The sequence below is a fragment of the Streptomyces sp. Ru62 genome (genome assembly GCF_002920615.1).
In the GTDB taxonomy this organism is placed as follows: Bacteria; Actinomycetota; Actinomycetes; order Streptomycetales; family Streptomycetaceae; genus Streptomyces.
In genome coordinates, this window is the sequence record NZ_PQSU01000029.1 from 1 (window position 1) to 114,326 (window position 114,326).

The window sequence follows — 114,326 nt, forward strand, 5'->3', positions numbered from 1 at the left end:
CGGCGCACGGTCACCGACCTCGCCCGGACGGCCGGCGAGGCGCCCGCCGAAGAGGCCGCCGCGCCGGAGCCCGCCGACGCGCTCATCACTCTGTCCGCCGAAGAACTCGCCGACCTCGAACTTGAGTTGAGTGAGGACCTGACGTGACCGAATACAGCACCGGGTCGAAGATCAGCGCAGTGCTTCCGCTCTCGCCGCTGCAACAGGGACTGCTCTTCCTGTCCTCGTACGACCGCGCGGCGACCGACCACTACGTCCTCCAGTTCACCGCGGACATCGAGGGCGACGGCACCGACCTGGAACGCCGGCTGCGGGCCGCCTCGGCCGCGCTGCTGCGCCGGCACCCGAACCTGCGGGCCTGCTTCCGGCACCGCAAGAACGGCGAGCCGGTGCAGATCGTGCTCCGCGAGGACGACGTGACGCCCGAGTGGGCCGTGCACGACCTCACCCGGCTGCCCGCCGGGGAGCGGTCCGCCGCGGCGGACCGGCTGGCGCGGGAGGACCGCGGGCGGCGGATCGACCCGGCCCGCCCGCCACTCATGCGGTTCAGCCTCATCCGGCTCGGCGAGCGCAGCCACCGGCTGGTGTGGTCGGTGCACCACATCCTGGTCGACGGCTGGTCACTGCCCCTGGCGGTACGCGAACTCACCCTGCTCGCCGGACGGTCCGAGGAACCGCCGGCACCCGCGCCGTTCAGCTCCTACCTCGCCTGGCTCGGCGCCCGCGACAAGAACGCGGCGCGCGGCGCCTGGGCCGACCTGCTGCGCGGGCTCGACGGCCCCGTCCGGGTCGCCCCCGACGCCACCGGCGCCGGGGAGCCGCCCGTCGAGGCCGAGGCCGTCCTGCCGCGCGAGCACACCGGGGCGCTGCTGGCGTGGAGCCGGACACAGGGACTCACCCTCAACTCCGTGGTGCAGGGCTGCTGGGCGCTGCTGCTCGGCCGGCTCACCGGACGCGACGACGTCGTCTTCGGCGCCGTCACCTCCGGGCGGCCCGCCGAGGTCCCGGACGTCGAGTCGATGATCGGGCTGTTCGCCAACACCCTGCCCGTTCGGGCCGACGTGCGGCCCGGACGTCCGGCCGCCGAACTCTTCCGGGACCTGGCCCGGCAGCAGGTCGTGATGATGCCGCACGAGCACCTGCCGCTGGCCGAGGTGCAGGCCGCGTGCGGCATCCAGGGCGAGCTCTTCGACGCCGTCCTCGCCTTCCAGAACTATCCGCTGGACGAGGAGGAGCTGCACCGCGACACCGGCGGCACGGTCTCCGCCGCGCGGGTGCACGCGGCCACGCACTACCCCCTCCACCTGACCGTGCTGCCCGGCGAGAGCCTCGGGCTGCGGCTGTCGTACCGGGCGTCGGCGCTGGGGGAGGGCGCCGAGGCCGCGCAGCGCCTCCTGGACCGGCTGGTCCGCACCCTCGCCGAGGTGGCCACCACCCCGGACGCCCCCCTCGCCCACCTCGGCGCCCTGGACCCGGCGGAACAACACCGCATCCTCACGGAGTGGAGCGCCACGCCACCCGCTACCGGTCCAACGACCACCGGGGCACCGGACTCCGGCTTGCCCTCCGCAGGTACGCCGGTCTCCGACTTGCCCGCCACCGACGCACCGGCCGGCCCCCTCGGGGCGACCCTTCCCGCCCGGTTCGCCGCCCAGGTCGCCCGTACCCCCGATGCCGTAGCCGTCACCGATCAGTCCGGTGTGCGGCTCACCTACCGTGAGCTGGACGAGCGGTCGAGTCGGCTGGCCCATCTGATCGCGGCTCGCGGCGCCGGTCCGGAGGACTTCGTGGCCGTGGCCCTGCCGCGCGGCGCCGAGCTGATCGTCGCCGTGCTCGCCGTGCTCAAGGCGGGCGCCGCCTATCTGCCGCTCGAACCCACGCACCCGGCGGAGCGCATCGCCCACACCCTGCGGGACGCCCGGCCCGCGCTGCTGCTGACCACCACCCGGATCGCGCTGCCCGGACCGGCGGACGTGCCCGGCCCGGTCCGTGTCGACCTCGACACGGACGCCGTCGGCGCCGAGGCCGCCGCCCAGCCGGTCACCGCGCCCGGGCCCGCCGCCCTCACCCCGGACCACCCCGCCTACGTCATCTACACCTCCGGCTCCACCGGCCGGCCCAAGGGCGTGGTCGTACCCCACCGGAACGTGATCCGGCTGCTGGACGCCACCGACGGATGGTTCGGCTTCGACCCGGACGACGTGTGGACCCTCTTCCACTCCATCGCCTTCGACTTCACCGTCTGGGAGCTGTGGGGCGCGCTGCTGTACGGCGGCCGCCTGGTCGTCGTACCGCACGACGTGGCCCGCTCGCCCGACGCCTTCCTCGACCTCCTCGCGGCCGAGCGGGTCACCGTCCTCAACCAGACGCCGTCGGCCTTCTACCAGCTGATGCGCGCCGACGCCGACCGGCCGCGCGAACTCGCCCTGCGCCACGTGGTGTTCGGCGGCGAGGCGCTCGATCCCGGCCGGCTCACCGACTGGTACGCGCGGCACCCGGACACCCCGCGCCTGGTCAACATGTACGGCATCACCGAGACCACCGTGCACGTGTCGTACCAGGAGCTGGACCGGGACCTCGCGGCGGCCGGCCGGGGCAGCGTCATCGGGCGCGGCATCCCGGACCTGCGGGTGTACGTCCTGGACAGTGCGCTGCGGCCGGTGCCGGCCGGTGTGCCGGGCGAGCTGTACGTGGCCGGGCCCGGGCTGGCCCGCGGCTATCTGGGCCGGCCCGCGCTGACCGCCGGGCGGTTCGTGGCCTGCCCGTACGGCGAGTCCGGCGCGCGCATGTACCGCACCGGCGACCTCGGCCGCTGGCGGTCCGACGGCACCCTCGAATACCTGGGCCGCGCCGACGAACAGGTGCAGCTGCGCGGGTTCCGCATCGAACTCGGCGAGATCGCCACCGTGCTGGGCCGGCACCCCCGGCTGGCCGAGGTGGCCGTCGTGGCCCGCGAGGACCGGCCCGGCGACCCCCGCCTGGTCGCCTACGCCGTCCCGCACGACCCGGACGGCGGCCCCTCGGACCGCGAACTGACGGCCGAGTTGCGGGCGTTCGCCGCCGAGCGGCTGCCCGACCACATGGTGCCCGCGGCCGTCGTACGGCTGCCCGCGCTGCCGCTGACCGCCAACGGCAAGCTCGACCGGCGGGCCCTGCCCGCGCCCACCTACGCCACCTCCGACCGCGCCCCGCGCACCCGCGAGGAGGCCGTCCTCTGCACGGTGTTCGCCGCGGTCCTCGGGCTCGAACGCGTCGGCGTGGACGACGACTTCTTCGCCCTCGGCGGCCACTCGCTGCTCGCCACCCGCATCGTCAACCGGGTCCGCGCCGAACTCGACGCGCGACTGGAGCTCCGGGACCTGTTCGAGGCCCCGAGCCCCGCCGCGCTCGCCGCCCGGCTGAACGGCGCCGCGCCCGCCCGGCCCGCGCTGACCCCCCGGCCCCGACCGGCGGTCGTCCCCCTGTCCCACGCCCAGCAGCGGCTGTGGTTCATCGAGCGGCTCGGCGCGCCCGGCGGGCTCTACGCCATCCCGCTCGCGGTCCGGCTCACCGGCCCGCTCGACGTTCCCGCGCTCCACGCGGCGCTGCGCGACCTCGTCGCCCGCCACGAGGCGCTGCGGACCGTGTTCCCGGCGCGCACCGCCCCCGGTGCCGCCGCCGACCCCGGTGCCGGGCTCCCCCCCGTTCCCGGCACCGGTCCGGCGGACGGCGTCGGCCCGGCCGAGCAGCGGGTGCTCGCGCCGGCCGACGCCTCCGTGCCACTGCCCACGAGCACCGCCGACGAGGCCGGGCTGCCGGCCGCGCTGGCCGCGGAGGCCGCCCGCGGCTTCGACCTGGAGACCGAGATCCCGCTACGCGCCCGGCTGTTCGCGCTCGGCCCCGACGAACACGTCCTGCTGCTCGTCCTGCACCACATCGCCGCCGACCGCTGGTCCCTCACCCCGCTGCTGCGGGACCTGACCGCCGCCTACGCGGCACGCGGCGCCGGGCGGGCGCCCGAGTTGCCGCCGCTGCCGGTGACGTACACCGACTTCACGCTGTGGCAGCGCGACCTGCTCGGCGACGCGGACCGGCCGGACAGCGAACTCGCCCGCCAGCTCTCGCACTGGACGACGGCCCTCGCCGGCCTGCCCGAGGAACTGCCGCTGCCCCACGACTTCCCGCGCGGCGCCCGCGCCGGCCACCGGGGCGGCACCGAGCGCGCCGCCCTGCCCGGGGAGCTGGCCGCCCGGCTGCGGGAGCGGGCGGCCGAGTGGAACGCCAGCCCGTTCATGGTGCTCCAGGCCGCCATCGCCGCCCTGCTCACCCGGCTCGGTGCGGGCACCGACATCCCGCTCGGCACCCCCGTGGCGGGCCGCGCCGACGAACGCCTCGACGACGTGGTCGGCATGTTCGTCAACACCCTGGTGCTGCGCACCGACACCGCCGGCGACCCCGGTCTGCGCGCGCTCGTCGACCGGGTGCGCGCGTGGGACCTGGCCGCCTTCCAGCACCAGGACGTGCCGTTCGAGAAGCTGGTGGAGGTCCTCGGTCCCGAGCGGTCGCCGGCCCGGCACCCGCTGTTCCAGGTGATGTTCGCCTTCCAGCAGCAGGCCTTCCAGCAGCAGGAGACGGTCACCGGCCCCGCCGGGTCGGCCGGGCTCGCGGTACGGCCCGAGGAAGTGCCGTCGGCCACCGCCAAGTGGGACCTGTTCTTCCAGTTCACCGAGGCCGGGCCCGGCATCGAGCTGGCGCTTGAGTACAGCGCCGACCTGTTCGGACCCGGCACCGCCCGGAGCATCGCCGACGCCTGCGTCCGGCTGCTCGGCGCCGCGCTGGCCGACCCGGACCGCCCGCTGTCCCGGCTGGACCTCCTCGGCGCCGAGGAACGCGCCGCGCTGCTGGCCCACGGCACGCGCCACACCGGCACGCCCGTGACCACCCTCACCGAACTGGTCGCCCGGCAGGCCGCCGCGACCCCGGACGCGGTCGCCCTCGTCCACCGGGACCCGGCCGGCCGGATCGTGCAGACCGGCTACGGCGAGCTGTGGGACGCCGCCGGGCGCCTGGCCCGGCTGCTGACCGCCCGGGGCATCGGCCGCGGCGACCTGGTCGCGCTGTGCCTGGAACGCGGCCCGGCCACGGTGACCGCGCTGCTCGGCATCGCCCGGTCCGGCGCCGCCTACCTGCCGCTCGACCCGGCCTACCCGGCCGACCGGATACGGGACATGCTCACCGACGCCGGTGCCCGCCTGCTGCTCACCCAGGAGTCCCTGACCGCCCACTGCGCACCCGCCGCCGACCAGGGCACGCGGGCCGGCGGTTCCGTCGCCGAGGTCGTCGTCCTGGACGCGCCCGCCACCCAGGAGGCCCTGGCCGCCCTGCCCGGCGGAGGGCCCGACGTGCCCGCGCCCCGCCCCGACGATCTGCTGTACGTCATCTACACCTCGGGCTCCACCGGCCGTCCCAAGGGCGTGGCCGTCTCCCACCGGGCCGCCGCACGCCTGGTGCACGGGCTACCCGAGCTGCGGTTCACCGACGACGACACGTTCCTGTACTTCGCGCCGGTCGCCTTCGACGCCTCCACGTTCGAGATCTGGGCCCCGCTCGTGCACGGCGCCCGGCTCGCGGTCTGCCCGCCGGGACCCGCGGACCCCGAGGCGCTCGGCACGTTCCTGCGGCAGGCCGGGGTGACCGTCGCCTTCCTCACCACCCAGTTCGTCAACGCCGTCGCCGACACCCGGCCGCGCGCCCTCGCCCCGCTGCGCGCCCTGCTCACCGGGGGCGAGGCCCACTCCCGCGACCACCTGGACCGGCTGCGGGCCGCGCTGCCGGACACGGCGGTGTACAACGTGTACGGCCCCACCGAGACCACCACGTTCGCCACTCTCCAGGACACCGCCGACGCGGTGGACGCCCCGGCCGGCGTGCCCATCGGCCTGCCCATCGCCGACACCGGCGCCTACGTCCTGGACGAGGCCCTGCGACCGGTGCCACGCGGGGTGGTCGGCGAGCTGTACCTGGCCGGACCCGGGCTGGCCCGCGGCTATCTGGGCCGGCCCGCGCTGACCGCCGGACGGTTCGTGGCCTGCCCGTACGGCGAGCCCGGCGCACGCATGTACCGCACCGGCGACCTGGTGCGCTGGGACGCCCGCGGCCGGATCGACTACGTGGGCCGCGCCGATCACCAGGTCAAGATCCGCGGCTTCCGCATCGAACCCGGCGAGATCGAACGCCGGCTGACGGCGCATCCGGCCGTCGCCCGGGCCGCCGTCCTCGCCCCCGCCGACCCCCTGGGGCGCCGGCAGCTCGTCGCCTACGTCGTCCCCGCCCCCGGCGGGCCCGCGCCCGAGCCCGACGACCTGCGCCGGCACCTGGCCCGCACGCTGCCCGACTACATGGTGCCGGGCGCCTATGTGCCGCTGCCGGAGCTGCCGATGACCGTCAACGGCAAGCTCGACGCCGCCGCCCTGCCGCCCGCCCCGGCCCGCCCCGCCGGCTCCGGCGCCGTGCGCCCGCCCCGCACCGACGCCGAGCGGCGGCTGTGCGCGGCCGTCACGGAGGTGCTGGGCGTGCCGGCCGGCCCCGACGACTCGTTCTTCGCGCTCGGCGGCGACAGCCTGAAGGCGATCCGCCTGGTCAACACCGCCACCGGAGCCGGTCTGCGGATCACCCTGGCGTCCGTCTTCGAACACCGCACGCTGGAGGCGCTGGCGGCGAGCGCCGTGGGCGGGGGCGGGACCGCCGACCCGCACCGCGCCCCGGGGACCGCGACCGCCGCCATGACCGACCACGGCACCGTCGACCTGCTCGGGCCGCTCCTGCCCATCCGCTCCGCCGGCACCCTGCCGCCGCTGTTCTGCGTGCACGGCGGGCTCGGCTTCGGCATCCCGTTCGCCGCGCTCGCCGAGCACATCCACCCCGAGCGGCCCGTGCACGCCCTCCAGGCCCGCGGTCTCGGGGACGACGGCCCGCTGCCCGCCAGCATCGGCGAGGTCGCGGCCGACTACGTGGCGCGGATCAGGGCCGTACAGCCGCACGGCCCGTACCACCTGCTCGGCTGGTCCTACGGCGGCATCGTCGCCCACGAGATCGCGGTTCTGCTGCACGCGTCCGGCGAGGAGGTCGCCCACCTCGCCAACCTGGACGCCTACCCCGACGACGGGCGCGGCGTCCACCCCACCGACGCGGAGTTCCTCGCCGACTTCCTCGCCGAGGCCGGAATCGACGGCACCGGCCCGGACCGGCTCGACCCGGCCGCCGTCGCCGCCCACCTGGCCCGCACCGGCGGCCCGCTCGCCGGGCTCGGCCAGAACACCCTGGAACGGCTGCTCGCGGTCATGCGCAACCACCTCGACCTGGTCCAGCGGCACACCCCGACCCGCTTCGACGGCTGCCCGATGACGCTGTTCCGGGCCGCCGACGGGCTCTCGGCGGAGGAGCGCGCGCTGAAGACCAAGGGCTGGGAGCCGTACCTGGGCCGGCCCATCGAGACGCACGACGTGCCCTGCGGCCACCAGCAGATGCTGCGGCCCGCCCCGGCGGCGCTCATCGGCGCCGCCGTGGAGCGCCGGCTGGGCGCCGTCGCCGCCGCCCGCTGACCGACGTCGTACCACCACCGACCGTCCACCACCGTCCGAGATCTGGAGACCCGCCATGGCCAATCCCTTCGACAACGAAGACGGCACCTTCCTCGTCCTCGTCAACGACGAGGGGCAGCACTCCCTGTGGCCGTCCTTCGCCGCCGTGCCCGACGGCTGGCGCGTGGCCCTCGACGCCACCGACCGCGCCTCCGCCGTCGCCTACGTGGAGAGCAACTGGACCGACCTGCGCCCGCTGAGCCTGCAGCGGCAGGCGGGCTGACCGTGGCCGCGTCCGACACGGCGATCCTCGCCGAGGGGCTGAGCAAGAGCTACCGCTCCCACACCGCGCTGCAGGGCATCGACCTGGCGGTGCCGGCCGGCACCGTCCTCGGGGTCCTCGGGCCCAACGGCGCCGGCAAGACCACCACCGTCCGCATCCTCGCCACCCTGGTGCGGCCGACCGGTGGCCGGGCCACCGTCGCCGGGTACGACGTGGTCCGCGAGGGCCGGGAGGTGCGCCGGCGCATCGGCCTGGCCGGGCAGTACGCCGCCGTGGACGAACTCCTCACCGGGCGCGAGAACCTGGTCCTGCTGGCCCGGCTGCTCCGGTTCGGCCGGCGCGGTGCCGCCCGCCGGGCCGCCGAGCTGCTGGACCGGTTCGAGCTGACCGAGGCCGCCGACCGGCCCGCGGGTACCTACTCCGGCGGGATGCGCCGCCGGCTCGACCTCGCCACGTGTGTCATCGGCGACCCCGAGGTGCTGTTCCTGGACGAGCCCACCACCGGTCTGGACCCGGCCAGCCGCAACGTGCTGTGGGACGTGGTGCGGGACCTGGCCGCCGGTGGTGTGACGATCCTGCTCACCACCCAGTACCTGGAGGAGGCCGACCAGCTCGCCGACCGCATCGCCGTCATCGACGCCGGCCGGGTCATCGCCGAGGGCACCCCGGACACCCTCAAACGGCAGGTCGGCAGCGACCGGCTGGAGGTGACCGTGGCCGGCCCCGAGGACCTCGCCGACGCGGTCGCCGCGCTGGCCGTGCTCGGCGGTCCGGCCCCCGTCACCGACGAGGCCGCCCGCCGGGTGTCCGTCCAGCTCGGCCCGGACGGTCTGGACGACCTGGCCCGCGCCGCGCAGGCCCTGCGCGACAAGGGCGTACCCACCGTCGACATCGACCTGCGCAGGCCCACGCTCGACGACGTCTTCTTCGACCTCACGGGCACGAGCGGACGACCTGCACCGCCCAGGGAACCGAACCCGTCACCGACCCCCCGGAAGCACCCCGCGCCGACCACCGGGGATGCCCCCGTTGTGAGAGAGGAGTCCCGGTGACGGCCACGGCCACCACTCCGACCGCCCCGTCCCGGCCGGCGGCCGGATCCGTGCGCGGGCACCTCGGTGACACGTTCGCCCTGGCCGGCCGCCATCTGACCCATCTGCGCCGCTCACCGGGCCGGCTGGTGCTGGTCACCATGAACCCGCTGGTGATGCTGATCGCCGTCGGCTACCTCTTCCGCAGCTCCATGCACATCCCGGGCGGCGTGGCCTACGAGGACTTCATCATGGCCGGCATCGCCATCCAGGTCGGCCTGACCGGCGTGGGACCCACCGCCATCGGTGTCGCCCTGGACCTGCGGCACGGACTGGTCGACCGGTTCCGCTCGCTGCCGATCTCCCCGTCCTCCGTGCTGCTCGGACGCACCCTGTCCGACCTGGTCGTCGGCGCGGTCAGCCTGACCGCGGTCAGCCTCGTCGGCCTGGGCGTGGGCTGGCGCCCGCACGAGGGCGTGCTGCGCACCGCCGCCGGCTTCGGGGTGCTGCTCGCCTTCGTCTACGTGATGACCTGGGTCGGCATCCTGCTCGGCACCACCCAGCGCAACATCGAGGCCATCGACGGCACCGGCGCGCTGGTGCTGGTCATCCTCAGCTTCCTGTCCAACGCCTACGTCCCCGTCAGCGGCCTGCCCGACTGGCTGCGCCCGGTCGCCGAGTGGAACCCCGTCACGTCGGTCGTCACGACCTGCCGGCGGCTGTGGGGCAACGACCCGGGCACGGCGGCCTCCGGTGGCTTCCCCGCCCACCACCCGGGTCTGGTGACCGCCGTGACGCTCACGGCGCTGCTGCTCGCCGCGGTGTGGGGCGGTGTGCGCGGGTTCCGCCGCGCGGGCGGCCACTGACCGCCGTCAGTGGTCCGTCAGTTGACGGTCACTGGACAGTCATCGCCGCTGACTAGGTTTTTGCCGAGCCTCATCGCTGCCCATTTCCCGCAGCCTTCCCGCTCTTTTCGACTTTCCCTCGCAGGTCTTCCGCGAATCACCCACCGGCCATCCGAAAACGGAGGAAAGACCATGACGACGGCCGCTCCCGAGCGCCTCACCCGTATCCGGGAAATCATCGCCGAGAACATCGACGTGGACCTGGAGCGCCTTTCCGACACGGCGCTCTTCATCGACGAACTGGGCGCGGACTCCCTGAAGCTGATCGATGTCCTCAGCGCGCTGGAAATGGAGTACTCCATCGTCATCGACATGAACGAGCTGCCGAAGATGGTCAACGTGGAGGCCACCTACCAGGTGGCCGCCACGGCCGCCGGCTGGTGACGCCCATGACCACCACGGCACCCACCGACCGGGCCGGGCAGCGACGGGTCGTCGTCACCGGCTTCGGGGTGATCTCCAGCATCGGCACCGGGGTCGAGGAGTACACCGCGGGCCTGAAGGCGGGCCGCTCCGGTGCCCGGCCGATCACCCGCTTCGACACCGAGGGCTTCGGGCAGAACACCGCCTGCGAGGTCCCCGACTTCGAGCCGGAGCGCTGGATCCGCAACCTGCCGTCCGGCCACGTGGGCCGCGCCGGCCAGTTCGCCGTCGCCGCGGCCCGCATGGCCGTCGAGGACGCCGGGCTGACCGAGACCGACCTCGCCGACCGGCCCGCCGTCATCACCGTCGGCACCACCGACGGCGAGTCCCACGACATCGCCGTCCTGCTGGAGCAGGAGCTGGCCGCCGGGGACCCCGAGGCGATGGACCCGGTGCTCGCCCGCCGGATCTACGCCGGCCGGCTCTCCACCGCCATCGCCCGCGAACTGCGCATGCCGAACGTGGAGGCGACCACCGTCACCACGGCCTGCGCGGCCGGCAACTACTCGATCGGCTACGGCCTGGACGCCATCCGTTCCGGCGAGGTCGACCTGGCGCTGTGCGGCGGCGCCGACGCCGTCTGCCGCAAGGCGTTCGCCCTGTTCAAGCGGTTCGGTGCGCTCAGCCCGGACGTGGTGCGCCCCTTCGACAAGGACCGGGGCGGCATCCTGACCGGCGAGGGCGCCGGCATCCTCGTCCTGGAGAGCCTGGAGTCGGCCCTGGCCCGTGGCGCGCGCATCTACGCCGAGGTCCTCGGCTACGGCCTGAGCTGCGACGCCGCCCACCCCACCGCCCCCAACCGGGACGGCATCGCGCGGGGCATCCGGCTCGCCCTGGACGACGCCGGCGTCAAGCGGCAGGAGGTCGACTTCATCTCCGCGCACGGCACCGGCACCAAGGCCAACGACAGCACCGAGACGGCCGCCATCCTCGACGTGTACGGGGACGCGCCGCCGCGCACGGTCGCCGTGAAGTCGATGCTGGGGCACTCGATGGGCGCGGCCAGCGCGCTCGGCGCCATCGCCTGCGGTCTCGCGATCGAGCACGGGTTCATCCCGCCCACCATCAACCACCGCGAGACCGACCCGGACTGCCCGCTCGACGTCGTACCCAACGAGGCCGTCACGGCGGACGTCCGGATCGTGCAGAACAACTCCAGCGCCTTCGCCGGCAACAACGCCGTGCTGATCCTGGGCACCTACGGGGAGAAGGTCCGACCATGAGCAACGCAACTGCCGTCCCGCGGGCCGCGCTGCCCCCGGACACGCCCGTCATCACCGGCTGGTCGGCGGTGTCGCCGTACGGCGTCGGACGCGAGGCGTTCACCGCCGGCGTGCGCGCCGGTGCGAAGACGGCCGTGATGGCGGACGCCGCTCACGGCACCCTGCCGTCGCCGGAGGTGTGCACCGTGCCCGGCTTCGACATCCAGGAACTGCTCGGCAAGCGGGGCACCGCGAAGATGGACCGGCTCACCGCGCTCACCCTGGTGGCCTCCGACGGGCTGCTGCGGGACGCCACCGGCGAGCCGGCCGTCACCACCGACGACCTGACCGGTGTCGTCCTCGGCATCACCATGGGCAGCCTGGAGAACGTCACCGACTTCCTGCGCCAGTCCTACACCAACGAGCGCCCCTTCTACGTCGACGCCGGCCGCATCCCGTTCGGCAGCCTCAACCACGCGGCCGGTGCCACCGCCATCCGGCACGGCCTGAAGGGCCCCAACACCACGGTCGCCGGCGGCCGGGCCGCCGGGCTGCTCGCCCTGAACTACGCCCGCCGGCTGCTGGGACAGGGCCGGGCGACCAAGTACGTGGCCGGTTCGGCGGAGGAGTTCTCCGCCGCGCACGCCTGGTACGAGGCCACCGCCGCCCGGCCGGGCGAGCCCGCGCCGCTGCTCGGCGAGGGCTGCGGACTGTTCCTGCTGGAGCCCGCCGGGACGGCCGAACGCCCGCCGCTGGCCGCCGTGCTGAGCATCGAGACCCGCGTCGACATCGACGACGACCCGTTCGCGACGGCCGACGCCTGCGCCCGCCGCGCCCTGGAGCGGGCCGGGGTCAGTGCCGACGAGGTCTGGGCGGCCGTACCCTGCGCGGCGCCGAGCGACGCGGGCCGCGCCGAGTACGAGGCGCTCGCCGCGCTTGTGCCGGCCGACGCGCTGCGCCGGGTGCCGTCGATGGAGCTGCTCGGCGACACCAGCGCCGCCGCCTCCTCCTTCCAGATCGCCGCGGTGCTCTCCGTCGCCGCGGCCGACCCCGGCTCCCGGGGCCGGGCCGCGCTGGTGACCGCCGTGGACCGGGACGGCGCCGTCGCCGCCGCCGTACTGCGACTGCTCGGGGAGGACGCGTGATCGCGCTGGTCAGCGGCGGCTCCCGGGGCATCGGCCGGGCTGTCGTGCAGCGGCTCGCACGGGACGGCTTCGACGTGTCGTTCTGCTACCGCTCGAACCAGGACGCTGCCGAGGAACTCGCCAAGGAGGCCGCCGAGCACGGCACCCGGGTGCTCGCCGTCCGCTGCGACGTCGCCGACCCGGAGGACGTGCGCGAGTGGTACGCGCGCACCGAGAGCGAACTCGGCCCCGTCGACGCGGTGGTCACCTCGGCGGGCGTCACCCGCGACCGGCCGCTGGTGCTGATGGGCCAGGACGACTGGGACGGGGTGCTGCGCACCAACCTGGACGGCGTCTACCACGTGTGCCGGGCCGCCGCGTTCACCATGAGCAAGCGCCGCACCGGCGTCATCGTCAACCTGTCCTCCGTGGCGGGCATCCACGGCAACACCGGCCAGGCCAACTACGCCGCCTCCAAGGCGGGGATCATCGGCTTCACCAAGTCCCTCGCCAAGGAGCTGGGCCCGCGCGGCGTGCGCGCCAACGTCGTCGCACCCGGGCTGATCGAGACCGACATGGTCGGCGGCATGCCGGCCGCGGCCCTGGAACGCCAGCTCAAGGGCGTGCCGCTGGGCCGGCTGGGCCGCGCCGGGGAAGTGGCCGACCTGGTGGCGTTCCTGGTGTCCGACCGGGCCGCGTACATCACCGGAGCCGTCGTGGAGATCCACGGGGGCGGCGTCTTCTGATGGGGGGCCAGATGCAGGGCACGGGGGAGCGGTACGACGCGATCGTGGTCGGCAGCGGCGTCGGCGGCCTGGTGACGGCCGGCTATCTCGCCGCCGACGGCCGCCGGGTCCTCGTCCTGGAACAGCACGACGTCGCCGGCGGCAACGCCCATGTCTTCCGGCGCCGGCGCAAGTACGAGTTCGACGTCGGCACCCACTACCTCGGCGACTGCGGCCCGGACGGGCTGCTGCCCGCCGTCCTGTCCGGACTGGGCGTCGCCGACCGGGTGCGGTTCCGGCCGATGGACAACGACGGCGGCTTCGACCGGATCATCACGCCCACCGCCCAGGTCGACGTACCGGCCGGCTGGGACCGCTACCGCGCCCGCCTCAAAGCGGCCCTGCCCGCCGAGGCCGCCGCCGTGGACCGGTTCCTCGACCTCGCCACGGCCGTCGCCGCGGCGGGCCGGGCCAGTCTGCTCGGCACCCCGATGGTGGAGCTGTTCCGCCGGTCGCCCGAGACCATGCGCTGGAACCGGCGCACCCTCGGCCAGGCCCTGGACCACTGCGGACTGTCCGCCAGGGGCCGCACCCTGCTCGCCGCGCAGGCCGGCAACTACGGGGCCCTGCCCGCCGACGTCGGCTTCGCCGAGCACGTCACGATGATGGACCACTACCTGCGCGGCGCCTACTTCCCGGAGGGCGGCGGCCAGGCCCTGGTCGCCGCGTTCGTGGAGGCCCTGGAGGCGTACGGCGGCGAGCTGCGCACCCGCTGCGAGGTGCGCCGCATCCTGGTCGAGCGGGGCCGCGCCGCCGGTGTCGAACTCGCCGACGGCACCCGGGTCTCCGCCCCGCTGGTCGTCTCCAACGCCGACTACCGCCGTACCGTCCTGGACCTGTGCGGCGGCGAGGAGACCTTCCCCGCCGACCTCGTCGCCCGGACCCGCGCGGCCAGGATGCGGGACGCGGTGGTCGCGGTGTACGTCGCCCTCGACACCGAGCTGCCCGGCCTGCCCAACGCCAACATCTGGTGGCACGACAGCGACGACATGGAGGGCGCGCAGGCGGGGATGCTGGACCGCTGGGCCCGTACCGGCACCCTGGACCGGATCCCCCAGCTCGCCTTCTCCTTCGCCTCCGTGAAGGACGCCGGGTCCCCGGCCGTGTGCCCGCCGGGCCACAGCAACTTCCAGCTGCTGACGATCCTCCCGCCCGGACCCGCGTTCTGGGGCGCGGACGGCGGCCCGCTCACGGGCGAGCCGTACCGCCGCCGGCCCGCCTACCTGGCCCGCAAGCGGGAGGTCACCGAGCTGGTCCTGGACACCGCCGAGCGGGTCCTCGGCCCGTTCCGGGACCGGATCACCCATGTGGAGGCCGCCTCCCCGCTCACCCACGAGCGCTACATCCGCGCCAGCGGCGGCACCCCGTACGGCATGGCCAGCTGGGGCCCGCGCGGTCAGCGGCCCGATGTGCGCACCGACGTCGAGGGGCTGTACGTGGTCGGGCAGAACACCCGGCACGGCAGCGGCATGGCCGGGGTCGCCGCCGGCGGCATGGCCGCGGTCTCCCACATCCTGGGGCGCCCCCTGCTGTCCGAGGTGATGTCCGGCACGGTGCTCGGCGACCCCGCCCGGCTGCCCCGGCGCGCGCCCGGCTGGGACCCGCTGCAGGTGTCGCGCGGACGCGCCCGGCGGCACGCCAAGGGCCTGGCCCGCATCGGCTGACCGGCCCGCCGGCCGGCCCTCTTCGTCCAACGAACTCCCTGGAGCAGTGTTCCCATGACCTCACAGGTGTCCCAGGTCCCGTCCTTCTCCGTGATCTCCGGTGCCCAGGTGCACCAGGTGCTCGCCGGCGCCGAGGACGAGGTCGTCTCGACCGTCGAGGCCGCCTACCGGCTGCACGGCGAGGCGCGGACGGTCAACCCCGACTCGTACTTCCTGCGCTTCCCGGACCGCCCGTCCTCCCGGATCATCGCGCTGCCCGCCTCGGTGGGCGGTGACGTGGACGTGCACGGCATCAAGTGGATCTCCAGCTTCCCGGAGAACGTGGCCGCCGGCCTGCCGCGCGCCTCGGCCGTCCTCGTCCTCAACGACGCGCGGACGGGTTACCCGTTCGCCTGCCTGGAGTCCTCCATCATCAGCGCCGCCCGCACCGCCGCCTCGGCGGCCCTCGCGGCCGACCGGATCAGCCGGGCGCGCGGCACCCGGCCCACCCGGGTCGGCTTCATCGGCACCGGCCTGATCGCCCGCTATCTGCACACCTACCTGGCGGCCTCCGGCTTCGCCTTCGACGCCCTCGGCGTGCACGACCTGTCCGCCGAGCACGCCGAGGGCTTCACGGGCTACCTGCGGCGCACGGCCCCGGAGGGCACGGAGATCACCGTGCACGACAAGCCGGAGGACCTGATCCGCGCCAGCGACCTCGTCGTGTTCGCGACCGTCGCGGGAGAGCCGCACGTGACCGACCCGCAGTGGTTCACGCACAACCCGCTGGTGCTGCACGTGTCGCTGCGCGACCTGTCGCCGGAGATCATCCTCTCCGCCTGGAACGCGGTCGACGACGTCGACCACTGCCTCAAGGCGGGCACCTCGCCCCACCTGGCCGAACAGCTCACCGGCAACCGGGACTTCGTCGCCGGCACCCTCCACGACGTGCTGACCGGCGCGATCACCCCGCCCGCGGACCGGCCGGTGGTCTTCTCGCCGTTCGGCCTCGGCGTGCTCGACCTGGCGGTCGCGAAGTACGTGTACGACCGGGTCCGGGACGCCGACCAGCTGCACACCGTGCCCGGCTTCTTCCACGAGCTGAAGCGGTACGGCTGACCCCGTGCGCGCCGCGGCCGGCCCGGTCCGGCGCGCACGCTGACGAACGGATGACGGCTCGCTGACCGAACGGCCGCGCGGCGGGCGACCGCCTTGTCCGGCCGTTCGGCAGCCGCACAGAATCGACGCCATGAGATCTTTCGCCAGTCTGGACGAGTTCTCCGCCGCCGTCGGCGAACACCTCGGCCACAGCGAGTGGGTGCGGGTGACGCAGGAGCAGGTCGACCAGTTCGCGGGGGCGACCGGCGACCTGCAGTGGATCCACACCGATCCGGAGCGGGCCGCGACCGGCCCGTTCGGCGGCACCATCCTGCACGGCTACATGACCCTGGCCCTGCTGCCCGCCATGATGCGGGCCATCTTCGACATCGAGAAGGTGGAGCTGGGCGTCAACTTCGGTCTGGACAAGGTGCGTTTCCCGCGCCCGGTGCCGGTCGGCTCCCGGGTGCGCGGCGGGGCGAAGCTCACCGGTGTGCGCGAGACGCCCGCCGGCCACCTGGCCGCGGTCCGCATGACGGTGGAGGTCGAGGGGGAGCCCCGGGCCGCGTGCGTGGCCGACACGCTCTCGCTGTTCGTCGCCCCCTGACGGCAGTTGGCCGCGAAGGGCCGCAAGAGGGGGGTTTTTACCACCGATTTCCCGGCCCCTCGGCCACCACAATGAGTGCGGGCCCCTCGGACCACGACAGACGTACGGCACCGGCGCCGCGCACGGCGGAGCAAGGCCAGGAAGGAGCGAGTCGCATGGACGACCGCACGATGCAGCTCGGCGGGATCCGCCCACCGGAGGCGATCAGGGGATTCTCGGTGTCGGCCGGGCTGACGGGTCTGCGCCGGGTGGTGACCCTGTGCTGGATGTCGATGGCGGCCTTCGGCCGTTCGCTCGCCGTGTCCGGCGCGATCAGCCTGGTCGGTCCCGGCCTCGGCATGGTGCCGCGGGCCATGGAGGGCGTGCGCAACCTGGCCGCGCAGCAGCGGGAACTCGCCCGGCGCTGGGCGGGCGTGGAGATCCCCGGCCCGCCCGGACCGCTGCCGCCCGCGCCCGCCGGGGCTTCCGGTGCCGTCGCCCGCTACCGCTGGATCATGAGCGACCCGCAGACCCGGCGCGAGTACGTCTGGGTGCTCACGGACCCGATCGCCGGCGGTTTCCTCGCCTTCTTCCCGCTGGCCCTGATCCTCAGCGGCGCCTGGGGCGTCTTCCTCGCCTTCTTCGGGGTGCCGCTGTCCACCGAGTGGGATGGGCTGTGGTACCAGTTCATCCCGATCGAGGGTCAGGCCACGGCGGTGCTCGCCGGCGTCCTCGGACTGCTGCAACTGCCGCTGGCCCTGTGGGCGGCCCCGCGCGCGGTGCGCCGGCACGCCCTCTACACCAGGGCGATGCTGGCGCCGAGCGAGAGCGAGATGATGGCCAGCCGGATCCAGCACCTGGCCGCCACCCGCTCCGACGCGGTGGACACGCAGATGGCCGAGATCCGCCGGATCGAGCGGGATCTGCACGACGGCGCCCAGGCCCGTCTGGTTGCCATGGGCATGACCCTGGACGCGGCCGAGCACCTGCTGGAGACCAACCCCGAGGCCGTCCGCGCCCTGCTCATCGAGGCCCGGCAGTCGTCCTCGGCGGCGCTGGAGGAACTGCGCAACCTGGTCCGCGGCATCCACCCGCCGGTCCTCGCCGACCGCGGACTCGCCGACGCCGTACGGGCGCTGGCGATGACCTGCCCGGTGCGCACCGAGGTCCAGGTGGACCTGCCCGGCCGCCCCGAGATGCCCGTCGAGTCCGCCGCCTACTTCGCCATCTCCGAGATCCTCACCAACGTCGCGAAGCACGCGGGTGCCGCCCGCGCCTGGATCGACCTTCGTTACGATCGCGGGATGCTGCACATCACCGTGACCGACGACGGCCACGGCGGCGCCGACGCCTCCCGCGGCACCGGCCTGCGCGGCATCGAGCGCCGGCTCGCCACCTTCGACGGCGTGGTGGCCGTGAGCAGTCCCGTGGGCGGGCCGACGATGGTGACGATGGAGATCCCGTGCGTATTGTCCTCGCCGAAGACCACTTCCTCCTGAGGGACGGGCTGATCCGCCTGCTCGGGGCCTACGGCCACGACGTGGTGGCCGCCGTGGACAACGGCACCGACCTGCTCGAAGCCCTGGACCGGGAGCAGCCGGACGTCGCGGTCGTCGACGTCCGGCTGCCGCCGAACTTCACCGACGAGGGCCTGCGCGCCGTCCTCGCCGCGCGCAGGCGCAACCCGGACCTCCCGGTGCTCCTGCTCTCCCAGTACGTCGAACCGCTCTACGCCCGCGAACTGCTCACCAGCGGCGGTCGGGGCGTCGGCTACATGCTCAAGGACCGCGTCACCAACGGCGGCCAGTTCCTGGACTCCATCCAGCGGGTGGCCGCGGGCGGCACCGCCATGGACCCCGAGGTCATCTCCCAGCTGCTGGTCCGCAAGGAGCGCGACGAATCCGTCGGCAGCCTCTCCGAACGCGAACGCGAGGTCCTCGAACTCGTCGCCCAGGGCCGCTCCAACGCGGGTATCGCCCAGGCCCTGTTCGTCACCGAGAAGGCCGTCGCCAAGCACATCAGCAACATCTTCACCAAGCTCGGCCTCCTGCCGACGGACGGTGACAACCGCCGGGTCCTGGCCGTGCTGGCCTACCTCGACCAGTGAGCCGGCCGCACCGGTGCGGCCGGCCGCCGGAAACGACACCGGGCCGCACCCCGTCCGGACGGACGGGACGCGGCCCTGGAGCGGTGCCGGGCGCCGGGCGGCTCAGTACCGCGGGCGGTTGAACCAGGCCGAGGCGGAGCCGTTGACCATGGAGGCGAGGATGATGCCGGCGAAGGCCAGGGAGATGATCCCGCCGAAGGTCGCCGAACCGCCACCGCCGTTGACGATGTTCACCAGGCTGCCGAGCAGCATCAGCGACGCGTACACGATCGTCGTGACGCGGATGCCGCCGCCGCCCTTCTTGAACTTCACGCCCAGGAAGATCGACAGGGTGCCCAGCGCCAGCATCAGCAGCGCGAACGCGATCAGCACACCGGTGGCCGTGCTGGTGTCGTCACCGGAGCCGATGCCGTTGGAGACGTCCTGCGTGGCACCGGCGGCGATGCCGAGGAAGAGTCCGGCCAGGTACTGGAAGCCCGCCAGGATGAACAGCAGCACCCGAGCCGTCTTGATCAGGCCCGGCATCTCCATCGGCACACCGTAGCCGTACGGCTGCTGCACCGGCGGCGCGGCCGGGTAGCCGTACCCGGGCTGGCCCTGCGGGGCACCGGGGTAGCCGTATCCGGGCTGCTGGCCCTGCTGCGGATAGCCGCCCTGCTGGCCCTGCGGGGGGCCGTACGGGTTGTTGGGGTCGCCAAAGCTCATGGCGGTCTTCCTCCGTTTGCTCAAGTGCGGGGACGACGCGCGGCACGGTTCGGAGGAAGTTCTACAGATGCGGTCCGTCCCCCCGGTACTGCCCGCGGCACTGTCCGCTCATCGTTCTTTAACAGGCTCTTACTTGTCCAGCCGGAGGCGGCAGGTGTTGTGCAAGTGCAACATCACTGATCAAGCCGTGACACCCGGATTGGAACCGGGGCCGGGTCATCCGCGAGGATGGGACCATGACCGCCCAGATTCTCGATGGCAAGGCCACCGCAGCCGAGATCAAGTCCGATCTGACCGCCCGCGTGGCGGCGCTGAAGGAGAAGGGCGTCACGCCCGGCCTCGGCACGATCCTGGTCGGGGACGACCCCGGCAGCCAGAAGTACGTCGCCGGCAAGCACCGCGACTGCGCCCAGGTGGGCATCGCCTCCATCCAGCGCGAGCTGCCGGCCACCGCCACCCAGGAGGAGATCGAGGCGGTCGTCCGCGAGCTGAACGAGGACCCGGCCTGCACCGGCTACATCGTCCAGCTCCCGCTGCCCAAGGGCATCGACGAGAACCGCGTCCTGGAGCTGATGGACCCGGCCAAGGACGCCGACGGCCTGCACCCGATGAACCTCGGCCGCCTCGTCCTGAACGAGCCGGCCCCGCTGCCCTGCACCCCCAACGGCATCCTCACCCTGCTCCGCCGCCACGGCGTGGAGATCAAGGGCGCCGAGGTCGTGGTCGTCGGCCGCGGTGTCACCATCGGCCGCCCGATGCCGCTGCTGCTCACCCGGCGCAGCGAGAACGCCACCGTCACCCAGTGCCACACCGGCACCCGTGACCTCTCGGCGCACCTCAAGCGGGCCGACATCATCATCGCCGCGGCCGGCTCCCCGCACCTGATCCGCGCCGAGGACGTCAAGCCGGGCGCGGCCGTCCTGGACGTCGGCGTCTCCCGCAACGCCGAGGGCAAGATCGTCGGTGACGTCCACCCGGACGTGACCGAGGTGGCCGGCTGGATCTCCCCGAACCCCGGCGGCGTCGGCCCGATGACCCGGGCCCTGCTGCTGGTCAACGTGGTCGAGGCGGCGGAGCGCAGTGCCGGCTGAGGACACCCGCGGGCCCGCGGAGCCGACCGTACGCGACGCGATCAGCGCCCCTGACGCCGAGGGGCGCCCGCGCCGCGTCACCCGCCGCTTCCCGCTGTTCACCAGGGACACCGCCCGCCCCGAGGGCGGCGGTCGGGCCGCGGCCGGCGACGCCCCGGCGCCCGCCCGGCAGTGGCCCCTGCTCGTCGTGCTGTCGACGGTGGCGCTCGGCCTGCTGCTGACCGCGCTCGACGTGTTCCGCTACGGCACCCTGCTGATCGGCGCCGCCCTGCTGGCCGGCGCGGTCATGCGCTGGATGCTGCCCGGCGTCGGCATGCTCGCCGTCCGCTCCCGCTTCACCGACATCGTCACCTACGGCGTCCTCGGCCTGGCCATCGTGCTGCTCGCGTTGATGGCCCAGCCCGACCCGTTGCTCCAGATCCCCTTCCTGAAGGACGTCCTGCACTTCACGCTCGACAAGTAGCGCGAACAGCACGACAGGTGGCCCGCGCCCCCCGGGGACGCGGGCCACCGCCGTGTCCGCCCCGCCGCAACCCACGCGGTACCGCGCGCGATTGACTCCCCGGTGGGGCCGTGCGGGTTACCCTGCGGCGATGCGACCGAGGACCCCCCGCCCACTCGTCGTGGACACGTTGATCGCGGTGGCCATGGCCGTGGTGGCCGTCCTGGTCGCGCAGGAGTCCCGGTCCCAGGGATGGCCGGAACTCGACGCCCGCGCCTACGCCCTCGTCGCCCTCGCCCACCTCCCGGTCGCCCTGCGCGGCCGCCACCCGCTCGCCGTCTTCGCGCTCGTCGAGGCCGCCGCCACCTGCTACATCAGCCTCGGGTACTGGCCGGTGGTGTGCACCTTCGGCGCCATGCTCGCCCTGTACACCGTGGCCTCCGTCCGCCCGCCGTGCACCGCGCTCGCCTGCGCCGCCTGCACCTCCGCGGTCTGGGTGTACGCCGGCGTGGTCAGCCACAGCCCCTCCATGGCGTCCGTGGTCGGCCAGGCCCTGCTCTACAGCTCGGTACTCGTCTGGTTCGGGTTCCTGGCCCGCCGCAGCGCCGAACTCACCCGGCGGCTGCACGCCGAACACGCCGAGCGGGCCCGCCGCGCGGTCGCCGAGGAACGCGGCCGCATCGCCCGCGAACTGCACGACGTCGTCGCCCACCACATGTCGGTCATCTCCGTGCAGGCCGGCCTCGCCCGGTTCGTCTTCGACTCCGACCCCGCCAAAGCGCGCGGCGCGCTCGGCACCATAGCGGACACCAGCCGCGAGGCCCTGGAGGAACTGCGCCGCATGCTCCAGGTGCTGCGCGAGGAGGACCCCGAGGCCCCGCAGCGGGCCCCCATGCCCACCCTGGCCCGGCTCGGCGAACTCGTGGACCGGGTCCGGGCCGGCGGCCTGCCCGTGGACCTCGACGTCGAGGGCACCGCCCGCCCGCTGCCGCCCGGTGTCGAGCTGTGCGCCTACCGCGTCGTCCAGGAAGCCCTCACCAACGCCCTCAAACACGCCGGCCCCGCCCACGCGCGCGTCGAACTCCGGTACGAGACCCACGAACTGACTGTCCGTGTCACCGACGACGGCGAGGGGGCAGATCCGGACAGAATGCCCACAGGGGGCGGTCACGGCTTGATTGGCATGCGGGAGCGGGCCACGCTCTACGGCGGGACGATCAGCGTCGGCCCACGCACCGAGGGCGGCTACGAGGTCCGGCTGACCCTGCCGACCTCGGCCGCCGAACGCGACCGCGGGGGCGCGCGAGAAGCGGAGCGGTAAGGGACGGCGCACGGCCGGGGGGACGACCGTACGGAATGATCAGAGTGCTCGTCGTGGACGACCAGTTCCTCATCCGCGCCGGACTCGTCGGCCTGCTCGACGCCGCGCCCGGCTTCGAGGTGGTGGGCGAGGCGGGGGACGGTGAGCAGGCCGTACGGCTCGCCGCCCAGACCCGGCCCGACGTCGTCCTCATGGACATCCGGATGCCCGGCGTCAACGGCATCGAGGCCACCGAACAGATCCTCGCCGAGGCCACCGACCGGCCGCCCCGGGTCCTGGTGCTGACCACCTTCGACCTGGACGAGTACGTGTACGGCGCGCTGCGCGCCGGCGCCTCCGGATTCCTCCTGAAGGACTCCGGACCCGAGCGGCTGCTGGCGGCGGTCACGGCGGTCGACGGCGGCGACGCCCTGTTCGCCCCCAGCGTCACCCGGCGCCTGGTCGAGGCCTTCGCCCACCAGCAGAAGCCCGTCGACACCGCGCCCCCGCCCGACCTGGGCGTGCTCACCTCGCGCGAGGTGGAGGTCCTCAGACTCACCGCCCGGGGCCTGTCCAACCTGGAGATCGCCGACCGCCTCTACATCAGCGAGGCCACCGTCAAGACCCACCTCAACCGCACCATGACCAAGCTCGACCTCGGCAGCCGGGCGCAGGCGGTGGTGCTGGCGTACGAGACGGGGCTGGTGACCCCTGGCGGCTGACCGCCGCCCTGGCATCCTTTTGGTCAGCGCGTACCGCGCGACCTGCAAGGAAGACGGGGGAAGAGGGGAAGAGGGGGTAGATGATGCCTCGGTGGAAAGCCCTGCCGGAGGATCTGGACCCGCAGATACGGGAGTTCACCGTCCAGTTGCGGCAACTGGCCGACCGCGGCGGCCTGAGCACCGCGGCACTGGCCGACCGCACGGGCTACGGCAGGACGTCCTGGGAGCGCTATCTGAGCGGCCGGCTCCTCGCCCCCAAGGGCGCGGTCATCGCCCTCGCCGAGGCCACGGGCACCGACCCCGCCCCCCTGACCACGCTGTGGGAACTGGCCGAACGGTCCTGGACCCGAGCGGAGTCGAACGCCGACCACACGCTCCAGGCCATCAACGTCACCGACTCCCAGGCGGCCCTGGGCGACCTCGCCCACCCGACGAAGAAGACGGCACGCGTACCCGAAGGAAAACCGACGGTTCCGACCGGCGGCGCCGGGGGGCGAGGCGGCGTGGCCGGGGGCCGGGCCGGGGGGTCGGTCGACGGTGCGGTCGGCAGTACGTCCGCGGGTTCGGCCGGTGCGGGCGAGGGCAGGTCCGCGGGGCCGGCCGGCGGGGCGGCCGGGGGTCGGGCTGCGGTGGCGGCTGGTGGCGTCGGTGGGAGTACGTCCGTAGGCGCGACCGGGAGTGCGTCCGGAGGGCCGGACGGCCCGACGGATGCCGGTGCGGGCGAGGGCGAGGGCGGTGGCCTCGCGGCCGCGCTGGGGATCGCCGGTCCCGCCGCTGTCTCGCCGAAGATCCCGGCCCAGCCGACCGCCTCGGAGGCCGCCGGCATCCGCGACAGCGCGCCGGGCGGTACGGGGACCGGCGCGGACGGGGACAGCGGCGACGGCTCGGTTACGGCGAGGGGGAGCGGCCAGGGTACGGCGCCGGACGCTGGCCCGGACGCCGGTGACAGTGCCGATACCGCGTCCGGCGGTGACGCCCGTGCCGTGTCCGGCGATGCGGTCCGTGCCGTGTCCGGTGGTGACGCTCGTGCCGTGTCCGGCGATGCGGTCCGTGCCGTGTCCGGTGGTGACGCTCGTGCCGTGTCCGGCGATGCGGTCCGTGCCGTGTCCGGTGGTGACGCTCGTGCCGTGTCCGGCGATGCGGTCCGTGCCGTGTCCGGTGGTGACGCTCGTGCCGTGTCCGGCGATGACATCCGTGCCGCGTCCACCGCTGACGCCCGTACCCCGTCCGGCGATGACGACCCGCCCGTCAAGAACTCCTGGGGAGTGGCCGGTTACCGGGGTCCGTCCAAGGCGAGCGTCCGCCCGGGCAACACCCGGCCCGGCCCGGCGCGGACCCCGTCCTCCTCGCCCCTGAGCCCGGACACGCCCGCCCGGACCCCGGGCCTCCCGGCCGGCGCCCCGGGCGCGTCCGTTCGGTTCCCGGACGCCGCCGGCGGAGACCCGAGCACCTCCGTCTGGCCGCCGGGCCTCACCGTCGGAACCCCGGCTGTCTCCCCTCGCACCCCGGGCCGCGCCACCGGAACCCCGGCCACCCCAGCCCGGACCCCGGGCGCCCCGGGCGGAGCCACAGACGCCACGGCTCGCATCCCGGGTGTCCCCGGCGGAGCCACAGGCGCCGCGGCCCGCACCCCCGGCGCCCCCGGCGGAGCCGCCGGCAGGCGGACCGTGGGTCCCCTCGGTCGGTGGTCCGTGCACCGGCAGCAGGTGGCGATGTTCTTCGCGGGGCTGGTCGGCACCGGGCTGCTCATCGCCGGGGTCCTCTTCCTCACCCATCGGGGTGGGGACGGGGACCCGGACGCCGGTGCCCGCACGTCACCCTCCCCGTCCGCCTCCGCACGGACCAGTCCGCCCCCCGGCGTGAAGTGCGCCGGCGCCGCCTGCACCGGCAAGGACGCGGAGGCCATGGGGTGCAGCGGTGACCTGGTGAGCACCGCGAAGACCGCCACCGTCGGCACCACCACCCTGGAGGTCCGCTACAGCAAGGCGTGCGGCACGGCCTGGGGCCGGATCACCAGCGGCGCGCCGGGCGACACCGTACGGGTGACCGTGGGCAAGGTCCGGCAGACGGGCGACATCACCGCCGTGGGGGACACCATCGGCTACACCCCGATGGTCGCCGTACAGGACCCGGCACAGGCCACGGCCTGCGCCACGCTCGCCTCGGGCCGGACCGGCTGCACGGACTAGCCGCGGCGGTCGCGCGGAGCCGCGTGGAAGAAGCGGAGGGGGAATTTCCGGGAGACGGCGCATACGGCGCCGGATCCTGGGCACGCGAACGGTGTCCCCCCACGGGAGTCCGGTACGCCGGTACCCCCACCGGCGGCCGTCTCCGTCCCTCCTCTCCCGGACGGACGGCCGCCTTTTCGTACCCCTCCGGCGCCACCCCCGGCAGGTGATACATCCCCCTGATCCCCTTGTGGGGTGAGCCACACGGCCCCGGACGTCTCACCTGCCGGATGCGCGATAGCCTGACCGCTGGATCTCTCTTGACGCCAAGAGATCGATCATCCGCCCGGGGCAGGGACGCCCCACCGCCAGCTGTCATACGGAGAACGCCATGACCCGCACTCCCGTGAACGTCACCGTCACCGGCGCGGCCGGCCAGATCGGTTACGCCCTGCTCTTCCGCATCGCCTCGGGCCAGCTGCTCGGCGCGGACGTGCCGGTCCGCTTGCGCCTCCTGGAGATCACCCCGGCCCTGAAGGCCGCCGAGGGCACGGCCATGGAGCTGGACGACTGCGCCTTCCCGCTGCTGCAGGGCATCGACATCACCGACGACCCGAACGTGGCTTTCGACGGCGCCAACGTGGCCCTGCTGGTGGGCGCCCGTCCGCGCACCAAGGGCATGGAGCGCGGTGACCTGCTGGAGGCCAACGGCGGCATCTTCAAGCCGCAGGGCAAGGCCATCAACGACCACGCGGCGGACGACATCCGGGTCCTCGTCGTCGGCAACCCGGCCAACACCAACGCGCTCATCGCGCAGGCCGCCGCCCCGGACGTCCCGGCCGAGCGCTTCACCGCGATGACCCGCCTGGACCACAACCGCGCGCTGACCCAGCTGGCGAAGAAGACGGGCAGCAGCGTCTCCGACATCAAGCGGCTCACCATCTGGGGCAACCACTCCGCCACCCAGTACCCGGACATCTTCCACGCCACGGTCGCCGGCAAGAACGCCGCCGAGGTCGTGAACGACGAGAAGTGGCTGGCCGAGGACTTCATCCCGACCGTCGCCAAGCGCGGTGCGGCGATCATCGAGGCCCGTGGCGCGTCCTCCGCCGCCTCCGCCGCCAACGCCGCGATCGACCACGTCCACACCTGGGTCAACGGCACCGCCGAGGGCGACTGGACCTCCATGGGCATCCCGTCGGACGGCTCCTACGGCGTCCCGGAGGGCCTGATCTCCTCCTTCCCGGTCACCTGCAAGGACGGCAAGTACGAGATCGTCCAGGGCCTGGACATCAACGAGTTCTCCCGCGCCCGCATCGACGCCTCCGTCAAGGAGCTTGAGGAGGAGCGCGAGGCGGTCCGCGGCCTCGGCCTCATCTGATCTGACGTGGTGTGACCCGGCGCCGGTGCGCTATAGTTGATCACGCACCGGCCGCCGGAAAACCCGGCACCAGGTGATGCGTTGGTGGTCCAAGGAAAGACGCCCCGCTTCCTGCGGGGAGATGCAGGTGCAAGGCCTGCCCGGCGCTCCACACACGAGGTCCCCTTCCGCGATGGCGGAAGGGGACCTCGTTGCGTTTGCCGAGCGGCCCCCGGGTGTGTTCAGGCCACCGGCTCCTTCTCCGCCCGCGGGCTCGTGCCCGTGCCCGTTGCCGTCCGGGAGGCGCGGCCGGCGGGGCGGTAGCCCAGGACGACCAGGGCCGCGGCCGGCAGGACCACCGCTCCGACGGTCCGCAGCGCCGGGCCCATCCCGCCGGCGAAGTCGGTGTGGCCCGCCAGGGCCGTGCCGGCGACGGCGACGCCGAGGGCCGCGCCGATCTCGCGGGCCGAGGTGCCGAGGCCGGAGCCGAGGCCCGCCTGGTGCGGGGGGAGGGACAGGACGACGCCCAGGGTGAGTGCGGGCATGGCCAGCCCCGTGCCCGCCGAGATGACCAGCAGGCAGCAGGCATAGAGCGGGTAGGGCGTGTGCGCGTCCGCCGTGGACGCGGCGAGCAGGCCCAGACCGATCAGGGCGAGCCCGGTGCCGACGACCGGGCGTGGACGCGCCGACCAGCGGGCGGCGAACTTCGGGACCAGGGCCATGCCGACGATCAGCGGCGCGATCGCGATCCCGGTCACGGCGGGCGAGAAGCCCTTGACCTCCTGCAGGTACTGCGAGTTGATGAAGAACAGCGCGAACAGGCCGAAGAATCCGGTCGCCAGGCCCAGCGTGGTCGCGCGCAGCCCGCCGGAGCGGAAGACGCGCGGGTCGAACAGCGGGGCGCGGGAGCGCAGGGCGTGGACCGTGAAGGCGGCCACCAGCAGGGCGCCCGCGCCGAACGCGGTCAGGATGCGCGGCGAGGCCCAGCCGTGGCCGGGGCCCTCGATGATGCCGAACAGCACGGCGACCAGGCCCGCGGTGAGCAGCAGGGTGCCGACCGGGTCCGGGCTGCCCTGAGCGGAGCGGGCGGTGCGCGGGGTGGTGACCGCGACCGCGGCGGCGAGGACGGCCGCCAACGGCACCATCGCGGCGAACAGCGCCCGCCAGGACAGGTACTGGCCGACCAGGCCGCCGCCCAGGTTGCCCGCCATGCCGCCCAGCCCGATGGCCAGCGTCCAGGACGCCATCGCCTGGGCGCGCCGCTCGGGCCCGGCCAGATGCACCAGGACCGACATCGTCGCCGGGGTGATCAGCGCGGCCCCGGCACCCGAGATGCCCCGGCCGGCGATCAGCAGAACCGGACCGGGGGCGAGCGCGCTGGTCGCGGCACCCGCGGCGAACAGGGCGAGGCCGGCGAGCAGGGCGCCCTTGCGGCCGTGCCGGTCGCCGAGCGCGCCGGCCGGGATCAGCAGGCCCGCGAAGACGATGACGTAGGCGTCGACCGTCCAAAGGATCTCGGTGTGCGTGGGATGCAGGTCCGACGAACCCAGTTGCGGGATCAGCAGGTTGATGGCGGCGACCATGCTCTGCGCGACCAGAACACAGGCGCACAGGGTCAGCAGGGTCGAGCGTTTCAGGGCGTGCGCGGGCACGGCTCCTCCCGGGAGCTGGTGGCTGGTGTGGGATGCGCTCTCACCGTAGGCTCGCGCCATACCTGCTTTCCAGTGCAACCTTCGCAAGGGACACCTGCACATGACGCAATCCACGGGCCTGGACCTGAACCTGCTGGTCGCGCTGGACGTGCTGCTGGAGGAGGAGAGCGTGCAGGGCGCCGCCCGTCGGCTGCACCTCTCCGAGCCGGCGATGAGCCGCACCCTGGGCCGCATCCGCAAGGCGCTCGGCGATCCGGTGCTGGTCCGCGCCGGCCGCCGGATGGTGCCGACCCCGCACGCGCTCGCCGTGCGCGCCGAGGTCAGCGCGGTCGTGGAGCGGGCCCGTGCCCTGTTCACGCCGGGCCGGGACACCGACCTGCGCGAGGTCACCCGCACCTTCACGATCCTCGGCCACGACGCCATCGCCGCCATGTACGGCGCGGCCCTCTTCGCCCGCGCCGCCCGCGAGGCCCCCGGCATCCGCCTGCGCTTCCTGAGCGAGAGCCACGTCGACGCCCCGTTCCTGCGCCAGGGCACCGTCGACCTGGAGGTCGGGGTGATCGACTCGGTCGCGCCCGAGGTGCATGTGGAGACGGTCCACCAGGACCGCATGCTGGGCGTCGTACGGGCCGGACACCCGCTGCTCAAAGGCGAGTTGACCCCCGAGCGGTTCGCCGGCGCGGCGGGACACCTCATCGTCTCCCGGCGCGGCAGACAGCGTGGCCCGATCGACGACGCCCTCGCCTCACTCGGCCTGGAACGCCGGGTGGTGGGCAGCGTCGGCACCTACCCGGCCTCGTTGTTCGTGCTGCGCGAGACCGACCTGATCGGGCTGTTCAGCCAGTGGGGCCGCCCGCTGGCCGACGCCCTCGGCCTGGTCACCTTCGAGATCCCGCTCCCGCTGCCCGCCGTCGACATCGGCTTCGCCTGGCACCCGCGGCACGACGCCGACCCGGCCCACGCCTGGTTGCGCGGCTGCGTACGGGAACTGATGCTCCAGGGGTCAGGTGTGCTCTAGTTCGCGCTGGAGCTCGGAGATGTCCACGGACTGCGCCGGGGCCGGGGTGGCCGACGGGACCGGCTCGTCGTAGCCCGTGAAGGTCAGGTCCTGGTCGGTGCCGGGGCCCTGCCGGGTGGCCCGGACCAGGCGGTGCGGGCCGGCCGAGGTGACGTAGAGGGTGATCTTCTTCCCGCTGTGCTCGGTACCGGTCAGCGGGATCACCTTCGTGCCGTCGACCTTCGTCTCCTCGCCCTTGGTCAGCGTGGTGTGGGGGGAGGACTCGGCGGCGGCCTCCTTCTGGAAGGCGGTCAGGTCGCAGGTGCCGGACATGGCCCTGAGCACGGTGTCCTTCGTGGAGCCGTGCAGATAGCGGTTCTTCAGGCGGGCGGCCACGGTGTCGCCCCGGCTGCCCGGTAGTTGGGCCTTCCAGAAGGCGGTGTCCGGCTTCATCCACACCTGGTCGCCCCGCTTGACCAGCGCGACGCTGCCGCCGTCCGCGCCCATGACCAGCTTGCCCACGCAGTTGCCGGAGCGGTCGAGCGTCAGCTCCAGCGAGGCCGGGGCGGTCCGGTCGGCGCTCGCGCGGTGATCCGTGAACTTCAGGTGCACCGAGCGCGCCCTGAGCAGATTCCTCCGCGCCTCCTCCGCGAGGGCGCGGGCGCTCGGGCCGTCGGCGGCGGGGATCTTCGGGGTGCCGTCGGAGCGGACCAGGGCCGGGAGAGCGGGCGCGGTGACGGCCGGAGCGGTGGCCGGAGCGGGTGCCGTGGGGGGCACGGCGGGGGCCGTACCGGGCAGGGCGAGCGGGATCAGCAGGGCCGCGGTGATGCTTGCCCCCGCACAGAGTCGCGATCCACGAGCCATCGCGCCACCTCCCGACACCCCTCCTCACCCTACTTTTGTCCCTTTTCGACCGCATTTTCAGTGACGCGGCGCACTTTCGGCCACCGATTGCGCATGCGACGCGAAGGCCCTGGGCAGGCGGCGACGGTCCCCAGCCGAGGCAGCCCTGTCACGCAGGGACACGAATCGAAGACGGAAGGCGACACCGATCATGGCGGACAGAACGGAACGACACGCCCGGGCGACCATCCACGCGGGCGGCGAGTGGCTGGCGGCGATCTCCGGCGCGACCCGGGAGATCCTCGACCCCGCGGACGCCCGGCCGTTCGCCGTGGTCGCCGAGGGCGACGAGAAGGACGCCGAACGCGCGGTGGCCGCCGCCCGGCACGCTTTCGACCACGGTCCCTGGCCGCGCACCCCGGTCGCCGAGCGCGCCGCCCTGCTGCGCCGCGTCGCCGACCTGCTGGTGCGCGACCGCGAGGAGCTCGGCCTGCTGGAGAGCCGGGACGCGGGCAAGACCGTCGAGGAGGGCCGCGTCGACATCACCTGCGTCGCCGACGCCTTCCGCTACTTCGCCGACCTGGTCGCCGCCGAGGCCCCGGGCCGGGTCGTCGACGCGGGCTCGCCCGACATCCACAGCGTGGTCGTCCACGAACCGGTCGGCGTCTGCGCGCTGATCACCCCCTGGAACTACCCGCTCCTCCAGGCCAGCTGGAAGATCGCCCCGGCGCTCGCCGCCGGCAACACCTTCGTGATCAAGCCCAGCGAGATCACCCCGATGACCACCATCGCCCTGATCGACCTGCTGGCCGAGGCCGGCCTGCCCGCGGGCGTGGCCAACCTCGTCACCGGCCCCGGCCACACGGTCGGCGCCCGGCTCGCCGAGCACCCCGACGTCGACCTGGTCTCCTTCACCGGCGGCCTGGCCAGCGGCACCAAGGTCGCCCAGGCCGCCGCGCCCACCGTCAAGAAGGTGGCCCTCGAACTCGGCGGCAAGAACCCCAACGTGGTCTTCGCCGACGCCTGCGCCACCGAGGAGGGCTTCGACACCGCCGTCGACCAGGCCCTCAACGCGGCCTTCATCCACAGCGGCCAGGTCTGCTCGGCCGGCGCCCGCCTCATCGTCGAGGAGTCGGTCCGCGAGCGCTTCGTCGCCGAACTCTCCCGCCGGGCCCAGCGGATCAGGCTCGGCCGGGGCACGGCCGACGGCGTCGAGTGCGGTCCGCTCGTCTCCGAGCAGCAGCGCGCCAAGGTCGAGGCGTACGTCGCCTCCGCGCTCGAAGAGGGTGCCGTACTGCGCTGCGGCGGCAAGCGGCCGGAGCCGTCAGCGCAGCGCCCCGAGACCGGCTGGTTCTACGAGCCGACCGTCCTCGACGCCTGCCACCGCGAGATGAGGGTCGTCCGCGAGGAGGTCTTCGGCCCGGTCCTCACCGTCGAGACCTTCCGCACCGAGGAGGAGGCCGTCTTCCTCGCCAACGACACCGAGTACGGCCTCGCGGGCGCCGTCTGGACCTCCGACGCCGGCCGGGCCCGCAGGGTCGCCGCCCGGCTGCGCCACGGCACCGTCTGGATCAACGACTTCCACCCCTACCTGCCGCAGGCGGAGTGGGGCGGCTTCGGCAGGAGCGGCACCGGCCGCGAGCTGGGGCCCGCCGGCCTCGCCGAGTACCGCGAGACCAAGCACGTCTACCAGAACCTCGCGCCGAAGCCGGTGCGCTGGTTCGCCGGCTGAGCCCCGCCCCGCGAGCAGTCCGTCCCCACCTGGAGCAGCACCCCCATGTCCCACACCACCCACGTCTACGACTACGTCGTCATCGGCGGCGGCACGGCGGGCTCCGTCATCGCCTCCCGCCTCACCGAGGACCCCGACGTCACCGTCGCCGTCATCGAGGGCGGCCCGAGCGATGTCGGCCGCGACGACGTCCTCACCCTGCGCCGCTGGATGGGCCTGCTCGGCGGCGAACTCGACTACGACTACCCGACGGTGGAACAGCCCCGCGGCAACTCCCACATCCGGCACAGCCGCGCCCGCGTCCTCGGCGGCTGCTCCTCGCACAACACCCTCATCTCGTTCAAGCCCCTGCCCTCCGACTGGGACGAGTGGGAGGAGGCCGGCGCCAAGGGCTGGGGCGCCGTCCCCATGGAGGCCTACTTCGCCCGCCTCAAGAACAACATCGTCTCCGTCGACGAGAAGGACCGGAACGCCATCGCCCGCGACTTCGTCGACGCGGCCCGGTCGGCGCTCGGGGTACCCCGGGTCGAGGGCTTCAACCGCAAGCCGTTCACCGAGGGCGTCGGCTTCTTCGACCTCGCCTACCACCCCGAGACCAACAAGCGCTCCTCGGCGTCGGTGGCGTACCTGCACCCGGTGATGGACGAACGCCCCAACCTCCGCATCTTCCTGGAGACCTGGGCGTACAAGCTGGAGCTGGACGGCACCCGGGCCGAGGGCGTCCACGTGCGCACCAAGGACGGCGAGGAACTGCTGGTCCGCGCCCGTCACGAGGTCGTCCTGTGCGCGGGCGCCGTCGACTCCCCGCGCCTGCTGCTCCACTCGGGCATCGGCCCCGCCGAGGACCTCGAAGCGCTCGGCATCCCCGTCGTCCACGACCTGCCGGGCGTCGGCGAGAACCTGCTCGACCACCCCGAGTCGGTCATCGTCTGGGAGACCCACGGCCCGATCCCGGAGAACTCCGCGATGGACTCCGACGCGGGCCTGTTCGTCCGCCGCGACCCCGCGCACGCGGGCCCGGACCTGATGTTCCACTTCTACCAGATCCCGTTCACGGACAACCCGGAGCGCCTGGGCTACGAACGCCCGCGGTACGGCGTCTCGATGACCCCCAACATCCCCAAGCCGAAGAGCCGCGGCCGCCTCTACCTGACCAGCGCCGACCCCGCCGTCAAGCCGGCGCTCGACTTCCGCTACTTCACCGACGAGGACGACTACGACGCGCGGACCCTCGTCGACGGCATCCGCATCGCCCGGGAGATCGCGAAGACCGAGCCGCTGGCCGGCTGGCTCAAGCGCGAGGTCTGCCCCGGCCCCGAGATCCTCGGCGACGCCGAGCTGAGCGAGTACGCACGCAAGGTCGCGCACACCGTCTACCACCCGGCCGGCACCTGCAAGATGGGCGCCGCCGACGACGAACTCGCCGTGGTCGACCCGGAGTTGAGGATCCGGGGCCTCGACGGCATTCGCATCGCCGACGCGTCCGTCTTCCCGACCATGACCGCCGTGAACCCGATGATCGGGGTGCTCATGGTCGGGGAGAAGGCCGTCGACCTGATCGGAGGTGACCGATGAGTCTCACCGTCCCCACCCGCAAGCCGCCCACCACGACCGAGCCCGTCTTCTCGGTGTCCGGACTGTGGAAGGTGTTCGGCCCCAAGCCCGAGCGCGTCCCCGCGGACCCGGAACTCGGCACGCTGACCCCCGCCGAACTCCGCTCCCGCACCGGCTGCACGGCAGCCGTCCGGGACGTCTCCTTCGACGTCCGCAAGGGCGAGGTCTTCGTCGTGATGGGCCTGTCCGGCTCCGGCAAGTCCACCCTCGTCCGCTGCCTGACCCGCCTGATCGAGCCGACGGCGGGCACGATCGCCATCGACGGCGAGGACGTCCGCGCGATGGACAAGGCCCGTCTGCGCGAGCTGCGCCGGCACCGGGCCGCGATGGTCTTCCAGCACTTCGGCCTCCTGCCGCACCGCACGGTCCTCGACAACGTCGCCTACGGTCTGGAGATCCAGGGCGTCGGCAAGTCCGAACGCCGCGAACGTGCCGCCGAGTTCATCGCCAAGGTCGGTCTCGAAGGCATGGAGAGGCGCCGCCCCGGCCAGCTCTCCGGCGGCCAGCGCCAGCGCGTGGGCCTCGCCCGGGCGCTGGCGGTGGACCCCGAAGTGCTGCTCTTCGACGAGCCGTTCAGCGCCCTGGACCCGCTCATCCGGCGCGACATGCAGGACGAGGTGGCCCGCCTGCACCGCGAGGAGGGCCGCACGATGGTCTTCATCACCCACGACCTCACCGAGGCCCTCAAGCTCGGCGACCGCATCGCCCTGATGCGCGACGGCCAGGTGGTCCAGCTGGGCACCCCCGAGGAGATCGTCGGGGACCCGGCCGACGACTACGTCCGCGAGTTCGTCCGGGACGTGCCGCGTGAACAGGTGATGACCGCACGTACGGCGATGCGCCCGGCCTCCGCCGCCGAAACGGCCGACGGCCCCGCGGTACGCCCCGAGGCCACGGTGGCCGAGGCCATCGAGGCGGTGGCCCGCGCGGGCACCCCGGCCCGCGTCATGGACGAGGGCCGCTGCCTCGGCGTGGTGGACCACGAGCAACTGCTCGGCGTGGTGGCGGGTGTGGACACGACGGCGACGTCAGCGAGGGACCACGATGCCGCCACAGCCGCGGGCGGTCGTGCCGCCGGGGCGGCGCCCGTCCCGCGGAAGGCGGCGCCCGGCCGGCACCGGCAAGCGACCGCGCCCGGCCCCCGCACCACCCCGGAGGCCGTCTGATGGCGACGCTCAGCATCCCGACCGCCGGCGCGGGCGAACCCCGCGTCCTCAGAAGCCGAGCCGCGGGCAAGCTCCTCCTGCTCGCCCTCCTCACCGCGCTCCTCCTGCCGTTCCTCGACCGCTGGGGCAACGGCTCCTGGCCGCACGCGCTGACGGTCCACCTCGACAAACCCCTCGCCACCGCCAGCGACTGGGTCATCGACAACCGGGACAGCCACCCCCTGTTCCTGTACTTCTTCGGCTACGTCAGCAACGCCGTCATCTGGGCCGTACGAGCCGTCTACCTCACCCTCCTCGCCGCCGGCTGGGCAGGCGTGACGGCCTTCGCCGCGCTGCTCGCCTGGCGCGTGGCCGGTGTCCGGCTGGCCGCCGGCACGGCCGTCGCCTTCCTCGCCTGCGGTGCCCTCGGCATGTGGGTGCCGACCATGCAGACCCTCGCGCTGATGGTCGTGGCGGTCCTCGCCTCCGTCGTCGTCGGCGCGCTCCTCGGCCTGGCCGCCGGCCTCTCCGACCGCCTGGACCGCGCCCTGCGCCCGGTCCTGGACACCATGCAGGTGCTCCCGGCCTTCGCCTACCTCCTCCCCGTCGTCCTGGTCTTCGGCATCGGCGTCCCCGCGGCCGTCCTCGCCACCGTCGTCTACGCCGCCCCGCCGATGGCCCGCCTCACCGCGCTCGGCCTGCGCGGGGCCGACCCCGAAGTCCTGGAGGCCGTGGAGTCGCTCGGCGCGACCCGTCGCCAGCGGCTGCTGACCGCCCGTGTCCCGCTGGCCCGCAAGGAACTCCTCCTCGGTCTCAACCAGACGATCATGATGGCGCTGTCCATGGCCGTGATCGCCGCCGTCATCGGCGCGGGCGGCCTCGGCGACCGCGTCTACCAGGCCCTCGCCTCCGTCGACGTCGGCGCGGCCCTCGCGGCCGGGATCCCCATCGTGCTGCTCGCGGTGGTCCTGGACCGCGTGACCGCCGCCGCCGGGGACGGCACCACCCGTCCCCGTACGATCGGCTGGCCGTACGCCCTCGCCGTCCCCGTGGCCGTCGCCCTCGTCACCCGCCTCCTGGGCGCGCCGGACTGGCCGTCCGGTTGGACCCTGGGCATCGCCGAGCCGGTCAACCGGGCCGTCGACTGGATGACCGCCCACCTGTACTCAGGCGTCCCGGTCGTCGGCGGCACCGCCGACTGGGCGGGCCACTTCACCACCTGGGTCCTGGACCCGGTCCGCGACGGCCTGCAGTGGCTGCCCTGGTGGTCGGTGCTGCTCGTCGTCGCCGCCCTGGCCTGGCTGATCGGCACCTGGCGCACCGCGCTGACCGCCGTCCTCGCCATGGCCGCGATCGGTGTCCTCGGCGTGTGGGAGCCGTCGCTCGACACCCTCTCCCAGGTGCTGGCCGCCGTCGCCGTCACCCTCGTCCTCGGCTTCGCGGCCGGTATCGCCGCCGCCCGCAGCGACCGCGTCGAACGCGCCCTGCGCCCGGTCCTGGACGTGTTCCAGACCATGCCGCAGTTCGTGTACCTGATCCCGGTCGTCGCGCTGTTCGGCGTCGGCCGCGCGCCCGCCGTCGCCGCGGCCGTCGTCTACGCCCTGCCGGCCGTCGTCCGGATCACCGCGCAGGGCCTGCGCCAGGTCGACCAGGCCGCGCTGGAGTCCGCGCGCTCGCTGGGCGCGACCGGCCGCCAGCAGCTGTGGCAGGTCCAGCTCCCGCTGGCCCGGCGCGCGCTGCTGCTCGCCGTCAACCAGGGCGTGGTGCTGGTCCTCGCCGTCGTCATCATCGGCGGCCTGGTCGGCGGCGGTGCCCTCGGCTACGACGTCGCGTTCGGCCTCGCCCAGGGCGACCTGGCGACCGGCCTGGTCGCCGGTGCCGCCATCGTCTGCCTGGGCCTGATGCTGGACCGGGTGACCCAGCCGACCGAGCGGCGCGCGAAGAAGGGAGCCTGACATGCGACGTCGTACGACCGCCCTGCTGGGCTCGCTGGTGCTGCTGACCGCGACCGGCTGCGGCGCCGCCGACATGACCAAACAGGCCTCGCCCTTCGCGAACGCCGGGGGCGCCAAGTCGGTCACCCTGTCCGTGCAGTCCTGGGTGGGCGCGCAGTCCGACGTGGCCGTCGCCCAGTACATCCTGGAGCACAAGCTCGGCTACCGCGTGGACACCGTCCAGGTCGACGAGGTGCCCGCGTGGGACGCGCTCAGCCAGGGCCGGGTCGACGCCCTCCTGGAGGACTGGGGCCACCCGGACCAGGAGAAGCGGTACGTCCAGGACAAGAAGACGATCGCGCGCGGCGGCGACCTCGGGGTGACCGGGCACATCGGCTGGTTCGTGCCGACGTACCTCGCCAAGGAGCACCCCGACATCACCGACTGGCGGAACCTCAACAAGTACGCCCCGCTCTTCCGCACCGCGGAGAGCGGCGGCAAGGGCCAGCTCATGGACGGCTCCCCGTCCTACGTCACCAACGACAAGGCGCTGGTGAAGAACCTGAAACTGGACTACCAGGTGGTCTTCGCCGGTTCCGAGGCGGCCCAGATCACCCAGATGAAGCAGTTCGCCAAGGAGAAGAAGCCCTTCCTGACCTACTGGTACTCGCCCCAGTGGCTGTTCGAGAAGGTGCCGATGACGGAGGTGAAGCTGCCGCCGTACAAGGAGGGCTGCGACGCGGACGCGGCCGAGGTGGCCTGCTCCTACCCGCACACCCCGCTCCAGAAGTACCTCAACGCCGGCTTCGCGAAGTCCGGCGGGAAGGCCGCGGCCTTCCTGAAGAAGTTCCGGTGGACCACGGAGGACCAGAACGAGGTCTCGCTGATGATCGCCGAACAGAAGCTGGACCCGCAGGAGGCGGCGAAGAGGTGGGTGGACAGCCACCCCGCCGTGTGGAAGAGGTGGCTGTCCTGACCGGCGTCAGGCCAGCAGGCCGCCGGCGGTCTCCCGCAGCGCGGCCCCGGCCCGCCGCTGGAGGGCCGGCCCGAAAGTGACCCGGGTGGCCCCGAGTCCGCCGAGCACGGCGGGCGCGGGGCCGTCCCCGTCCAGCCCGGCCAGAACGTTCAGCGGGCCCTGGATCCCGGCCCGCAGCAGGGGCAGCACGTCCACGGGGGCGAGGATCGGATACACGCAGTCCGCGCCCGCCGCCACGTACAGGGCGGCCCGCTCGACGGCCCGTCCGGGATCGCCGTCGCCGCGGACGAAGGTGTCCACGCGGGCGTTGACGAACAGCCGGCCGGCGGCCGCTTCCCGGACCTCGGCGAGGAACCCGGCGTGCTCGTGCGGGTCCTTGAGCACGCCCTGCTCGGAGTCCTCCAGGTTGCAGCCGACGGCCCCCGCCTCCAGCAGCCGCTCGACCAGTTCCTCCGCGCCGAGCCCGTACCCTCCCTCGACGTCCGCCGACACCGGCACGTCCACGGCCCGCGTGATCCGCGCGACCGCCGTGAACATCTCGTCGGCCGGAGTGGTTCCGTCCGCGTACCCGAGGGACGCGGCGATCCCGGCGCTCGGTGTGGCCAGCGCCGGGAACCCGGCGGCCTCCAGCACCCGCGCGCTCGCCGCGTCCCACGGCCCGGGCAGCACCAGCGGGTCCCCCGGGGCGCGTCCCCGGTGGAGCGCGCGGAACCGCTCGGCCTTGTCCGGCGCCGGGCTACGGCTCACCCGTGCTGACCGGGCTGGTAGTGGCCCGGGGTCATCCGGAAGGTCACGCCGAACCGGTTCCAGGCGTTGATCACCGCGATCGCGGCGACGAGCTGGGCCAGCTCGGCCTCCTGGAAGTGCTCGGCGGCCCGCTCGTACACCTCCTCCGGCACGAAACCGTCCGTCAGGACGGTGACCGCCTCGGTCAGCTCGATCGCGGCCAGCTCCTTCTCGGTGTAGAAGTGCCGGGACTCCTGCCAGGCGCTGAGCTGCACGACCCGCTCGACGCTCTCACCGGCGGCGAGGGCGTCCTTGGTGTGCATGTCGAGGCAGAAGGCGCAGTGGTTGAGCTGCGAGGCGCGGATCTTCACCAGCTCGTACAGCTTGGGGTCCAGGCCCCGCTTGGCGACGCTGTCCAGACGGACCATGGCCTTGTAGACGTCCGGGGCGTGCTCGGTCCAGGGCAGGCGCGGGGCTTCTTCGGCGGCGTATTCGACGGTTTCCTGTGCAGTGGTCATGCCTCGACTCTAGGAGCGAGGCAGCCCAGGAGTATGGTCCATTTCCATGGCGGAATCGTGGGCCACTCTGGGCGTCGACCTGCACCTCGAACCGAGCGGGGCGGGCGGTCTGCGCCGGGGCCTGACCGACGCCCTGCGGGACGCGGTCCGCTCCGGCCGGCTCGCCCCCGGCACCCGGCTGCCGTCCTCCCGCTCCCTCGCCGCCGACCTCGGCATCGCCCGCAACACCGTCGCCGAGGCCTACGCCGACCTGGTCGCCGAGGGCTGGCTCACGGCCCGCCAGGGCTCCGGCACCCGCGTGGCACCCGGTACGCCCGGTACCGGCGCGCCCTCCGGCACCCGTACCCGCTCCGCCCTCGGCACACCCCCCGGCACCATTCCGGCGACCTCGCACCGCGCCCCCGCCCGCCCGCTCCACGACCTCGTCCCCGGCAGCCCCGATCTCGCCGCCTTCCCGCGCACCGAGTGGCTGAAGGCCACCCGCCGGGCCCTGGCCACGGCCCCCTTCCACGCCCTCGGCTACGGCGACCCGCGCGGGCGCCCCGAACTGCGCGCCGCCCTCGCCGGCTACCTCGCCCGGGCCCGCGGCGTGCGCACCGACCCCGACGCGATCCTGATCACCGCGGGCTTCTCGCACGCCCTGACCGTCCTCGGCAAGGTGCTGCGGGCCCGCGGGGTGCGGACGGTGGCCGTGGAGTCGTACGGCCTCGACGTCCACTGGGCCCTGCTGCGCAGCGCGGGCATGGCCACGCCCGCACTGCCGTACGACGCCCTGGGCACCGATCCCGTCGTGCCGGAGGCCGCCGGCGCGGTGCTGCTGACCCCGGCCCACCAGTTCCCCATGGGCACCGCCCTGCACCCCGACCGCCGGGCCGCCGTCGTCGCCTGGGCCCGGCGCACCGGCGGGCTGGTCCTGGAGGACGACTACGACGGCGAGTTCCGCTACGACCGCCAGCCCGTCGGCGCGTTGCAGGGCCTCGCCCCCGACCGGGTCGTCTACCTCGGCACGGCCAGCAAGTCGCTCGCGCCCGGACTGCGGCTGGGCTGGATGGTGCTCCCGCCGGCCCTCGCGGCGGAGGCGGCCTCGGTCAAGGGCCAGGCCGACACCGTCGGCGTGCTGGAACAGCTCACCCTCGCGGAGTTCCTCACCTCCGGCGCCTACGACCGCCACGTCCGCTCCTCCCGGCTGCGCTACCGCCGCCGCCGCGACGCCCTCGCCACCGCCGTCACCGAGCGGGCACCGGAGGTGAAGGTCACGGGGATCGCGGCCGGCCTGCACGCGGTCCTGCGGCTGCCGCCCGGCACGGAGTCGTCGGTGGTCCAGGCGGCGGCATGGCAGGGCCTGGCCCTGCACGGCCTCGCCTACCACCGCCACCCCGAGGCCGTCACCGAGCCCCTGGACGCCCTGGTCGTCGGCTACGGCACACCACCGGACAGCGCGTGGGCGGGTGCGCTGGAGGCGTTGTGCCGGGTGCTGCCGTGAGAGGGGCCGGGCGGAACAGGGGCGCGGGGAACTGCGCGCTCAGCCACGTGCGCGCCGCGCCCGCCGGACGGACCGGACCCCCGCGCCGTGAGACGCACCGCACCTAGTCCGCCGGCGCCTCCCCGAACCGCGCCAGCGCCAGCGCCCCCGCCACGGCCACCGCGAACCCCAGCGCCGCGAGCCACCCCAGCCCCTCCCGCGTACGGTCCCCGAGCCAGACCACCCCCACGGCGGCCGGCCCGATCGTCTCGCCGAGCACCATCCCGGCCGTCGCGGTCGTCACCGAGCCCCGCTGGAGGGCCGAGGTGAGCAGCAGGAACGCGGCGCCGCCACCGAGCAGCAGCGCATAGGAGGCGGGGTTGCCCAGCAGATCCCCCACCCGCAGCGAGTCGATCAGCCGTACCGCGACCTCCACCACCCCGAACCCGAACCCGGCGCCGAGCCCCAGCAGCAGCGCCCGGGTCCGGCCGGACAGGCGCCCGCCGACCCCACCGAGCAGCAGCACGCCCACCGCCGCCGCGACCATCGCGTACCGCAGCCAGTCCGCCCCGTCCCGGTCGCCCTCGGTGCCCGAGGCCAGCCCCAGCATGGCGAGCCCCGCGCACACCACCCCGACGGCGGCCCACTCCACCCCGCTCAGCCGGACCCGCAGCAGTCGCGCCGCCACCACTGCCGTCACCGCGAGGCTGGCCGCCAGCGCCGCGCCCACCGCGTAGATGGGCACCGAGCGCAGGGCCGCGATCTGGAGCAGGAAGCCCAGCCCGTCCAGCGCGAGACCGGCGAGGTACCGCCACTGCCGCAGCGCCCGCAGCAGCAGCGCCGCGTCCCCGCCGCCACCCCCCTCGGCGCCCGCCGACCGCGCGGCCACCGCCTGCAACACCGTCGCCGTACCGAAGCAGACCGCCGCACCAAGGGCGCACACCATTCCAAACAGCACGAAGTGACTCTAGGGGAGCGGCAGATGAAGGACCCGCCGGGGGGAATACTCACACCGATCTCTAGGCTGGCCGCCGAACACGGCACACGAATCCGACGGGGGAGACACCACCATGGACCGCACATGCCGACCACTCCGCTCCGGCACGGTCGTCCTGGGGGGCGTGGGCCTGCTGGCCGCCGCGCTCACCGCCTGCTCGTCCGAACCGGACAAGCGCTGCGTGGACCGGGACAGCTACAACCTCGCCAAGGGGTACAAGGTCGTCTCGGACAAGAACTGCAAGACCACCGGCGCCTCCGGGAAGACGACGGGCAAGAAGACGCCGGGCAGGAAGACGACCGTCGGGAAGAAGACCGACGCCGCCTGGTACTACGAGGGCGACGAGAAGAACGGCTGGGTCGACGGCGGCTCCTTCACCAAGCCCGGCAAGGGCTCGGGCAGCGGCTCGTCCGACGATGACGACGACCACCACAGCGGAAGCGGCGGAGTCCACCGCGGCGGCTTCGGCGGCGGCAAGGGCAGCTCCGGCGGCTGACCGGAACACGCACATGGAACGCCGTACCACCACCCCCCGCCCCGGCTGGCAGCAGACCGTGGAGGCGCAGGGCCTGGTCTATCCGCTCACCCGCCACCCCGACGGCTCGCTGCGCCCCTACTGGGACGAGAGCGCCTACTACGTCTTCACCATGGACGAGGTGGAGACGCTGGAGGAGACCGTCGGGGAACTCCACCGCATGTGCCTGGCCGCCGCCGGGCACATCGTGTCCGAGAACCGCCTCGCGGACCTCGGCATCACGGACCCGCGGGTGGCCGCCGCGGTCACCGAGGCCTGGCACCGCCGTGCCGAACTCCCGTCCGTCTACGGCCGTTTCGACCTGCGCTACGACGGCACCGGACCGGCGAAGCTGCTGGAGTACAACGCCGACACCCCCACCTCGCTGGTGGAGGCCGCCTCCCCGCAGTGGTTCTGGATGGAGGACCGTTTCCCCGGCGCGGACCAGTGGAACTCCCTGCACGAACGGCTGGTCGACGCCTGGCGCGGCCAGTCCGCGCTGCTGCCTCCGGGCAGCCCGCTGCACTTCGCGCACTCCTCGGCCGACGAACTCGGCGAGGACCTGATGACGGTCGCCTACCTGAAGGAGACCGCCGAGCAGGCCGGCCTCACCACCGACTGGCTGGCCATGGAGGAGATCGGCTGGGACAGCCTCTCCGGCCGCTTCGTCGACAACCAACTCCGCTTCATCCGGGGCATCTTCAAGCTCTACCCCTGGGAGTGGCTCACCACCGACGCCTTCGGCGGACACGTCCTGGACACCCTGGACAACGGCGGCGGCACCGGCAGCACCCTGTGGATCGAGCCGGCCTGGAAGATGCTCCTGAGCAACAAGGCGCTCCTGGCGATCCTCTGGGAGCTGTATCCCGGCCACCCGAACCTCCTCCCCGCCTACCTGGACGGCCCCCGGGAGCTGGCCGGCGCGGCCGGCTACGTGGCCAAGCCCCTCCTCGGCCGCGAGGGCGAGGGCGTCACCGTCCACGAGCCCGGCGCCCCGGCCGCCCTTCGCGAAGACCCCTGCTGCTACCAGCAGTTGGCGCCCCTGCCGGCCTTCGACGGCAACCACGTGGTCCTGGGCGCCTGGGTGGTCCAGGACGAACCCGCGGGCCTCGGCATCCGCGAGTCCACCGGCCTGATCACCGACGAGTACGCCCGCTTCCTGCCCCACGTGATCCTCTAGGCCCTGTCGTCAAACTCCCTCCGGGCGGACGACGGGAGTGTGACGACAGGACCTAGCCGGCAGTCACCGCGGCGCCCCCGAGCAGCGTCTCCACCGCCGCCCGGGCGTGCCGCGCCGGGGCCGGGTCGCCGGTGATGCCCGCGGTGACGATGGCTCCCTCGGCGAGCAGGAAGACCGGTTCGGCCACCGGTGCGCCGGTGGCGCGGACCCAGGCCGCGAGCTGGTCGTGGAAGGCGCGCTTGTGGGCGCGGACCTCCGCCAGGACCGGCTCGGACGACGAGCCGAGTTCGCCGTGGGCGTTGATCCAGGCGCAGCCGCGGAAGCCGGGTTCCGCGAACCACGCGGCGAGCCAGTCGAAGACGGCGAGCACCCGTGCGCGGGGGTCCCGGACTCCCTCCACGTGGGCGGCCAGACGCGCGCGCCAGCGCCGGTCGCGGCGCCTGAGCACGGCGACGACCAGGTCCTCCTTGGCCGGGAAGAGCCGGTATATCCGCTTCAGGGGCAGGCCGGAGGTCTCGCGGACCCGGTCCATGCCGACCGCCTGGATGCCGTGCGCGTAGAAGAGCGTCTCCGCCGCGTCCAGGAGTGCTTCGCGGTCCAGGTGGTTCTGTTCCTCGGTGACGGCGGCGGGCATCGGGTCTCCTTGACGTCGAGAACGGCCGTTCTCTACCTTAGTCCCATCGGTCGAGAACGACCGTTCTCTACGTCGTTCCGATCTCGTTCCCGACCCGAGGAGGTCGCCGTGCCCGAAGACCGCCCGCCCTACCCGCCGTTCACCCTGGAGACCGCCCGCCAGAAGGTGCAGGCGGCCGAGGACGCCTGGAACACCCGCGACCCCCACCGGGTCGCCCTCGCCTACACCCCGGACTCCGTCTGGCGCAACCGGGACCGGTTCGTCACCGGTCGCGAGGAGATCGTCGCCTTCCTGACCGAGAAGTGGGAGCGCGAGCGGGACTACGCCCTGCGCAAGGGCCTGTGGAGCTTCCACGAGAACCGCATCGCCGTCCGCTTCCAGTACGAGTGCCGCGACGCCCACGGCCAGTGGTGGCGCTCCTACGGCAACGAGCTGTGGGAGTTCGACGAGCACGGCCTGATGCTCCGCCGCGAGGCCAGCATCAACGACGTGGCCATCGAGGAGTCCGACCGGCGCATCTTCGGACCCCGGCCGGCCGACGAGCACGGCGCCGACTTCCCCCTCCACTGACCGGGCGCCGTCCCTGCTCAGGTCCCGGCCAGCACCGCCCGGAGCTGCTCCAGCCCCCAGTCCAGGTCCTCCTCGCCGATCACCAGCGGCGGCGCGATCCGGATGGTCGGCCCGTGGGCGTCCTTGACCAGGACCCCACGGGCCAGCAGCCGCTCGGAGACCTCCCGCCCGGTGCCCACCGCCGGGGACACGTCCACCCCCGCCCACAGCCCCCGTCCACGCACGGCCGTCACCCGGCCCGTGCCGAGCAGCTCGCCCAGCCGTCCGTGCAGCCGCTCGCCCAGCCGCGCCGCCCGCTCCTGGTACTCACCGGTCCGCAGCATCGCGATCACCTCCAGCGCCACCGCACAGGCCAGCGGATTCCCGCCGAACGTCGACCCGTGCTCGCCCGGCCGGTACACCCCGAGCACCGCCGCGCTCGACACCACGGCCGACACCGGCAGGATCCCGCCGCCCAGCGCCTTGCCCAGCACGTACATGTCCGGCACCACCCCCTCGTGCTCGCACGCGAAGGTCCGCCCGGTGCGCCCCAGGCCCGACTGGATCTCGTCGGCGACGAAGAGGACGTTCCGCTCGCGGGTCAGCTCCCGCACCCCGGCCAGATAACCGGCCGGCGGCACGATCACCCCCGACTCGCCCTGGATCGGCTCCAGCAGCACCGCCACCGTGTTCTCCGTCAGCGCCGACCGCATCGCGGTCAGGTCCCCGTACGGCACGATCTCGAAGCCCGGGGTGTACGGGCCGAAGTCCGCGCGGGCCTCCGGATCGGTGGAGAAGCTGATGAGCGTCGTCGTACGACCGTGGAAGTTGCCGCCCGCCACGACGACCTTCGCCATCTCCCCGGGCACCCCCTTCACCCGGTACCCCCACTTGCGGGCCGTCTTCACCGCGCTCTCCACCGCCTCCGCGCCCGTGTTCACGGGCAGCACCATCTCCATCCCGCACAGCTCGGCGAGCTCGGTGCAGAACGCGGCGAACCGGTCGTGGTGGACGGCGCGGGAGGTCAGCGTCACCCGGTCGAGCTGCCGCCGGGCCGCCTCGGCCAGCCGCCGGTTGCCGTGCCCGAAGTTCAGCGCCGAGTAACCGGCCAGCAGGTCCAGATGGCGCCGCCCCGCCACGTCCGTCAGCCACGCCCCCGCACCCGTGGCGATCACCACCGGCAGCGGGTCGTAGGTGGGCGCGCAGTGCGCCTCGGCGGCGGCGATCAGGTCTTCTGCAGCGGTCACGGCCTCTCCCGGAGACGACGCGGACTCGACGGTGACCTCCTTCTTATCCTCGCTCGCATGGTGGACGCGGGACCTGCCGCGCGCGGCGCGCCCGGTAGGCTGACGAGCGGGCCGTGACTGGCGCGCTGGGATGGGACGGACCATCAGGGAGCGGCCCGAGCGGGAAGAGTGCCGTGCGCCTGGGCCGAACGTGAACGCTGTACGCACACCGTCCGGAGGTCCCCCGATGCCCGAGAATTCCGCCTCCCTCTCCACCGAGTCGACCGCCTTCCGTGCCGCCCTCGACGTGATCCGCGCCGTCGAGCCGCGCGTCGCCGACGCCATCGGCCAGGAGGTCACCGACCAGCGCGAGATGCTCAAGCTGATCGCCTCGGAGAACTACGCCTCCCCGGCGACCCTGCTCGCGATGGGCAACTGGTTCAGCGACAAGTACGCCGAGGGCACCGTCGGCCGCCGCTTCTACGCCGGCTGCCGCAACGTCGACACCGTCGAGTCCCTCGCCGCCGAGCACGCCCGCGAACTCTTCGGCGCCCGCCACGCCTACGTCCAGCCGCACTCCGGCATCGACGCCAACCTCGTCGCCTTCTGGGCCGTCCTCGCCGACCGCGTCGAGGCGCCCTTCCTGGAGAAGACCGGCGCCCGCCAGGTCAACGACCTGACCGAGGCCGACTGGGCCGAGCTCCGCCAGGCCTTCGGCAACCAGCGCATGCTCGGCATGTCCCTGGACGCCGGCGGTCACCTCACCCACGGCTTCCGCCCGAACATCTCCGGCAAGATGTTCGACCAGCGCTCCTACGGCACCGACCCGGCCACCGGCCTGATCGACTACGAGGCCCTGCGCGCCCAGGCCCGCGAGTTCAAGCCGCTGATCATCGTCGCCGGCTACTCCGCGTACCCCCGGCTGGTGAACTTCCGGATCATGCGCGAGATCGCCGACGAGGTCGGCGCCACCCTCATGGTCGACATGGCGCACTTCGCCGGCCTGGTCGCGGGCAAGGTCCTCACCGGCGACTTCGACCCGGTCCCGCACGCCCAGATCGTCACCACGACCACCCACAAGTCGCTGCGCGGCCCGCGCGGCGGCATGGTGCTGTGCGACGACTCCCTCAAGGACCAGGTGGACCGCGGCTGCCCGATGGTCCTCGGCGGCCCGCTGCCGCACGTCATGGCCGCCAAGGCCGTCGCCCTGGCCGAGGCCCGGCAGCCCGCCTTCCAGGACTACGCCCAGCGCATCGTGGACAACTCCCGTGCCCTGGCCGAGGGCCTGATGCGCCGTGGCGCCACCCTCGTCACCGGCGGCACCGACAACCACCTCTGCCTGATCGACGTCGCCACCTCCTACGGCCTCACCGGCCGCCAGGCCGAGGCCGCCCTGCTCGATTCCGGCATCGTCACCAACCGCAACGCCATCCCGGCCGACCCGAACGGCGCCTGGTACACCTCCGGCATCCGCATCGGCACCCCGGCGCTCACCACCCGCGGCCTCGGCACGGCGGAGATGGACGAGGTGGCGGGCCTGATCGACCGCGTCCTCAGCACCACCGAACCGGGCACCACCAAGTCCGGCGCCCCGTCCAAGGCGGCCCACGTCCTGGACGAGAAGGTCGCCCAGGAGATCTCCCAGCGAGCCACCGACCTGGTGGCGGGCTTCCCGCTGTACCCGGAGGTCGACCTGGGCTGAGGCGCCCCCTGAAAGGGGCACGGGGAACTGCGCGAGCAACCACGGGCGGCCCGCAGTTCCCCACGCACCGAACCCCGCAAACTCTCTGCGACAATAAAAAGCATGGCTGACCGACCTCGCGTGCTCTCCGGCATCCAGCCCACGGCTGGCTCGTTCCACCTCGGCAACTACCTCGGCGCCGTCCGCCAGTGGGTGGCCCTCCAGGAGTCCCACGACGCGTTCTACATGGTCGTCGACCTGCACGCGATCACGGTCCCGCAGGACCCGAAGGAACTGCGCGCCAACACCCGGCTCGCCGCCGCCCAGCTGCTGGCCGCCGGGCTGGACCCGGACCGCTGCACGCTCTTCGTGCAGAGCCACGTCCCCGAGCACGCCCAGCTCGCCTGGATCATGAACTGCCTCACCGGCTTCGGCGAGGCCGGCCGCATGACCCAGTTCAAGGACAAGTCCGCCAAGCAGGGCTCCGACCGCGCCTCCGTCGGCCTCTTCACGTATCCGATCCTCCAGGTCGCGGACATCCTGCTCTACCAGGCGAACGAGGTGCCCGTCGGCGAGGACCAGCGCCAGCACATCGAGCTGACCCGCGACCTCGCCGAGCGCTTCAACGGCCGCTTCGGCGACACCTTCACGATCCCGAAGCCGTACATCCTCAAGGAGACGGCGAAGATCTACGACCTCCAGGACCCGACGATCAAGATGAGCAAGTCGGCGTCCACGCCGAAGGGCCTCATCAACCTCCTCGACGAGCCGAAGACAACGGCCAAGAAGGTCAAGAGCGCCGTCACCGACACGGACACGGTGATCCGCTACGACGTCGAGAGCAAGCCGGGCGTCTCCAACCTCCTCACCATCTACTCCACGCTCACCGGCAAGACCGTCGCGGAGCTGGAGCAGGAGTACGAGGGCAAGATGTACGGCGCGCTCAAGACGGACCTCGCCGAGGTCATGGTCGAGTTCGTCACGCCGTTCCGCGAGCGCACCCAGCAGTACCTGGACGACTCCGAGTCGCTCGACGCGGTCCTCGCCAAGGGCGCCGAGAAGGCGCGTGCCGTCGCCGCCGAGACCCTCGCGCAGGCGTACGACCGCGTGGGCTTCCTCCCGGCCAAGCACTGAGGCGTACGACCGCACGGGTCCGCGCGGGCAGAGCGCTGCACATCACTTCCGCCGCGCCTGCCCGAAGGACATCCGTGGCCGTACAGTCGATAGCCGACGGCCGGGACGAGACGGCCGACAAGACGACAGACGCGACGACAGGAGACGACGTGGGGACCGTAACGATCGGCGTGTCGATCGCGGTCCCGGAGCCTCACGGCAGCCTGCTCCAGGAGCGGCGCGCGGGCTTCGGCGACGCCGCGGCTCACGGCATCCCCACGCACGTCACGCTGCTGCCGCCGACCGAGGTGGACGAGGCCGACCTGCCGGCGGTCGACGCCCACCTCTCCGAGGTCGCCACCGCCGGCCGGCCGTTCCCGATGCGGCTGTCCGGCACCGGCACCTTCCGCCCCCTGTCGCCGGTGGTCTACGTCCGGGTCGTCCAGGGCGCCGACGCGTGCGCTTGGCTCCAGCAGCGCATCCGGGACGCCTCCGGGCCGGTGGCGCGCGAGCTGCAGTTCCCGTACCACCCGCACGTCACCGTGGCCCACGGCATCGACGACGCGGCCATGGACCGCGCCTTCGAGGAACTGGCGGAGTTCGAGGCCGAGTGGCCGTGCACCGGCTTCGCGCTGTACGAGCAGGGCGCCGACGGCGTCTGGCGCAAGCTGCGCGAGTACACCTTCGGGGGGCCCGTGGTACCGCCCCAGCCGGGCCACGCGGAAGTGGAACGGGGCACGATCGCCAGCCGTTAGGCCATCAGGCGGCGGTACACGACGCGGGGCACGTGCCGCAGGGCGGTCATCAGCAGACGGAGCGCGCCCGGCACCCACACCGTCTCCGAGCGGCGGCGCAGGCCCAGTTCGATGGCCGTGGCGACCGCCTCCGGCGTACTGGCGAACGGTGTCCGCATCCCGCCGGCCGCCCTTCCCGTCCGGACGGACCAGGGGCGTACGACCATGACGTGGACGCCGGTGCCGTGCAGGGCGTCGCCGAGGCCCTGGGCGAAGACGTCGAGGCCGGCCTTGCTGGAGCCGTAGATGAAGTCGGCGCGGCGGGCGCGTTCGGCGGCGGCGGAGGACAGCACGACGAGTGAGCCGTGGCCCTGGGTCTGCAGGGCACGCCCGGCGACCAGGCCGGCCGAGACGGCGCCGGTGTAGTTGGTCTGGGCGACCCGCACGGCCCGCACCGGGTCGCGTTCGTCGTGCGCCTGGTCGCCGAGGACGCCGAAGGCGAGCAGCACCATGTCGACCGGCCCGTCGGCGAACACCTTGCCGAGGACGGCCTCGTGGGACTCGGGATCGAGCGCGTCGAAGGCGACGGTGTGCACGTCCGCGCCGAGCGCGCGCAGGCTCCCGGCGGCGTCCTCCAGCGCCGGGGAGGGGCGGCCCGCCAGCCACACCGTGCGGGTGCGGCGGGCGATCAGCCGGCGCGCGGTGGCCAGCGCGATCTCGGACGTGCCGCCGAGGACGAGCAGGGACTGGGGCAGATCGGTGGCGTCCTTCATGACAGCCGACCGTATCGCCCATATATGACCGTTCTGCCGGAGAAACGCGGTGTTGACGCCCATGGGCAGCGGGCACAGTCGGATCATGGACTGGCTGAAGAGGCTTCCCGGCATCGGGCCGATCGTCACCCGGCTGATGCTCACGCACGCGTGGCGGTGCTACGAGCGGCTGGACCGGGTGAAGTGGACCAGGCTCGCCGCCGCCATGACGTTCGTCAGCTTCGTGGCGCTGTTCCCGCTGCTGACCGTGGCCGCCGCGATCACCGCCGCCACGCTCAGCCAGGCCAGCCAGAAGACCGTGGAACACCGGATCGCCGACCAGTTCCCGGGCCTGGCCGACCAGTTGGACCTCACCTCCCTGGTGCAGAACGCGGGCACGGTCGGCGTCATCGCGGGCGCGGTCCTGCTGTTCACGGGCATCGGCTGGGTCGGCCAGGTCCGGGACTGCCTGCGCGCGGTGTGGGAGCTGCCGGACCGCGAGGAGAACCCGGTCGTCACCAAGGCCAAGGACGCCGTCATCCTGCTCGGCTTCGGCGGCGCCCTGCTGCTCACCCTCGCCGCGTCCACCCTCGCCTCGGCCGCCGTCGGCCTGGTCTCCCGGCAGATCGGCCTGGACGAGCACAGCTGGGGCAGCGTCCTGTTGCAGATCGCCGCGTTCGCCGTCGCCGTGCTCGCCGACTTCCTCGTCCTGCTCTACGTCCTGACCCTGCTGCCCGGGGTCGAGCCGCCGCGCCGCCGGCTGCTCGTCGCCGCGCTGCTCGGTGCGGTCGGCTTCGAACTGCTGAAGCTGCTCCTCAGCGGCTACATCCAGGGGGTCGCCGCGAAGAGCATGTACGGCGCGTTCGGCGTCCCCGTGGCACTGCTGCTGTGGATCAACTTCACGGCCAAACTGGTCTTGTTCTGCGCCTCCTGGACGGCGACGCCGAGCAAGGAGGCGGCGGGGATCAGGGACGCGCCCGACGGCGCATCAGGTCCGGCAGCGGCCACCGGCGGTTGACCAGGAACGCCCCGCCCCCGAGCAGCAACAGCAGCCCGCCCGCGACGGCGAGGGCGATCCCGACCCCTCCGGAGCCGGACCCGGCGGTGGCGCTCGCCACGGGCTTCGCCCCCGGCCCGCCGGTCCCGGCCGCCTGCCCCGCCCCCTGCCCCGCCCCCTGCCCCGGGTCCTGTGCGGCGGACGTGGCGGGGCCGGGCTGCGGGGTCGCCGAGGAGGCGCTCCTCGGCGGCACCAGCTCGCCCACCGCGTTGACCTTGCCGACCGCCTGGAAACCCCAGTCGAACAGCTTCGCGGTCTCCTTGTAGACCTCGTTGTGCTCGTGCTTCTCCGGGTTCATCACCGTGACCAGCAGCACCTTGCCGTTCCGCTCGGCGACCCCGGTGAAGGTGGCACCCGCGTGCGTGGTGTTGCCGTTCTTCACGCCCGCGATGCCCTGGTAGACGGGGACGTCGGTGTCGCCGCTCAGCAGCCGGTTGGTGTTCCGGATCTCGGCGGAGCCGAACTTCGCGCTCACCGTCGAGCAGTAGTCGCGGAAGTCCTTCTTCTGCAGCCCGGAGCGGGCGAACAGCGTCAGGTCGTACGCCGACGACACCTGCCCCGGCGCGTCGTAGCCGTCCGGCGAGACCACGGTCGTGTCCAGGGCCTGGAGTTCCTCGGCGTGGTCCTGCATGTCCTGGACGGTCTGCTTGATGCCGCCGTTCATCCGGGACAGCACGTGCACGGCGTCGTTGCCCGAGCGCAGGAAGACCCCGAGCCACAGATCCTGGACGGAGTAGGTGGCGCCCTCCTTTATCCCGACCACGCTGGAGCCGACGCCCACTCCCTTGAGGTCCGACGCCGCCACCTTGTGCTGGGTGGCCTTGGGGAACCGGGGCAGCACGGTGTCCGCGAACAGCATCTTCAGCGTGCTCGCCGGGGGCAGTCGCCAGTGCGCGTTGTGCGCGGCGAGGACCTCCCCGGACTCGGCGTCGGAGACGATCCAGGAACGGGCGGTGAGGTCCTTGGGCAGGACCGGCACACCGGGGGCGAGGTTGACCTGCGTGCCCGGCATGCCGAGCCGGGCGCCGCCCACGGTGGACATCTGGGCCGGGGGTGTGGCCGTCGGGCTCGTCGAGGGGGTCGGCGCGGCCAGGGCGGCGGGCGCGGTGACGGACAGGGACAGCAGGGTGGCTGAGGTGACCAGCAGGGATCGCCTGACGGTCGTGTTCGGTGCGGGCACGACCGAGAACGTACCCGGACCCGACCGCGAAGTCCCGCGCCCCCTCCCACCCCCGGCACGGAACCGGACACGGGACGGCGATACTGGACTCATGAAGCTCAGCCGCCCGGTCTCCTGGTTCCTGCTCGCGTTCGGGGTGTGGTCCTGGGTCATCTGGGTCACTTTCGTCAAGAACCTGGTCAAGGACAGCAGCGGGCTCGCCTTCGACGACGGTCACCCGACCGCGTACTTCTGGGTGCATCTGCTGCTGGCGGTCGTCTCCTTCGTATTGGGGACGGTCATCGGGGTCATCGGGTTGCGCGGTCTGCGCGCACTGCGCCGGAACTCATAGCGGGGGAACGGCCGGGGTGGTCATCGTCTTCGCGCTCGTCGCACTGGCCGTCCTGGCCGTCGTCGCGGGCCTGCACCGGTACGTGTGGCGGCGCCTGGTCCGCGACACCACACGCGGTCCGGGCCCGGCCCGCCGCGCCGGCACCGCCGTGTTCGTCACCGGCCCGGTCCTGACGATCGGAGCCCTGGTCGCCGAACGCGCGGGCGCCCCCTTCTGGCTCCAGCGCACCCTCGCCTGGCCGGGCTTCCTGTGGATGGCCCTGGCGCTGTACCTGCTGCTGGCGGTCCTGGCCTCCGAAGCCGTACGCCCGCTCGTGAACCGCCTGACCCGACGCATCGCGCCCGTCCCCCTCGACCACCCGAGCCCGGCCCCCGCGGCTTCACCTCTCGGCCGACCGAGTCGGGTGGTGGGTGGGCAGGGTCCGGGGGTCCAGGGGGCGGAGCCCCCTGGGGCGGTCACCGCGGCACCGGCACAGGCGCAGACACCCGCACAGGCACAGACACCACGCGCCCAGGAACCCACCCGGCGCCTCGTCGTCTCCCGCCTCCTCGCCGGCGCGGCCACCACCGCCGCCGTGGCGACAGTCGGCCACGGCACCTACGGAGTCCTCAACGGCCCCCGGGTCACCCGCGTCACCGTCCCGCTGACCAAGCTCCCACGAGCGGCGAACGGCTTCCGCATAGCCGTCGTCAGCGACATCCACCTCGGCCCCGTCCTCGGCCGGGGCTTCGCACAGCGGGTCGTCGACACGGTCAACGCCACCCAGCCGGACCTGATCGCGGTCGTCGGCGACCTGGTCGACGGCAGCGTCAAGGACCTGGGCCCGGCCGCCGCCCCCCTCGCCCGGCTCAGCGCCCGCCACGGCGCGTACTTCGTCACGGGCAACCACGAGTACTTCTCCGGCGTCGAGCAGTGGATCGAAGAGGTCCGCGACCTCGGCCTGCACCCGCTCCAGAACGCCCGCACCGAGCTGCCGTACTTCGACCTGGCCGGCGTCAACGACGTCCAGGGCGAGAGCGAGGGCCAGGGCCCGGACTTCGCCAGGGCACTCGGCGACCGGGACCCGGCACGCGCGTGCGTGCTGCTCGCCCACCAGCCGGTGCAGATCCACGAGGCCGTACGGCACGGCGTCGACCTCCAGCTCTCCGGCCACACCCACGGCGGCCAGCTCTGGCCCGGCAGCCTCCTCGCCGCCGCGGCCAACCCGACGGTCGCCGGTCTCGACCGCTACGGCGACACGCAGTTGTACGTCAGCAGGGGCGCTGGCGCCTGGGGTCCTCCCACGCGCGTGGGGGCGCCCTCGGACGTGACGGTGATCGAGCTGGCCGCCAGGCGCGCATGAGCCGCGGAACCCGCTGAGCCGCCCCCCCGTTCGACCGGAACCGCTCCCACGTCTGTGGAGGAGCTGTGAAACCCGGCGGAAACAACGCCTCGGTAAGTTCTTTCACAACTGGTCAGAAAGCCCTTCCCCACGGTGAAACCGGTGTGATTAGGTGAGCCGCGCCACTTAGGGGAGTGGCCGATTCATGCTGGGCCAGGGGTAGGGCCTTGACGGGCCTGGGGAGGGCACCACCATGCGATCTGTTCGCATGCGGATTCTCGTGACGCTGCTCGTGCTGGCGGTCGTGGGGATCGGCGGCTGGCAGCTGCTGCCGTCGCAGGAGGACAAGAGCAAGACCATCACCGTCGGTACGACGGACGCGGTCACCGCACTCGACCCGGCCGGTGCCTACGACGCCGGTTCCTGGGCGCTGTTCAGCAATGTGTTCCAGTCGTTGCTGACGTTCGAGCCCGGCGGGGTCGAGCCGGTCCCGGACGCGGCGCAGAGCTGCGCGTTCGAGGGCAGCGGCCTCAGGACGTACCGGTGCACCCTGCGCTCCGGGATCACCTTCCCCAGCGGGCGCGCCATGACGGCGGAGGACGTGAAGTACTCCTTCGACCGGGTCAAGAAGATCAACTCCGATGTCGGCCCGGCGTCCCTGTTCGACACGCTCGCCTCGGTGACCGCCGACGACGCGCACACCGTCACCTTCCACCTCTCGTCCGCGGACGCCACCTTCCCGCTGAAGGTCGCCACCGGCGCCGGCTCGATCGTGGACAAGGACAAGTACCCCGCCGACGCCCTGCGCACGGGCAGCGCCGTCGACGGCACCGGGCCGTACACGCTGACGGCGTACGCCAAGGACCAGAAGGCCGACCTCGCGCCGAACGAGCACTACAAGGGCTATCTCAGTGGCGTCGGCCGCCCGGTCGAGCTGCGGTACTACGCCGACTCCGCGAAGCTGGACCAGGCGTGGAAGGGCCGGAAGGTCGACGTGGCCACCCGGACCCTGCCGCCGGGCGTGCTCTCCGAGCTGAATCCGAGCGATCCCGGGCAGCGGGTCACCGAGTCCGACAGCGCCGAGACCCGCAACCTGTACCTCAACACCCGCTCCGGTTCCCCGCTGCACGACGTGCGGGTGCGCCGGGCGATGGCCTGGCTGGTCAACCGTGAGCAGCTCGCCACGACGGTGTACGAGGGCACGGTCGACCCGCTGTACTCGCTGATTCCGACGGGCATCACCGGCCACACCACGTCGTTCTTCGACTCCTACCCGACCCAGAGCACCGACAAGGCGCGCCGGCTGCTCACCGAGGCCGGGGTGAGCCTGCCGGTCCGCTTCACCCTCGGCTACGGCATCGGCCGGGGCGCGGGCGCGGAGGAGTCCGCGGAGCTGAAGAAGCAGCTGGAGGCGGGTGGCCTGTTCAAGGTGGACGTCAAGGGCTACGAGTGGACCGACTTCCAGAAGCGCTGGGCCGCCGGGAAGATGGACGCCTGGGCGGTCGGCTGGGTCGCCGACTACCCCGACCCGGACACCTTCGGCGGCCCGCTCGTCGGCACCGGCTCCACCATGAGCACCGGGTACAGCAACAAGCTGGTGGACCACCTCATCCTGGACAGCCGGCAGTACGCCGACCGCACCCGGGCCGCGAAGGACTTCAAGGACATCCAGACGGACGTGGCCGAGGACGTCCCGCTGATCCCGCTGTGGCAGCGCAAGGAGTACGTGGTGAGCACCGAGGACGTGGGCGGCGGCCAGTACCTGTCGGACGGCACGGGCGTGTTCCGCCTGTGGCGGCTGACCTGGATCTGATCAGTCGGCCTTCTTCTGCCCGGCCTTGATGATCTGCTCCACGTCGAGCGCGACCTCGGCGCCGATCGAGTCGGGCAGCGTCACCGTCTCGCCGGGGGCGTGGACACGGTGGTTCGCGTACTCGCTCCCGGCGGGCTCCGTGAGGACGTGGAGGCGCTGGTGCTTGCGGTCGACCACGAGATAGACCGGCACCTTGGCCTCGGCGTACGCGCCGACCTTGGTCTTCAGGTCGTCCCGCCAGTTGCCGGAGGTGACCTCCAGGACCAGGCGGAAGCAGACCGGGTCGTAGGCGTTGTTCTCGATGAAGTGGTCGTCGATGTCGGCGTCCACGACGACCAGGTCGGGGATGCAGTAGTCCTCGGCCCCGGTAGGGAGCTTGATCGCGACGCTCTGGAGCACCTCTGTCTCCGCGCCGTGCAGTCCGGCGGCGAGGAAGGGAATCATGAGATCGGTCAGAACGCGGGCGTGGGGGGCATCCGGTGAAGGGGTCACGAGGAGATGGCCTCCGATGATCTCGACGCGGTAGCCCGGATGGCGCTCCATGATCTCGTCGGCGATGGCCGTGAGGGAGAACGGCTCGTCGGCGTCGAAGGGCTGCTCGACGGATGCGGCGGACATCGCGTGCCTCCTAGGGGCTGGTGTCGAGAGCATCATCGTAGGCAGCCAGGGCCCCGGGCGTCGTGTTCCCGCGCGTTCACCCGCAAGTGATCACTCGCCCTCCCGGCCCCCCCGCCCCGGGTCCGGCAGGGCCTTCGTCATCCCCGGCAGGAAGTCCGTGAACAGCTCGTGGACCTCCAGGACCAGGGGCCGCAGGACCCGGAACCGGGCCAGCGAGACACCGCGGGCGGTCAGGCGGGCCCCCCGCCGCGCCAGCCGGTAACTGCGCTCCCGCCCCTCCGTGCGGTCGAAGATCCAGTACAGGACCAGGCCCATCTGGGCCAGCCACATCAGCTCCGGGAGCACGTCCCGCAGCTCGGGGGCCACCTTGGACTTCGAACCGGCCAGCACCTCCCGGTGCACGCTGACGGCCTGCTCGCGCGCGTGCTCGCTCTCCGGTGAGAAGGGGCTGAGCGGGCTGTCCGGATCGGCGGCGTTCTTGAAGAACTGGACGGCGAACTCGTGGTACGGCCGGGCGATGTCCAGCCACGCGGTCAGCACGCCCGCGAGCCGCGCCTCCAGGTCGGTCTCCCGGTCCAGGACCTCCCGGACCACCGCCCGGTGCTCGGCGGCGATCCGGTCGTAGAAGCCCTGGATCAGGTGTTCCTTGCCCTCGAAGTAGTAGTAGGCGTTGCCGACGGAGACCCCGGCCTCCTTGGCGATGGCCCGCATCGTCGTCTTGTCGTACCCGCGCTCCTGGAACAACCGCATCGCGGTCTCCAGGATCAGCGCGCGGGTCTGCTCGGACTTGCTGCTCTGGGGGCCGGCCGCCTCGGGACCGTCGTTCTTCGCGGGCACGGTAGGAGCCTAACGACTGGCCGGGGGCCGCCACGGAGCAGGACGGCGGGGAGCACCTCCGGCCTCTCGTCGCCACCCGGGGTGGTCGCGGTGTCCTCAGGCTCTGCGGCCCAGTGCCGGGCGCTTGGTGTAGTCCGTGAAGCCGAGGACGTTCCCCCAGGGGTCGGCGATCTCCACCGTCCAGCCGGTGGCCACCGGGAAGACCTCGTCCAGGGGTTCGATGCCGGCGGCGGCCAGCTCCCGCGCCGCCGCCCGCGCGTCCGGCACCTCCAGCCAGACGCGCGGCGAAGGCCAGGGCGGGGTCCGCCGCCGCAGCTCCTCCTCCGCGCGCAGCAGGATGCCGGGCGTCTCCCCGCCGACCTTCAGCTGCGCGATCCCGCCCTCGTCGAACCGGAAGCCCACGGCGAACCCGGCCCGCTCGTAGAAGGCGACGGCCTCGCCGAGGTCGCCGACGGGGAGCAGCACGTTGTCGAAACCGAGCAGTTCGTACGACTCTTCGTCTGACATGTCGTCACATTAGGATTCTTGCTCCCGGGAAGCGAGGAGCCCCACCGGAGCGGCCTTCCGGTGGGGCTCCCAGGTTGACCCGTCAGTGGCTCACTGCGGGAAGCCGGGGTCCAGGTCGGACTGCGACGCGCCGCTGGTCGTGACGCCCTTGGCGGACCCGTGCAGCAGCAGGCCCTTGCGGTAGAGGTCACCGGAGACCAGCAGGTCGGCGTCGCCGTCCCGGTCGAAGTCCCGCAGCCGGACGAACAGGCCGAACGCCTCGGAGTCGGCCGGGCCGCCCGGTACGCCCGCGGTGGCCCGGGTGAACCACTGCGAGCCGGTGCCGGTCAGGCCGCTCCTGCCGCCCCGCAGGACGTGCACGCCGCCCGCGTTCTCGACCGAGCCGACCTCCTCCTCGGGCACGCCCACCGCGAGGTCCGGGTAGCCGTCGCGGTTGGTGTCGCCGGCGGAGAGGGCGTAACCGAAGCGGTCGTTCCTGCCGGCGGCGGTCGCCACGCCGGAGGTGGACTGGGACAGCCGGTAGGAGGTGGCCGGCCCGCTCGCGCCGCCGCGCAGCACCAGCACGGAGCCCGCGCCCTTGTTGTACGGCGTGTCGCTGACGGCCAGGTCGCCGTAGCCGTTCTTGTCGAAGTCGGCGATCACGCCGGTCGCGCGGTAGTCCACCTGGGTGGCGTTGTACGTCGTGTACTTCCCGCGCTTGATCGTGGAGCCGCCCTGCACGAACCACGCCGCCTGCGTCGTCCTGCCGTTCCGGTAGCCCTGGCCGAGCACGTACAGGTCGGTGGCCTTGTCCTTGGTCACCTTGCCGGCGACGATCGCGGACGGTTCCAGCACCTCGGCACCGCTGGGGCTGACCTCCAGCTTGGTGACGCTGCCCGTCGTACCGGACTGGGAGAAGCCGCCCCGGTAGACGAAGAGGGTGCCCGTGACGTCGGCGACGGCCAGGTCCGGCTTGCCGTCGCCGTTGAAGTCACCGGAGGCCAGGGCCGCGCCGAACGCGGTCGTCGACTTGGCCGGGATGCGCGTGGCCTTCGCCCCGAGGCCCGCCTTGGCGCCCCACAGGATGGTGACCGCACCCGCCCCGGCCTTCGTACCGACCTTCTCGCTGCGGTCGGCGACGGCGAGGTCGGCGTACCCGTCACGGTTGAAGTCGGCGTTCGCGACCTGGTCCCCGAACGTGTCGGCGTATCCTCCGGCATCCCCGGCCTTGCCCGGGACGCCGGGGCTGTCCTGCGTGAAGGTGACCGACTTGGACCCCGGCCCGCCGGCCGTGCCGTAGGTGACCGTGACCTCGCCACCCCAGCCGGAGGCGTAGTCCCGGTACCCGTCGCCGTTGAAGTCGTCGGCGTACTTGGCGGGTGTCACCGCGGCCGCCGTCCCTGCCGTGAAGGCCAGCAGTCCGCCGGTGAGCGAGAGCGCCGTGGCCGTCGCCACGGCGAGCTTCCTGTGCGTGCGCATGTGTCTCCTTGATCGCGTACACCCACAGGACCCACGACAACGCCGCACAGTTGTACGGCGCCCTCCGGCCGGGCGGCACCCCGCCACCATGACAAGGACCCCGCCCCCGGTACGGAACCGGGGGCGGGGCCCGAGTGTTTCAGGCGCGTCCGTGGATCAGTAGCGGCGCGTGATCAGGGCGCGCTTCACTTCCTGGATCGCCTTCGTGACCTCGATACCGCGCGGGCAGGCGTCCGTGCAGTTGAAGGTCGTGCGGCAACGCCACACGCCGTCACGGTCGTTGAGGATCTCCAGCCGCTGCTCGCCGGCCTCGTCACGCGAGTCGAAGATGAAGCGGTGGGCGTTCACGATCGCGGCCGGACCGAAGTACTGGCCGTCGTTCCAGAACACCGGGCAGGAGGAGGTGCAGGCCGCGCACAGGATGCACTTCGTCGTGTCGTCGAAGCGCTCGCGGTCCTCCGGGGACTGGTAGCGCTCCCGGGTGGGCTCGTTCGTCTCCTTGACGACCAGGAACGGCATGACGTCCCGGTACGCCTGGAAGAACGGCTCCATGTCCACGACCAGGTCCTTCAGGACCGTCAGGCCCTTGATGGGCTCGACCGTGATCGGCTTCTCGGGGTTGATGTCCTTGATCAGCGTCTTGCAGGCAAGGCGGTTCTTGCCGTTGATCCGCATCGCGTCCGAGCCGCAGATGCCGTGCGCGCACGAGCGGCGGAAGGTGAGGGTGCCGTCGACGTCCCACTTGATCTTGTGGAGGCCGTCGAGGACCCGCTCCTTGGGGTCGATCTCCAGCTGGAAGTCTTCCCAGGTGGCCTCCGCCGCGACCTCCGGGTTGAACCGGCGGATGCGGAAGGTGACCGTGATGTAGGGGGAGTCGGCGAAGCCGGGCTCGGGCTGGCCGGCCGCGTCCGCCTTGTCCAGAACAGGGGTAGCCATCAGTACTTACGCTCCATCGGCTGGTAGCGGGTCTGGACGACCGGCTTGTAGTCGAGACGGACGGTTTCCGAGCCGTCGGCGCCGACCTCGCGGTACGCCATGGTGTGGCGCATGAAGTTGACGTCGTCGCGGTTCGGGTAGTCCTCGCGGTAGTGACCACCGCGGGACTCCTTGCGGGCGAGGGCCGACACCGCCATGACCTCGGCCAGGTCGAGCAGGTTGCCCAGCTCGATCGCCTCCAGCAGGTCCGTGTTGAAACGCCTGCCCTTGTCCTGGATCGCCACGTTCTTGTAGCGCTCCTTCAGCTCGGCGATCTTCTCGACCGCCGTCTTGATCGTCTGCTCGGTGCGGAACACCATGACGTTGGCGTCCATGGTCTCCTGCAGCTCGCGGCGGATCGTCGCCACCCGCTCGTTGCCGGTGGAGGTGCGCAGCCGCTCGATCTGCTCGACGACGAAGGACTCCGGGGCGTCCGGCAGCTCGACGTGGTCGGCCTTCGCCGAGTACTCGGCGGCGGCGATGCCCGCGCGGCGGCCGAAGACGTTGATGTCCAGCAGCGAGTTGGTGCCGAGCCGGTTGGCGCCGTGCACCGACACGCAGGCGACCTCGCCGGCCGCGTACAGACCCGGGACGACCGTGGTGTTGTCCGCCAGGACCTCGCCCATGACGTTCGTCGGGATGCCGCCCATCGCGTAGTGCGCGGTCGGCTGGATCGGGATCGGGTCCGTGTACGGCTCGATGCCGAGGTAGGTCCGCGCGAACTCGGTGATGTCCGGGAGCTTGGCGTCCAGCTGCTCCGGCGGCAGGTGGGTCAGGTCCAGGTAGACGTGGTCGCCCTCGGGACCACAGCCACGGCCCTCGCGGATCTCCGTGTAGATGGAGCGGGACACGACGTCACGGGACGCCAGGTCCTTCATGACGGGAGCGTACTTCTCCATGAAGCGCTCGCCGTCCTTGTTGCGCAGGATGCCGCCCTCACCGCGGGCGCCCTCGGTGAGCAGGATGCCCATGCGCCAGATGCCGGTCGGGTGGAACTGGAAGAACTCCATGTCCTCCAGCGGGAGGCCGCGCCGGTAGACCGCCGCCTGACCGTCACCGGTCAGCGTGTGGGCGTTCGACGTCACCTTGAAGAACTTGCCGGTACCGCCGGAGGCGTAGATGACGGCCTTCGCCTGGAAGACGTGGATCTCACCGGTGGCGAGCTCGTACGCCACCACACCGGCCGACTTCTTGACGCCGTCGACCTCGGTGATCAGCTGGTCCAGGACGTAGAACTCGTTGAAGAACTCCACGCCCTCCTTGACGCAGTTCTGGTACAGCGTCTGGAGGATCATGTGGCCGGTGCGGTCCGCGGCGTAGCAGGACCGGCGGACCGGGGCCTCGCCGTGGTTGCGGCTGTGACCGCCGAAGCGGCGCTGGTCGATGGTGCCGTTCGGCGTCCGGTTGAACGGCAGGCCCATCTTCTCCAGGTCGAGGACGGCGTCGATGGCCTCCTTCGCCAGGATCTCGGCGGCGTCCTGGTCGACCAGGTAGTCACCGCCCTTGACCGTGTCGAAGGTGTGCCACTCCCAGTTGTCCTCCTCCACGTTGGCCAGCGCGGCGGCCATGCCGCCCTGCGCGGCGCCCGTGTGGGAGCGGGTGGGGTAGAGCTTGGTCAGGACCGCGGTGCGGCTGCGCTTCGTCGCCTCGATGGCGGCGCGCATGCCCGCGCCGCCGGCGCCGACGATGACGGTGTCGTACTTGTGGATCTTCATGATTCTCGCAGCCCCGTGCCTAGCGGATGTTCGGGTCGAAGGTGAAGATCACCAGCGTGCCCAGCAGGATGGTGAACACCGTGGCGGTGTAGAGCAGGCCCTTCAGCCACAGCCGGCTGTTCGGGCGCTCCGCGTAGTCGTTGATGATCGTGCGCAGGCCGTTGGCGCCGTGCAGCATCGCCAGCCACAGCATCAGCAGGTCCCAGACCTGCCAGAACGGGGACGCCCAGCGGCCGGCCACGAAGGCGAAGCCGATCTTGGAGACGCCGCCGTCCAGCACGAGCTGGATCAGCAGGTGGCCGATGACGAGGACGACCAGCACGATGCCGGACAGGCGCATGAACAGCCAGGCGGCCAGCTCGAAGTTGCCCCGGGTCGACTTCGGGGACTTCTTGGTGCGCTTGCGCGGCGCCTCGATCAGCGGGGCCGGGTTGTCGACGGTGTACACGGGAGCGCCCTCGACGGGGCCGACTCCGGAGGCCGCGGTTTCAGTCGTGGACATCGGCGTCAGCTCCCAAACAGGACACGGTAGGCGTGACCGAGGACCGGGTAGATCGCCCCGAGCATCAGCACGATCCAGACACCCATCACGGTCCAGAACATCTGCTTCTGGTAGCGCGGGCCCTTCGACCAGAAGTCGACGGCGATGACGCGCAGGCCGTTGAGCGCGTGGAAGAGGATGGCGGCGACGAGGCCGTACTCCAGCAGCGCGACGATCGGCGTCTTGTACGTGGCTACGACCTTGTCGTAGTCCTCGGGGGAGACACGCACGAGAGCGGTGTCCAGCACGTGAACGAACAGGAAGAAGAAGATGAGGACGCCGGTGACTCGGTGAGCCACCCAGGACCACATTCCTTCCCGGCCGCGGTACAGCGTTCCAGCCGGCACGGAAGAACCCTCCGGGAGCGGGGACTAGGGCCGCGCCGGCTTCACTGTCGGTCGGGCCCGGCCGGGTACGGTCCACCGGCCCTCTGCATGGTATCCACGTGCCGCCGTGGTGCTTACGGGGGGCCTACCGGTGTGATCAAAGTGGCACGCGGTTGGGCTAGCGGGTGCGGTCACCGGGGCGGGTTCGAGTGTCATTTGCCGGGTGCGGGGGCGTTTGTGCTGGTCGCGCCCATGTGTCGGCAGCCACAAATCGAACACAGCCCCGCGCCGCTGAGCAGGCCCAGCAGCCGTCCCCGGGCGAGGCGCCGGAGCTCGTCCGCCGCCACCACCCGTTCCTCCTCGGGATCGTTTGCCAATCGTGACCGGATCGCTTCGAGGATGTGGTCGATGACCTCGCCCGGGGCGACGTCTCCGAGATAGACGACGAACGCGTGTCCGAATCGGGCCTCGTACGCGGCGTGCGCGGCGCTCAGGGCCATGTGGGCGGCCGAGTAGGTGTCCTCGGGAAGCTCGGGGAGGGACTCGCCGGCCAGGGCCTCGGCCAGATCGCCGGGGGACAGGTCGTACGCCGCCTCGTCCGCCGCCGCCAGCAGGGCGTCGAGGTCGGGGTAGGGGCGGTGGTCGGCGATCCGGTGCGACCAGTGCAGGCTGTGCAGGCAGTGCAGGAGAAGGGTGCGGGCCTCGTCCGCGGGCGCGGTGTTGAAGGCGTCGAGGGGCGTGGGGAGATACGGCAGGCGGTGGGCGGGCAGCGTGGGTCCTCGCGTCACATGTGGTGTGGCAGGGGATGCTGTGAAAAGTGTGTCCTCAGGTTATCGAGAGTGGTCACGCTGTGTCCGAGGGATGCCTGAAATTCACCCGGACGGGAGAGTTTCGGAACGCCTGGGTGACAGCTGAGCGGGCGATCGGTCGTACGTTGGCAAGGTGATCCAGCACAGGCACAGGCGCCGGGGCCCGGCGCGGCAGGTGACACGGAAGCGGGCGGTGGTGGCCGCCGCGTTCGTCGGGACCATCGCGCTCGGTACGGGCGTCGGCGTGTGGGCCGCCTCGGACGGGGGCGGCGGACAGCCGGACGCAGGCGCGCGGCACTCGTCCTCCGGCCGGGCGGCCGGCACCGGCGCCGGCTCCGGCGATCCGGGCACACCGTCGGCGAGTCCCAGCCCGAGCCGCTCCTACCCGCTGTCGCGGGCGCCGCGCACGATACCCGCGGTGCGCTCCCACACCCCGGCGCGCGGGCCCGGCTGGACACCGCGGCCGGGCGGGCGGGTGGTGGTGAGCGACCCGGAGCTCGCCGACGAGGGACGGCTCATAGCCGGGGAGCTGGGACTGCACTACGCGGGGGAGAAGGACGACGTCCGGGCGGGCGATGTACGGCTCGCGCTCGGCGGCGGGGGCGGGAACGAGGAGTCGTACACCATGACCGTCCGCAGCGGGCGGGTCGACATCAGCGGGCCCGGCGAGGCCGGCGTCTTCTACGGCACCCGCACCCTGAAGCAGGAGGTCCACGGCGGCGGTACGGCACCCGAGGGCGTCGTACGGGACGAGCCCGCCAAGCCGGTGCGCGGGTTCATGCTGGACATCGCGCGCAAGCCGTACGGCGAGACCTGGATCGAGGACCGGATACGCGAGCTGGGGGACCTGAAGTTCAACGAGCTGGGCCTGCACTTCTCCGACGACCAGGCCTTCCGGATCGAGTCCGGCAGCCACCCCGAGATCGTCTCCAGGGACCACCTGACCAAGGCCCAGGTCAGGAAGATCGTGGCGCTGGCGGACAGCCGGCACATCACCGTCGTGCCGGAGATCGACTCGCCGGGGCACCTGGGCGCCGTCATCGCCGCCCACCCGGACCTCCAGCTGCGCAACGCGAGCGGTGTGCCGACGCGGGGCGCCGTCGACATCTCGAAGGACGCCGCCGCGCGGATCGTCGACGACCTGCTCGACGAGTACGCCGGCCTCTTCACCGGCGGCCAGTGGCACCTGGGCGGCGACGAGTACCAGGCGCTGACCGTCAGGGACCCGCAGGCCTCGTACCCGCAACTGGCCGCCGCCGCCCGGCGGGCCTTCGGTGCCGGCGCGACCGTCGCCGACCTCGCCACCGGCTGGCTCAATGACCGCGCCGCCACCGTCCGCGCCCACGACCGGACCGTCCGCGCCTGGAACGACGGCTTCTACCGCGGCACCTCCGTGCGGCCCGACCCGGACATCCAGGTCGCCTACTGGACCGGCAAGGAGATCGGCGCCCGGCAGCCCGTGGAGTACCTGAGCGCGGGGCGGAAGGTGCTCAACTACAACGACGAGTTCCTCTACTACGTGCTCGGACAGCCGCAGACCTTCGTCTACCCGACCGGACAGCGGATCTACGAGCAGTGGAACCCGCGCGTCCTGCGGGGCACGACCGCCGTGCCGGAGCGCTACGACGGGCAGATCCTCGGCGGCTCCTTCGCGGTCTGGTCCGACTTCCCGAACGCGCAGACGGAGGCACAGGTCGCCGCCGGCATCCGGATGCCCCTGCGGGCCACCGCGCAGAAGCTGTGGGATCCGGGCACGCCCGCGCTGTCCTGGGCCGACTTCCGCGGACTGGCGGACCGGCTGGGCTGAGAACCGAGTGGACGCACGGCGGCGTCCGCCCCTATGTTCCGGTGTCCGCGCGCGTCCTCGGAACGCGCGCGTCCGTACCAGTGGCCGCGCGTCGCCTCGGGGAGAGCCGACGCGCCGGCCCGGCTCTCATCGTCCAGGGGGGAACTCCGCCATGACCTCGTCCGTGCCCACACCGCCGTATCCGACGCCGCCTCCCGCACCGCCGTACCCCGCCCCGCCCGGCGCCTGGCTGCGCTCGCCGGCCGCGCTCGGCCGGGCCACCGCCGTACTGCTCGGCCTCGTCATCGCCACCGATCTGTTCGCCTGCTGCGCGGACCTGCTCGAACTCGACGTCACCGGCGACATCGCCGACGGTGCCGGCGGGTCCGGCGTCGTCGACCGGGCCGACCGCGCGGACGCGCTCTACGCGGTGGCCGGCGTCTCCCAGATGGTCGCGCTGGTCGCCACGGTGGTCGTCTACCTGTGCTGGCTGTGGCGGGTCCGGGTGAACGCCGAGGTGTTCGACGCCTCCCGGCACCGGATGAAGCGCGGCTGGACGATCGGCGGCTGGTTCTGCCCGGTCGTGAACCTCTGGTTCCCGCGCCGGATCGTCGCCGACAGCTGGGACGCCAGCGCTCCCTGGGGCGCGCGGTCCGGGCACACACCGGTCAACGCCTGGTGGTCGCTGTGGATCATCAGCCTCCTCGCGGGCCGGTACGCGTACACCAGCTCCCGGAACGCCGAGACGGCGGCCGAACTGCACGACGCCGCCCGGGTGACGCTGTTCTCCGACGGGGTCGACATCGCGGCGGCCGCCCTCGCCATCGTGGTGGTCGTCCGGCTGACCCGTATGCAGGAGCGCAAGGTGTTCTCGGGCGAGCTGCCGGCCCCCGTCCTCGGCTGACCCCGCCGCTGTCGCCTTTGGCTGAAACACCTCCGCTGTGACACTCCCGCGCCGTGGCACGCAGTAAGGGGAAGTGCGGGCTCCGTACCGGTCGGTGCCCTGGCGAGGGAGGCATTCATGAGCCTGGTGGAACTCATCGCACAGGCCGACGAACGCGGACTGGCCGCCAGCGGATTGGCTTGTTTGGATCGGTGTCTGCCGCTGCTCGGAGGCGACGACGAGCTGCTGCGCCCGCTGTGGGCCCGCCTCGCCGACGGCTCCGACTGGTCCGCCGGCCTGTCCCTGGCCCGCGCCGCGCTCGGCCCCGCGGACCCCGCCGACGACGAGGCCGCCCGGCTCACCCGGCGCATGCTGGACTCGGCCCCGGCCGAACGCACCGCCGGCGCGGTACGGCCCTGGGCCGACGCCTGCTCGATCGCCTCACTGCGCGTCCACCGGCTGCTCGACCCCGCGGCGGACGGCGACCCGGCCCCGGACGGCCTCGACGCGGGGCGCGCGGGCGACCCGGCGGACCTGTCGCCGCTCGTCGCCGCCGAGCTGCGCCGCCAGGCCGCCGTGCTGGAACTCCTCGCGGAACACGGTGCGCAGGGGCTGCGCCGGGCGCTGGAGATATCGGTGGAGGGCCGCCGGGTGCTGCGCGCGGTGGTCTCGCGCCGGGCGCGCAGCGTCGCGGAACCGGGGGCGTGAGGGGAGTCTGTGACCCTCGTGCGGCGGACGTGGGGTGGTCCTGCGGTGGTTGGCCGAACGTCGGGAGAAACGTTTCGAACGACGGTGACGGAACCCCGCCCCGGCTCGCTCTTCCCTATGTGACAGCCCAAGTGACGACTCATGTGACAGCTCATGCGGCCGCCCCGTCCCGGACAGCACAGCACGAGACCCGGCCGAGTGCCGCGGCCAAGCCCGTGCGATGGGCGGCGGACGCGGTGGCGACCATGCGCGAGGGCGCGCGGGTACGGCTCGACTACTCGGCCCAGAGCCTGTGGCGGGTGGACCGGATGATCGAGGAGATACGACGGGAGGGGCCGCCGTACGCGGCCGTCGAGAGCGTGCTGCGCGGCTTCGGCGCCTACGCCGGCGAGGTGATCGTCCGGCAGACCGGCGCCGAGTGGTGGGCGACCGGTGGTGAGCACTGTGTGCGCACCCCCGACGGCCGGCTGTGGGACCCCATCGAGGAGGCCCGCCGCTGCTACAGCGGCCACGGCTCACTGCGGCTGCTGTGCCGGGACGCGACCGCCCCCGGCTGACCGGTCGCGCCTGGCTGTGACACTTCCGTCGGGGCCGACGCTGATGATCGTGGAGGGCGGGGACACGGCCGGAGCGTGTCGCACCGTGAGGCAAGCGCCACGCAGTGGCCAGGAACTCGGCACGAACGAGGACGGTCTTGGGCCAGGGAGGGGAACCCCGCCGCCCGCAGCCGCGGGACGGGGAGCTGGGCGCGGCCGTCGCGCGGGCCCAGGACGGCGACGAGACCGCGTTCGCGGTGGCCTACCGGATCGTGCAGCCCGGCCTGCTGGGTTATCTGCGGGGGCTCGTCGGCGAGGACGCGGAGGACGTCGCCTCCGAGGCCTGGCTGGAGATCGCCCGCGACCTCGGCCGGTTCCGGGGCGACGGCGCGGGCTTCCGCGGCTGGACCGCGACCATCGCCCGGCACCGCGCGCTGGACCACCTGCGCCGGCAGCGGGTACGGCCCCGGGCGGCGCGGTTGGAGCAGGACGCCCTGGAGCTGCCCGGCCGGCACAGCACCCATGACCAGGCCCTGGAGTCGCTCTCCACCGCACGCGCGCTGGAACTGGTCCGCGCGCTGCCCCGGGACCAGGCCGAGGCGGTGCTGCTGCGGGTGGTCGTCGGCCTCGACGGCCCGGCCGCGGCCCGGGTCCTCGGCAAACGCCCCGGCGCCGTCCGCACGGCCGCGTACCGGGGCCTGCGACGCCTGGCCCGCCAACTGGGCGCGGACGGTACGACGGACCCGGATCCGCCGCCGCGGGGTGAACCGGGGTGAACGTGCCGGTGGGTGTGGGACGTATGCATGGGCGCGGGCGTCGGCTCCGCGGACGTTTCCGGCGGCGGCGCGGGGTGTTCGAGGGCTGGGCTGCCGGTGCCTGTGGGGTGCCGGAGTGCGGGACTCACGGTCCCGGGGCGGCTGGTGGCTCAGGGCTCGGGGCCGTCGTGGCCGGTGGTCGTGGTCGTGCGGTTCGGGTGGTGCGTGGTTCGGGTGCGGGGCGGTCGTGGCCGGTGGTCGTGGACGTGCGGCTTCGGTGGCCCGTTGGTTCGGGTGCCGGGCCGTCCCGGCCGGTGCGACCGGCGCTACGGGCGCGGGGGGCGTGATGGCCGGTAGGTGCGGGCGTCCAGGGTTCGGGCGAGTGGGTGCGGGTGGGCAGGCGTACGGAGTTCCGGGTGGACCGGGTGAGGGCGGGAACGGGCATGGGTGAACGGCACAGCGGCGGCGGGCTGACCGGTCGTCGGCGTGCGCACCCCGGCGGTGCCGTCGCCACGCCGGACCCGGCCGACGCCTCCGGGCTGGAGACCCGGTTGGCCGCCGCGCTGCGCGCGGACCGCGTCGACGCCGAGGCCGAGCGCAGCGCCGTCGCCGCCTTCCGGGCCGCGCGCGACGCGGGAGCGCACGACGCGCGGACCCGCGCCCGGGACGACTGGCGGCCGGGGCGGCCGGCACCCGCCCGCCGCCCACTGCGGACCACCCTCTCGGTCGCGCTGGCGAGCCTCACGCTGGGCGGAGTCGCCGTCGCGGCCATCGGCTCCGCCGGGTCCGGCACGCACGACGACGACCGGAGCCGAGCGCCACGCTCCACGCGGCCGGTGCCGGGCACTCCGCCCGTCCCGGCCGACGCCACGGCAGCCGGGCCCTCGGCCACCGCGTCCGAGGATCACCCCGGCCGGCCGGCCACCGCCCGGGACACCCTCGCCCACTGCCGTGCCTACACGCGGGCCGGGGACCGCGGCGGTGCCCTGGAGTCGGCGGCCTGGCAGCGGCTCGTCAGCGCGGCGGGGGGACCGGAGAAGGTCGCCGCCTACTGCGCAGCCCGCATGGCGGAGTGGAAGCAGGGCAAGAACGCCGACAACGCCGACAACGCCGACAGCGCCGGCTCCTCCGGCAACAAAGGCAACGGCGGTACCAATGGCGGCGGTACCAAGGGCAACAGCGGCAACGGGGAGAGCAAGGGTGGCGGCAGCCAGGGGAACGCTGCCGTAGGGAACTCGACCGAAGGGAATCCCACCGGCGGCAAGGCGGCCGGCCGTGACTCCTCCGGTGGGAAGCCCTAGGCGTCCGTCGGCCCCGCCAAGGCAACGGCCGGGGCCGCCACCCCCCACAGGAGAGGCCCCGGCCGTCGCGCGGACGGGCCGCGCGCGGCCCGTACTCCCTTCAGCGCCGTCGGTGCGGTTTCTGTCACACCTCGCCACAGCGCGGCCACATCCCGCCCCCGCCCCGACCTCACGCTGCGCACATCCGAACCCGGTCACGAGTTAGTTGCATCTTCTACAGACATGGACGAGCAGCGGTTTCACGCCGTAACGTGCCTTTCGCGCCGACCGAAGACAGGCGTAAAGGGAGTACGGTGCTGGGGGACGACGCGGAGCTGACCACCGCGGTGCGTGCGGCACAGGACGGGGACGAGACCGCGTTCCGTACGGTGTACCGCGCGGTGCATCCGCGCCTGCTCGGATACGTCCGCACCCTGGTCGGCGACCTGGACGCCGAGGACGTCGCGTCCGAGGCGTGGCTCCAGATCGCCCGTGACCTGGACCGTTTCAGCGGTGACGCCGACCGGTTCCGCGGCTGGGCCGCCCGGATCGCCCGCAACCGCGCCCTGGACCACATACGCATGCGGGGCCGGCGCCCCGCCATAGGCGGCGACGAGACCGAGCTGACCGGCCGCGCCGCCGAGTCCGACACGGCCGGCGAGGCCATCGAGGCCCTGGCCACGGACAGCGCCCTCTCCCTGATCGCCCGGCTCCCGCAGGACCAGGCCGAGGCGGTCGTCCTGCGCGTGGTCGTGGGCCTGGACGCCAAGACCGCCGCCGAGACCCTCGGCAAACGCGCGGGCGCCGTCCGTACCGCCGCGCACCGCGGTCTGAAGCGCCTGGCGGAGCTGATCGGCGACGATCCGGAATCGGCGGGCGGACTCGACGCGCTCCCACCGCAAAGAGAACCGCGCCGGGGCGCGGTGACGTCCGCAACTGTGACGCATACGCGTGCGCGGACGCAGAAGGACATGTGATGGCCGACGAGCAGTACAAGTGGCTGAACCGTGAGACGGCGGAACGCCTGCTGCGCGGTGAGTCACCGGAAGCCGTCGACCCCTCCGCCCGTGACCAGGCAGAACGTCTTTCCCGGGCGCTCGGCGCGCTGTCCGCGGAGGCGGCCGCCGCCCCCGGTGAACTCCCCGGCGAGCAGGCCGCCCTGGCCGCGTTCCGCAAGGCCCGCGAGGCCGCCGAGGCGGAGCGCACCGCCGCCGCGCACGCCCCCGCCGCCCCCCGTCCCCCGGCACGAGGCGCCGACGCCGGTCTGGTCCGCATCGGCGCCCCGGCCCGTACCGGAATCCGGGCCCGGCGCCCCCGCTGGGCCCGCCCGGTGCGCCTGGCCCTCGCCGCGGCGGTGGCCGCGGGCACGGTCGGCGGCGTCGCCGTGGCCGCCGGCAGCGGAGTGCTGCCCACGCCGTTCGGTGACGACCACCCCCGCCCCGCCACCTCCGTCTCTCCCGGCGCGACCACCGGACAGCCGCTCACCTCGCCGTCCGCACCGGGCGGCGCGACGGGCACCGGTGCACCGGACGGCGGTACGCCAGGGCATCGCGGCGGCACCGACGACGAGGCCGCGGGGACGGACGACGGCCGGAACCCCGTCCCCGGCTCCGGCGCCCCCTCCGCGACGACAGGCACCGGGTGGCTCGGCGCAACCGCTGCCTGTCGTGCGCTGCGGGACGGCAAGGACCTGGACACCGGCCGCAGGAGCGCGCTGGAACACCTGGCGGGCGGCCCCGGCCGCGTGACCACGTACTGCAAGGTGCTGCTGAGCGCCGGTGACTCCACCTCCGGCGGCACGGGCGGCGGGAACAACGGCGGCGGGAACACCACCGGCCAGGGCTCGGACAACAGCAAGGGCGGGGGCAAGGACGGCGGCAAGGGCAACGGCAAGGGCAAGGGCGACGACGGCCCCGCCGACCCGGGCGGCGGCAAGGGCAACGGCCAGGGCGGCGGCAAGGGCAACGGCCAGGGCGGAGACAAGGGCAACGGCGAAGGCGGCGGCAAGGGCAGTGGTCAGGGCGGAGACAAGGACGGCGGCAAGGGCGGTGGCCGGCACCACGGCGGCGCCGACCCCGCTCCCTCGGCCTTCGCGCCCGCGCACCGCGGCACACCCGGGAACGGCTCCACGACCCCGTCACCGACTCCGACCTACACCGCGCTCTGATCGACGCCACCCCATCTGACCTGCGATTTCGAGGTCACCGAAATTTTTTCGGCGCGAGGTGTGACGTTTCTGGAGCCCGTGACGCAGTAATGAGTGAGCCGACTGGTCATCGGCCGTCGCACGGAGCCGGGGTTCCCCCCGTACCCGCGGCTCGTGCACCTGGCGCGGGCGGGACACGTTCCCCCGGTCCCGCCCGCGCCCCGCAACGCACAGCCCCCGGCATCGAACAGCCCCCGGCAGGGCGTCTCACCGGGACACGACGACCTTGTCGCCGATCCTCACCTGCGCGAAGAGCCGGGCGATCGCCGTCTCGTCCCGGACGTTGACGCATCCGTGGGAACCGCCCGCGTAGCCGCGCGCCGCGAAGTCGTAGGAGTAGTGGACCGCCTGGCCACCGCTGAAGAACATCGCGTACGGCATCGGCGAGTGGTAGAGGGTCGACACATGGTGCCGTGACTTCCAGTAGACGGTGAACACTCCTTCGCGGGTCGGGGTGTACTGCGCGCCGAACCGCACCGCCATCGTCGACAGGGTCCGTCCGTCGACCATCCAGCGCAGGGTCCGGCTGGTCTTGCTGATGCACAGCGCCCGTCCGGTCAGACAGCGCGGATCCGCTGCGGCGGCCGGCTGAGCGGCCCCCGGATACAGCTCCCCCCTGCCCGGCGGACGGGTCATCGCCACCAGCCGCTGCCAGGTGACGGCGTCCGTCGCGCCGGTCCGGGGCAGTCCGCGCTTGCCCTGGAAGCCCTTGACGGCCTGCTCGGTCGGGCCGTCGTACGACCCGGTCGGCCCCACGGCCAGCCAGGCCACCTGGCGCAGCCGCGCCTGGAGTTCCCGCACGGCCGGCCCGTCGTCCCCGCGCGACCACAGCACCCGCGGCGCGGGCACGGCGGGCGCGGTGGGCGTGACGCTCGGCGTGGCGGCCGGCATGGCCGTCGGCGGGGTGGCCGGCGCCGTCCGGGCGGTGCCGGGCCCCGGACTGTTCCGGGCGGTGCCGGGACCTGGGCTGCCCGGCAGCTCCACGTGCACCGGCAGGCCTTGTTTCCCATCGGCGCCCGCCGGCTGCACGGTGCACCCGCAGAGCGCGGCGAGTGCGGCGGCCGAGGCGAGCAGAGCGGCAGATCTCCCCGGGATCCTCATGCCCGGGATGCTTCCCCGCGTGACCGCCGCCGAACTACGGGGCATGGTGAGGAGTACCCGTTCCACCGCACGGAGGCAGCGATGGCACAGCAGTCGGCACGTCAGTCGGAGTCGGGCCTGCCCATCGAGCCGGTCTACGGGCCGGCCGACCTGACCGGCTGGGACCCGGCAGGGAAACTGGGCGAACCGGGCGCGTACCCGTTCACCCGCGGGGTCTACCCGACCATGTACACCGGCCGGCCCTGGACCATGCGCCAGTACGCGGGCTTCGGCACGGCGGCGGAGTCCAACGCCCGCTACCGGCAGCTCATCGCCCACGGCACCACCGGTCTGTCCGTCGCCTTCGACCTGCCCACCCAGATGGGCCACGACTCCGACGCGCCCCTCGCGCACGGCGAGGTCGGCAAGGTGGGCGTGGCGATCGACTCCGTCGAGGACATGCGGGTGCTCTTCGACGGCATCCCGCTGGACCAGGTCTCGACGTCCATGACGATCAACGCGCCCGCCGCGCTGCTCCTGCTCCTGTACCAGCTCGTGGCGGAGGAACAGGGCGTGGCCGCGGACCGGCTGACGGGGACGATCCAGAACGACGTCCTGAAGGAGTACATCGCCCGGGGCACGTACATCTTCCCGCCGAAGCCGTCCCTGCGGCTGACCGCGGACATCTTCCGGTACTGCACCACCGAGATCCCGAAGTGGAACACGATCTCGATCTCCGGGTACCACATGGCCGAGGCGGGCGCGTCCCCGGTGCAGGAGATCGCGTTCACCCTCGCCGACGGCATCGAGTACGTCCGTACGGCGGTGGCGGCGGGCATGGACGTGGACGACTTCGCCCCCCGCCTGTCGTTCTTCTTCGTGGCCCGTACGACGCTGCTGGAGGAGGTCGCCAAGTTCCGCGCGGCGCGCAGGATCTGGGCACGGGTGATGAGGGAGGAGTTCGGCGCGCGCGATCCCAAGTCGCTGATGCTGCGCTTCCACACCCAGACGGCGGGAGTTCAGCTGACGGCCCAGCAGCCGGAGGTGAACCTGGTCCGGGTCGCCGTCCAGGCCCTGGCGGCGGTGTTCGGCGGCACGCAGTCCCTGCACACCAACTCCTTCGACGAGGCCATCGCGCTGCCGACGGACAAGAGCGCGCGGCTGGCCCTGCGGACGCAGCAGGTGCTGGCGCACGAGACGGACGTCCCGGCGACGGTGGACCCGTTCGCCGGTTCCTACGCGGTCGAGCGGATGACGGACGACGTGGAGGAGGCGGCCGTCGACCTGATGCGCAGGGTGGAGGACCTGGGCGGGGCCGTCGCCGCGATCGAGCGGGGCTTCCAGAAGGCCGAGATCGAGAAGAACGCGTACCGCATCGCGCAGGAGACCGACTCCGGTGACCGGGTGGTGGTCGGGGTCAACCGGTTCCGGCTGGACGAGGAGGAACCGTACGAGCCGTTGCGGGTGGACCCGGCGATCGAGGCGCGCCAGGCCGAGCGGCTGGCCCGGTTGCGGGCCGGACGCGACCGGGCCGCGGCGACCGCGGCGCTGGACGCGCTGCGGAAGGCGGCGGAGGGCGAGGACAACGTCCTGTACCCGATGAAGGAGGCACTGCGGGCGCGGGCGACGGTGGGGGAGGTCTGCGGGGCGCTGCGCGAGGTCTGGGGGAGCCACGTACCGAGTGAGACCTTCTGAGGTCCCGGGCGCTCTTCCGGACCGGGAGGGCCGAGTGTCGTACCCGCGTGCGACACTCCCTCCATGTTCGGCGTCATCGACCTCCCCACCTATCTCGCGGGCCTGATCCTGATCGTGCTGCTGCCCGGCCCCAACTCCCTCTACGTCCTGTCCGTGGCCGCCCGCCGCGGTGTGCGGGCCGGTTACACGGCCGCCGCCGGTGTGTGGTGCGGGGACACCGTGCTGATGACGCTGTCCGCCGCCGGGGTCGCCTCGCTGCTCCAGGGGAACGCGCTGCTGTTCGGGATCGTCAAGTACGCCGGTGCCGGATACCTGAGCTGGCTGGCGATCGGCATGCTGCGGGCCGCCCGGCAGATGTGGCGGACCCGGCGGGAGCGGGCCGTCGAGGAGGCCGCGCCGGCCCAGGGCACCGACGAGCGGCCCTTCCGCCGCGCCCTCGTCGTCAGCCTCTTCAACCCCAAGGCGATCCTCTTCTTCGTCGCCTTCTTCGTGCAGTTCGTCGACCCGGACTACGCGTATCCGGCCCTGTCCTTCGTCGTCCTCGGCGCCCTCGCCCAGCTGGCCAGTTTCCTGTACCTCAGCGCCCTGATATTCAGCGGCACGCGGCTGGCCGCGGCGTTCCGGCGGCGCAAGGGGCTGTCGGCCACCGCCACGTCGGCGGCGGGGGCGCTGTTCCTGGGGTTCGCGGTGAAGCTCTCGCTCGCCTGATCGCTCGCTGGAATCGCCGGAGAGGGGCATGTTCTCGGGCGCGGGTGCCTGGGGGCTGGTCGTGCAGTACCCCGCGCCCCCAGGGGGTTTCGCCCTATGACGTTGTGAAATCTCCTGTTTTCTTCGCGTAGTCCCGCAGGTCCTCCGTCGTCTCTCCCGCCCAGCCCACATAGCCGTCCGGGCGGATCAGGAAGACGCCCTCGCCGTATGACCGCGGGGCCGTGGGGAGCGAGCGCACCCCCGCCATCGTCGCTCCCAGCAGTGTCCAGTGGGGGCCCCGGAACGCGTCGAAGAGGCGGACGCCTGCCACCGTGCCGTCCGGGGCGCGGTCGCCCGCGCGGAGGCCCTCCGTCTTCCCGCGCGTGTCCACGCTGAGGGACGACTCCCGGTAGCCCAGGCCGAGTTGTACCGTCGCCCGGCCCCGCTCGATCTCTCCCCGGTGGACCCCCGTCGTCAGGTCCAGCATGGCGGCGGCGTTCGCGCGGCGCTCCTCCTCGTAGGTGTCCAGCAGGGCTTTCGGAGCTCCGCCCCGGAGCACCGCGCCCAGCTTCCAGCCGAGGTTGTAGGCGTCCTGGACGCTGGTGTTCAGGCCCTGGCCGCCCGCCGGGGAGTGGATGTGGGCCGCGTCGCCGGCGAGGAAGACCCGGCCCGCCCGGAACCGGTCCGCCAGGGCGGCGCGCGGGCGGAAGCCGGAGGCCCAGCGCAGCTCCGTGACGGCGTCCGCGTCCAGGTGCGTGCGGGTGGCGACCAGCTCGCGCACGCCGTCCAGGGACAGGTCGACCTCGTCCGCCTCCGGCAGGCGTGCCTGGAGTTGGAAGCAGTCCGTGCCGGCGAGCGGGCAGAGGGCGACGCCGCTGCCGCCGGTCCCCGGGAACGTGTGCCAGTGGTCCCGGTCCAGGCCCCGCACCCGTACGTCCGCCACCAGGAACGGCACCGGATCGACCGTCTCCCCGGTCATGCCCACGCCCAGTGCGCGCCGGACCGCCGAGCGACCGCCGTCCGCCGCCACCACGTAGGCCGCGCGGAGGGTCGTACCGTCGGCGCACGACACCGTCACGCCCTCGGCGTCCTGTGTCAGACCGGTCACCTCCCGGCCGAAGACGACCCGGCCTCTCCCGTACCGTTCGGTCAGCCGTGTGTACAGCACCTCCTGCGTCCGCCACTGCGCGACCATCAGCGGATCGGTGTACGGCGTGCCCTCGTCCGCCGGGATCTCCTCGAACATCGGCTGTTCGCCGAGCCGCTCGCCGTCCTTCCAGATCAGCCGGGGCGGGTAGGGGCCGCCGGCCGCCCGGATCGCGTCCAGGACGCCCAGGTCGGCGAAGACTTCCTGGGTGCGGGGCTGGATCCCCTTGCCGCGCGAGCCGGGGAAGAGCGCCTCCGCCCGCTCCACCACCAGCGCGTCCACCCCGCGCCGGGCGAGGTCCAGGGCCAGCGTCAAGCCCGTCGGGCCCGCGCCCACGATCAGTACATCCATCACATCTCTCCTTAACGTCGTTAAGTGGCGTCGTCGCCGAGCGTGCCCTTAACGTTGTTAAGCTGTCAAGCGTGAGTTCCGAGAAGCGCGCACCCCTGGACCGTGCACGAGTCGCCGACACCGCGCTGCGGCTGCTGAACGAGGTCGGTCTGGACGGGCTGACCCTGCGCGCCATCGCCCGTGAGCTGGACGTCAAGGCACCCGCCCTGTACTGGCACTTCAAGGACAAGCAGGCGCTGCTGGACGAGATGGCGACGGAGATGTACCGGCGGATGGTGGCCGGGGCCGTCCTCGATCCCGCCGACACCTGGCGGGAGCGGCTGCTGAAGACCCAGCGCGGGCTGCGGGCCGCGCTGCTCGGCTACCGCGACGGGGCCAAGGTGTTCAGCGGCTCCCGTTTCACGGGCACCGAGCACGCCCGGGAGCTGGAGGCGAACCTGCGGGTGCTGACGGACGCCGGCCTCAGCCTCGCGCAGGCGGTCGGCGCGGGCCGGGCGGTGCACGCGTACACCCTCGGCTTCGTCACCGAGGAGCAGGGCGTGCGGCCCCTCCCGGGCGAGCGCCGGGAGGGGTACGACATCGAGGAACGCGCCCGGCGCATGGCCGGCTTCCCGCTCGCGGCGGAGGCGGGGAAGCTGCTCTTCGACGACTACGACCGGCAGTTCGAGGAGGGGCTGGCGCTGGTCGTCGCCGGCATCGGGGCGCGGTACGGGATCAGCTGAGGGCGGTCGTCGCGGGCGTACGGGCCTTCTTCAGCGCCCGCTTCAGCCGGGGGCCGAACGGCTTCTCCACGAACCGGTGGATCAGCCACGCCAGCGCCAGCATGCCCAGCACGGTCACGGCGAGCGTCGGCCACGGCGACAGCCCGAGCCCCCGGTGCAGCACCCGGATGACGAACCAGCCCAGGTGCTCGTGGACCAGGTAGAACGGGTACGTCAGCGCGCCGGCCGTGACCAGCCAGCGCCAGGAGGCCCACCGGGTCCAGCCCACCGCCACCGCGGCCACGGCGGCGAAGGCGAGGGTGACGACGGCGATGATGACGTACGGGCTGCGGTGGAAGTCGCCCTGCGCGCCGGCGTGCCACAGGCTCTGGGTGGCGGTGCTCTGTCCCAGCAGCCAGGACACCGCGACGATGCCCCACAGCAGCAGGTCGCCGCCGAAGCGGTGGATCAGGTACAGGGCCAGGCCGCCGACGAAGAACGGGGCGTACTCGGGCATGACCAACTGGTCGGTGAGCGCGTTGCCGGAGGTGCGGCACACCACCGCCGCCAGCGTCCACACGCAGCAGAAGAGCACCACCCGGCGGTAGGTGACACCCCGTAGGACGACGAACAGGGCGAACAGGGCGTAGAAGCGGACCTCCACCCAGAGCGTCCAGCAGACGCCGAGGACGCGGGTGGCGCCCATCGGCTGCTGCAGCATCGTCAGGTTGACCAGGAACTCGTCCGGCCGGACCGGGTGGACGACCACGGGCAGCACCACGGCCGCGGCGGTGACCAGCACCAGCGCGACCCAGTAGGCGGGGTAGAGGCGGGCGACCCGGGAACGGAAGAAGTCGCCGAGGGAGCGGCCCCAACTGCTCATGCAGATCACGAAGCCGCTGATGACGAAGAAGAACTGCACGCCCAGACAGCCGTAGGTGGCCATCCGGGACAGGGTCGGGAAGACATGGGCCGGGCTCTGGTGCCAGGACGCGGAGACCGGGCCGCCGCGTCCGGCGTAGTGGTAGAGGCAGACCATCAGCGCGGCCAGCAGCCGCAGTCCGTCCAAGGCGTGCAGACGGTTCTGGCGTTCATGGGCCGTTCCGCGGGCCGGGGGCGCGGGCACGGCGGCGAGGACGGGGGAGGAAACAGGCATGGTTCTCGGCACCCAACCCGACTGGCGTTAATCGTCTTCGTCTTTCTGGTGAAGATCTGACTCCAAGAGCAATCGTTTCATCAGCACCTGGACGAATCACAGAAACGACTTGGTTGACAAGCCAACGATTCGCTTGCCGGACCAAATTCGTTCACCTGCCAGTCGTTTTACCTTCCTAGTTTCTCCATCCCCCCCACGTTTCGGTCAAAGAACAGGAGAGCTATGACAAGGGTCCAAGCCCGGCGGGCACCCGTGCGTGGAGGGGAGCTCGACGACTGCCTGCGCGCCTGCGCCGTGCACAGCGGCAAACTCGTCGGCAGCCTCGACCGCCGCCGCACGGAACTGGCCGAGCAACTGCGCAAGGTCCTCGTCGTCGTCAGCACCACCGGCGTCACCGCCCCCGCGCCCGCCCCGCCCACTGGGGCGACCGCCCTGCTCAAGCGGGCCGTGAAGGGCACCGCCGCCCCGTCAAGCGGGATCACCGGCGAACTGCTGGACGCCCTGCTGGCCGCCGGCAACAAGGCCCTGGAGTGCGGTTACGACGACGAACTGCACCTCGCCCTGCGGATCGGCGACACCGTCCTCGCCCACCGCAAGAACTCCCGCGCCGGCTGGCGGCTGCGCGCCCGCGTCCTGGAGGCGCTCGGCGAGGAGCAGGAGGCCGTCGCCGCCTACGAGCGCTACCTGGAACTGACCACCGAGGACGGATTCGGTGTCGCCGCCCGCGTCACCGGGCTGCGCCGGGCCGCCGAAAGCGAACGTGAACTGCTCGGCCTGCTGCGCCGCCAGTGCCCGCGCGCCACCGACTTCGCCGCCGGGCCCGCCACCGACGTCTGGGCCGAGGGCCTCGCCCTGCACGCCGCCGGCGACTGGGCGGCGGCCGAACCCCGGCTGGTCGGCGCGCTGCTCGCGCTCGCCGCCGATCAGGCCCCGGTCGCCGACCGGCAGGAACTCCTCAGCCAGTACCTGGACCTGCGCACCGGCATCCCCGGCGGCGACCTCGCCGAAGTCATCGCCCTCTACGCCGAGCAGCGCCGCGTCCGGATGCGCGGGCCCGTCGCCGACCCCACGATCGGCGGGGTCCGCTGGATCAGCCTCGGCGAGTTCCGCAACCAGATCGCCGGCAAGTCGATCTGCCTGATCGCCAACTCCGGCCGCGTCGGCGAGAGCGGCATGGGCGCCGAGATCGACGACTACGACCTCGTCGTCCGTTTCAACTCGTACCGGATCGACCCGAAGCACACCGGCAGCCGTACCGACATCCACACCACCATCCACAAGCACGCCTTCAACTGGGACAAGCCGGTGACCACCCGGCTCGTCTTCGGCGGGGTCTCCGGCGACTGGAAGCACAGCCTGCGCAACCGCCTGGTGCCCGGCGCCCAGCAGTACCTCGGCGACGAGTCGCTGCGCTGGCCCGTCCGCAACCTCGGCCGCCTCGGCACCGACGCCTGGCCGTCCATCCCGACCACCGGCTTCAACATGTCCTGGCTGCTGGACTTCCTCGACGTCAGCCCCCGGCTCGATCTGATCGGGTTCGACTTCTACGAGTCCGGTGCCTACCGGGTGCCCGAGGCGATGAAGCTCGCCATCACCTCCGTGCACGAATACACCAGCGAGAAGGCATGGGTCATGGACCGGGCCCAGAGCGTCACCGACATGAGGATCTCCCTGCGATGACCACCACCGTCAGCCCGGTCATACCGGACACCGCCGCGCAGGCGCTCACCGGCAAGCGCCGCATCGCCTTCGCGAGCTTCGTCGACGAGAACTACCTGCCCGGCTTCCTCGTCCTGCTGCGCAGCCTCGCCCTGTCCAACCCGGGCGTCTGCGAGGACTTCGTCGTCCTCCACGACGACCTGAAGCCCTCCTCGATCGCCCGCATCCGCGCCCTGCACCCCCGGATCGTGCTGCGCCGCGTCGACGCCGGCCACTACGACTCCTACGCCAAGGGCGACCAGGACAACTACCTGGTCCGCAAGGCGTACTTCATCCTCGACGTCTTCAGGATCCGCGACTACGACACCGTCATCACCCTGGACACCGACATGGTCGTCCTCGGTGACCTGAGCGAACTGCTGAAGCTGCGCGAGGGACTGGCCGCCGTACCGCAGTTCTTCTACGGGCAGCACAAGCTCAACTCCGGGCTGCTGGTCATCCAGCGCGAGTACCTGACCGACGCGTTCTGCGCCGAGCTCGACCAGGTCGGGCGCAGCGGCGCCTACGAACTCGACAAGCACGACCAGGGCATCCTCAACGCCGTCCTGGACGGCGACTTCGTGCGCCTCGACGCCCGCTACAACTTCGTCAAGCGGCGCCTCTCCGGCGACCTGCCCGTTCCGGACGACACCGCGATCCTGCACTTCACCGGGCGGCACAAGCCCTGGCAGGGCGGCGAGGCGGGGTACGCGCAGGCCGAGGAACGCTGGCGCGAGTTCGACCTGGGCGACGCCGAGTTCCAGGCGGCCTGCGTCGCCAGGGGCGGCCTCCACCACGACCTGCTGGTGCACTACGGCACCCCGCACGTCCGGCGTACGGGAGACGTCGAGGCCGCCCGGAAGGTCGCCGCCGCGCACATCGCGGCCGGCGAGTACCAGGACGCCGTCGACGTCCTGAGCGGCGTCCGCATCCCACTGGACGAGGCCTGGCCGCACGAGGTCCTCGGGCACGCCCTGATGAGCGTCTCCCGCTACGAGGAGGCGAAGACCCAGCTCCTCCTGGCCACCGCCGCCCCCAACCGGGCCGCCACCGCCTACGCCCGCCTCGCCCAGATCGCCTGGGTGCACGGCGACAACACCGAGGCGCTGCGGTACGCCACCGCCGGCCTCACCGTCGACCCCACCCACCGCTCCAGCCGGCTGTGGGCGCAGCGCGCCGCCGCCGTGCCTGCCCAGGAACAGGGCGCCGCCGAGGACCAGCTCGCGCACGTCGCCTTCTACATGGACCGGCAGGGCAACGCCGGCGACAAGCTGCTGCCCGAGAGCGTCCGGCTCGCGTTCGGCGCCGACACCACCTCCCGCCGCTGGCACTCCGTCCACGCCCACCGGCTGTTCGACCAGGCCGCCCTGGAACGGGTCAACGCCCGGCGCGGCCTGGTCATCGGCGGCGGCGGGCTGTTCATCCCGGACACCATGCCCAACGGCAACAGCGCCTGGCAGTGGAACGTGCCCGACGCGCACCTCGACGCCATCGACGTGCCGATCATGGTGTTCGCGGTCGGCTTCAACGCCTTCGACGGACAGTCCTACCGGGCCCGGCGCTTCAACGAGAGCCTCCGGCTGCTGGTGGAGAAGTCCGCGTTCTTCGGCCTGCGCAACCACGGCTCCATCGCCAAGGTCCGCTCGCTGCTCCCGGACGGGCTGCACGACAAGGTGGTCTTCCAGCCCTGCCCGACCACGGTCATGCGGCAGCTGCTGCCCGGCTGGACCGACCCGTCGCACCGCGAGGACACCGTCCTGCTCAACGCCGCCTACGACCGCGCGGGCCTGCGCTTCGGCCACGACTACGGCCACTTCCTCGCCGAGATCGCGAAGGCCGTCCGCGCGATCGGCGCCCACACCGAGGTGCGGTGCGTCGCCCACTCCCTGGACGACGAGCGGATCGCCTTCGACCTGCGCCGCGAGCACGGCATCTCGCTGCCGGTCATCCCGATGTACGACTTCGACAACGACTCGATCCGCGAGACGTACGCCAAGACCCGGCTGGTCATCGGCATGCGCGGACACGCAGGGATGATCCCCTTCGGGGTCGGCACGCCCATCGTCAGCCTGATCTCGCACCCGAAGATGGCGTACTTCCTGAGCGACATCGAGCGCCCCGAGTGGGGCGTGTCGGTGCACGAGCGGAACCTGGGCGCGGTCCTCACCGAGCGGGCCCTGCACATCCTCGACCACCACAGCCGGACCGTCGCCGACGTGCACGACCGGCAGGAGCTGCTGTGGAAGGTCACCGAGGAGAACGCGGCCCGGATCCGCGGCATCCTCGGCCGGTAGCGGACGGGGCGGGCCCGGTCTCCGGGCCCGCCCCACCGCAAGGGCCGCTCAGCGCCGTACGGCCTTGCGCAGACTGCGGGCCTTGCGCGCCATCCGGCGGACCGCCGCGTTGCGCGGGAGGAACGACAGCTGGGACGGCACCCCGCCCGGCAGGGCCAGCGAGGTCAGCCGCTTGCGCTTGAAGTAGCGCAGGGTCCGCTCGTCCAGGTGCTTCGCCAGCCAGCCCTCGGTCTCCGCGCGGAGGCTCGGCAGGATCTTCGGCTGCATCGCGAAGCCCACCGCACGCACCAGGGCGCCCAGCGTCCGCACGTCCATGCCCTGCCGCTGCTCGCTGACGGCCGCCTTGTCGGTCAGCTCGGGCAGCAGCGCGTCCACGATGGTGACCGGGACGCGGTTGCTGTTCTCGTACGGCGTCAGCCGCTCCAGCAGCAGGTCGGTGCCGACCCGGGCGACCGGGAGGCCGTACAGGGCGGACGCGGTGAGCAGGGCGGTGGAGAAGCAGCCGACGACCAGCGCGGGACGCATCCGCTGGTACAGCACCTCCGCGAGCACCGGGGTGTCCAGCACGGTCAGCTCCACCTTCAGCCGTTCCGCCTCCCGCTCCAGGGAGCGGGTGAAGCGGGCCGGGGCCGACGGGTGCGGCTTGAACACCACCGAGGAGTGGCCGAGCGCGGCCGCGCCCTTCAGCATGCGCACATGCAGGTTCTCCTCCTGCTCGGCGGTGAGGATGTCCAGCGCCGACAGGTACTGGCCGAGCAGCAGCGCGGGCTCCTGGACGTCCGGCAGCTCATCGCCGAGTGGCGCCAGTCCGGCGAGGACCTTGGTGAAGGCGGCCGTAGGCAGGACCTCGCCGGGCACCCCGAACTCGGTCAGCAGCAGCGGCTGCAGACCCGGCACCAGGTCCAGGTGGAGGACGCGGTCCACGCGGGTGCCGACCAGCGGGTCGATCTTGTTGCGGGTGGGGCCGTAACTCATCAGGCCGTCGGCGTAGACGGTGACCGGGGCGCCGGTGAAGATCTGCGCGAGCGCCAGTGACGGGTTGACCTGGATCGACTCGACGGCCAGCTCGACGTCGTCGGTGCCGAGCTGCCACTCGTGGCGCACGTACCTCTCCCAGAGCGGCAGATCCTCGCCGCGGGGCGCCCAGCCGCCCGGGTGGAACGGGAAGATCGCCTCGTTGTACGACACCACGTCGTCGAACCGGTCCCGCAGTCGCTCGAAGCCCGGCATCGCGTCCAGCGCCGGTGAGGTCTCGGGCGTGGCCGCGTTGTTGCAGACCACCAGTATCCGCCGGTCGGCCGGGCGGAAGCAGCCGGAGTCCAGGGCGGCGGCGAGCGTGGCCGTGCCGTACAGCGTCGACGCCTGGAAGATCTGGGTGGTCACGCGGCGGCTCCCGCGGGGGCGGGACGACGGCGCAGCCGGCGCAGCCGGGTGGCGCGCTGGAAGTCCATGGAGTCCAGCGCCTCGTCCAGCACGTCCTGCGGCATGCGCCGCAGGGCGGCGGCACTCAGGGATTTCAGTTGCTTCGCCACCGCCGGCTCGAACCTTTCGATGGATCCCAGGTGATGGGAGATGATCGCGCAATAGGTGCGGACGGCCTTCGGCAGCAGGACGCCGGCCTCCCGGTCCGCCGCCGTCTCCGTGATGACCTGGTCGAACGCGCGGATGAAGTCAAGCTGCCGCACATCGCCGATCTGGGTGAGCGACGAGGCGACCCCGCGCCGGTAGAACACCCCCAGCAGGTTCACCACCGCGAAGGACTCCGCCTCCCGGTGCAGCTTCCAGATCCACGGCCGGTCCTCGGCCGTGCGCAGCCCGTCGGTGAAGTGCAGCAGCCCCTTGTCCACCAGCCGGCGGTGGTAGACACCCGCCCACGCGTACGCGTAGTCCACCGAGGTGGACCGGTCGGCGGGCAGGATCGCCTCCCGCGGGCTGAGCACCGTGTTCCGCCGGCCCACCGGCACCCGGTGCACGCTGCGCGCCCGGGCGGTGCACTGCACATGGTCGGTGCGCAGGAAGTCGCAGCCCAGCTCCTCGATGGCGGCGAGCAGCTTGGGGTAGTAACCGGGGGCGAGCCAGTCGTCGCCGTCCAGGAAGGTCAGGTACTCGCCGCGCGCCCGGTCGATCCCGGTGTTGCGCGCGGTCGCCAGCCCTCCGTTCTGCTCGTGCCGGACCAGGACCGCGCCCGGCAGCTCGCGCTCCGCGCGCGCGAGAATCTCTGGTGTCCCGTCGCGGGAGCAGTCGTCGACGAGAATGAATTCGAAGTCCTCACGCGCATTCGACTTCAGACTCCTGAGCGTGTCTGGCGCGTATTGCTGCACGTTGTAAAACGGCACGATGACGGAGAGCTTGACCACGTCAGGGACGTTAGGGCGCGGCCCGTCATTCGTCTTGACGGCCTGCTTGATACCGGGTGAACGGCGCGTGGCGAAGCTGTGAACCAGGCTGTTCCCGGCGCGGAACGCGTCCCGATTCGCCATTCGGCGATGTGCTGTTAACCGTTTGTTGCATTCGGGTTGGGCGGAACCTCGGAATCGCTTCCTAGCGTCTTCGACGTGCCAGCAAGTGCAACGAAGTCCCTGCGGGTCGCCGTCCTCGCGGACTCCGACACCCGGTGGAAGTGGGGCGCGCTCACCGCGCAGCGCCTCACTCCCGCGGCTGCCGAGGTCCGGCTCGACGGCTACCTCCTGCGGGGACGCGCCACCCCCACCGCCCGCCAGCTGAAGGAAGTCGGCGTCCAGGCCGACTCCCTGCGCGAGGTCACCGGCGCCGAGTTCCTGCGCGCGATGAGCGAGGACCCCGACAACCGGTACGACGTCCTCGTGCTCGCCCTGGTCGGCGGCGGTGTGCAGGCGATGCTGCACGGACTGCGCGCCGCCTGGGGCTCCGGGAAGCGTCCCGTGGTCGTCACCGGCTATGTCGGCGTCGTCTACGAGAAGCTCACCGACGGGCTGCTGCTGCGGCACGGCGCGGACCTCGTCCTCGCCAACTCCCGCCACGACGCGGACCGGTTCCGGGCCGTGTACGAGGGCGTGGGCGCCGACGCCTCCTCGGTCACCGAGGTCGCGCTGCCCTTCCTGGGCGGTGAGCCGTACGCCGGCGAACACGATCCCTACACCGTGGTGTTCGCGGTCCAGCCGTCCGTCCCGGACAACCGCCGGGACCGTACCTACCTGCTGAACCGCCTCATCGAGCACGCCCGGCGGCACCCCGAGCGGGAGGTGCTGCTCAAGCTGCGCTCCAAGCCCGGCGAGCACACCACCCACATCGAGGAGCTGCCGTACCAGAAGCTGGCCCAGGGCCAGGACCTGCCGGCCAACTTCCGCCTGGTCTACGGGCACATGGGCGAGGTGCTGGACCACACCGACCTGCTGGTCACGGTCAGCTCCACGGCTGCCCTGGAGGCCCTGCACCGCCGCATCCCGACGGCCGTCCTCACCGACCTCGGCGTCCGTGAGGTGCTCGGCAACCACCACTTCACCGGCTCCGGCTGCCTCGCATCCTGGGACCAGCTCGACGCCGGGCACCGGCCGGTGCCGGACGAGGAGTGGGTGGCCCGGCAGGGCGTCGCCGCCGACGGAAGCTACGACACCGCGTTCGACGGCGCCCGTCAGCGCATCGCCAAGCTGCTGGACCGGCCGGGCGGGCTGCCGCCCCTCACGCCCTACTACACCCCCGAGACCGCGCCCGGCTATCTGCCCGGCATCCTCGCCCGCCACCACCTCGGCCCCGACGGCGTACCGCTGCCCGGCGCGCCCGCCGCCGACAAGGCGCCCGGCCCCGTCCGGCAGATCGTGCGCCGGGCCGCGCGCGGCGCCTACCGGCACGGCGTCCAGCGGGTCGCCCCCGTGATCCGGCGGATGGGCGAGCTGTGACCTCACCCCAAGGAGTAGACCCCATGTCCAACTCGGCAGCGGGCCCAGGCGCTTCGATCCGCCGGGTGCTCGCGGTGATCCCCGCGCGCGGCGGCTCCAAGGGCGTGCCCGCGAAGAACCTCGCCCCGGTGGGCGGTGTCCCGCTGGTGGCCCGCGCGGTGCGCGAGTGCCGGGCGAGCCGGCTGGTGACCGACGTCGTCGTCTCCACCGACGACCAGGCCATCGCCGCCGCCGCCCGCGAGGCCGGCGCCGAGGTCGTCCTGCGGCCCGCCGCGATCGCCGGGGACACCGCCACCTCCGAGGCCGCCGTCCTGCACGCCATGGACACCCACGAGACGCTGCACGGCTCCCCCGTCGACGTGGTCCTGCTCGTGCAGTGCACCAGCCCGTTCCTGGTCCGCGAGGACGTCGACGGGGTCGCCGCCGCGGTCGCCGAGAACGGCGCCGACACCGCCGTCACCGTGGCCCCCTTCCACGGCTTCGTCTGGCGCGAGGCCGACGAGCCCACCGAGGGCGGCCGCGGCGTCAACCACGACAAGTCCTACCGCCCGCGCCGCCAGGACCGCCCCCAGGACTTCCTGGAGACCGGCGCCGCCTACGCGATGGACGCGGCCGGCTTCCGCGAGCACCGCCACCGCTTCTTCGGCCACACCGAGCTGGTCCGCACCGACCCGGCCCGGGTGCTGGAGATCGACGACCCGCACGACCTGGCCCGTGCCCGCGCCCTCGCACCCCTCTTCGACGCGGACCGCCCCGGTTCGCTGCCGACCGCCGACGACGTGGACGCGGTCGTACTCGACTTCGACGGCACCCAGACCGACGACCGGGTGCTGATCGACTCCGACGGACGGGAGTTCGTCGCCGTGCACCGCGGCGACGGCCTCGGCATCGCGGCCCTCCGCAGGAGCGGCCTGAAGCTGCTGATCCTGTCCACGGAACAGAACCCGGTCGTCGCCGCCCGCGCACGGAAGCTGCGGATCCCCGTGCTGCACGGCATCGACCGGAAAGACCTCGCGCTGAAGCAGTGGTGCGAGGAGCAGGGCATCGCGCCGGAGCGCGTGCTCTACGTCGGCAACGACGTCAACGACCTGCCGTGCTTCGCCCTCGTGGGCTGGCCCGTGGCGGTCGCGAGCGCTCACGACGTCGTACGCGGCGCCGCACGCGCGGTCACCACCGTCCCCGGCGGTGACGGCGCGATCCGGGAGATCGCCAGCTGGATCCTCGGCCCCTCTCTCGATTCCCTCCCCAAGTAAGGACACCCCCTGATGAGCACCAACTCCCGTCTGCGCACCTTCGGTTCGCGCGAGGTCGGCCCCGGCAAGCCCGTCTACATCTGCGGCGAGATCGGCATCAACCACAACGGTGAGCTGGAGAACGCCTTCAAGCTGATCGACGTGGCAGCCGAGGCCGGCTGCGACGCCGTCAAGTTCCAGAAGCGCACCCCCGAGATCTGCACCCCGCGCGACCAGTGGGACATCGAGCGCGACACCCCCTGGGGCCGGATGACCTACATCGACTACCGCCACCGGGTGGAGTTCGGTGAGGACGAGTACCGCCAGATCGACGAGTACTGCAAGGAGAAGGGGATCGACTGGTTCGCCTCCCCGTGGGACACCGAGGCCGTCGCCTTCCTGGAGAAGTTCGACGTCCCCGCCCACAAGGTGGCCTCCGCCTCCCTGACGGACGACGAGCTGCTGCGCGCCCTGCGCGCCACGGGCCGCTCCGTCATCCTCTCGACGGGCATGTCCACCCCGCGCCAGATCCGCCACGCGGTGGAGGTCCTGGGCTCGGACAACATCCTCCTCTGCCACGCCACCTCCACCTACCCGGCCAAGGCCGAGGAGCTGAACCTCCGCGTGATCAACACGCTGGAGAAGGAGTACCCGAACGTCCCGATCGGCTACTCCGGCCACGAGACGGGCCTGCAGACCACGCTGGCGGCGGTCGCGCTGGGCGCCACGTTCGTCGAGCGCCACATCACCCTGGACCGCGCGATGTGGGGGTCCGACCAGGCCGCCTCGGTCGAGCCGCAGGGCCTCCAGCGCCTCGTCCGTGACATCCGCACCATCGAGGCCTCCCTCGGCGACGGCGTCAAGAAGGTCTACGACTCCGAGCTGGGCCCGATGAAGAAGCTGCGCCGCGTCACCGGCGTCGTCGCCGAGGCGGAGATCGCCGCGGCGGCGGGCGAGCCGGTCTCGGTGTGAATCCAGGTCACTTACGACGGGACGGTCGTACGCCGATGAGCCCCCGCGCCGGCCAGGCCGGCCACCCCGCCCGCACGCTCGCCTTCGTGGAGAGCCCGGTACAGCTGCTGAACGTACTGGAGTGGGCCCACCTGCACGGCCTGCACGACCCCGCGCCGTCCGGCTCCGGCCGGGGGGAGTCCGGCGTGCCGCTCGGCCCCGGCCGGGGGGAGTCCGGTGTGCCGCTCGGCGCTGGCGGCGTGGGGCCGGGTGTGCCGTTCGGCCCTGGCGGCGGGGATTCGGGTGTGCCGTTCGGTCCTGGTGGCGCGGGGTCGGCCACGGCCTCCGTGCCGACGCCGGCGCTGCCCACGCAGCCAGGGCCGGCACACGTCGGTCCCAGTCCCGCGCAGGCCGACCACGCCGGCGTCGATGCCGCGCACGCCGGCCCGGTGTCCGCCGTGCCCGCACAGGGGCGGCGGTTGCCTGCCGGGGCGGTGGCGGCCGGGGCGGTGGCGGGTGGTGCCGGGGCGGTGGCGGGCGGTGCGGAGCTCACCGTCGTCGTGCTGTCCCCGACCGACCCGATGACCCGGGGCCAGCTGCGCCGCATGGCGGACCTGGCCCGCGACGAGGGGTACCGGGTGCGCTGGGAGGAGGCGCGGGGCGGCACGACCGCACCCTTCCACACCATCGGCGGCCTGGCCGGCTCCCTGCGCCGGGCCGACCGGATCGTCATGGGAGACCCCTTCTCCCGCTACGTACAACTGCTGCTGACCATCACCCGCGCCCGCGAACTCGTGGTCGTGGACGACGGCACCGCGACGATGGAGTTCGTCGCCCAGCTGGCCCGCGGTGAGCGCCTGGTCCGCTGGCACCGCAAGGGCGGCCGGCCCGGCGCCCGCGACCTGCTCTTCGCGCCGGTGTCCTCCTCCGCCCGGCGCCGCCTCACCCCGAGCGACCGCCGGCGCGTCGAGGTCTTCTCCTCCATGCCGGTGACCGAGATCCCGGACGGCGTGACCGTCACCGCCAACGACTTCGCCTGGACCCGCGCCCGCTTCGGCCCCCCGCGCATCACCCAGAGCGCCGACCTGGTCGGCACCTCCCTGGTGGAGACGGGGGTCGTGGACGGCGACCGCTATCTGGAGGCCGTCCGGAACCTGGCCAAGGCCCACGGCGCCACCCGCTACTTCGCCCACCGCCGCGAGAGCGCCGAGAAACTGCACCGTCTGGCCGTCGAGACGGGTCTGGAGATAGTCCGCCCGGACCTCCCGCTGGAACTGATCGCCCGCCGCGGCCCGATCGGCCGGACGATCCTCAGCTTCCCCTCCACCGTCGTCCACACCCTGCCGCTGGCCCTGGCCGGCACGGGCGTCCGTGTGGCGGTCTGCGACATCGACCCGACCTGGCTCACCGACACCGCCTCCCCTCGCGCCCAGGGCTTCCTGTCCGGCGTGACCGGCACGGCGCGGGACGTCCACCGGCTGGCGGCGGTGAGCCCGGCGTAGCCGTGGTTCGCGGGACTCATCGACCGTGGACATGAGTACGGATACTCAGGCGTCACGTGATCACACAGCGATACCGTCGTTCACCCGATGTACGGGACCGTGCGCGCGGCAGTGGCCGATTGCCGGCATCGGGTAGACGGGGAACGGGGAAACGGGGAGGACGTTCACGCATGGCTTGGGACGAGTGGGAGCAGCTGAAGGAGGACGCGGTAGCGCGTGGTTCCGCTCACGTGCAGCTGAATCACGTCCCGGACCCGGTGGGGGTGGGCTACGACCGCCTGAAGTCGGACAAGAAGGCCTGATCGACGGCCGGTGAAGGCGTCTCAAGCTGAGCCTGATGGTCGTCTCCGGCTGCTACCAGGTCCCCGACGGCCAGGAGGTCGAGCACTTCTAGGCCCGCCTCGCAGCCGCCCGCCTCACCCCCGGCGGGCCAGCACGAACCCCCGCGGCCGTGTCTCCTCCCCGGCCGGCTCGCGCAGCACCGTCGCCACCAGTTCCAGACCGGCCCCCGTCAGCGCCTCGGCGACCTGGTCCGGCGTGCGCCAGTAGTAGTCGAGGTCGATGTCGTGGCCGAACCGCTCGGTCAGGTGGAGCCGGCCGGGCTCGGGGCCGGACTGGAAGCCGAGCAGGGCGTGCCCGCCGGGGGCCAGCGTGCGGTGGAACTCCGCGCAGGCCGTCGGCAGCTCCCCGTCCGGCAGGTGGATGGTCGAGTACAGGGCGAGGACGCCGCCCAGCGTAGCGTCGGGCAGGTCGAGTGCGGTCATCGAACCGACGTGGAAGCGCAGGGCGGGGTACGCCGCACGGGCCAGCGCCACCATCGCGGGGGAGAGGTCGACCCCGAACACCGGCACACCCTGCCCGTGCAGCAGCGCGGTGATGTGCCCGGGCCCGCTGCCCAGGTCGGCGACGGGGGCGGAGCCGTTCGCCGTGACCAGCTCGGCGAAGGTCCTGATCAGGGTGCGGTCCAGCGGGTGGAGGTCCCCGGGAGGGAAGCGGGCGCCGTAGTCCTCGGCGATCGTGTCGTAGGAGGTACGGGTCGTCCGGAGGAAGTCCGCGGTCGAGTCGCTCACGTCGGCGGACCCTACCGCGAGGGCACCGCGGCGGGGTCCGGTTCGTGGACATCGCGCGCGTGACCCCCGTGAGGCGTGGTATCCGTGGAAGAGGAAACAGAGGTTTTACCCACCAGAGTTCACCGCCATGCGTCCGCCGGTCAGATTTTATTCCCCTAACGGACTGAACTTTTGTTGATCGTGGGGTGGTCGACCGGCCGGGCGTCCTACCCTTCAGAGGGTGAAGCAATTGATGTCCCTAGAGTCCGAGGCCGGCCTCCCGGGGGATGTGCTCCCCGGCGTGCTGAGCGAGTCCCTGCACGCCGAACTCGTCGCCTTCCGGCGCGACTTGCACATGCACCCCGAGCTGGGCAACCAGGAGTTCCGTACGACCGCCGCGATCAAGGAGCGGCTGGAGCAGGCCGGGCTCAAGCCCCGCGTCCTGAGCACCGGAACGGGACTCGTCTGTGACATCGGTCTCGCGGAGGGTGAGCACCCGTCCGTCCCCCTGCTGGCCCTGCGCGCCGACATCGACGCCCTGCCCATCCCGGACACGAAGAGTGACTGCCCGTACCGGTCGACCGTGCCGGACCGGGCGCACGCGTGCGGTCACGACGTGCACACGACCGTCGTCCTCGGCACCGGGCTGGTCCTCGCCGACCTGCACGCCAAGGGCCTGCTGCCCCGCCCGGTGCGGCTGCTGTTCCAGCCCGCCGAGGAGGTGCTGCCCGGCGGCGCCCTGGGCGCCATCGAGGATGGCGCGCTGACCGGCGTCGGCCGCATGCTCGCCGTGCACTGCGACCCCAAGGTGGAGGCCGGGAAGGTCGGGCTCCGGCACGGGCCGATCACCAGCGCCTGCGACCGGCTGGAGATCGCGCTCGACGGCCCCGGCGGGCACACCGCCCGCCCCCACCTGACCACCGACCTGGTCACCGCTGCCGCCCGGGTCGCCGTCGACGTCCCCGCGCTGATCGCCCGCCGGGTCGACACCCGTGTCGGGCTCGCCCTCACCTGGGGCCGTATCGAGTCCGGCCACGCCCCGAACGTGATCCCGCAGCACGCGGAGCTGTCCGGGACCGTGCGCTGCCTGGACCTGGACGCCTGGCGGCAGGCCCCCGACATCGTGCACGCGGCGATCGACGAGGTCGCCACCCTGCACCGGGCCAAGTCGGAGATCACCTATGTGCGCGGGGTGCCGCCGGTCGTCAACGACCGGGAGTCGACCGAGCTGCTGCGCCGGGCCATGGTCGCCCGGCGCGGCATGAAGTCCGTGGAGAGCACCGAGCAGAGCCTCGGCGGCGAGGACTTCTCCTGGTACCTGGAGCACGTCCCGGGCGCCATGGCCAGGCTCGGGGTGCGCCGGCCCGGCGAGCGCACGGTGCGCGATCTGCACCAGGGCGATTTCGACGCCGACGAACACGCGATCACAGTGGGTGTGGAGATGTTCACCGCCGCCGCGTTCCTGGACGTCAACGGGTCGCTGAGCTGAGCGGAGGGCCCCCGGTGAGCCCCGCTCACGGGCCGGCCGGGGGCCGATTTCCGGTCCGGCGCAACACGGATGCAAGCCAATCGTGCACTGAGCGCAACAGTGGTGTGAGAGGACCAAGACGCCGAGTTCAGGCAGTGTTTGCCTCGAATCGATAACGGCTTCGCGAGAGGGTTTTTTGCGACATCTACGCGCGTTACGATGCCGCGAAGCCGACGCCGCCGGGGCGTCTCGGCCGAAGCACTGACATGGTGCTCACATCAAGCGCCGCCAAGGCGCTCAGGTCAGGTGAAGGAGCCTTCCCGTGCGCCGGGTAGCCAAGCTTTCCGCTGCGTGTATCGCCTCCGCAGCTCTCGCACTGACTGCCACTGCCTGTGGCAGCACCTCCTCCGACAACGACTCCGGTTCGCCCGCCTCGGGTGACGGCAAGGGTGTCAAGGTCGGTCTCGCCTTCGACGTCGGCGGCCGTGGCGACCGCTCGTTCAACGACTCCGCCGCGCGCGGTGCCGACAAGGCGGAGAAGGAGTTCGGCGGCGACATCAAGGAGCTGACCGCGAAGACCTCGGACACCGAGGCCGACCGCGAGCAGCGCCTGTCGGACCTGGCGGACGCGGGTTACAACCCCGTCATCGGTGTCGGCTACGCCTACGCCGCCTCCATGACCAAGGTCGCCGCGAAGTACCCGAAGACCACCTTCGGCATCGTCGACTCGGTGGTGAACGGCAAGAACGTCGACAGCATCACCTTCACCGAGGAGCAGGGCTCCTACCTGGCCGGTGTCGCCGCCGCGCTGAAGACCAAGACCAAGCACGTCGGCTTCATCGGCGGTGTCGACGTCCCGCTGATCAAGAAGTTCGAGGCGGGTTACGTCCAGGGCGTCAAGGACACCAACCCGAAGATCAAGGTCGACACGCAGTACCTGTCCCACGGCTCGGACACCTCCGGCTTCGCCAGCCCCGACAAGGGCAAGGAGGCCGCGCAGGGCATGCTCGACAACGGCGCGGACGTCGTCTACTCGGCGGCCGGCTCCTCCGGCAACGGCGCCATAGAGGCCGTGGCCGGCAAGAAGGGCGCCTGGGCCATCGGCGTGGACTCGGACCAGTACAGCATCCCGGGCCTGGCCAAGTACAAGAACTCGATCCTGACCTCGGTCGTCAAGAACGTCGACGTCGGTGTCTACGACCTGGTCAAGTCCGTCCACGACGGCAAGCCGCTGACCGGCACCAACACCTACTCGCTCGCCAAGGACGGCGTCTCGCTGGCCACCAGCGGTGGCTTCATCGACGACATCAAGGCCAAGCTGGACGCGGCGCAGAAGAAGATCGTCGACGGCTCGATCAAGGTCAAGACCACCCCGTGACCTGACGGGTCCCGTCGGACCCCGGCTCGGCGGGGGCGCCCTCCGGAGCTCCCCGCCGAGCCATAACAATGTGTCAACTCTACGCGTGTAGCACGGAGTTGCCGCGCTAGCGTCGCCGACGCCTGCCCCCTCCCCGCAGCCCCTTTCCCCGAGGAGAGTGCGCCATCAACGCGTCCAGCCCTCCCGCTGCCGTCGAACTGCGCGGCATCACCAAGCGTTTCCCCGGCGTCGTCGCCAACCGCGACATCGACATCACGGTCCGCACGGGCACCGTCCACGCCCTGTGCGGTGAGAACGGCGCCGGCAAGTCCACCCTGATGAAGATCCTCTACGGCATGCAGCAGCCGGACGAGGGCACCATCACCGTGGGTGGCGAACAGGTCGTCCTCCACAACCCCGGCGACGCCATCGCCCGCGGCATCGGCATGGTGCACCAGCACTTCATGCTCGCCGACAACCTCACCGTCCTGGAGAACGTCGTCCTCGGCGCGGAGAAGCTGCACGGCATCGGGGGCCGGGCACGCGCCCGGATCAAGGAGATCTCCGACGCCTACGGCCTGGGCGTCCGGCCCGACGCCCTGGTCGAGGAACTCGGCGTCGCCGACCGCCAGCGCGTGGAGATCCTCAAGGTCCTCTACCGCGGCGCCAAGACCCTCATCCTGGACGAGCCCACCGCCGTCCTCGTGCCGCAGGAGGTCGACGCCCTCTTCGACAACCTGCGCGAACTCAAGGCCGAGGGCCTCACCGTCATCTTCATCTCGCACAAGCTGGGCGAGGTGCTCTCCGTCGCCGACGAGATCACCGTCATCCGGCGCGGCACCACCGTCGGCACCGTCGACCCGCGCGGCACCACCCCCAAGCAGCTCGCCGAGCTGATGGTCGGCAGCGAGCTGCCCACCCCGGAGACCCAGGAGTCCACGGTCACCGACGTCCCGATGCTCACGGTGGACGGCCTGCACCTCGCGCAGACCGACCTCGACGGCGTCGAGCGGATCATCCTGGACGAGATCTCCTTCACCATCCACAAGGGCGAGGTCCTCGGCATCGCCGGTGTGGAGGGCAACGGCCAGTCCGAACTGGTCGAGGCGATCATGGGCATGCGCCGGCCCGACGCCGGCGTCGTCACCCTCGACGGCACCGACATCTCCCAGGCTCCGACCCGCGACCGCCGCGAGTCCGGCATCGGCTACGTCCCCGAGGACCGCCATCGCCACGGCCTGCTGCTGGAAGCGCCGCTGTGGGAGAACCGCATCCTCGGTCACGTCACCGAGAAGCCCAACTCGCGCGGCGGACTGCTCGACCTCAAGGCCGCCCGCGCCGACACGCAGCGCATCGTCGAGTCCTACGACGTCCGCACCCCCGGCATCGACGTCACCGCCGCATCCCTGTCCGGCGGCAACCAGCAGAAGCTGATCGTCGGCCGGGAGATGAGCCACAGCCCCAAGCTGCTCATCGCCGCCCACCCCACCCGCGGTGTGGACGTCGGCGCGCAGGCGGCCATCTGGGACCACATCCGCGAGGCCCGCCGCGAGGGCCTGGCCGTGCTGCTGATCTCCGCGGACCTGGACGAGCTGATCGGGCTCTCCGACACCCTGCGGGTGATGTACCGCGGCCGTCTGGTCGCCGACGCCGACCCCGCCACGATCACCCCCGAAGAGCTGGGCTCCGCCATGACGGGTGCGGCCACCGGCCACCTGGAGCACACAGAGGACGACGCGCGATGAACAAGCTGACCTCACGGATCGACAAGGAGCGGCTGCTCCTCGGCGTCGCCGCGCCCCTGCTGGCGGTCGTCGCCGCGCTCGTCGTCACCACCCTGGTGATCCTCGCGACCGGCAAGAACCCCGGCGACGCCTTCAGCGACATGGTGACCTACGGCTTCGCCAGCGACAGCCAGGTCTACATCCTGAACAAGGCGACGACGTACTACCTCGCGGGTGTCGCGGTGGCCATCGGCTTCCGCATGAACCTGTTCAACATCGGTGTCGACGGCCAGTACCGGCTCGCCGCGTTCATCGCCGCCGTCCTCGGCGGGGCGCTCACCGTGCCCGGCTGGATCGCCATCCCGCTGATCATCCTCTGCGCCATGGCGACCGGCGCCCTGTGGGCGGCCATCGCCGGCGTCCTCAAGGTGACCCGGGGCGTCAGCGAGGTCATCGCGACCATCATGCTCAACTCGATCGCCACCGCGGTCATCGCCTACCTGCTCCAGCCCGGCAAGCTCGGCCAGCTGGACCAGGCCGGCACCCTCGTCTCCACCAAGCCGCTGCCGTCGTCCTCGTACTTCTTCAGCTTCGACACCGGCCCGGCCGGTGAGCTGTGGGGCTTCATCGTCATCGCCGTGCTCGTCGGCGTCGCGTACTGGTTCGTGCTCGGCCGCACCCGGTTCGGCTTCGACCTGCGCACCGTCGGCCAGTCCGAGACCGCCGCCGCCGCGAGCGGCGTCGGGGTGAAGAAGATGGTCGCCACCAGCATGATCATCTCGGGTGCGGTGGCCGGTCTGATCGGCATGCCGACCCTGCTGAACGACAGCCACCAGTTCAGCAACGACTTCCCGGCCGGCATCGGCTTCACCGGCATCGCCATCGCCCTGCTCGGCCGCAACCACCCGATCGGCATCGCCCTCGGCGCGCTGCTCTGGGGCTTCCTGGAGCGCACCACCAACCACCTGGAATTCCAGGGCTACGACAAGGAAATCCTCGGCGTCATCCAGGGCGTCATCGTGCTGTGCGTCGTCATCGCCTACGAGGTCGTACGCCGCTATGGGCTGAAGCGCCAGCAGCAGCGCGTCGGCGCCGAACTCGCCGCCCAGGCCGCCGCCCCGACGAAGAAGCAGGAGGTGGCGTGATGACTGCCACGATGACCGACGCGCCGCCGCCGGCGGCTCCCAAGGCGGCGGGCGCGCCGCAGCGTTCCGGCCGCTCCCTCGGCCTGACCCTCATGATCGTCGCGGGCGCCCTGCTGCTCCTGGCCGCCGTCCGCGTGATCACCGGCGCCAACCAGCTCGACTCCGCCGGCCAGGTCGGCGCCGCCCTCGGCCTCGCCGTACCGATCGGCCTCGCCGGACTCGCCGGCCTGTGGTCGGAGCGGGCCGGCGTGGTCAACATCGGCCTCGAAGGCATGATGATCCTCGGCACCTTCGGCGCCGGCTGGATCGGCTGGCAGTCCAGCCCCTGGCTCGGCCTGCTGTGCGGCGTCGCCTTCGGTGTCCTCGGCGGCCTCGTGCACGCCGTCGCCACCGTCACCTTCGGCGTCGACCACATCGTCTCCGGTGTCGCCGTCAACCTGCTCGCACTCGGGGCCACCCAGTACCTGGCCAAGCTGTTCTTCGCCGACGGCAAGGCCGCCGAGGCGGGCGGCAACCCCAAGCAGTCCCCGCCCGCGGACACGCTGCCCGACGTCACCGTCCCCGGCCTCTCGGACGGCCTCGCGTCGATCGAGAAGCACCACTGGTTCCTGGTCTCCGACCTCGCCGGCATCATCGGCGGTCTGATCACCAACCTGTCCGTGGTGACGATCATCGCCGTGCTGCTGTTCGTCGGCAGCTGGTGGCTGCTGTGGCGCACCCCGTTCGGGCTGCGGCTGCGCTCCTGCGGCGAGAACCCGGTCGCCGCCGAGTCCCTCGGTGTCAACGTCTACCAGTACAAGTACGCGGCCGTCGCCGTCTCCGGCGGCCTCGCCGGCCTCGGCGGCGCCTTCCTCGCGCTGGTCACCTCGCACACCTACCTGGAGGGCCAGACCGGCGGCCGCGGCTACATCGGTCTCGCCGCCATGATCTTCGGCAACTGGCGCCCCGGCGGCCTCGCCATGGGCGCGGGCCTGTTCGGCTACTCCGACGCGCTCCAGCTCCGCAACGGCGGCGTGACCGTGCACGCCCTGCTCCTGCTGCTGGTCGTCCTCCTCGCGCTGCTGGCCGGCTGGAAGCTCTACAAGAAGGCCCTGGTGCAGGGCGTCGTCAGCGCCGTCATGGCCGCGCTGGTCCTCGTCTGGTACCTGCTCACCGACGAGGTCCCCAGCGACTTCGTCGGCGCCACCCCGTACGTCGTCACGCTGCTGGTGCTGTCGCTGTCCGCACAGCGCCTGCGGATGCCGAAGGCGGACGGCATGCGCTACCGGAAGGGACAGGGCAAGTGACCGCCGCCGACTTCGACTGGGAGGCCCTGCGCGCCGAGGCGCGGGAGGCCATGAGCCACGCCTACGCCCCCTACTCCGGCTACCCGGTCGGCGTGGCGGCCCTGGTCGACGACGGCCGCACGGTCACCGGCTGCAACGTCGAGAACGCCTCCTACGGCCTCGGTCTGTGCGCCGAGTGCGGCCTGGTCTCCCAGCTCCAGCGCACGGGCGGCGGCCGGCTGACGCACTTCACGTGTGTCGACGGCACCGGCGCGCTGCTGGTCCCGTGCGGCCGCTGCCGCCAGCTGCTCTACGAGTTCGGCGGCCCGGACCTGCTGCTGGACACCCCGGCGGGCGTCCTCCCGCTCTCCGAGATGCTCCCCCAGGCCTTCGGCCCGGACCATCTCACCCAGTAATGCCGTACGGCCCCCCTGCCCCGCTCGCAGGGGGGCCGCACACTTCGCACCTCCCGGAAGGAACCACACCCGCCATGGCCATGGACGCCATCTCCGTCATCCGCACCAAGCGGGACCGCGGTGAGCTGACCGACGAGCAGATCGACTGGGTCATCGACGCGTACACCCGGGGCGAGGTCGCCGACGAGCAGATGTCCGCGCTCGCCATGGCGATCCTGCTGAACGGCATGAACCGCCGCGAGATCGCCCGCTGGACCGCGGCCATGATCGCCTCCGGTGAGCGCATGGACTTCTCCTCGCTGTCCCGCCCGACGGCCGACAAGCACTCCACGGGCGGCGTCGGCGACAAGATCACCCTCCCGCTGGCTCCGCTCGTCGCCGCCTGCGGCGCGGCCGTCCCCCAGCTCTCGGGCCGGGGCCTCGGCCACACCGGCGGCACCCTGGACAAGCTGGAGTCGATCCCCGGCTGGCGCGCGCTGCTCTCCAACGAGGAGATGCTCAGTGTCCTGGACACCACGGGCGCGGTGATCTGCGCGGCGGGCGACGGCCTGGCCCCCGCCGACAAGAAGCTCTACGCCCTGCGCGACGTCACCGGCACGGTCGAGGCGATCCCCCTGATCGCCTCCTCGATCATGTCGAAGAAGATCGCGGAGGGCACCGGATCCCTGGTCCTGGACGTGAAGGTGGGTACGGGCGCCTTCATGAAGACGATCGAGGACGCCCGTGAGCTGGCCTCCACGATGGTCGGCCTCGGCACCGACCACGGCGTGAGGACGGTCGCCCTCCTGACCGACATGTCCACCCCGCTCGGCCTCACGGCGGGCAACGCCCTGGAGGTCCGCGAGTCGGTCGAGGTCCTGGCCGGCGGCGGCCCCGCGGACGTCGTGGAACTGACCATCGCCCTGGCCCGCGAGATGCTCGACGCGGCGGGCATCAAGGACGCCGACCCGGCGAAGGCCCTCGCCGACGGCTCGGCGATGGACGTCTGGCGCCGCATGATCGCGGCCCAGGGCGGCGACCCGGACGCGCCGCTGCCCACCGCGAAGGAGCAGCACGTCGTGAAGGCCCCGTCCACCGGCGTCCTGACCCGCCTCGACGCGTACGACATCGGTATCGGCGCCTGGCGCCTCGGCGCCGGCCGGGCCCGCAAGGAGGACCCGGTGCAGGCGGGCGCGGGCATCGAGCTGCACGCCAAGCCGGGCGACACGGTGACCGAGGGCCAGCCCCTGCTGACCCTGCACACGGACACCCCGGAGCGCTTCGCGTACGCGCTCGAGGCGGTGGCGGGCTCCTACGACATCGCCGCGCCGGGCACGGCCTTCCAGGCCACGCCGGTGGTGCGGGAACGTATCGCCTGACCTGGGCTTTCCTCATTCGGGTGAACGGGACCGGTGGACCGCCGCCGGTCCCGTTCGGCATGCTGGGATCGGTGACGCACCGATAGGAGACCGCCATGAGCGCACTCACCGTCAGCCAGGACTCCGACCAGAACTGGGACGACCTCGTCCGGTACTGGGAGGAGATGGAATGGCCCGAGGGCAGCAAGGTGGAGATCATCGAGGGGATCATCACCGTGTCACCTGCTCCCGCATCCCGCCACAACGTGATCGCGGAACGTATCCAGCGTCGCCTCTACTCCGTGATCCCCGAAGACTGGGGAATCTTCCAGACACTGGCCATCGCCGTGCCGTCACGGCTGGGCATGCTCATCCCGGACCTGCTGGTGGCTCCGGTGCGGGAATGCGCGGAGTCGGACTCCCACATCCCCGCCGCCCTCGCCGAACTCGTCGTCGAGGTCACCTCCAGGTCCAACGCCGGCCACGATCGCGTCAGCAAGCCCGCCGCCTACGCCACCGCCGGTATCCCGCTGTACCTCCTGATCGACCGCTGGGCCCCCGGAGGTCCCACCGCGACGCTCTACGGCGAGCCGAAGGGCGACGTCTACCGGCTCCTCAAGGCGGTCAAGTTCGGCGATCTCATCGAACTGCCGGAGCCGTTCGGCCTCACCATCGACACGAGCGAGTTCCCGGTCGACTGATCCGGCGTCACCCCAACACCGCCGCCACCCCCACCAGCACCGGCACGGACACCACCGTCGACAGCAGGATCGACTCGCGGGCCAGGGATTCGGCCACCCGGTAACGGCTGGCGTAGGTGAAGAGGTTCTGGGCGCCAGGGAGGGCCGCGGTCACCACCACGTCCAGCAGGGGAGCGCCGTGCAGGCCGAGGACGCCCCGCGCCAGTACCCACGCCACCAGCGGCTGGCCCAGTGACTTCAGCGCGACGGACAGCAGGACCAAGTGGCTGTCCCGTCCCCGGCCGGGAGCCGGGCTGCCGTGCAGGGACATGCCGAAGACCAGCAGGGCCGCCGGGACGGACATGTCGCCGAGCAGGGTCAGGGGGTTCAGCAGCGGACCGGGCAGGTGCCCGCCCGCCGCCGACACCACCACCCCCGACAGCGAGCCCACCGCGATCGGATTCCGCAGCGGGGTCAGCAGACGCCGCCACACCGTGCCCTTCTCGCCGCCACCGGACAGGTCCAGCACCGTGAGGGCGACCGGCGTGACCAGGACGACCTGGAACAGCAGCACCGGCGCCACGAGGGACGCGTCGCCCAGGACGTACGCGGCGATCGGAATGCCGAGGTTGCCCGAGTTGACGTAACCGGAGCACAGCGCGCCGATCGTGGTGCGGCCCACGCCCCAGCGCCGTACCGCACCGACCGCGACGAAGACCCCCGCGACCACGGCCGTGCTGAGCGCCGTCACCAGCAGACGGCCGGAGAACAGGACCGACAGGTCGGCCCGCGCGAGGGTCGTGAAGAGGAGCGCCGGGCCGGCCACCGTGAAGGCCAGCCGGGTCAGCACCTCGCCGCCCTGCCCGCCGAGCGTCCCGCGCCGCCCGAGCACGTAGCCGACCGCGATGACGACCGCGATCACCGCGAACCCGCTCAGCACCCCCGCCACAGGGCCAACCCTGCGAGGAAGCAGGGGCACGGGTCAATGTGATCTCCGCCGACCGGGACACAGCGTGAGCCCGCGCCCCCGATGAGTTCCGCCCTGCCCGGCGGTCTACCGCACGTGGATGCCGAGACCCCCGCCGTGCTGGTGCTGCCCGGGCCCGTTCGTCGGGACGATGTGCCGGGGCTGTGTGCCGATGTGCGGGCGCTGCTGGAGGCCGGCGGGACCGGGGTGGTCGTGTGCGATGTGGGCGGGCTCGGGCCGCCGGGGCTGGCGGCCGTCGACCTGCTGGCCCGGCTGGAGCTGACCGCCCGCCGGGCCGGCGGGCGGATACGGCTGCGGGACCCCGACCCCGCGCTACACGGCCTTCTCGACCTCGTCGGACTCCGCTTCCAGGTGGAGGGGCAGACCGAAGAGCGGGAACCAGCGCTGGGTGTCGAGGAAGCAGTGGAATCCGGTGATCCGGCCGTCTGAGATCTCCAGCACCTGCACCGCCCACGGGCTGAACCCGCCGTTCTCCGGGTCCGGCTTGTAGTGCGCGAAGCCCGGCAGGCCGTTCGCCCGGACCGGCAGCAGCCGGGAACCGGCGCAGGAGGCGCCCAGGGTGGTCATGAAGCCGGTGATGTCCGCCGTACCGCGCAGCCACAGGTCGAACGGCGGCATCGTCATGATGGCGTCCTCGTGCAGCAGAGCCGTCAGCGCCGTCATGTCATAGCCCTCGAACGCCTTGACGTAACGCTCCAGCAGCTTCTGCTGCTCCTCGTCCAGCGGATCGGACACCGCCCCCTCGGCCCCCGTGTCCCCGCGCTCCGCGAGCGTCGCCCGGGCCCGCTGCAAGGCGCTGTTCACCGAGGCGACCGTGGTGTCCAGCAGCTCGGCCACCTCGCTCGCCTTCCAGGCCAGCACCTCACGCAGGATCAGCACCGCCCGCTGCTTGGGCGGCAGTTGCTGGAGGGCCGCCATGAAGGCCAGCCGGATCGACTCCTTGGCGACCGCCGCCTCCGCCGGGTCCTCCACGGCCGGCAGCACGCGCGCGTCCGGCATCGGCTCCAGCCAGGTGTTGTCCGGGCGCGGGGAGAGCGCCGCCCGCGCGAGCGGGGTGGCCTCCGACAGGTCCATCGGCCGGGCCCGCTTGCTGCCCGCCGCCAGCATGTCCAGGCACACGTTCGTCGCGATCCGGTACAGCCACGAGCGCAGGCTGGAACGGCCCTCGAACTTGTCGTAGCTCCGCCAGGCCCGCACCAGGGTGTCCTGCACCGCGTCCTCGGCCTCGAAGGAGGAACCGAGCATCCGGTAGCAGTACCCGGTCAGCTCGGTCCGGTGCTTCTCCAGTGCGACGTCCAGATCCGCCGTCGCCGTGCTGTTGCCCATCGTCCACCCACCCCTGTGGCCGTCCCTGTAGCGCGCCGTCGCGCCCCAGCACTTGGGAAGCTACCGCAGCCCACTGACAATGGCCCCCGGAGTGGGAAAATGCCCAGTTCAGAATGGTTGCTCGGGGAAGCTGAGCGGCGTGCGCCGCCTCAGTGCGCGCCCACCGGCTCCCGCCGGGCCGCCTCCGCCCGGGCCGCCCGGGCCGCCCGCGAGCCGAGGACGGTGATCGTGACGACGCCGAGGACCGCGAGGAGGCCGACGCCGACCGTGCCCGTCCAGCCGTTCGCGTGGAAGGCCAGCGCGCCGACCGTACTGCCGACGCTGGAGCCGATGTAGTACGCGGACTGGTACAGCGCCGACGCCTGGGCCCGGCCCCGCGTGGCCGTCTTGCTGACCGCCGAGGAGGCCACCGCGTGCCCGGCGAAGAAGCCCGCCGTGATCAGCACCAAGCCCGCCAGGACCAGCAGCAGGGAGGCGGTCAGGGACAGCAGCAGCCCTGCCGCCGTCGTACCGCCCGCCAGGTACAGCGTGCCCCGGCGGCCGAAGCGGCCCACCAGCCGGCCCGCGGCAGACGCGGAGACCGTACCGACCAGGTAGACCAGGAAGATCGAGCCCACGATGCCCTGCGGCAGTCCGAACGGCGCCGCCGTCAGCCGGTAGCCGATCACCGTGTAGACACCGCCGAACACCGTCATGAACAGCGCGCCGATCGCGTACAGGCGGCGCAGCAGCGGGTCGGAGAGGTGGCCGCGGACGGTGTCGAGCAGCACCCGGGGGCGCAGCGAACCCGCCGTGAAGTGCCTCGGCGCCGGCAGCAGCAGCCGGAACGCCACCGCGCACGCGACCGCGAGCGCGCCGATCACCCCGACCGACACCCGCCAGCCCCACTCCTGCGCGACCCAGCCGGTGATCACCCGGCCGCTCATGCCGCCCACGCTGTTGCCCGCCACGAACAACCCGATCGCCGTGACCAGCGCCCTCGGCCGCACCTCCTCCGCCAGGTACGCCTGCGCCGAGGCCGGCAGTCCGGCCAGGGCCGCGCCCTGCACGGCCCGCAGCACCACCAGCGCGCCGAGCGACGGCGCGAACGGCACCAGCATGCCGACCGTGACGGCCACGGCCAGCGAGGCGGTCATCACCGCACGGCGTCCGAACCGCTCCGACAGCGCGCTCATCGGCAGGACGAACAGCGCCAGGCCACCGGTCGCGGCGGCCACGGTCCAGCTCGCCTCGCTCGCCGGGACCCCGAACTCCCCGGAGATCAGCGGCAGCAGGGCCTGGGTGGAGTAGAGGAGGGCGAAGGTCGCGACTCCGGCGAGGAACAGGGCGAGGCTCATCCGGCGGTAGCCGGGGCCGCCCGGGGTCAGCCGGGAGTCGGAGTCGGCGTCGGAGGTACGGACGGGCGGAACGGCGTCCACGCCGGTGGACGCCCCGGTACTGGCGGGAGACATGCTTCGACCGTAGAGACGGCCCCACTCATGCGTCCAATGCATGGAAATGCCATAATCGTTCCCATGGCGCATCAGCAAAGCTCACAGGCGCGACTGTCACCGTCCAGTGACACAGAAGACATGGCGCTGTTGCTCGCGCCCCGCCTCGCGTACTTCGCCGGCGTGGCCCGTACCGAGCACGTCACCCGGGCCGCGCAGGAGCTGAACGTCCCCCAGTCGACCCTGTCCCGGGCGATGGTCCGCCTGGAGCGGGACCTGGGTGTCGACCTGTTCGCCCGCCACGGCCGCACGGTGTCCCTGACCACCGCCGGCCGCACCTTCCTCGCCTCCGTCGAGCGGGCCCTCGCGGAGATCGGGCGGGCCGCCGAGGAGGTCCGCGCGGACGCCGATCCGGCCACCGGCAAGGTCGCCTTCGGCTTCCTGCACACCATGGGCGCCGAGACCGTACCCGGCCTGCTGCACGCCTTCCGCGCCGACCACCCGCGCGTGCGCTTCAGCCTCGTCCAGAACTACGGCGAGGCCATGCTGGAAGGACTGCGCGCCGGCGAACTCGACCTCTGCCTCACCTCACCCGTCCCCGACGCCCCCGACCTGGTCGCCCGCCGCCTGGACGAGCAGAAACTGCGTCTGGTCGTCCCCGCGGACCACCGCCTGGCGGCCCGCCGCCGCATCCGCCTGGCAGAAGCGGCCGAGGAGATCTTCGTCACCCTGGAACCGGGCTACGGCCTGCGCCGCATCACGGACGACCTCTGCCGCGAGGCCGGCTTCAAGCCCCGCATCGCCTTCGAGGGCGAGGAGGCGGAGACATTGCGCGGCCTGGTGGCGGCGGGCCTCGGGGTCGCCCTTCTGCCGCCCCCGACCGTCCCGCGCCCGGGTGTGGTGGAGCTGACGGTCACGGCCCCCAGGGCGGTCCGCGAGATCGGCGTGGCCTGGCCGGCCGACCGCCCGGACACCCCACCGGTGGCGGCCTTCAAGAAGTTCCTCCTCTCCAGGAGGGGCAACCTGCTGCCCAGCTGAGGCCGCCCGGCCCTACCGCTTCAGCTTCCACGACCTGCCGAACCCCGCGGCCAACGGCATCCGAAGTCCGATCGGCGGCGGCGCCGCCAACGCGTCCTCCACGGGACGGGACACGGAGTGCCCGAACAACGCGCCCAGCACGAAATCCACCGCGAGACACCGCACTTCGTCCCGGTGCCCGTGCAACCCGTGTCCGTCGGAGTGCACTTCGAACCGGCACACCTCCCGGTTCACCTTCTTGGCCCGCGCCGCGAACCGGAACGACAGCTCGGGATCGGTCCGTTCGTCGTTGGTGCCGTGGGCGATCAGCACCCGCCGCCCGACGAGCTGCTTCACCGGCTCGGCCGGCGCGGCGACGTCCTCCTCCGGCAGCCACGGGGCCAGCGCCACCACGGCGTTGACCGCCTCGTGCCCGCCGGCCCGCAGCGCCGCGCGTCCGCCCATGTCCACGCCCACCAGGCACACGGGAACGTCCCCGTACCGTCGTACGACCTCATCGGCGGCCCACTCGGCATCCACCGCCAGATGCGCCTCGCTGCCGTTCCAGCCGCGGTAGCGGTACTGCACGGGATGCACGGCCAGCCCCTCGTCCCGGCCCGCGCGGGCCAGCGCGCGGCCCAGGGAGCGGACGAGGCTCATCGCCCGGACAGGGGACGGCCGGCGGACGGAGACCTCCTCCCCGCCGGGGAGCAGCAGCACCGCTCCGCTCACCGACGTCGGCTCCGCGCCGACTGCCTTCCCCAGCCCGGCCGTTCGGACCGGCGTCGCTTGCTGTCCCATGGCAGAACAGTGTCAGAAGGCGCGGTGTACTAAACCCGTGCGCCCGGTCACCGTTGCGTATCGACGGAAAAGTGCCGGGAATCCGTTGTCGCGGGCACCGGGCGCTCTACGCGCGTAGGAGTTAGAGTGCGGAAATGACGAGCCAGACCGCACCGACCGGGAACGCCCCCACCGCGGACCAGATCCGCCGGGCGCCCAAGGTACTGCTGCACGATCATCTCGACGGCGGGCTCCGCCCGGGCACCGTCGTAGACCTCGCCCGGGAGACCGGGTACGCCGACCTTCCCGAGACCGACCCGGACAAGCTGGGCATCTGGTTCCAGGAGGCCGCCGACTCCGGCTCGCTGGAACGGTACCTGGAGACCTTCCGGCACACCGTCGGCGTGCTCCAGACCAAGGAGGCCCTGGTCCGGGTCGCCCGCGAGTGCGCCGAGGACCTCGCCGAGGACGGGGTCGTCTACGCCGAGGTGCGCTACGCGCCCGAGCAGCACCTCGACCGGGGCCTGTCCCTGGAGGAGGTCGTCGAAGCCGTCAACGAGGGGTTCCGGCAGGGGGAGCGGCTCGCCCGCGAGAACGGCCACCGCATCCGGGTCGGCGCCCTGCTGACCGCCATGCGGCACGCGGCCCGCTCCCTGGAGATCGCCGAACTCGCCAACCGCCACCGTGACTCGGGCGTGGTCGGCTTCGACATCGCCGGTGCCGAGGCCGGCTACCCGCCCACCCGGCACCTGGACGCCTTCGAATACCTCAAGCGCGAGAACAACCACTTCACCATCCACGCCGGCGAGGCCTTCGGGCTGCCGTCCATCTGGCAGGCGCTCCAGTGGTGCGGTGCCGACCGGCTCGGACACGGAGTGCGGATCATCGACGACATCGAGGTCCGCGAGGACGGCTCGGTGAAGCTGGGCCGGCTCGCCTCCTACGTGCGGGACAAGCGGATCCCGCTGGAGCTGTGCCCCAGCTCCAACCTCCAGACGGGCGCCGCGCCCTCCTACGCGGAGCACCCCATCGGGCTGCTGCGCCGACTGCACTTCCGGGCCACCGTGAACACCGACAACCGGCTGATGTCGCACACCACGATGAGCCGGGAATTCGAGCACCTCGTCGAGGCGTTCGGTTACACGCTCGACGACATCCAGTGGTTCTCCGTCAATGCGATGAAATCAGCGTTCATTCCTTTCGATGAACGACTCGCGATGATCAATGACGTCATCAAGCCCGGATACGCCGAGCTGAAATCCGAATGGCTGTTCCGTCAGACCGCGTCCACCAGCGGTTCTGCCGGTTCTGAGGCATAGCGGCCGGGTCCTTCCCGGACCGGAATGCGGGCGCGGTTCCACACGGCGTCCGCATTTCGGTGTTTGCGGCGGATGGCCGGGGGTGTTTACGGTCGTGGACCGCTCAGATCGTTCGTGATCTCCCGTCTCCGCATGCAAGGACGCATTCCCCATGAAGCAGTCTGCTGCCAAGACCCTCGGTGTCGCCGCCCTCGGCGCCGCTTTCGCCGCCGCCGGTGCGGGCGCGGCCGACGCGGCCCCGGTCAGCCCGGACGCCGGCCAGACGCTGAACACCGTCACCAAGATGCTGCCGCCCGAGCAGGTCATCGAGGCGCTGCCGGACAGCGGCGCCGTGAAGACGGTGAAGCCCGTGGCCAAGCGGGGTGCCGCCGCGGCTCTGCCGACCGCCGGCAAGGGCGCGGCCACCGCGCGGCCTGTCGTCGACAGCGTCCTCGCCAAGGGGCCGACCAAGCCGGTCGCCGGTCTGCTCGGCGGACTGCCGGTGCGGGGCCTGCCCACGCACGGCGTGCCGATCAACGGCATCCCGGTCGGCTGAGCCGGCTTCCGTCCGACGCGCGCGGGGCGCTCCGGTGTATCCGGACGCGCCCCTGTGGCATGCCCGCGCCCGGGCTCACCAGGCGGTGCGGGCCTTGTCCTCGGACGGGAGCAGCAGCCACAGCGCTATGTAGAGCAGGAACTGCGGACCCGGCAGCAGGCAGGACACCAGGAAGATCACCCGCATCGTCGTGGCCGAGGTGCCGAAGCGCCGGGCCAGTCCGGCGCAGACTCCGCCGATCACGCGGCCGTGGGTGGGGCGGGAAAGGGCGGTCATGTCGGCTCCTCCGTGGTCGTCGGCTCGCTCGCGAGCCGGTGGCGGGTCCCCGGTCCGGGACCCTTCAACTGACTTCAACGGTACGGAGACGAAGCGGACGAAGCATCACTCTAAGGGGCGATACCGACCCTGGGAATCGTCGGGGTACGGCCCTGAGACAGCTCCTCCTGGACGGAGAGCGCCGGTTCGGGGGTGCCGGGTTCCCGGGTGTCCCGGCGTCGCAGCCGGGCGCGGGCCGCCGGTACGACGGCCAGGTGGGCCAGGACGACCCCCGCCGTGTTCAGCAGCAGCGAGTCGACGTCCACGACCCTGCCCGGCACACCGGTCTGCAGCAGGGCGATGCCGAGGGAGAGGAGGGCGCCGGCCGCGGCCGTACGGAGCAGGGACGCGACCGGGGAGACGGTGAGCCTGCCGTGCGCCATCGGGAGCAGCACGCCCAGCGGGGCGAGCAGCGCGAGTCCCTCACCGAGGGGTCTGACCGCCTGGGGCCACCCCAGCGCCAGGTCGGCCCGGATGCCGGCCAACGGGCGCAGGTTCGGGGGCATCACCCAGGGGACGTCCAGGGGGCGCAGCATCAGCCAGGCGACGAGGGCGAGATGTGCGACGAGGAGGACACCTCCCGTCACACGGATGCGGATCGCGGCGCTGCCGCCGATGGAGCCTTGACGCTGCACGACCCCCTAGACGCGGGGGCGGGGCCGATTGGTTCCGCCATGGAAACGTTTCGGCTTGTACGGTGCGTGCGGTGGCCGGCCGGCGGTGCCGGCTCACTTCCCCGGTACCGCCACGTCGGGAGCGCCCGAAGGGGCGCGGGGAACTGCGCGAGCGGCCACGACGGATCCGCAGCCGGGCGACGGACGCAGGCCCCACGGCGGGAACCCGCTCCCCTCGCCACTGCGCAGGGCAACGGTTACGCCGCCCCCCGCCAAGACTGACCGCCACGCCCCACCACGACGCCTCCCGGCGAAGGTCGACCGTCACGCCGCTCCGGCCCAGCGCAGCGCTACGCGTCCGGTACCCCGCTCGACGGCGGCTGTGTGGTGCCCGGGTGGTCGCGGACCTCGTCCGTGCAGGCGTAGCGGCGGAGGGGGTCCGGGGCGGGGCCGGCCAGGATGACCGAGCCGTCGTCCTCCGTCGCCGCCGAGTCGGACAGGGTGCACACCAGCTGGGCCAGGGCGTAGGAGGTGAGCCGCGACGGCCCCGTGCCCAGCCGGAGCGTGTCCTCGGGGTCCTTCGGGCCGGGCCCGCTCACCCGGAGGCCGCCCGGCACGTACGTCGTATAGCCCGCGGAGCGCTCCGCGGCGGACGGCGACGTGGCCAGCTGGTCCAGCAGTCCCTGCGCGACGATCACCCGCCGCCGGGCGTCCGGGGTGCCCTCCGGGACCCGCACGGTCCGGTCGACGGCCACCAGGGACGCCCCGCACAGCAGGAACACCTGCACCGGCACCCCGCGCGCGGACTGCGCGGACGCGTCGGGCCCGGACAGCGAGCACGGCACCCGGGACGGCGCCGGCCCGAAGTCGGTCGGCACCTCCGTGGCCCGGATGCCGCAGCCGGTGAGCAGCACGCCCAGGAGGGGCAGCGCCAGCAGGCGTCGTACGGTCATGACCCCTCCTTCCCCGAGCTGTCGCGGCCGGTCTCGCCTGCCTTGGTGTCCCCGCCGTCCTCCTCGGCGAGCCGGGAGGCGTCCCGGGGCAGCCGGAGCGTGAACACCGCGCCGCCGTCCGGCGAGTTGGCGGCGGTGATCTCGCCGCCGTGGATGTGGGCGTTCTCCAGGGCGATGGACAGGCCGAGCCCGCTGCCCTCGGAGCGCGGCCGGGAGGCGCTCGCCTTGTAGAAGCGGTCGAAGACGTGCGGGAGGACGTCCTCGGGGATGCCGGGCCCGTGGTCGCGGACCTGGATCTCGACCGAGTCGTCCGCCTCCCGGACCGACACCCGCACAGGCGACCCGCCGTGCTTGAGCGCGTTGCCGATCAGGTTGGCGAGGATGACGTCCAGGCGGCGTGGGTCCAGCCGGGCGTGGATGCCGCGCTCGGCGTCCAGCTCGACGGCGTCCAGCCAGGCGCGGGCGTCGATGCACGCGGTGATCTGGTCGGCGACGTCGACGTCGTCCAGGACCAGCCGGGCGGTGCCGGCGTCGAAGCGGGTGACCTCCATCAGGTTCTCGACGAGGTCGTTCAGCCGCCGGGTCTCACTGACCACCAGCCGGACGGCGGGCTCGATCATCGGGTCCATGCTGCCGGTCTCCGCCTCCAGTTCCTCCTCCAGCACCTCCGTGACGGCGGTGATGGCGGTGAGGGGCGTCCGCAGCTCATGGCTCATGTCGGCGACGAACCGGCGCGAGGCATCGTCCCGCGCGGCCATCTCGGCGACCCGCTGCTCCAGCGCCTCGGCCGCGTTGTTGAACGTGCGGGACAGATCGGCGAGTTCGTCGGTGCCGGACACCCGCAACCGGGTGTCCAGCCTGCCCTCGCCGAGCCGTCGCGCGGCCACGCCCAGCCGGTGCACGGGCTTCAGCACGGTCGTGGCGGCGGCCTGCGCGAGCAGTGCGGCGCCGATCAGCGCGAGCCCGGTGGCGATGCCCAGCGACCAGGCCAGCGAGTTGAGGTCCTTCGCCTCCGGCTCCAAAGACTTCGCCATGTAGCCGGTCGGACCACCGCCGATCACGCGCGTACCGGCCACCAGGTAGGGCGTGCCGTGGTCCACGACCCGCTGCCAGTACAGGTGGTACGGCTCCTTGTTGGAGTCGGTGATCCGCTGCCGTTTGGTCACGGCGGCCCGCAGGGACGGGGGCACGTCCTCCAGTGAGAAGCCGTTGATGCCGCCCGAGTTGCCGTACACGGTCTTGCCGTCGGCGTCCTGGGCGACCAGGAGCACGCTGAAGTGCTGGCTGCTGGCGGCCATCTGGCCGGCCGCGCGCTGCACCTGGTCCTGCGTCGGGTGTTCCGGCAGCGCGCCCGCGCGGTTCTGCATCTCCTGCCGGAAGTCGCGCAGCACCGCGTCCTGGGCGCGGGTGAGCACGGCCTCCCGGTTGAGCCAGTAGGCGATGCCGGACGCCGACACGGCGGCCGTGAGGGCCACCAGCCCGAAGACGACGACCAGGCGCAGCCTGAGGCTGGTGAACCTGAGTCGCGACAGACTTCCCTTGCGCCCCGCGGCCCAGCCGCGCAGCCCCCCTTGCGTATCGGTCACTGAGGGGCGTCCAGGCGGTAGCCGACACCACGGACGGTACGGATGAGCGTCGGCGACGACGGCACGTCCTCCACCTTCGCGCGCAGCCGCTGCACACACGCGTCGACCAGGCGGGAGTCGCCGAGGTAGTCGTGCTCCCACACCAGCCGCAGCAGCTGCTGCCGGGACAGCGCCTGACCGGGCCGGCGGCTCAGCTCCAGCAGCAGCCGCAGCTCGGTCGGGGTCAGCTGGAGGTCCTCGCCGTTCTTCGTGACAGTCATCGCCGACCGGTCGATGACGAGGTTGCCGAAGGTCGCCGAGTCGCTGGACTCGCGCTCCCCGCGCCGCAGCACGGCCCGGATCCGGGCGTCCAGCACCCGCCCCTGCACCGGCTTGACGACATAGTCGTCGGCGCCGGACTCCAGTCCGACCACGACGTCGATGTCGTCGCTGCGCGCGGTCAGCAGGATGATCGGCAGCTGGTCCGTGCGCCGGATGCGCCGGCACACCTCGAACCCGTCGATGCCGGGCAGCATCACGTCCAGCACGATGAGGTCCGGCCGCTGCTCGCGCAGCAGCTTCAGACCGTCCTCGCCGCTGGCAGCGGTGGCCACCCGGTGTCCCTGGCGCGTCAGGGAGAGCTCCAGGGCCGTACGGATGGCGTCGTCGTCCTCGATCAGCAACAGGGAAGGCACGGGCTCATTCTGGCCCATGGAGGGGTCGCCGTACGACCTGCCGGGACCAGGTCATCCGTAGCGCCACCGGCTGTGCGCGGTGTGTGACCCGCCTGGGCGGGAGCCCTGTGACAGGTCTGTGACAGTCGGCAGACATGGCCATGAAGTCACCCCGGCAGTCTTTTGGGCACGGGCAAGGCCGCCGGCCGGAACCAGCCCGGGCAAGACGGAGTCACCGGAAGTCCACGACGGGGAGCGCGAGATGAACACGCTGCACAGCATCAGCACCAGCGCAGTGGTCACGCGTCTGCACGACGTGAACGCGAACCGGGGCAACGAGAAGTCCGGTGCCGTGAGCGGGCGGGGGTGCGCTCGCGGCACCGGGCGTCAGCACACCGCGTACATGGCGGTGGTCGACGCACGGGGGGAAGCTCACGGGGGAGCCGCGTACAGGGAGGGCTCGGGGGAGCGCCGTTCGCTGACGGAGGCGGAGTTCACCGCCTACGTCCAGGAGCGCCGCGCCTCCCTGTACGCCACCGCCTACCACCTGACCGGTGACCGCTTCGAGGCCGAGGACCTGTTGCAGAGCGCGCTGTTCTCGACGTACCGGGCGTGGGACCGGATCAGCGACAAGGCCGCGGTCGGCGGATACCTCCGCCGTACCATGACCAACCTGCACATCAGCGCCTGGCGGCGCCGCAAGCTCAACGAGTACCCGACCGAGGAACTGCCGGAGACGCCCTCCGACACGGACGCGATGCGCGGCACCGAGCTGCGCGCGGTCCTGTGGCAGGCGCTGGCCCGGCTGCCCGAACTCCAGCGCACCATGCTGGTCCTGCGCTACTACGAGGGCCGCACGGACCCGGAGATCGCGGACATCCTCGGCATCAGTGTCGGCACGGTGAAGTCCAGCATCTGGCGCTCGCTGCGCCGGCTGCGCGAGGACGAGGTCCTCAGCTTCGGCCGTGACGAGGAGGACGCCTTCGGCGAACTGGTCGCCTGAGGTCCGGGGGGACGACGGGGGAAACGGGGGAAAGCGGGGGGCCACTGGGGGGTGGACCTTCGGGGGAGCACGGGGGAAAGCGGGGGAGCGAAGGGAACGGGGCTGGTGGGCCGGGGGGGCCTACCAGCCCCGTTCTCCGTGCGTACGGGGGTGGAGCGTTACGCCGCCGTGCGCTGCCGTACCTGCCTGTCCGCTGCCGCTGCCGCGAGCCGGCCCAGCGCCTCGTCGCGGTCGCAGGGATGCGCGCCGAGCGACACCTGGCGGGCGACGATCGACCGCTCCGCGCGCATCAGCCGCCAGCCGCGGCGCAGCAGGAACGGCACCGACTTGCGGCCCTCCTTCAGATCGCGCAGGAAGCGCCGCCGGAAGGTGGTGACCGACCCCCGGGACAGGCACAGCGCGTCCGCGAGCAGGCCCCGTTCCCGGCAGCGCTCGACGATCTCGGCGGCGAAGATGCCCTCCGCGATGAACAGCGGGGTACGGCCGATGTGCAGCGTCTCCTCGCCGGTCCGGGCGCTCAGCGAGATGTCGTACACCGGCACCGGCGTCGACCCGGTGGCGCACAGCCGGGCGATGGCCTCGACCGCGACGTCCGCGTCCCACGACTCCGGGTGGTCCCAGTCGATGTCCGAACTCCCCTCCACCAGGGGCAGAGTCGGATCGTCACCCTCCTTGTAGAAGTCGTCCAGGCGCAGCACGGGGAGCCCGGAACGGGCGGCGACGAGTGACTTGCCCGAGCCCGAGGGGCCGCACAGCAGCACGACACGGGCGGGGGACGGGGGATGAAGGCTCACGGAACACCAGTTTGACGCATGGGGGGCGCCCTGCCGACCCCGCGGGTCGGCTTTTGAGCGTGAGTCTCGCCTCAACTACCCTACGTGTCGACATCCTTACCCTGCGCACCAGAAGGTGGCACCAGCGATGGCCCGACACACCTCCCCCCAGCACTCCGCCGCGCAGCGCGCCCTGATCGTCCTCGCGACCGCCGGAGCGGCCCTGGGCGCGGGGGCGGCGACGGCGTCCGCCGACTCGATCCCCGGCGTGGGCCTCAACCACCGCCCCTTGAACCTCGGCAACGTCGACCCCCAGACGGGAGCGCGCGCCCTGACCGGCACGGTGGGTTACGTGACCGGCCCGGTCGCGGGTCTCAAGCCCAACCCGCTCGCGGGCACGGGCGTGGACCCGCTCGACAACGGCGTGGGCACGCAGTTGGCCGACTTCAAGCCGGTCGGCTCCCAGATGCTGACGCGACCGGTCGCGGAGGCCGAGTCGCTGGGGAGCATTCCGGTGGCGGGCGAGGCCCTCGGAGCCCTGGACCACTGAGGGCGCCTTCGAAGGCCCGCGCGGCGGAGTCCGATGTGACTCCGCCGCGCGGGCGCGACATGCCGCTGCGAACCCGCGGCCGGCGAACCGCAGCGGTTCCCCAGCGGACCCGTCAGTAGGAAGACCCCGCCGCGCCCAGCGCCCCCGTCGGGTGCCACACCGTCTTGGTCTCCAGGAACGCCGTCATCCGCTCGATCCCCGGCGTCTCGGAGTAGTCCACAGGCTGTGGACGCAGTACCCGCTTGAGATTGTCGGCCGCCGCGATCTCCAGCTCCTTCGCCAGGTCCTCGCCCGCACCCGCGAGGTCGATCGCGTTGACGTCCTGGTGCGCGGCCAGCGGCGCCGCGATCTCCGCCGTACGGCCGGACAGGACGTTCACGACACCGCCCGGGACGTCGGAGGTGGCCAGCACCTCGCCGAGGGACAGGGCCGGCAGCGGGGCCTTCTCGGAGGCGATCACGACCGCCGTGTTGCCGGTGGCGATCACCGGGGCCACGACCGACACCAGGCCGAGGAAGG

General features: G+C 72.6%; 104 protein-coding genes (1 of these 104 running past the window's edge). 68 read left to right on the top strand and 36 right to left on the bottom strand.

Features of this window, described 5'->3' with window-relative positions:
• Positions 1 to 143 precede the first annotated feature (143 nt).
• The 13 genes from C3492_RS32490 (at position 144) to C3492_RS32550 (ending at position 18,746) form a co-directional block, all read left to right on the top strand.
• On the top strand, positions 144 to 7,580 hold the full coding sequence (locus tag C3492_RS32490) for a non-ribosomal peptide synthetase (RefSeq protein WP_103816239.1): 7,437 nt from the start codon (positions 144 to 146) through the stop codon (positions 7,578 to 7,580).
• A gap of 55 nt (positions 7,581 to 7,635) precedes the next feature.
• The gene (locus tag C3492_RS32495) at positions 7,636 to 7,842 is read left to right on the top strand and encodes an MbtH family protein (RefSeq protein ID WP_014674493.1); all 207 of its coding nucleotides are present in this window, start codon (positions 7,636 to 7,638) and stop codon (positions 7,840 to 7,842) included.
• Positions 7,843 to 7,844: 2 nt separating this feature from the next.
• Positions 7,845 to 8,894 (top strand): ATP-binding cassette domain-containing protein, encoded by a 1,050-nt coding sequence (locus C3492_RS32500; protein ID WP_103816240.1) that lies wholly within the window; start codon positions 7,845 to 7,847, stop codon positions 8,892 to 8,894.
• Entirely contained in the window at positions 8,891 to 9,739 is an 849-nt protein-coding gene (locus C3492_RS32505; protein WP_103816241.1) for an ABC transporter permease, read from the top strand. Before C3492_RS32500 ends, C3492_RS32505 begins: the two co-directional genes overlap by 4 nt.
• A gap of 171 nt (positions 9,740 to 9,910) precedes the next feature.
• Positions 9,911 to 10,162 (top strand): acyl carrier protein, encoded by a 252-nt coding sequence (locus tag C3492_RS32510; RefSeq protein ID WP_041665449.1) that lies wholly within the window; start codon positions 9,911 to 9,913, stop codon positions 10,160 to 10,162.
• A gap of 5 nt (positions 10,163 to 10,167) precedes the next feature.
• Complete coding sequence (locus C3492_RS32515; protein ID WP_103816242.1) at positions 10,168 to 11,424, top strand: beta-ketoacyl synthase; 1,257 nt, start codon at positions 10,168 to 10,170, stop codon at positions 11,422 to 11,424.
• The gene (locus tag C3492_RS32520; protein ID WP_103816243.1) at positions 11,421 to 12,548 is read left to right on the top strand and encodes a beta-ketoacyl synthase N-terminal-like domain-containing protein; all 1,128 of its coding nucleotides are present in this window, start codon (positions 11,421 to 11,423) and stop codon (positions 12,546 to 12,548) included. Before C3492_RS32515 ends, C3492_RS32520 begins: the two co-directional genes overlap by 4 nt.
• On the top strand, positions 12,545 to 13,273 hold the full coding sequence (gene fabG, locus C3492_RS32525) for a 3-oxoacyl-ACP reductase FabG (protein ID WP_103816244.1): 729 nt from the start codon (positions 12,545 to 12,547) through the stop codon (positions 13,271 to 13,273). Before C3492_RS32520 ends, fabG begins: the two co-directional genes overlap by 4 nt.
• An 11-nt stretch (positions 13,274 to 13,284) precedes the next feature.
• On the top strand, positions 13,285 to 14,976 hold the full coding sequence (locus C3492_RS32530) for an NAD(P)/FAD-dependent oxidoreductase (RefSeq protein WP_258056030.1): 1,692 nt from the start codon (positions 13,285 to 13,287) through the stop codon (positions 14,974 to 14,976).
• Positions 14,977 to 15,030: 54 nt separating this feature from the next.
• Positions 15,031 to 16,074: a 2,3-diaminopropionate biosynthesis protein SbnB gene (gene sbnB, locus C3492_RS32535; RefSeq protein ID WP_103816246.1), complete on the top strand. Its 1,044-nt coding sequence runs from the start codon at positions 15,031 to 15,033 to the stop codon at positions 16,072 to 16,074.
• A gap of 130 nt (positions 16,075 to 16,204) precedes the next feature.
• A complete protein-coding gene (locus tag C3492_RS32540; protein ID WP_103816247.1) occupies positions 16,205 to 16,660 on the top strand; it encodes a MaoC family dehydratase in 456 nt (151 codons plus the stop codon).
• A gap of 155 nt (positions 16,661 to 16,815) precedes the next feature.
• Complete coding sequence (locus C3492_RS32545) at positions 16,816 to 18,138, top strand: sensor domain-containing protein (RefSeq protein WP_103816248.1); 1,323 nt, start codon at positions 16,816 to 16,818, stop codon at positions 18,136 to 18,138.
• A complete protein-coding gene (locus tag C3492_RS32550) occupies positions 18,102 to 18,746 on the top strand; it encodes a response regulator transcription factor (RefSeq protein ID WP_103816249.1) in 645 nt (214 codons plus the stop codon). Before C3492_RS32545 ends, C3492_RS32550 begins: the two co-directional genes overlap by 37 nt.
• Before the next feature lie 102 nt (positions 18,747 to 18,848).
• On the opposite strand, the gene C3492_RS32555 is transcribed toward C3492_RS32550, so the two are convergent.
• Positions 18,849 to 19,451, bottom strand: a complete 603-nt coding sequence (locus C3492_RS32555; RefSeq protein WP_103816250.1) for a hypothetical protein — start codon at positions 19,449 to 19,451, stop codon at positions 18,849 to 18,851.
• A 236-nt stretch (positions 19,452 to 19,687) separates the two neighbouring features.
• Here C3492_RS32555 and C3492_RS32560 point away from each other — a divergent pair, with 236 nt between their 5' ends.
• The 6 genes from C3492_RS32560 to C3492_RS32585 all read left to right on the top strand — a co-directional run bounded on the left by C3492_RS32560 (position 19,688) and on the right by C3492_RS32585 (position 26,555).
• A complete protein-coding gene (locus C3492_RS32560; RefSeq protein WP_014674506.1) occupies positions 19,688 to 20,542 on the top strand; it encodes a bifunctional methylenetetrahydrofolate dehydrogenase/methenyltetrahydrofolate cyclohydrolase in 855 nt (284 codons plus the stop codon).
• Positions 20,532 to 21,005 (top strand): DUF3017 domain-containing protein, encoded by a 474-nt coding sequence (locus tag C3492_RS32565; protein WP_103816251.1) that lies wholly within the window; start codon positions 20,532 to 20,534, stop codon positions 21,003 to 21,005. Before C3492_RS32560 ends, C3492_RS32565 begins: the two co-directional genes overlap by 11 nt.
• 130 nt (positions 21,006 to 21,135) lie before the next feature.
• Positions 21,136 to 22,305 (top strand): sensor histidine kinase, encoded by a 1,170-nt coding sequence (locus tag C3492_RS32570; protein WP_181140671.1) that lies wholly within the window; start codon positions 21,136 to 21,138, stop codon positions 22,303 to 22,305.
• 35 nt (positions 22,306 to 22,340) lie between these two features.
• Positions 22,341 to 23,006, top strand: a complete 666-nt coding sequence (locus C3492_RS32575) for a response regulator transcription factor (RefSeq protein ID WP_103816253.1) — start codon at positions 22,341 to 22,343, stop codon at positions 23,004 to 23,006.
• A gap of 80 nt (positions 23,007 to 23,086) precedes the next feature.
• Positions 23,087 to 25,195, top strand: a complete 2,109-nt coding sequence (locus tag C3492_RS32580; protein ID WP_258056032.1) for an XRE family transcriptional regulator — start codon at positions 23,087 to 23,089, stop codon at positions 25,193 to 25,195.
• 370 nt (positions 25,196 to 25,565) lie between these two features.
• Positions 25,566 to 26,555, top strand: coding sequence for a malate dehydrogenase (locus C3492_RS32585; protein WP_030641389.1), 990 nt, complete (start codon positions 25,566 to 25,568; stop codon positions 26,553 to 26,555).
• Positions 26,556 to 26,776: 221 nt separating this feature from the next.
• On the opposite strand, the gene C3492_RS32595 is transcribed toward C3492_RS32585, so the two are convergent.
• Complete coding sequence (locus tag C3492_RS32595) at positions 26,777 to 28,186, bottom strand: MFS transporter (protein WP_103816254.1); 1,410 nt, start codon at positions 28,184 to 28,186, stop codon at positions 26,777 to 26,779.
• Positions 28,187 to 28,286: 100 nt separating this feature from the next.
• On the opposite strand from C3492_RS32595, the gene C3492_RS32600 reads away from it, so the two are divergent.
• Positions 28,287 to 29,204, top strand: a complete 918-nt coding sequence (locus C3492_RS32600) for a LysR family transcriptional regulator (protein WP_103816255.1) — start codon at positions 28,287 to 28,289, stop codon at positions 29,202 to 29,204.
• Here the strand turns inward: C3492_RS32600 and C3492_RS32605 are convergent.
• The gene (locus tag C3492_RS32605) at positions 29,190 to 30,047 is read right to left on the bottom strand and encodes a hypothetical protein (protein ID WP_103816256.1); all 858 of its coding nucleotides are present in this window, start codon (positions 30,045 to 30,047) and stop codon (positions 29,190 to 29,192) included. The genes C3492_RS32600 and C3492_RS32605 overlap by 15 nt on opposite strands.
• A 190-nt stretch (positions 30,048 to 30,237) precedes the next feature.
• Here C3492_RS32605 and C3492_RS32610 point away from each other — a divergent pair, with 190 nt between their 5' ends.
• From C3492_RS32610 to C3492_RS32630, 5 genes are read left to right on the top strand one after another with little or no spacing between them, the layout of a single operon-like run.
• Positions 30,238 to 31,758, top strand: coding sequence for an aldehyde dehydrogenase family protein (locus tag C3492_RS32610; RefSeq protein ID WP_103816257.1), 1,521 nt, complete (start codon positions 30,238 to 30,240; stop codon positions 31,756 to 31,758).
• 45 nt (positions 31,759 to 31,803) lie between these two features.
• On the top strand, positions 31,804 to 33,333 hold the full coding sequence (locus C3492_RS32615) for a GMC family oxidoreductase (RefSeq protein WP_103816258.1): 1,530 nt from the start codon (positions 31,804 to 31,806) through the stop codon (positions 33,331 to 33,333).
• Complete coding sequence (locus C3492_RS32620) at positions 33,330 to 34,538, top strand: glycine betaine/L-proline ABC transporter ATP-binding protein (RefSeq protein WP_103816259.1); 1,209 nt, start codon at positions 33,330 to 33,332, stop codon at positions 34,536 to 34,538. Before C3492_RS32615 ends, C3492_RS32620 begins: the two co-directional genes overlap by 4 nt.
• A complete protein-coding gene (locus C3492_RS32625; protein ID WP_103816260.1) occupies positions 34,538 to 36,472 on the top strand; it encodes a proline/glycine betaine ABC transporter permease in 1,935 nt (644 codons plus the stop codon). The genes C3492_RS32620 and C3492_RS32625 overlap by 1 nt, the downstream gene beginning before the upstream one ends.
• Position 36,473: 1 nt before the next feature.
• Complete coding sequence (locus C3492_RS32630) at positions 36,474 to 37,427, top strand: ABC transporter substrate-binding protein (RefSeq protein WP_103816261.1); 954 nt, start codon at positions 36,474 to 36,476, stop codon at positions 37,425 to 37,427.
• A gap of 6 nt (positions 37,428 to 37,433) precedes the next feature.
• Here C3492_RS32630 and C3492_RS32635 read toward each other — a convergent pair whose 3' ends face one another.
• Together C3492_RS32635 and C3492_RS32640 are read right to left on the bottom strand one after the other, a co-directional pair.
• Positions 37,434 to 38,174, bottom strand: a complete 741-nt coding sequence (locus C3492_RS32635; RefSeq protein ID WP_103816262.1) for an isocitrate lyase/phosphoenolpyruvate mutase family protein — start codon at positions 38,172 to 38,174, stop codon at positions 37,434 to 37,436.
• Positions 38,171 to 38,671: a carboxymuconolactone decarboxylase family protein gene (locus C3492_RS32640; protein WP_103816263.1), complete on the bottom strand. Its 501-nt coding sequence runs from the start codon at positions 38,669 to 38,671 to the stop codon at positions 38,171 to 38,173. Before C3492_RS32640 ends, C3492_RS32635 begins: the two co-directional genes overlap by 4 nt.
• Before the next feature lie 46 nt (positions 38,672 to 38,717).
• On the opposite strand from C3492_RS32640, the gene C3492_RS32645 reads away from it, so the two are divergent.
• Positions 38,718 to 40,154: a PLP-dependent aminotransferase family protein gene (locus tag C3492_RS32645; protein WP_103816264.1), complete on the top strand. Its 1,437-nt coding sequence runs from the start codon at positions 38,718 to 38,720 to the stop codon at positions 40,152 to 40,154.
• Positions 40,155 to 40,257: 103 nt separating this feature from the next.
• On the opposite strand, the gene C3492_RS32650 is transcribed toward C3492_RS32645, so the two are convergent.
• The gene (locus C3492_RS32650; protein WP_103816265.1) at positions 40,258 to 41,079 is read right to left on the bottom strand and encodes a hypothetical protein; all 822 of its coding nucleotides are present in this window, start codon (positions 41,077 to 41,079) and stop codon (positions 40,258 to 40,260) included.
• A 124-nt stretch (positions 41,080 to 41,203) separates the two neighbouring features.
• Between C3492_RS32650 and C3492_RS32655 the strand changes: the two genes are divergently transcribed.
• The gene (locus tag C3492_RS32655; RefSeq protein WP_103816266.1) at positions 41,204 to 41,626 is read left to right on the top strand and encodes a hypothetical protein; all 423 of its coding nucleotides are present in this window, start codon (positions 41,204 to 41,206) and stop codon (positions 41,624 to 41,626) included.
• A gap of 13 nt (positions 41,627 to 41,639) precedes the next feature.
• Entirely contained in the window at positions 41,640 to 42,824 is a 1,185-nt protein-coding gene (locus C3492_RS32660; RefSeq protein WP_103816267.1) for a glutathionylspermidine synthase family protein, read from the top strand.
• 52 nt (positions 42,825 to 42,876) lie between these two features.
• Here C3492_RS32660 and C3492_RS32665 read toward each other — a convergent pair whose 3' ends face one another.
• On the bottom strand, positions 42,877 to 43,458 hold the full coding sequence (locus C3492_RS32665; protein ID WP_103816268.1) for a TetR/AcrR family transcriptional regulator: 582 nt from the start codon (positions 43,456 to 43,458) through the stop codon (positions 42,877 to 42,879).
• A 108-nt stretch (positions 43,459 to 43,566) separates the two neighbouring features.
• Between C3492_RS32665 and C3492_RS32670 the strand changes: the two genes are divergently transcribed.
• On the top strand, positions 43,567 to 44,028 hold the full coding sequence (locus C3492_RS32670) for a nuclear transport factor 2 family protein (protein WP_103816269.1): 462 nt from the start codon (positions 43,567 to 43,569) through the stop codon (positions 44,026 to 44,028).
• 17 nt (positions 44,029 to 44,045) lie between these two features.
• On the opposite strand, the gene rocD is transcribed toward C3492_RS32670, so the two are convergent.
• Positions 44,046 to 45,254, bottom strand: coding sequence for an ornithine--oxo-acid transaminase (gene rocD / locus C3492_RS32675; protein ID WP_103816270.1), 1,209 nt, complete (start codon positions 45,252 to 45,254; stop codon positions 44,046 to 44,048).
• Between the two features lie 226 nt (positions 45,255 to 45,480).
• On the opposite strand from rocD, the gene C3492_RS32680 reads away from it, so the two are divergent.
• The 3 genes from C3492_RS32680 to C3492_RS32690 all read left to right on the top strand — a co-directional run bounded on the left by C3492_RS32680 (position 45,481) and on the right by C3492_RS32690 (position 48,782).
• Positions 45,481 to 46,935 (top strand): glycine hydroxymethyltransferase, encoded by a 1,455-nt coding sequence (locus tag C3492_RS32680; RefSeq protein ID WP_103816271.1) that lies wholly within the window; start codon positions 45,481 to 45,483, stop codon positions 46,933 to 46,935.
• Positions 46,936 to 47,037: 102 nt separating this feature from the next.
• A complete protein-coding gene (trpS, locus tag C3492_RS32685) occupies positions 47,038 to 48,048 on the top strand; it encodes a tryptophan--tRNA ligase (RefSeq protein WP_181140672.1) in 1,011 nt (336 codons plus the stop codon).
• Positions 48,049 to 48,197: 149 nt separating this feature from the next.
• Positions 48,198 to 48,782, top strand: coding sequence for a 2'-5' RNA ligase family protein (locus C3492_RS32690; protein ID WP_103816331.1), 585 nt, complete (start codon positions 48,198 to 48,200; stop codon positions 48,780 to 48,782).
• Here C3492_RS32690 and C3492_RS32695 read toward each other — a convergent pair.
• A complete protein-coding gene (locus C3492_RS32695) occupies positions 48,779 to 49,534 on the bottom strand; it encodes a decaprenylphospho-beta-D-erythro-pentofuranosid-2-ulose 2-reductase (RefSeq protein ID WP_103816273.1) in 756 nt (251 codons plus the stop codon). The genes C3492_RS32690 and C3492_RS32695 overlap by 4 nt on opposite strands.
• Positions 49,535 to 49,619: 85 nt before the next feature.
• Here C3492_RS32695 and C3492_RS32700 point away from each other — a divergent pair, with 85 nt between their 5' ends.
• Complete coding sequence (locus C3492_RS32700) at positions 49,620 to 50,531, top strand: YihY/virulence factor BrkB family protein (RefSeq protein ID WP_103816332.1); 912 nt, start codon at positions 49,620 to 49,622, stop codon at positions 50,529 to 50,531.
• On the opposite strand, the gene C3492_RS32705 is transcribed toward C3492_RS32700, so the two are convergent.
• Positions 50,479 to 51,750, bottom strand: a complete 1,272-nt coding sequence (locus tag C3492_RS32705) for a D-alanyl-D-alanine carboxypeptidase family protein (RefSeq protein ID WP_103816274.1) — start codon at positions 51,748 to 51,750, stop codon at positions 50,479 to 50,481. The genes C3492_RS32700 and C3492_RS32705 overlap by 53 nt on opposite strands.
• A 91-nt stretch (positions 51,751 to 51,841) precedes the next feature.
• Here C3492_RS32705 and C3492_RS32710 point away from each other — a divergent pair, with 91 nt between their 5' ends.
• From C3492_RS32710 to C3492_RS32720, 3 genes are all read left to right on the top strand, one after another.
• Positions 51,842 to 52,081 (top strand): SCO4848 family membrane protein, encoded by a 240-nt coding sequence (locus C3492_RS32710; protein WP_030641438.1) that lies wholly within the window; start codon positions 51,842 to 51,844, stop codon positions 52,079 to 52,081.
• 16 nt (positions 52,082 to 52,097) lie between these two features.
• Positions 52,098 to 53,423 (top strand): metallophosphoesterase, encoded by a 1,326-nt coding sequence (locus tag C3492_RS32715; RefSeq protein WP_103816275.1) that lies wholly within the window; start codon positions 52,098 to 52,100, stop codon positions 53,421 to 53,423.
• A gap of 247 nt (positions 53,424 to 53,670) precedes the next feature.
• Positions 53,671 to 55,215 (top strand): ABC transporter substrate-binding protein, encoded by a 1,545-nt coding sequence (locus C3492_RS32720; protein ID WP_103816276.1) that lies wholly within the window; start codon positions 53,671 to 53,673, stop codon positions 55,213 to 55,215.
• Here the strand turns inward: C3492_RS32720 and C3492_RS32725 are convergent, their stop codons facing one another.
• The 9 genes from C3492_RS32725 to C3492_RS32765 form a co-directional block, all read right to left on the bottom strand.
• Positions 55,216 to 55,833, bottom strand: coding sequence for a Uma2 family endonuclease (locus C3492_RS32725; RefSeq protein WP_103816277.1), 618 nt, complete (start codon positions 55,831 to 55,833; stop codon positions 55,216 to 55,218). It lies immediately after the preceding gene.
• A 90-nt stretch (positions 55,834 to 55,923) separates the two neighbouring features.
• Positions 55,924 to 56,670 carry a TetR/AcrR family transcriptional regulator gene (locus C3492_RS32730; protein ID WP_103816278.1) on the bottom strand — a complete coding sequence of 249 codons (747 nt, stop codon included), beginning with the start codon at positions 56,668 to 56,670 and terminating at the stop codon, positions 55,924 to 55,926.
• 96 nt (positions 56,671 to 56,766) lie between these two features.
• On the bottom strand, positions 56,767 to 57,177 hold the full coding sequence (locus C3492_RS32735) for a VOC family protein (protein WP_103816279.1): 411 nt from the start codon (positions 57,175 to 57,177) through the stop codon (positions 56,767 to 56,769).
• 90 nt (positions 57,178 to 57,267) lie between these two features.
• Positions 57,268 to 58,635 (bottom strand): FG-GAP and VCBS repeat-containing protein, encoded by a 1,368-nt coding sequence (locus C3492_RS32740; protein ID WP_103816280.1) that lies wholly within the window; start codon positions 58,633 to 58,635, stop codon positions 57,268 to 57,270.
• A 156-nt stretch (positions 58,636 to 58,791) separates the two neighbouring features.
• A complete protein-coding gene (locus C3492_RS32745; RefSeq protein WP_030641455.1) occupies positions 58,792 to 59,571 on the bottom strand; it encodes a succinate dehydrogenase iron-sulfur subunit in 780 nt (259 codons plus the stop codon).
• On the bottom strand, positions 59,571 to 61,325 hold the full coding sequence (gene sdhA / locus C3492_RS32750) for a succinate dehydrogenase flavoprotein subunit (protein ID WP_103816281.1): 1,755 nt from the start codon (positions 61,323 to 61,325) through the stop codon (positions 59,571 to 59,573). The genes C3492_RS32745 and sdhA overlap by 1 nt, the downstream gene beginning before the upstream one ends.
• Before the next feature lie 19 nt (positions 61,326 to 61,344).
• A complete protein-coding gene (locus tag C3492_RS32755) occupies positions 61,345 to 61,827 on the bottom strand; it encodes a succinate dehydrogenase hydrophobic membrane anchor subunit (protein ID WP_103816282.1) in 483 nt (160 codons plus the stop codon).
• A 5-nt stretch (positions 61,828 to 61,832) separates the two neighbouring features.
• A complete protein-coding gene (gene sdhC, locus C3492_RS32760; RefSeq protein ID WP_043195476.1) occupies positions 61,833 to 62,213 on the bottom strand; it encodes a succinate dehydrogenase, cytochrome b556 subunit in 381 nt (126 codons plus the stop codon).
• A 191-nt stretch (positions 62,214 to 62,404) separates the two neighbouring features.
• Positions 62,405 to 62,980: a 2-oxo-4-hydroxy-4-carboxy-5-ureidoimidazoline decarboxylase gene (locus tag C3492_RS32765; RefSeq protein ID WP_103816283.1), complete on the bottom strand. Its 576-nt coding sequence runs from the start codon at positions 62,978 to 62,980 to the stop codon at positions 62,405 to 62,407.
• Between the two features lie 214 nt (positions 62,981 to 63,194).
• Between C3492_RS32765 and C3492_RS32770 the strand changes: the two genes are divergently transcribed.
• From C3492_RS32770 to C3492_RS32805, 8 genes are all read left to right on the top strand, one after another.
• Positions 63,195 to 64,808, top strand: coding sequence for a glycoside hydrolase family 20 protein (locus C3492_RS32770; RefSeq protein WP_374938400.1), 1,614 nt, complete (start codon positions 63,195 to 63,197; stop codon positions 64,806 to 64,808).
• Positions 64,809 to 64,959: 151 nt separating this feature from the next.
• Complete coding sequence (locus C3492_RS32775; protein WP_103816284.1) at positions 64,960 to 65,691, top strand: DUF4328 domain-containing protein; 732 nt, start codon at positions 64,960 to 64,962, stop codon at positions 65,689 to 65,691.
• A 117-nt stretch (positions 65,692 to 65,808) separates the two neighbouring features.
• Positions 65,809 to 66,378: a hypothetical protein gene (locus tag C3492_RS32780; protein ID WP_103816285.1), complete on the top strand. Its 570-nt coding sequence runs from the start codon at positions 65,809 to 65,811 to the stop codon at positions 66,376 to 66,378.
• Positions 66,379 to 66,521: 143 nt separating this feature from the next.
• Complete coding sequence (locus tag C3492_RS32785) at positions 66,522 to 66,935, top strand: hypothetical protein (RefSeq protein WP_258056035.1); 414 nt, start codon at positions 66,522 to 66,524, stop codon at positions 66,933 to 66,935.
• A 137-nt stretch (positions 66,936 to 67,072) separates the two neighbouring features.
• Positions 67,073 to 67,690 carry an RNA polymerase sigma factor gene (locus tag C3492_RS32790; protein WP_103816287.1) on the top strand — a complete coding sequence of 206 codons (618 nt, stop codon included), beginning with the start codon at positions 67,073 to 67,075 and terminating at the stop codon, positions 67,688 to 67,690.
• A gap of 422 nt (positions 67,691 to 68,112) precedes the next feature.
• Positions 68,113 to 68,970, top strand: coding sequence for a hypothetical protein (locus C3492_RS32795; protein WP_103816288.1), 858 nt, complete (start codon positions 68,113 to 68,115; stop codon positions 68,968 to 68,970).
• 293 nt (positions 68,971 to 69,263) lie between these two features.
• The gene (locus tag C3492_RS32800; RefSeq protein WP_103816289.1) at positions 69,264 to 69,926 is read left to right on the top strand and encodes an RNA polymerase sigma factor; all 663 of its coding nucleotides are present in this window, start codon (positions 69,264 to 69,266) and stop codon (positions 69,924 to 69,926) included.
• Complete coding sequence (locus C3492_RS32805) at positions 69,926 to 71,116, top strand: hypothetical protein (protein WP_103816290.1); 1,191 nt, start codon at positions 69,926 to 69,928, stop codon at positions 71,114 to 71,116. The genes C3492_RS32800 and C3492_RS32805 overlap by 1 nt, the downstream gene beginning before the upstream one ends.
• A gap of 246 nt (positions 71,117 to 71,362) precedes the next feature.
• On the opposite strand, the gene C3492_RS32810 is transcribed toward C3492_RS32805, so the two are convergent.
• A complete protein-coding gene (locus C3492_RS32810) occupies positions 71,363 to 72,256 on the bottom strand; it encodes a L,D-transpeptidase family protein (RefSeq protein ID WP_181140674.1) in 894 nt (297 codons plus the stop codon).
• 81 nt (positions 72,257 to 72,337) lie between these two features.
• Between C3492_RS32810 and C3492_RS32815 the strand changes: the two genes are divergently transcribed.
• Together C3492_RS32815 and leuE are read left to right on the top strand one after the other, a co-directional pair.
• Entirely contained in the window at positions 72,338 to 73,930 is a 1,593-nt protein-coding gene (locus C3492_RS32815; protein WP_103816291.1) for a methylmalonyl-CoA mutase, read from the top strand.
• A 63-nt stretch (positions 73,931 to 73,993) separates the two neighbouring features.
• Positions 73,994 to 74,638 carry a leucine efflux protein LeuE gene (leuE, locus tag C3492_RS32820; protein ID WP_103816292.1) on the top strand — a complete coding sequence of 215 codons (645 nt, stop codon included), beginning with the start codon at positions 73,994 to 73,996 and terminating at the stop codon, positions 74,636 to 74,638.
• A gap of 94 nt (positions 74,639 to 74,732) precedes the next feature.
• Here the strand turns inward: leuE and C3492_RS32825 are convergent, their stop codons facing one another.
• A complete protein-coding gene (locus tag C3492_RS32825; RefSeq protein WP_103816293.1) occupies positions 74,733 to 76,115 on the bottom strand; it encodes an FAD-dependent oxidoreductase in 1,383 nt (460 codons plus the stop codon).
• A gap of 71 nt (positions 76,116 to 76,186) precedes the next feature.
• Here C3492_RS32825 and C3492_RS32830 point away from each other — a divergent pair, with 71 nt between their 5' ends.
• Positions 76,187 to 76,837 carry a TetR/AcrR family transcriptional regulator C-terminal domain-containing protein gene (locus C3492_RS32830; RefSeq protein WP_103816294.1) on the top strand — a complete coding sequence of 217 codons (651 nt, stop codon included), beginning with the start codon at positions 76,187 to 76,189 and terminating at the stop codon, positions 76,835 to 76,837.
• Here C3492_RS32830 and C3492_RS32835 read toward each other — a convergent pair.
• Entirely contained in the window at positions 76,830 to 77,972 is a 1,143-nt protein-coding gene (locus tag C3492_RS32835) for an acyltransferase (protein WP_258056036.1), read from the bottom strand. The genes C3492_RS32830 and C3492_RS32835 overlap by 8 nt on opposite strands.
• A 222-nt stretch (positions 77,973 to 78,194) precedes the next feature.
• Between C3492_RS32835 and C3492_RS32840 the strand changes: the two genes are divergently transcribed.
• Together C3492_RS32840 and C3492_RS32845 are read left to right on the top strand one after the other, a co-directional pair.
• The gene (locus C3492_RS32840) at positions 78,195 to 79,652 is read left to right on the top strand and encodes a glycosyltransferase family 29 protein (protein ID WP_103816296.1); all 1,458 of its coding nucleotides are present in this window, start codon (positions 78,195 to 78,197) and stop codon (positions 79,650 to 79,652) included.
• Positions 79,649 to 81,964: a glycosyltransferase gene (locus C3492_RS32845; protein WP_103816297.1), complete on the top strand. Its 2,316-nt coding sequence runs from the start codon at positions 79,649 to 79,651 to the stop codon at positions 81,962 to 81,964. The genes C3492_RS32840 and C3492_RS32845 overlap by 4 nt, the downstream gene beginning before the upstream one ends.
• 48 nt (positions 81,965 to 82,012) lie before the next feature.
• On the opposite strand, the gene C3492_RS32850 is transcribed toward C3492_RS32845, so the two are convergent.
• Positions 82,013 to 83,347 (bottom strand): polysialyltransferase family glycosyltransferase, encoded by a 1,335-nt coding sequence (locus tag C3492_RS32850; protein WP_103816298.1) that lies wholly within the window; start codon positions 83,345 to 83,347, stop codon positions 82,013 to 82,015.
• A complete protein-coding gene (locus C3492_RS32855; RefSeq protein ID WP_103816299.1) occupies positions 83,344 to 84,321 on the bottom strand; it encodes a glycosyltransferase family 2 protein in 978 nt (325 codons plus the stop codon). Before C3492_RS32855 ends, C3492_RS32850 begins: the two co-directional genes overlap by 4 nt.
• 198 nt (positions 84,322 to 84,519) lie before the next feature.
• Here C3492_RS32855 and C3492_RS32860 point away from each other — a divergent pair, with 198 nt between their 5' ends.
• From C3492_RS32860 to C3492_RS46195, 5 genes are all read left to right on the top strand, one after another.
• Entirely contained in the window at positions 84,520 to 85,839 is a 1,320-nt protein-coding gene (locus tag C3492_RS32860) for a DUF6716 putative glycosyltransferase (protein WP_103816300.1), read from the top strand.
• A gap of 23 nt (positions 85,840 to 85,862) precedes the next feature.
• A complete protein-coding gene (locus tag C3492_RS32865) occupies positions 85,863 to 87,092 on the top strand; it encodes an N-acylneuraminate cytidylyltransferase (RefSeq protein WP_103816301.1) in 1,230 nt (409 codons plus the stop codon).
• A gap of 12 nt (positions 87,093 to 87,104) precedes the next feature.
• A complete protein-coding gene (locus C3492_RS32870; protein ID WP_014674560.1) occupies positions 87,105 to 88,043 on the top strand; it encodes an N-acetylneuraminate synthase family protein in 939 nt (312 codons plus the stop codon).
• A gap of 473 nt (positions 88,044 to 88,516) precedes the next feature.
• Positions 88,517 to 89,524, top strand: coding sequence for a hypothetical protein (locus C3492_RS32875; protein WP_258056043.1), 1,008 nt, complete (start codon positions 88,517 to 88,519; stop codon positions 89,522 to 89,524).
• A 170-nt stretch (positions 89,525 to 89,694) separates the two neighbouring features.
• The gene (locus C3492_RS46195) at positions 89,695 to 89,826 is read left to right on the top strand and encodes a hypothetical protein (RefSeq protein WP_258056038.1); all 132 of its coding nucleotides are present in this window, start codon (positions 89,695 to 89,697) and stop codon (positions 89,824 to 89,826) included.
• A 114-nt stretch (positions 89,827 to 89,940) separates the two neighbouring features.
• On the opposite strand, the gene C3492_RS32880 is transcribed toward C3492_RS46195, so the two are convergent.
• Positions 89,941 to 90,594, bottom strand: a complete 654-nt coding sequence (locus tag C3492_RS32880; RefSeq protein WP_103816303.1) for a class I SAM-dependent methyltransferase — start codon at positions 90,592 to 90,594, stop codon at positions 89,941 to 89,943.
• Between the two features lie 232 nt (positions 90,595 to 90,826).
• Between C3492_RS32880 and C3492_RS32885 the strand changes: the two genes are divergently transcribed.
• From C3492_RS32885 to C3492_RS32920, 8 genes are all read left to right on the top strand, one after another.
• Positions 90,827 to 92,062, top strand: coding sequence for an amidohydrolase (locus tag C3492_RS32885; RefSeq protein ID WP_181140675.1), 1,236 nt, complete (start codon positions 90,827 to 90,829; stop codon positions 92,060 to 92,062).
• Positions 92,063 to 92,363: 301 nt separating this feature from the next.
• Positions 92,364 to 93,419, top strand: coding sequence for a BMP family protein (locus tag C3492_RS32890; RefSeq protein ID WP_103816304.1), 1,056 nt, complete (start codon positions 92,364 to 92,366; stop codon positions 93,417 to 93,419).
• Positions 93,420 to 93,583: 164 nt separating this feature from the next.
• Positions 93,584 to 95,143 carry an ABC transporter ATP-binding protein gene (locus tag C3492_RS32895; RefSeq protein ID WP_258056044.1) on the top strand — a complete coding sequence of 520 codons (1,560 nt, stop codon included), beginning with the start codon at positions 93,584 to 93,586 and terminating at the stop codon, positions 95,141 to 95,143.
• Positions 95,140 to 96,267, top strand: coding sequence for an ABC transporter permease (locus C3492_RS32900; protein ID WP_058081670.1), 1,128 nt, complete (start codon positions 95,140 to 95,142; stop codon positions 96,265 to 96,267). The genes C3492_RS32895 and C3492_RS32900 overlap by 4 nt, the downstream gene beginning before the upstream one ends.
• Complete coding sequence (locus C3492_RS32905) at positions 96,267 to 97,553, top strand: ABC transporter permease (protein ID WP_103816306.1); 1,287 nt, start codon at positions 96,267 to 96,269, stop codon at positions 97,551 to 97,553. The genes C3492_RS32900 and C3492_RS32905 overlap by 1 nt, the downstream gene beginning before the upstream one ends.
• Positions 97,550 to 97,948 (top strand): cytidine deaminase, encoded by a 399-nt coding sequence (locus tag C3492_RS32910; protein ID WP_103816307.1) that lies wholly within the window; start codon positions 97,550 to 97,552, stop codon positions 97,946 to 97,948. Before C3492_RS32905 ends, C3492_RS32910 begins: the two co-directional genes overlap by 4 nt.
• 80 nt (positions 97,949 to 98,028) lie before the next feature.
• Positions 98,029 to 99,306 (top strand): thymidine phosphorylase, encoded by a 1,278-nt coding sequence (locus tag C3492_RS32915; RefSeq protein WP_181140679.1) that lies wholly within the window; start codon positions 98,029 to 98,031, stop codon positions 99,304 to 99,306.
• A 95-nt stretch (positions 99,307 to 99,401) separates the two neighbouring features.
• Positions 99,402 to 99,986, top strand: coding sequence for a Uma2 family endonuclease (locus C3492_RS32920; protein ID WP_103816309.1), 585 nt, complete (start codon positions 99,402 to 99,404; stop codon positions 99,984 to 99,986).
• Between the two features lie 7 nt (positions 99,987 to 99,993).
• Here the strand turns inward: C3492_RS32920 and C3492_RS32925 are convergent, their stop codons facing one another.
• Positions 99,994 to 100,914 carry an AEC family transporter gene (locus C3492_RS32925; protein ID WP_103816310.1) on the bottom strand — a complete coding sequence of 307 codons (921 nt, stop codon included), beginning with the start codon at positions 100,912 to 100,914 and terminating at the stop codon, positions 99,994 to 99,996.
• Between the two features lie 81 nt (positions 100,915 to 100,995).
• On the opposite strand from C3492_RS32925, the gene C3492_RS32930 reads away from it, so the two are divergent.
• The gene (locus C3492_RS32930) at positions 100,996 to 101,382 is read left to right on the top strand and encodes an STAS domain-containing protein (RefSeq protein ID WP_146075737.1); all 387 of its coding nucleotides are present in this window, start codon (positions 100,996 to 100,998) and stop codon (positions 101,380 to 101,382) included.
• On the opposite strand, the gene C3492_RS32935 is transcribed toward C3492_RS32930, so the two are convergent.
• Together C3492_RS32935 and C3492_RS32940 are read right to left on the bottom strand one after the other, a co-directional pair.
• On the bottom strand, positions 101,266 to 102,279 hold the full coding sequence (locus C3492_RS32935; protein WP_103816311.1) for a sigma-70 family RNA polymerase sigma factor: 1,014 nt from the start codon (positions 102,277 to 102,279) through the stop codon (positions 101,266 to 101,268). The genes C3492_RS32930 and C3492_RS32935 overlap by 117 nt on opposite strands.
• Before the next feature lie 149 nt (positions 102,280 to 102,428).
• Positions 102,429 to 103,730, bottom strand: coding sequence for an MFS transporter (locus C3492_RS32940; RefSeq protein WP_103816312.1), 1,302 nt, complete (start codon positions 103,728 to 103,730; stop codon positions 102,429 to 102,431).
• Between the two features lie 63 nt (positions 103,731 to 103,793).
• Between C3492_RS32940 and C3492_RS32945 the strand changes: the two genes are divergently transcribed.
• Complete coding sequence (locus tag C3492_RS32945; RefSeq protein ID WP_103816313.1) at positions 103,794 to 104,747, top strand: LysR family transcriptional regulator; 954 nt, start codon at positions 103,794 to 103,796, stop codon at positions 104,745 to 104,747.
• A gap of 12 nt (positions 104,748 to 104,759) precedes the next feature.
• Here C3492_RS32945 and C3492_RS32950 read toward each other — a convergent pair whose 3' ends face one another.
• Positions 104,760 to 105,527 carry an alpha/beta hydrolase gene (locus tag C3492_RS32950; RefSeq protein WP_181140676.1) on the bottom strand — a complete coding sequence of 256 codons (768 nt, stop codon included), beginning with the start codon at positions 105,525 to 105,527 and terminating at the stop codon, positions 104,760 to 104,762.
• A 134-nt stretch (positions 105,528 to 105,661) separates the two neighbouring features.
• Between C3492_RS32950 and C3492_RS32955 the strand changes: the two genes are divergently transcribed.
• Positions 105,662 to 106,825, top strand: coding sequence for an adenosine deaminase (locus C3492_RS32955; RefSeq protein WP_103816315.1), 1,164 nt, complete (start codon positions 105,662 to 105,664; stop codon positions 106,823 to 106,825).
• Between the two features lie 151 nt (positions 106,826 to 106,976).
• A complete protein-coding gene (locus tag C3492_RS32960; RefSeq protein ID WP_103816316.1) occupies positions 106,977 to 107,360 on the top strand; it encodes an ATP-binding protein in 384 nt (127 codons plus the stop codon).
• A 75-nt stretch (positions 107,361 to 107,435) separates the two neighbouring features.
• Here C3492_RS32960 and C3492_RS32965 read toward each other — a convergent pair whose 3' ends face one another.
• The 5 genes from C3492_RS32965 to afsQ1 form a co-directional block, all read right to left on the bottom strand.
• A complete protein-coding gene (locus tag C3492_RS32965; protein WP_014674578.1) occupies positions 107,436 to 107,636 on the bottom strand; it encodes a PspC domain-containing protein in 201 nt (66 codons plus the stop codon).
• Positions 107,637 to 107,746: 110 nt separating this feature from the next.
• The gene (locus tag C3492_RS32970) at positions 107,747 to 108,310 is read right to left on the bottom strand and encodes a VanZ family protein (RefSeq protein WP_103816317.1); all 564 of its coding nucleotides are present in this window, start codon (positions 108,308 to 108,310) and stop codon (positions 107,747 to 107,749) included.
• Between the two features lie 329 nt (positions 108,311 to 108,639).
• A complete protein-coding gene (locus C3492_RS32975) occupies positions 108,640 to 109,242 on the bottom strand; it encodes a hypothetical protein (protein ID WP_103816318.1) in 603 nt (200 codons plus the stop codon).
• Positions 109,239 to 110,828, bottom strand: a complete 1,590-nt coding sequence (locus C3492_RS32980) for a HAMP domain-containing sensor histidine kinase (RefSeq protein ID WP_181140677.1) — start codon at positions 110,826 to 110,828, stop codon at positions 109,239 to 109,241. The genes C3492_RS32975 and C3492_RS32980 overlap by 4 nt, the downstream gene beginning before the upstream one ends.
• Positions 110,825 to 111,502 (bottom strand): two-component system response regulator AfsQ1, encoded by a 678-nt coding sequence (gene afsQ1 / locus C3492_RS32985; protein WP_106980762.1) that lies wholly within the window; start codon positions 111,500 to 111,502, stop codon positions 110,825 to 110,827. Before afsQ1 ends, C3492_RS32980 begins: the two co-directional genes overlap by 4 nt.
• Positions 111,503 to 111,743: 241 nt before the next feature.
• Between afsQ1 and C3492_RS32990 the strand changes: the two genes are divergently transcribed.
• Positions 111,744 to 112,484: a SigE family RNA polymerase sigma factor gene (locus tag C3492_RS32990; RefSeq protein WP_103816319.1), complete on the top strand. Its 741-nt coding sequence runs from the start codon at positions 111,744 to 111,746 to the stop codon at positions 112,482 to 112,484.
• Between the two features lie 158 nt (positions 112,485 to 112,642).
• Here C3492_RS32990 and C3492_RS32995 read toward each other — a convergent pair whose 3' ends face one another.
• A complete protein-coding gene (locus C3492_RS32995; RefSeq protein WP_103816320.1) occupies positions 112,643 to 113,245 on the bottom strand; it encodes a uridine kinase in 603 nt (200 codons plus the stop codon).
• A 160-nt stretch (positions 113,246 to 113,405) separates the two neighbouring features.
• Between C3492_RS32995 and C3492_RS33000 the strand changes: the two genes are divergently transcribed.
• On the top strand, positions 113,406 to 113,807 hold the full coding sequence (locus C3492_RS33000; protein WP_103816321.1) for a hypothetical protein: 402 nt from the start codon (positions 113,406 to 113,408) through the stop codon (positions 113,805 to 113,807).
• Positions 113,808 to 113,919: 112 nt separating this feature from the next.
• Here the strand turns inward: C3492_RS33000 and C3492_RS33005 are convergent, their stop codons facing one another.
• On the bottom strand, positions 113,920 to 114,326 hold the 3' portion of the coding sequence (locus C3492_RS33005) for an aldehyde dehydrogenase family protein (protein ID WP_103816322.1). The gene runs 478 nt beyond the window's last position; only the last 407 of its 885 coding nucleotides appear in the window; the start codon falls outside the window, past its right edge — the gene reads right to left on this strand; the stop codon is at positions 113,920 to 113,922.

Excerpts from the sequence above, each read along its gene's own strand:
- C3492_RS32495 (WP_014674493.1), top strand. The coding sequence starts at position 7,636 with ATGGCCAATCCCTTCGACAACGAAGACGGCACCTTCCTCGTCCTCGTC.
- C3492_RS32510 (WP_041665449.1), top strand. The coding sequence starts at position 9,911 with ATGACGACGGCCGCTCCCGAGCGCCTCACCCGTATCCGGGAAATCATC.
- C3492_RS32515 (WP_103816242.1), top strand. The coding sequence starts at position 10,168 with ATGACCACCACGGCACCCACCGACCGGGCCGGGCAGCGACGGGTCGTC.
- C3492_RS32520 (WP_103816243.1), top strand. The coding sequence starts at position 11,421 with ATGAGCAACGCAACTGCCGTCCCGCGGGCCGCGCTGCCCCCGGACACG.
- C3492_RS32530 (WP_258056030.1), top strand. The coding sequence starts at position 13,285 with ATGCAGGGCACGGGGGAGCGGTACGACGCGATCGTGGTCGGCAGCGGC.
- sbnB (WP_103816246.1), top strand. The coding sequence starts at position 15,031 with ATGACCTCACAGGTGTCCCAGGTCCCGTCCTTCTCCGTGATCTCCGGT.
- C3492_RS32540 (WP_103816247.1), top strand. The coding sequence starts at position 16,205 with ATGAGATCTTTCGCCAGTCTGGACGAGTTCTCCGCCGCCGTCGGCGAA.
- C3492_RS32545 (WP_103816248.1), top strand. The coding sequence starts at position 16,816 with ATGGACGACCGCACGATGCAGCTCGGCGGGATCCGCCCACCGGAGGCG.
- C3492_RS32555 (WP_103816250.1), bottom strand. The coding sequence starts at position 19,451 with ATGAGCTTTGGCGACCCCAACAACCCGTACGGCCCCCCGCAGGGCCAG.
- C3492_RS32560 (WP_014674506.1), top strand. The coding sequence starts at position 19,688 with ATGACCGCCCAGATTCTCGATGGCAAGGCCACCGCAGCCGAGATCAAG.
- C3492_RS32570 (WP_181140671.1), top strand. The coding sequence starts at position 21,136 with ATGCGACCGAGGACCCCCCGCCCACTCGTCGTGGACACGTTGATCGCG.
- C3492_RS32575 (WP_103816253.1), top strand. The coding sequence starts at position 22,341 with ATGATCAGAGTGCTCGTCGTGGACGACCAGTTCCTCATCCGCGCCGGA.
- C3492_RS32580 (WP_258056032.1), top strand. The coding sequence starts at position 23,087 with ATGATGCCTCGGTGGAAAGCCCTGCCGGAGGATCTGGACCCGCAGATA.
- C3492_RS32585 (WP_030641389.1), top strand. The coding sequence starts at position 25,566 with ATGACCCGCACTCCCGTGAACGTCACCGTCACCGGCGCGGCCGGCCAG.
- C3492_RS32600 (WP_103816255.1), top strand. The coding sequence starts at position 28,287 with ATGACGCAATCCACGGGCCTGGACCTGAACCTGCTGGTCGCGCTGGAC.
- C3492_RS32605 (WP_103816256.1), bottom strand. The coding sequence starts at position 30,047 with ATGGCTCGTGGATCGCGACTCTGTGCGGGGGCAAGCATCACCGCGGCC.
- C3492_RS32610 (WP_103816257.1), top strand. The coding sequence starts at position 30,238 with ATGGCGGACAGAACGGAACGACACGCCCGGGCGACCATCCACGCGGGC.
- C3492_RS32615 (WP_103816258.1), top strand. The coding sequence starts at position 31,804 with ATGTCCCACACCACCCACGTCTACGACTACGTCGTCATCGGCGGCGGC.
- C3492_RS32620 (WP_103816259.1), top strand. The coding sequence starts at position 33,330 with ATGAGTCTCACCGTCCCCACCCGCAAGCCGCCCACCACGACCGAGCCC.
- C3492_RS32625 (WP_103816260.1), top strand. The coding sequence starts at position 34,538 with ATGGCGACGCTCAGCATCCCGACCGCCGGCGCGGGCGAACCCCGCGTC.
- C3492_RS32630 (WP_103816261.1), top strand. The coding sequence starts at position 36,474 with ATGCGACGTCGTACGACCGCCCTGCTGGGCTCGCTGGTGCTGCTGACC.
- C3492_RS32640 (WP_103816263.1), bottom strand. The coding sequence starts at position 38,671 with ATGACCACTGCACAGGAAACCGTCGAATACGCCGCCGAAGAAGCCCCG.
- C3492_RS32645 (WP_103816264.1), top strand. The coding sequence starts at position 38,718 with ATGGCGGAATCGTGGGCCACTCTGGGCGTCGACCTGCACCTCGAACCG.
- C3492_RS32650 (WP_103816265.1), bottom strand. The coding sequence starts at position 41,079 with ATGGTGTGCGCCCTTGGTGCGGCGGTCTGCTTCGGTACGGCGACGGTG.
- C3492_RS32655 (WP_103816266.1), top strand. The coding sequence starts at position 41,204 with ATGGACCGCACATGCCGACCACTCCGCTCCGGCACGGTCGTCCTGGGG.
- C3492_RS32660 (WP_103816267.1), top strand. The coding sequence starts at position 41,640 with ATGGAACGCCGTACCACCACCCCCCGCCCCGGCTGGCAGCAGACCGTG.
- C3492_RS32665 (WP_103816268.1), bottom strand. The coding sequence starts at position 43,458 with ATGCCCGCCGCCGTCACCGAGGAACAGAACCACCTGGACCGCGAAGCA.
- C3492_RS32680 (WP_103816271.1), top strand. The coding sequence starts at position 45,481 with ATGCCCGAGAATTCCGCCTCCCTCTCCACCGAGTCGACCGCCTTCCGT.
- trpS (WP_181140672.1), top strand. The coding sequence starts at position 47,038 with ATGGCTGACCGACCTCGCGTGCTCTCCGGCATCCAGCCCACGGCTGGC.
- C3492_RS32695 (WP_103816273.1), bottom strand. The coding sequence starts at position 49,534 with ATGAAGGACGCCACCGATCTGCCCCAGTCCCTGCTCGTCCTCGGCGGC.
- C3492_RS32700 (WP_103816332.1), top strand. The coding sequence starts at position 49,620 with ATGGACTGGCTGAAGAGGCTTCCCGGCATCGGGCCGATCGTCACCCGG.
- C3492_RS32710 (WP_030641438.1), top strand. The coding sequence starts at position 51,842 with ATGAAGCTCAGCCGCCCGGTCTCCTGGTTCCTGCTCGCGTTCGGGGTG.
- C3492_RS32720 (WP_103816276.1), top strand. The coding sequence starts at position 53,671 with ATGCGGATTCTCGTGACGCTGCTCGTGCTGGCGGTCGTGGGGATCGGC.
- C3492_RS32725 (WP_103816277.1), bottom strand. The coding sequence starts at position 55,833 with ATGTCCGCCGCATCCGTCGAGCAGCCCTTCGACGCCGACGAGCCGTTC.
- C3492_RS32735 (WP_103816279.1), bottom strand. The coding sequence starts at position 57,177 with ATGTCAGACGAAGAGTCGTACGAACTGCTCGGTTTCGACAACGTGCTG.
- C3492_RS32740 (WP_103816280.1), bottom strand. The coding sequence starts at position 58,635 with ATGCGCACGCACAGGAAGCTCGCCGTGGCGACGGCCACGGCGCTCTCG.
- C3492_RS32745 (WP_030641455.1), bottom strand. The coding sequence starts at position 59,571 with ATGGCTACCCCTGTTCTGGACAAGGCGGACGCGGCCGGCCAGCCCGAG.
- sdhA (WP_103816281.1), bottom strand. The coding sequence starts at position 61,325 with ATGAAGATCCACAAGTACGACACCGTCATCGTCGGCGCCGGCGGCGCG.
- C3492_RS32755 (WP_103816282.1), bottom strand. The coding sequence starts at position 61,827 with ATGTCCACGACTGAAACCGCGGCCTCCGGAGTCGGCCCCGTCGAGGGC.
- C3492_RS32775 (WP_103816284.1), top strand. The coding sequence starts at position 64,960 with ATGACCTCGTCCGTGCCCACACCGCCGTATCCGACGCCGCCTCCCGCA.
- C3492_RS32780 (WP_103816285.1), top strand. The coding sequence starts at position 65,809 with ATGAGCCTGGTGGAACTCATCGCACAGGCCGACGAACGCGGACTGGCC.
- C3492_RS32795 (WP_103816288.1), top strand. The coding sequence starts at position 68,113 with ATGGGTGAACGGCACAGCGGCGGCGGGCTGACCGGTCGTCGGCGTGCG.
- C3492_RS32805 (WP_103816290.1), top strand. The coding sequence starts at position 69,926 with ATGGCCGACGAGCAGTACAAGTGGCTGAACCGTGAGACGGCGGAACGC.
- C3492_RS32810 (WP_181140674.1), bottom strand. The coding sequence starts at position 72,256 with ATGAGGATCCCGGGGAGATCTGCCGCTCTGCTCGCCTCGGCCGCCGCA.
- C3492_RS32815 (WP_103816291.1), top strand. The coding sequence starts at position 72,338 with ATGGCACAGCAGTCGGCACGTCAGTCGGAGTCGGGCCTGCCCATCGAG.
- leuE (WP_103816292.1), top strand. The coding sequence starts at position 73,994 with ATGTTCGGCGTCATCGACCTCCCCACCTATCTCGCGGGCCTGATCCTG.
- C3492_RS32825 (WP_103816293.1), bottom strand. The coding sequence starts at position 76,115 with ATGGATGTACTGATCGTGGGCGCGGGCCCGACGGGCTTGACGCTGGCC.
- C3492_RS32835 (WP_258056036.1), bottom strand. The coding sequence starts at position 77,972 with ATGCCTGTTTCCTCCCCCGTCCTCGCCGCCGTGCCCGCGCCCCCGGCC.
- C3492_RS32840 (WP_103816296.1), top strand. The coding sequence starts at position 78,195 with ATGACAAGGGTCCAAGCCCGGCGGGCACCCGTGCGTGGAGGGGAGCTC.
- C3492_RS32845 (WP_103816297.1), top strand. The coding sequence starts at position 79,649 with ATGACCACCACCGTCAGCCCGGTCATACCGGACACCGCCGCGCAGGCG.
- C3492_RS32865 (WP_103816301.1), top strand. The coding sequence starts at position 85,863 with ATGTCCAACTCGGCAGCGGGCCCAGGCGCTTCGATCCGCCGGGTGCTC.
- C3492_RS32870 (WP_014674560.1), top strand. The coding sequence starts at position 87,105 with ATGAGCACCAACTCCCGTCTGCGCACCTTCGGTTCGCGCGAGGTCGGC.
- C3492_RS46195 (WP_258056038.1), top strand. The coding sequence starts at position 89,695 with ATGGCTTGGGACGAGTGGGAGCAGCTGAAGGAGGACGCGGTAGCGCGT.
- C3492_RS32885 (WP_181140675.1), top strand. The coding sequence starts at position 90,827 with ATGTCCCTAGAGTCCGAGGCCGGCCTCCCGGGGGATGTGCTCCCCGGC.
- C3492_RS32900 (WP_058081670.1), top strand. The coding sequence starts at position 95,140 with ATGAACAAGCTGACCTCACGGATCGACAAGGAGCGGCTGCTCCTCGGC.
- C3492_RS32905 (WP_103816306.1), top strand. The coding sequence starts at position 96,267 with ATGACTGCCACGATGACCGACGCGCCGCCGCCGGCGGCTCCCAAGGCG.
- C3492_RS32915 (WP_181140679.1), top strand. The coding sequence starts at position 98,029 with ATGGACGCCATCTCCGTCATCCGCACCAAGCGGGACCGCGGTGAGCTG.
- C3492_RS32920 (WP_103816309.1), top strand. The coding sequence starts at position 99,402 with ATGAGCGCACTCACCGTCAGCCAGGACTCCGACCAGAACTGGGACGAC.
- C3492_RS32930 (WP_146075737.1), top strand. The coding sequence starts at position 100,996 with ATGAGTTCCGCCCTGCCCGGCGGTCTACCGCACGTGGATGCCGAGACC.
- C3492_RS32935 (WP_103816311.1), bottom strand. The coding sequence starts at position 102,279 with ATGGGCAACAGCACGGCGACGGCGGATCTGGACGTCGCACTGGAGAAG.
- C3492_RS32940 (WP_103816312.1), bottom strand. The coding sequence starts at position 103,730 with ATGTCTCCCGCCAGTACCGGGGCGTCCACCGGCGTGGACGCCGTTCCG.
- C3492_RS32945 (WP_103816313.1), top strand. The coding sequence starts at position 103,794 with ATGGCGCATCAGCAAAGCTCACAGGCGCGACTGTCACCGTCCAGTGAC.
- C3492_RS32950 (WP_181140676.1), bottom strand. The coding sequence starts at position 105,527 with ATGGGACAGCAAGCGACGCCGGTCCGAACGGCCGGGCTGGGGAAGGCA.
- C3492_RS32955 (WP_103816315.1), top strand. The coding sequence starts at position 105,662 with ATGACGAGCCAGACCGCACCGACCGGGAACGCCCCCACCGCGGACCAG.
- C3492_RS32960 (WP_103816316.1), top strand. The coding sequence starts at position 106,977 with ATGAAGCAGTCTGCTGCCAAGACCCTCGGTGTCGCCGCCCTCGGCGCC.
- C3492_RS32965 (WP_014674578.1), bottom strand. The coding sequence starts at position 107,636 with ATGACCGCCCTTTCCCGCCCCACCCACGGCCGCGTGATCGGCGGAGTC.
- C3492_RS32975 (WP_103816318.1), bottom strand. The coding sequence starts at position 109,242 with ATGACCGTACGACGCCTGCTGGCGCTGCCCCTCCTGGGCGTGCTGCTC.
- C3492_RS32990 (WP_103816319.1), top strand. The coding sequence starts at position 111,744 with ATGAACACGCTGCACAGCATCAGCACCAGCGCAGTGGTCACGCGTCTG.
- C3492_RS33000 (WP_103816321.1), top strand. The coding sequence starts at position 113,406 with ATGGCCCGACACACCTCCCCCCAGCACTCCGCCGCGCAGCGCGCCCTG.